This window comes from Natronorubrum halophilum, assembly GCF_003670115.1.
Classification (GTDB): Archaea; Halobacteriota; Halobacteria; order Halobacteriales; family Natrialbaceae; genus Natronorubrum; species Natronorubrum halophilum.
The window spans coordinates 1-112,815 of record NZ_QQTY01000001.1 but is presented as its reverse complement, the minus strand read 5'-3'; the positions used below and the strand labels follow the sequence as shown (position 1 = coordinate 112,815).

At 63.8% G+C, this 112,815-nt stretch carries 109 protein-coding genes and 2 tRNA genes (1 of these 111 only partly in view); 62 read left to right on the top strand and 49 right to left on the bottom strand.

Features of this window, described 5'->3' with window-relative positions; genetic code table 11:
• The 4 genes in view from DWB23_RS00545 to DWB23_RS00530 are tightly spaced (at most 3 nt apart) and all read left to right on the top strand, a layout consistent with a single transcriptional unit that may run on beyond the window.
• Positions 1-917, top strand: partial view of a carbohydrate ABC transporter permease gene (locus DWB23_RS00545; protein WP_121740867.1) — the 3' portion only. It extends 49 nt beyond the left edge of the window; only the last 917 of its 966 coding nucleotides appear in the window; its start codon lies beyond the left edge, outside the window; it ends in the stop codon at positions 915-917.
• Between the two features lie 2 nt (positions 918-919).
• A complete protein-coding gene (locus DWB23_RS00540; protein WP_121740866.1) occupies positions 920-1,852 on the top strand; it encodes a carbohydrate ABC transporter permease in 933 nt (310 codons plus the stop codon).
• A 3-nt stretch (positions 1,853-1,855) separates the two neighbouring features.
• Positions 1,856-3,001 (top strand): ABC transporter ATP-binding protein, encoded by a 1,146-nt coding sequence (locus tag DWB23_RS00535; protein ID WP_121740865.1) that lies wholly within the window; start codon positions 1,856-1,858, stop codon positions 2,999-3,001.
• A gap of 1 nt (position 3,002) precedes the next feature.
• Entirely contained in the window at positions 3,003-4,145 is a 1,143-nt protein-coding gene (locus DWB23_RS00530; protein WP_121740864.1) for an ABC transporter ATP-binding protein, read from the top strand.
• Positions 4,146-4,905: 760 nt separating this feature from the next.
• Here DWB23_RS00530 and xacF read toward each other — a convergent pair.
• Positions 4,906-6,354 carry a 2,5-dioxovalerate dehydrogenase gene (gene xacF, locus DWB23_RS00525; protein ID WP_121740863.1) on the bottom strand — a complete coding sequence of 483 codons (1,449 nt, stop codon included), beginning with the start codon at positions 6,352-6,354 and terminating at the stop codon, positions 4,906-4,908.
• Between the two features lie 114 nt (positions 6,355-6,468).
• On the opposite strand from xacF, the gene DWB23_RS00520 reads away from it, so the two are divergent.
• Positions 6,469-6,801 (top strand): hypothetical protein, encoded by a 333-nt coding sequence (locus tag DWB23_RS00520; protein WP_238717317.1) that lies wholly within the window; start codon positions 6,469-6,471, stop codon positions 6,799-6,801.
• Between the two features lie 234 nt (positions 6,802-7,035).
• On the opposite strand, the gene DWB23_RS00515 is transcribed toward DWB23_RS00520, so the two are convergent.
• Together DWB23_RS00515 and gfo6 are read right to left on the bottom strand one after the other, a co-directional pair.
• Positions 7,036-8,853 (bottom strand): ABC transporter substrate-binding protein, encoded by a 1,818-nt coding sequence (locus tag DWB23_RS00515; protein WP_121740862.1) that lies wholly within the window; start codon positions 8,851-8,853, stop codon positions 7,036-7,038.
• 121 nt (positions 8,854-8,974) lie between these two features.
• A complete protein-coding gene (gfo6, locus tag DWB23_RS00510) occupies positions 8,975-10,054 on the bottom strand; it encodes a D-xylose 1-dehydrogenase Gfo6 (protein WP_121740861.1) in 1,080 nt (359 codons plus the stop codon).
• Between the two features lie 262 nt (positions 10,055-10,316).
• Between gfo6 and DWB23_RS23825 the strand changes: the two genes are divergently transcribed.
• Both DWB23_RS23825 and DWB23_RS23820 read left to right on the top strand, forming a co-directional pair.
• Positions 10,317-11,378, top strand: a complete 1,062-nt coding sequence (locus DWB23_RS23825; RefSeq protein WP_121740860.1) for an oligopeptide/dipeptide ABC transporter ATP-binding protein — start codon at positions 10,317-10,319, stop codon at positions 11,376-11,378.
• Positions 11,375-12,541 carry an oligopeptide/dipeptide ABC transporter ATP-binding protein gene (locus DWB23_RS23820; RefSeq protein ID WP_121740859.1) on the top strand — a complete coding sequence of 389 codons (1,167 nt, stop codon included), beginning with the start codon at positions 11,375-11,377 and terminating at the stop codon, positions 12,539-12,541. Before DWB23_RS23825 ends, DWB23_RS23820 begins: the two co-directional genes overlap by 4 nt.
• A 37-nt stretch (positions 12,542-12,578) precedes the next feature.
• On the opposite strand, the gene DWB23_RS00495 is transcribed toward DWB23_RS23820, so the two are convergent.
• Positions 12,579-12,800, bottom strand: coding sequence for a hypothetical protein (locus DWB23_RS00495; protein WP_121740858.1), 222 nt, complete (start codon positions 12,798-12,800; stop codon positions 12,579-12,581).
• A 128-nt stretch (positions 12,801-12,928) separates the two neighbouring features.
• Here DWB23_RS00495 and DWB23_RS00490 point away from each other — a divergent pair, with 128 nt between their 5' ends.
• Together DWB23_RS00490 and DWB23_RS23665 are read left to right on the top strand one after the other, a co-directional pair.
• Complete coding sequence (locus DWB23_RS00490) at positions 12,929-13,177, top strand: hypothetical protein (RefSeq protein ID WP_121740857.1); 249 nt, start codon at positions 12,929-12,931, stop codon at positions 13,175-13,177.
• A 408-nt stretch (positions 13,178-13,585) separates the two neighbouring features.
• Entirely contained in the window at positions 13,586-14,887 is a 1,302-nt protein-coding gene (locus DWB23_RS23665) for a glycoside hydrolase family 11 protein (protein WP_121740856.1), read from the top strand.
• A gap of 397 nt (positions 14,888-15,284) precedes the next feature.
• Here the strand turns inward: DWB23_RS23665 and DWB23_RS00480 are convergent, their stop codons facing one another.
• Positions 15,285-16,277 (bottom strand): endo-1,4-beta-xylanase, encoded by a 993-nt coding sequence (locus DWB23_RS00480; RefSeq protein ID WP_121740855.1) that lies wholly within the window; start codon positions 16,275-16,277, stop codon positions 15,285-15,287.
• A gap of 333 nt (positions 16,278-16,610) precedes the next feature.
• Here DWB23_RS00480 and DWB23_RS00475 point away from each other — a divergent pair, with 333 nt between their 5' ends.
• Positions 16,611-17,669 carry a mannonate dehydratase gene (locus DWB23_RS00475; protein WP_238717316.1) on the top strand — a complete coding sequence of 353 codons (1,059 nt, stop codon included), beginning with the start codon at positions 16,611-16,613 and terminating at the stop codon, positions 17,667-17,669.
• Between the two features lie 24 nt (positions 17,670-17,693).
• Here the strand turns inward: DWB23_RS00475 and DWB23_RS00470 are convergent, their stop codons facing one another.
• The gene (locus tag DWB23_RS00470; protein ID WP_121740854.1) at positions 17,694-18,773 is read right to left on the bottom strand and encodes an LLM class flavin-dependent oxidoreductase; all 1,080 of its coding nucleotides are present in this window, start codon (positions 18,771-18,773) and stop codon (positions 17,694-17,696) included.
• A 155-nt stretch (positions 18,774-18,928) separates the two neighbouring features.
• On the opposite strand from DWB23_RS00470, the gene uxaC reads away from it, so the two are divergent.
• The 3 genes from uxaC to DWB23_RS00455 all read left to right on the top strand — a co-directional run bounded on the left by uxaC (position 18,929) and on the right by DWB23_RS00455 (position 24,114).
• Positions 18,929-20,290, top strand: coding sequence for a glucuronate isomerase (gene uxaC, locus DWB23_RS00465; RefSeq protein WP_121740853.1), 1,362 nt, complete (start codon positions 18,929-18,931; stop codon positions 20,288-20,290).
• An 830-nt stretch (positions 20,291-21,120) separates the two neighbouring features.
• The gene (locus DWB23_RS00460) at positions 21,121-21,894 is read left to right on the top strand and encodes an IclR family transcriptional regulator (RefSeq protein WP_121740852.1); all 774 of its coding nucleotides are present in this window, start codon (positions 21,121-21,123) and stop codon (positions 21,892-21,894) included.
• 159 nt (positions 21,895-22,053) lie between these two features.
• Positions 22,054-24,114, top strand: a complete 2,061-nt coding sequence (locus DWB23_RS00455) for an ABC transporter permease subunit (protein WP_121740851.1) — start codon at positions 22,054-22,056, stop codon at positions 24,112-24,114.
• Positions 24,115-24,251: 137 nt separating this feature from the next.
• Here DWB23_RS00455 and DWB23_RS00450 read toward each other — a convergent pair whose 3' ends face one another.
• From DWB23_RS00450 to DWB23_RS00440, 3 genes are all read right to left on the bottom strand, one after another.
• Positions 24,252-25,706 carry a family 4 glycosyl hydrolase gene (locus tag DWB23_RS00450; protein WP_121740850.1) on the bottom strand — a complete coding sequence of 485 codons (1,455 nt, stop codon included), beginning with the start codon at positions 25,704-25,706 and terminating at the stop codon, positions 24,252-24,254.
• A gap of 134 nt (positions 25,707-25,840) precedes the next feature.
• A complete protein-coding gene (locus DWB23_RS00445; protein ID WP_121740849.1) occupies positions 25,841-26,299 on the bottom strand; it encodes a universal stress protein in 459 nt (152 codons plus the stop codon).
• Positions 26,300-27,149: 850 nt separating this feature from the next.
• Positions 27,150-28,661: an alpha-N-arabinofuranosidase gene (locus DWB23_RS00440; protein WP_121740848.1), complete on the bottom strand. Its 1,512-nt coding sequence runs from the start codon at positions 28,659-28,661 to the stop codon at positions 27,150-27,152.
• Between the two features lie 135 nt (positions 28,662-28,796).
• On the opposite strand from DWB23_RS00440, the gene DWB23_RS00435 reads away from it, so the two are divergent.
• The 11 genes from DWB23_RS00435 to DWB23_RS00385 all read left to right on the top strand — a co-directional run bounded on the left by DWB23_RS00435 (position 28,797) and on the right by DWB23_RS00385 (position 43,838).
• Positions 28,797-29,570 carry an SDR family NAD(P)-dependent oxidoreductase gene (locus DWB23_RS00435; RefSeq protein ID WP_162989714.1) on the top strand — a complete coding sequence of 258 codons (774 nt, stop codon included), beginning with the start codon at positions 28,797-28,799 and terminating at the stop codon, positions 29,568-29,570.
• Between the two features lie 203 nt (positions 29,571-29,773).
• Positions 29,774-31,084, top strand: a complete 1,311-nt coding sequence (locus DWB23_RS00430) for an extracellular solute-binding protein (RefSeq protein WP_121740846.1) — start codon at positions 29,774-29,776, stop codon at positions 31,082-31,084.
• A 1-nt stretch (position 31,085) separates the two neighbouring features.
• A complete protein-coding gene (locus DWB23_RS00425; RefSeq protein WP_121740845.1) occupies positions 31,086-31,997 on the top strand; it encodes a carbohydrate ABC transporter permease in 912 nt (303 codons plus the stop codon).
• Positions 31,994-32,860 (top strand): carbohydrate ABC transporter permease, encoded by an 867-nt coding sequence (locus DWB23_RS00420; protein WP_121740844.1) that lies wholly within the window; start codon positions 31,994-31,996, stop codon positions 32,858-32,860. The genes DWB23_RS00425 and DWB23_RS00420 overlap by 4 nt, the downstream gene beginning before the upstream one ends.
• Positions 32,857-33,504 (top strand): DUF624 domain-containing protein, encoded by a 648-nt coding sequence (locus tag DWB23_RS00415; RefSeq protein ID WP_121740843.1) that lies wholly within the window; start codon positions 32,857-32,859, stop codon positions 33,502-33,504. Before DWB23_RS00420 ends, DWB23_RS00415 begins: the two co-directional genes overlap by 4 nt.
• A 96-nt stretch (positions 33,505-33,600) precedes the next feature.
• The gene (locus DWB23_RS00410) at positions 33,601-34,767 is read left to right on the top strand and encodes an ABC transporter ATP-binding protein (RefSeq protein ID WP_121740842.1); all 1,167 of its coding nucleotides are present in this window, start codon (positions 33,601-33,603) and stop codon (positions 34,765-34,767) included.
• Positions 34,768-34,838: 71 nt separating this feature from the next.
• Positions 34,839-37,574, top strand: a complete 2,736-nt coding sequence (locus tag DWB23_RS00405) for a glycoside hydrolase family 2 protein (RefSeq protein WP_121740841.1) — start codon at positions 34,839-34,841, stop codon at positions 37,572-37,574.
• Positions 37,575-37,727: 153 nt separating this feature from the next.
• Positions 37,728-39,695 carry a glycoside hydrolase family 127 protein gene (locus DWB23_RS00400; RefSeq protein ID WP_121740840.1) on the top strand — a complete coding sequence of 656 codons (1,968 nt, stop codon included), beginning with the start codon at positions 37,728-37,730 and terminating at the stop codon, positions 39,693-39,695.
• Between the two features lie 69 nt (positions 39,696-39,764).
• Positions 39,765-41,099 (top strand): alpha-galactosidase, encoded by a 1,335-nt coding sequence (gene melA / locus DWB23_RS00395; protein WP_121740839.1) that lies wholly within the window; start codon positions 39,765-39,767, stop codon positions 41,097-41,099.
• Between the two features lie 891 nt (positions 41,100-41,990).
• Entirely contained in the window at positions 41,991-42,728 is a 738-nt protein-coding gene (locus DWB23_RS00390; RefSeq protein WP_121740838.1) for a sugar phosphate isomerase/epimerase family protein, read from the top strand.
• A 6-nt stretch (positions 42,729-42,734) separates the two neighbouring features.
• On the top strand, positions 42,735-43,838 hold the full coding sequence (locus DWB23_RS00385) for a Gfo/Idh/MocA family protein (RefSeq protein WP_238717315.1): 1,104 nt from the start codon (positions 42,735-42,737) through the stop codon (positions 43,836-43,838).
• A 47-nt stretch (positions 43,839-43,885) separates the two neighbouring features.
• On the opposite strand, the gene DWB23_RS00380 is transcribed toward DWB23_RS00385, so the two are convergent.
• Positions 43,886-44,761 (bottom strand): SMP-30/gluconolactonase/LRE family protein, encoded by an 876-nt coding sequence (locus DWB23_RS00380; protein WP_121740837.1) that lies wholly within the window; start codon positions 44,759-44,761, stop codon positions 43,886-43,888.
• Between the two features lie 922 nt (positions 44,762-45,683).
• Between DWB23_RS00380 and DWB23_RS00375 the strand changes: the two genes are divergently transcribed.
• Together DWB23_RS00375 and DWB23_RS00370 are read left to right on the top strand one after the other, a co-directional pair.
• Positions 45,684-46,067, top strand: a complete 384-nt coding sequence (locus DWB23_RS00375; RefSeq protein ID WP_121740836.1) for a VOC family protein — start codon at positions 45,684-45,686, stop codon at positions 46,065-46,067.
• On the top strand, positions 46,064-47,917 hold the full coding sequence (locus tag DWB23_RS00370) for an aldehyde ferredoxin oxidoreductase family protein (RefSeq protein WP_121740835.1): 1,854 nt from the start codon (positions 46,064-46,066) through the stop codon (positions 47,915-47,917). Before DWB23_RS00375 ends, DWB23_RS00370 begins: the two co-directional genes overlap by 4 nt.
• A 621-nt stretch (positions 47,918-48,538) precedes the next feature.
• Here DWB23_RS00370 and DWB23_RS00365 read toward each other — a convergent pair.
• From DWB23_RS00365 to rpl7ae, 7 genes are all read right to left on the bottom strand, one after another.
• Positions 48,539-51,577 (bottom strand): FAD-binding and (Fe-S)-binding domain-containing protein, encoded by a 3,039-nt coding sequence (locus tag DWB23_RS00365; RefSeq protein ID WP_121740834.1) that lies wholly within the window; start codon positions 51,575-51,577, stop codon positions 48,539-48,541.
• A gap of 146 nt (positions 51,578-51,723) precedes the next feature.
• Positions 51,724-52,326: a superoxide dismutase gene (sod, locus tag DWB23_RS00360; protein ID WP_121740833.1), complete on the bottom strand. Its 603-nt coding sequence runs from the start codon at positions 52,324-52,326 to the stop codon at positions 51,724-51,726.
• Positions 52,327-52,506: 180 nt separating this feature from the next.
• Positions 52,507-52,920: a DUF7344 domain-containing protein gene (locus DWB23_RS00355; protein WP_121740832.1), complete on the bottom strand. Its 414-nt coding sequence runs from the start codon at positions 52,918-52,920 to the stop codon at positions 52,507-52,509.
• 383 nt (positions 52,921-53,303) lie between these two features.
• Complete coding sequence (gene ndk / locus DWB23_RS00350; protein WP_121740831.1) at positions 53,304-53,768, bottom strand: nucleoside-diphosphate kinase; 465 nt, start codon at positions 53,766-53,768, stop codon at positions 53,304-53,306.
• The gene (locus tag DWB23_RS00345; protein ID WP_121740830.1) at positions 53,765-54,184 is read right to left on the bottom strand and encodes a 50S ribosomal protein L24e; all 420 of its coding nucleotides are present in this window, start codon (positions 54,182-54,184) and stop codon (positions 53,765-53,767) included. Before DWB23_RS00345 ends, ndk begins: the two co-directional genes overlap by 4 nt.
• Positions 54,185-54,187: 3 nt before the next feature.
• Positions 54,188-54,412: a 30S ribosomal protein S28e gene (locus tag DWB23_RS00340; protein ID WP_006064297.1), complete on the bottom strand. Its 225-nt coding sequence runs from the start codon at positions 54,410-54,412 to the stop codon at positions 54,188-54,190.
• An 11-nt stretch (positions 54,413-54,423) separates the two neighbouring features.
• The gene (gene rpl7ae / locus DWB23_RS00335; RefSeq protein ID WP_121740829.1) at positions 54,424-54,786 is read right to left on the bottom strand and encodes a 50S ribosomal protein L7Ae; all 363 of its coding nucleotides are present in this window, start codon (positions 54,784-54,786) and stop codon (positions 54,424-54,426) included.
• 345 nt (positions 54,787-55,131) lie between these two features.
• On the opposite strand from rpl7ae, the gene tmcA reads away from it, so the two are divergent.
• The 6 genes from tmcA to DWB23_RS00310 all read left to right on the top strand — a co-directional run bounded on the left by tmcA (position 55,132) and on the right by DWB23_RS00310 (position 60,319).
• A complete protein-coding gene (gene tmcA, locus DWB23_RS00330; RefSeq protein ID WP_121740828.1) occupies positions 55,132-57,399 on the top strand; it encodes a tRNA(Met) cytidine acetyltransferase TmcA in 2,268 nt (755 codons plus the stop codon).
• A 147-nt stretch (positions 57,400-57,546) separates the two neighbouring features.
• The gene (locus DWB23_RS00325; RefSeq protein ID WP_121740827.1) at positions 57,547-58,326 is read left to right on the top strand and encodes an MBL fold metallo-hydrolase; all 780 of its coding nucleotides are present in this window, start codon (positions 57,547-57,549) and stop codon (positions 58,324-58,326) included.
• A gap of 135 nt (positions 58,327-58,461) precedes the next feature.
• Entirely contained in the window at positions 58,462-58,980 is a 519-nt protein-coding gene (locus DWB23_RS00320) for a DoxX family protein (RefSeq protein WP_121740826.1), read from the top strand.
• 200 nt (positions 58,981-59,180) lie between these two features.
• Positions 59,181-59,666 (top strand): DUF456 domain-containing protein, encoded by a 486-nt coding sequence (locus tag DWB23_RS00315; protein WP_121740825.1) that lies wholly within the window; start codon positions 59,181-59,183, stop codon positions 59,664-59,666.
• Positions 59,667-59,750: 84 nt separating this feature from the next.
• Positions 59,751-59,921 carry a hypothetical protein gene (locus DWB23_RS22770; RefSeq protein ID WP_162989713.1) on the top strand — a complete coding sequence of 57 codons (171 nt, stop codon included), beginning with the start codon at positions 59,751-59,753 and terminating at the stop codon, positions 59,919-59,921.
• A 113-nt stretch (positions 59,922-60,034) separates the two neighbouring features.
• A complete protein-coding gene (locus DWB23_RS00310) occupies positions 60,035-60,319 on the top strand; it encodes a zinc ribbon domain-containing protein (RefSeq protein WP_121740824.1) in 285 nt (94 codons plus the stop codon).
• 48 nt (positions 60,320-60,367) lie between these two features.
• Here DWB23_RS00310 and DWB23_RS00305 read toward each other — a convergent pair whose 3' ends face one another.
• The 3 genes from DWB23_RS00305 to DWB23_RS00290 all read right to left on the bottom strand — a co-directional run bounded on the left by DWB23_RS00305 (position 60,368) and on the right by DWB23_RS00290 (position 64,985).
• On the bottom strand, positions 60,368-62,116 hold the full coding sequence (locus tag DWB23_RS00305; RefSeq protein WP_121740823.1) for a glutamate--tRNA ligase: 1,749 nt from the start codon (positions 62,114-62,116) through the stop codon (positions 60,368-60,370).
• Between the two features lie 465 nt (positions 62,117-62,581).
• Positions 62,582-63,631, bottom strand: a complete 1,050-nt coding sequence (gene idsA3 / locus DWB23_RS00295; protein ID WP_121740822.1) for a geranylfarnesyl diphosphate synthase — start codon at positions 63,629-63,631, stop codon at positions 62,582-62,584.
• Position 63,632: 1 nt separating this feature from the next.
• Positions 63,633-64,985, bottom strand: a complete 1,353-nt coding sequence (locus tag DWB23_RS00290; protein WP_121740821.1) for a ribonuclease J — start codon at positions 64,983-64,985, stop codon at positions 63,633-63,635.
• Between the two features lie 458 nt (positions 64,986-65,443).
• On the opposite strand from DWB23_RS00290, the gene DWB23_RS00285 reads away from it, so the two are divergent.
• Complete coding sequence (locus DWB23_RS00285; protein WP_121740820.1) at positions 65,444-66,352, top strand: DUF726 domain-containing protein; 909 nt, start codon at positions 65,444-65,446, stop codon at positions 66,350-66,352.
• Positions 66,353-66,426: 74 nt separating this feature from the next.
• Here the strand turns inward: DWB23_RS00285 and DWB23_RS00280 are convergent, their stop codons facing one another.
• Both DWB23_RS00280 and mvk read right to left on the bottom strand, forming a co-directional pair.
• Entirely contained in the window at positions 66,427-67,179 is a 753-nt protein-coding gene (locus DWB23_RS00280; RefSeq protein WP_121740819.1) for an isopentenyl phosphate kinase, read from the bottom strand.
• Entirely contained in the window at positions 67,176-68,162 is a 987-nt protein-coding gene (mvk, locus tag DWB23_RS00275; RefSeq protein ID WP_121740818.1) for a mevalonate kinase, read from the bottom strand. Before mvk ends, DWB23_RS00280 begins: the two co-directional genes overlap by 4 nt.
• Positions 68,163-68,319: 157 nt before the next feature.
• Between mvk and DWB23_RS00270 the strand changes: the two genes are divergently transcribed.
• The 3 genes from DWB23_RS00270 to DWB23_RS00260 all read left to right on the top strand — a co-directional run bounded on the left by DWB23_RS00270 (position 68,320) and on the right by DWB23_RS00260 (position 71,592).
• Positions 68,320-69,246 (top strand): thiamine-phosphate synthase family protein, encoded by a 927-nt coding sequence (locus tag DWB23_RS00270; RefSeq protein WP_121740817.1) that lies wholly within the window; start codon positions 68,320-68,322, stop codon positions 69,244-69,246.
• 205 nt (positions 69,247-69,451) lie between these two features.
• Positions 69,452-70,630, top strand: coding sequence for a DUF354 domain-containing protein (locus DWB23_RS00265; RefSeq protein WP_121740816.1), 1,179 nt, complete (start codon positions 69,452-69,454; stop codon positions 70,628-70,630).
• A complete protein-coding gene (locus DWB23_RS00260; RefSeq protein WP_121740815.1) occupies positions 70,630-71,592 on the top strand; it encodes a glycosyltransferase family 4 protein in 963 nt (320 codons plus the stop codon). Before DWB23_RS00265 ends, DWB23_RS00260 begins: the two co-directional genes overlap by 1 nt.
• A 19-nt stretch (positions 71,593-71,611) precedes the next feature.
• Here the strand turns inward: DWB23_RS00260 and DWB23_RS23660 are convergent, their stop codons facing one another.
• The 14 genes from DWB23_RS23660 to DWB23_RS00195 form a co-directional block, all read right to left on the bottom strand.
• Positions 71,612-71,734 carry a hypothetical protein gene (locus DWB23_RS23660; RefSeq protein ID WP_275086272.1) on the bottom strand — a complete coding sequence of 41 codons (123 nt, stop codon included), beginning with the start codon at positions 71,732-71,734 and terminating at the stop codon, positions 71,612-71,614.
• Between the two features lie 161 nt (positions 71,735-71,895).
• Positions 71,896-72,711 carry a 30S ribosomal protein S2 gene (rpsB, locus tag DWB23_RS00255; RefSeq protein WP_121740814.1) on the bottom strand — a complete coding sequence of 272 codons (816 nt, stop codon included), beginning with the start codon at positions 72,709-72,711 and terminating at the stop codon, positions 71,896-71,898.
• The gene (gene eno, locus DWB23_RS00250) at positions 72,708-73,919 is read right to left on the bottom strand and encodes a phosphopyruvate hydratase (protein WP_121740813.1); all 1,212 of its coding nucleotides are present in this window, start codon (positions 73,917-73,919) and stop codon (positions 72,708-72,710) included. Before eno ends, rpsB begins: the two co-directional genes overlap by 4 nt.
• Entirely contained in the window at positions 73,916-74,101 is a 186-nt protein-coding gene (locus tag DWB23_RS00245; protein ID WP_121740812.1) for a DNA-directed RNA polymerase subunit K, read from the bottom strand. The genes eno and DWB23_RS00245 overlap by 4 nt, the downstream gene beginning before the upstream one ends.
• A gap of 1 nt (position 74,102) precedes the next feature.
• Positions 74,103-74,297: a DNA-directed RNA polymerase subunit N gene (locus tag DWB23_RS00240; RefSeq protein WP_121740811.1), complete on the bottom strand. Its 195-nt coding sequence runs from the start codon at positions 74,295-74,297 to the stop codon at positions 74,103-74,105.
• Positions 74,298-74,309: 12 nt separating this feature from the next.
• On the bottom strand, positions 74,310-74,708 hold the full coding sequence (locus tag DWB23_RS00235) for a 30S ribosomal protein S9 (protein WP_121740810.1): 399 nt from the start codon (positions 74,706-74,708) through the stop codon (positions 74,310-74,312).
• On the bottom strand, positions 74,702-75,151 hold the full coding sequence (locus DWB23_RS00230; protein WP_121740809.1) for a 50S ribosomal protein L13: 450 nt from the start codon (positions 75,149-75,151) through the stop codon (positions 74,702-74,704). The genes DWB23_RS00235 and DWB23_RS00230 overlap by 7 nt, the downstream gene beginning before the upstream one ends.
• Entirely contained in the window at positions 75,148-75,501 is a 354-nt protein-coding gene (locus DWB23_RS00225) for a 50S ribosomal protein L18e (RefSeq protein ID WP_121740808.1), read from the bottom strand. The genes DWB23_RS00230 and DWB23_RS00225 overlap by 4 nt, the downstream gene beginning before the upstream one ends.
• Before the next feature lie 147 nt (positions 75,502-75,648).
• Positions 75,649-75,733 (bottom strand) — tRNA-Leu (locus DWB23_RS00220).
• Between the two features lie 132 nt (positions 75,734-75,865).
• Positions 75,866-76,615, bottom strand: a complete 750-nt coding sequence (locus tag DWB23_RS00215) for a DNA-directed RNA polymerase subunit D (RefSeq protein ID WP_121740807.1) — start codon at positions 76,613-76,615, stop codon at positions 75,866-75,868.
• Between the two features lie 4 nt (positions 76,616-76,619).
• Positions 76,620-77,009, bottom strand: coding sequence for a 30S ribosomal protein S11 (locus tag DWB23_RS00210; RefSeq protein WP_121740806.1), 390 nt, complete (start codon positions 77,007-77,009; stop codon positions 76,620-76,622).
• 1 nt (position 77,010) lies between these two features.
• Entirely contained in the window at positions 77,011-77,532 is a 522-nt protein-coding gene (locus DWB23_RS00205; RefSeq protein ID WP_121740805.1) for a 30S ribosomal protein S4, read from the bottom strand.
• Positions 77,532-78,059: a 30S ribosomal protein S13 gene (locus DWB23_RS00200; RefSeq protein ID WP_121740804.1), complete on the bottom strand. Its 528-nt coding sequence runs from the start codon at positions 78,057-78,059 to the stop codon at positions 77,532-77,534. Before DWB23_RS00200 ends, DWB23_RS00205 begins: the two co-directional genes overlap by 1 nt.
• A gap of 100 nt (positions 78,060-78,159) precedes the next feature.
• Positions 78,160-78,242: transfer RNA gene (locus DWB23_RS00195), tRNA-Ser, on the bottom strand.
• Between the two features lie 307 nt (positions 78,243-78,549).
• Here DWB23_RS00195 and DWB23_RS00190 point away from each other — a divergent pair.
• From DWB23_RS00190 to DWB23_RS00180, 3 genes are read left to right on the top strand one after another with little or no spacing between them, the layout of a single operon-like run.
• Positions 78,550-79,548: a DUF4129 domain-containing protein gene (locus DWB23_RS00190; RefSeq protein ID WP_121740803.1), complete on the top strand. Its 999-nt coding sequence runs from the start codon at positions 78,550-78,552 to the stop codon at positions 79,546-79,548.
• Positions 79,545-81,557, top strand: a complete 2,013-nt coding sequence (locus DWB23_RS00185) for a DUF58 domain-containing protein (RefSeq protein WP_121740802.1) — start codon at positions 79,545-79,547, stop codon at positions 81,555-81,557. The genes DWB23_RS00190 and DWB23_RS00185 overlap by 4 nt, the downstream gene beginning before the upstream one ends.
• Positions 81,554-82,081: a DUF7519 family protein gene (locus DWB23_RS00180; protein ID WP_121740801.1), complete on the top strand. Its 528-nt coding sequence runs from the start codon at positions 81,554-81,556 to the stop codon at positions 82,079-82,081. The genes DWB23_RS00185 and DWB23_RS00180 overlap by 4 nt, the downstream gene beginning before the upstream one ends.
• Positions 82,082-82,174: 93 nt before the next feature.
• On the opposite strand, the gene moaA is transcribed toward DWB23_RS00180, so the two are convergent.
• Positions 82,175-83,182 (bottom strand): GTP 3',8-cyclase MoaA, encoded by a 1,008-nt coding sequence (moaA, locus tag DWB23_RS00175; RefSeq protein ID WP_121740800.1) that lies wholly within the window; start codon positions 83,180-83,182, stop codon positions 82,175-82,177.
• A gap of 167 nt (positions 83,183-83,349) precedes the next feature.
• Between moaA and DWB23_RS00170 the strand changes: the two genes are divergently transcribed.
• The 3 genes from DWB23_RS00170 (at position 83,350) to DWB23_RS00160 (ending at position 85,320) form a co-directional block, all read left to right on the top strand.
• Positions 83,350-84,021, top strand: coding sequence for a helix-turn-helix domain-containing protein (locus DWB23_RS00170; protein ID WP_121741872.1), 672 nt, complete (start codon positions 83,350-83,352; stop codon positions 84,019-84,021).
• Between the two features lie 60 nt (positions 84,022-84,081).
• Positions 84,082-84,300: a hypothetical protein gene (locus DWB23_RS00165; protein ID WP_121740799.1), complete on the top strand. Its 219-nt coding sequence runs from the start codon at positions 84,082-84,084 to the stop codon at positions 84,298-84,300.
• 192 nt (positions 84,301-84,492) lie between these two features.
• Positions 84,493-85,320, top strand: coding sequence for an alpha/beta fold hydrolase (locus tag DWB23_RS00160; RefSeq protein WP_238717314.1), 828 nt, complete (start codon positions 84,493-84,495; stop codon positions 85,318-85,320).
• Positions 85,321-85,498: 178 nt separating this feature from the next.
• Here DWB23_RS00160 and DWB23_RS00155 read toward each other — a convergent pair whose 3' ends face one another.
• Complete coding sequence (locus DWB23_RS00155; protein WP_121740797.1) at positions 85,499-86,971, bottom strand: RtcB family protein; 1,473 nt, start codon at positions 86,969-86,971, stop codon at positions 85,499-85,501.
• A gap of 118 nt (positions 86,972-87,089) precedes the next feature.
• On the bottom strand, positions 87,090-87,566 hold the full coding sequence (locus DWB23_RS00150; RefSeq protein WP_121740796.1) for an archease: 477 nt from the start codon (positions 87,564-87,566) through the stop codon (positions 87,090-87,092).
• A 238-nt stretch (positions 87,567-87,804) separates the two neighbouring features.
• Between DWB23_RS00150 and DWB23_RS00145 the strand changes: the two genes are divergently transcribed.
• The 4 genes from DWB23_RS00145 (at position 87,805) to bcp (ending at position 91,260) form a co-directional block, all read left to right on the top strand.
• Positions 87,805-88,281 (top strand): GNAT family N-acetyltransferase, encoded by a 477-nt coding sequence (locus DWB23_RS00145; RefSeq protein ID WP_121740795.1) that lies wholly within the window; start codon positions 87,805-87,807, stop codon positions 88,279-88,281.
• 154 nt (positions 88,282-88,435) lie between these two features.
• Complete coding sequence (gene priS / locus DWB23_RS00140) at positions 88,436-89,611, top strand: DNA primase small subunit PriS (protein WP_121740794.1); 1,176 nt, start codon at positions 88,436-88,438, stop codon at positions 89,609-89,611.
• Positions 89,608-90,612, top strand: a complete 1,005-nt coding sequence (locus tag DWB23_RS00135) for a hypothetical protein (protein ID WP_121740793.1) — start codon at positions 89,608-89,610, stop codon at positions 90,610-90,612. Before priS ends, DWB23_RS00135 begins: the two co-directional genes overlap by 4 nt.
• A gap of 168 nt (positions 90,613-90,780) precedes the next feature.
• Entirely contained in the window at positions 90,781-91,260 is a 480-nt protein-coding gene (gene bcp / locus DWB23_RS00130; protein ID WP_121740792.1) for a thioredoxin-dependent thiol peroxidase, read from the top strand.
• Positions 91,261-91,322: 62 nt separating this feature from the next.
• Here bcp and DWB23_RS00125 read toward each other — a convergent pair whose 3' ends face one another.
• The 3 genes from DWB23_RS00125 to DWB23_RS00115 form a co-directional block, all read right to left on the bottom strand.
• Positions 91,323-91,835, bottom strand: coding sequence for a DedA family protein (locus DWB23_RS00125; protein ID WP_121740791.1), 513 nt, complete (start codon positions 91,833-91,835; stop codon positions 91,323-91,325).
• Between the two features lie 348 nt (positions 91,836-92,183).
• Complete coding sequence (locus DWB23_RS00120; RefSeq protein ID WP_121740790.1) at positions 92,184-94,448, bottom strand: CDC48 family AAA ATPase; 2,265 nt, start codon at positions 94,446-94,448, stop codon at positions 92,184-92,186.
• Positions 94,445-94,693, bottom strand: a complete 249-nt coding sequence (locus DWB23_RS00115) for a DUF7127 family protein (protein ID WP_121740789.1) — start codon at positions 94,691-94,693, stop codon at positions 94,445-94,447. Before DWB23_RS00115 ends, DWB23_RS00120 begins: the two co-directional genes overlap by 4 nt.
• A gap of 230 nt (positions 94,694-94,923) precedes the next feature.
• On the opposite strand from DWB23_RS00115, the gene DWB23_RS00110 reads away from it, so the two are divergent.
• Entirely contained in the window at positions 94,924-95,715 is a 792-nt protein-coding gene (locus tag DWB23_RS00110) for an alpha/beta fold hydrolase (RefSeq protein ID WP_121740788.1), read from the top strand.
• A 102-nt stretch (positions 95,716-95,817) separates the two neighbouring features.
• On the opposite strand, the gene panB is transcribed toward DWB23_RS00110, so the two are convergent.
• A complete protein-coding gene (gene panB / locus DWB23_RS00105; protein WP_121740787.1) occupies positions 95,818-96,630 on the bottom strand; it encodes a 3-methyl-2-oxobutanoate hydroxymethyltransferase in 813 nt (270 codons plus the stop codon).
• A 176-nt stretch (positions 96,631-96,806) separates the two neighbouring features.
• Between panB and DWB23_RS00100 the strand changes: the two genes are divergently transcribed.
• Positions 96,807-97,043, top strand: coding sequence for a DUF5822 domain-containing protein (locus DWB23_RS00100; RefSeq protein ID WP_121740786.1), 237 nt, complete (start codon positions 96,807-96,809; stop codon positions 97,041-97,043).
• Positions 97,044-97,056: 13 nt separating this feature from the next.
• Here the strand turns inward: DWB23_RS00100 and DWB23_RS00095 are convergent, their stop codons facing one another.
• The 4 genes from DWB23_RS00095 to DWB23_RS00080 all read right to left on the bottom strand — a co-directional run bounded on the left by DWB23_RS00095 (position 97,057) and on the right by DWB23_RS00080 (position 101,136).
• Positions 97,057-97,596 carry an HAD family hydrolase gene (locus tag DWB23_RS00095; protein ID WP_121740785.1) on the bottom strand — a complete coding sequence of 180 codons (540 nt, stop codon included), beginning with the start codon at positions 97,594-97,596 and terminating at the stop codon, positions 97,057-97,059.
• Positions 97,597-97,816: 220 nt separating this feature from the next.
• Positions 97,817-98,731 carry a dihydrodipicolinate synthase family protein gene (locus tag DWB23_RS00090; RefSeq protein ID WP_121740784.1) on the bottom strand — a complete coding sequence of 305 codons (915 nt, stop codon included), beginning with the start codon at positions 98,729-98,731 and terminating at the stop codon, positions 97,817-97,819.
• A 98-nt stretch (positions 98,732-98,829) separates the two neighbouring features.
• Entirely contained in the window at positions 98,830-99,507 is a 678-nt protein-coding gene (locus DWB23_RS00085; RefSeq protein ID WP_121740783.1) for a helix-turn-helix domain-containing protein, read from the bottom strand.
• 330 nt (positions 99,508-99,837) lie between these two features.
• Positions 99,838-101,136, bottom strand: a complete 1,299-nt coding sequence (locus DWB23_RS00080; protein ID WP_121740782.1) for an HAD family hydrolase — start codon at positions 101,134-101,136, stop codon at positions 99,838-99,840.
• Between the two features lie 136 nt (positions 101,137-101,272).
• On the opposite strand from DWB23_RS00080, the gene gfcR reads away from it, so the two are divergent.
• Complete coding sequence (gene gfcR, locus DWB23_RS00075) at positions 101,273-101,929, top strand: transcriptional regulator GfcR (protein WP_121741871.1); 657 nt, start codon at positions 101,273-101,275, stop codon at positions 101,927-101,929.
• Between the two features lie 142 nt (positions 101,930-102,071).
• Here the strand turns inward: gfcR and DWB23_RS00070 are convergent, their stop codons facing one another.
• A complete protein-coding gene (locus DWB23_RS00070) occupies positions 102,072-103,034 on the bottom strand; it encodes a transcription initiation factor IIB (protein ID WP_121740781.1) in 963 nt (320 codons plus the stop codon).
• Positions 103,035-103,196: 162 nt separating this feature from the next.
• On the opposite strand from DWB23_RS00070, the gene rnhA reads away from it, so the two are divergent.
• Together rnhA and DWB23_RS00060 are read left to right on the top strand one after the other, a co-directional pair.
• Positions 103,197-103,790, top strand: a complete 594-nt coding sequence (gene rnhA / locus DWB23_RS00065; protein WP_121740780.1) for a ribonuclease HI — start codon at positions 103,197-103,199, stop codon at positions 103,788-103,790.
• Between the two features lie 59 nt (positions 103,791-103,849).
• Positions 103,850-104,491 (top strand): DUF7108 family protein, encoded by a 642-nt coding sequence (locus tag DWB23_RS00060; protein ID WP_121740779.1) that lies wholly within the window; start codon positions 103,850-103,852, stop codon positions 104,489-104,491.
• A 23-nt stretch (positions 104,492-104,514) separates the two neighbouring features.
• Here the strand turns inward: DWB23_RS00060 and DWB23_RS00055 are convergent, their stop codons facing one another.
• Positions 104,515-104,874: a PadR family transcriptional regulator gene (locus DWB23_RS00055; RefSeq protein WP_121740778.1), complete on the bottom strand. Its 360-nt coding sequence runs from the start codon at positions 104,872-104,874 to the stop codon at positions 104,515-104,517.
• Between the two features lie 207 nt (positions 104,875-105,081).
• Here DWB23_RS00055 and DWB23_RS00050 point away from each other — a divergent pair, with 207 nt between their 5' ends.
• The 11 genes from DWB23_RS00050 to bluB all read left to right on the top strand — a co-directional run bounded on the left by DWB23_RS00050 (position 105,082) and on the right by bluB (position 112,697).
• On the top strand, positions 105,082-105,612 hold the full coding sequence (locus DWB23_RS00050) for an inorganic diphosphatase (protein WP_121740777.1): 531 nt from the start codon (positions 105,082-105,084) through the stop codon (positions 105,610-105,612).
• Positions 105,613-105,810: 198 nt separating this feature from the next.
• Positions 105,811-105,945: a hypothetical protein gene (locus tag DWB23_RS23655; protein ID WP_275086271.1), complete on the top strand. Its 135-nt coding sequence runs from the start codon at positions 105,811-105,813 to the stop codon at positions 105,943-105,945.
• A 237-nt stretch (positions 105,946-106,182) separates the two neighbouring features.
• On the top strand, positions 106,183-107,526 hold the full coding sequence (locus DWB23_RS00045) for an alkaline phosphatase family protein (RefSeq protein ID WP_121740776.1): 1,344 nt from the start codon (positions 106,183-106,185) through the stop codon (positions 107,524-107,526).
• 58 nt (positions 107,527-107,584) lie between these two features.
• Positions 107,585-107,953, top strand: coding sequence for a hypothetical protein (locus tag DWB23_RS00040; RefSeq protein WP_121740775.1), 369 nt, complete (start codon positions 107,585-107,587; stop codon positions 107,951-107,953).
• Between the two features lie 64 nt (positions 107,954-108,017).
• Positions 108,018-108,431: a DUF371 domain-containing protein gene (locus DWB23_RS00035; protein WP_121740774.1), complete on the top strand. Its 414-nt coding sequence runs from the start codon at positions 108,018-108,020 to the stop codon at positions 108,429-108,431.
• A 291-nt stretch (positions 108,432-108,722) separates the two neighbouring features.
• The gene (locus DWB23_RS00030) at positions 108,723-109,340 is read left to right on the top strand and encodes a GAP family protein (protein WP_121740773.1); all 618 of its coding nucleotides are present in this window, start codon (positions 108,723-108,725) and stop codon (positions 109,338-109,340) included.
• A gap of 278 nt (positions 109,341-109,618) precedes the next feature.
• Positions 109,619-110,023: a DUF5518 domain-containing protein gene (locus tag DWB23_RS00025; RefSeq protein WP_121740772.1), complete on the top strand. Its 405-nt coding sequence runs from the start codon at positions 109,619-109,621 to the stop codon at positions 110,021-110,023.
• Positions 110,024-110,123: 100 nt separating this feature from the next.
• Positions 110,124-110,972 carry an endonuclease III domain-containing protein gene (locus DWB23_RS00020; protein WP_121740771.1) on the top strand — a complete coding sequence of 283 codons (849 nt, stop codon included), beginning with the start codon at positions 110,124-110,126 and terminating at the stop codon, positions 110,970-110,972.
• Between the two features lie 133 nt (positions 110,973-111,105).
• Entirely contained in the window at positions 111,106-111,327 is a 222-nt protein-coding gene (locus DWB23_RS00015; protein WP_121740770.1) for a hypothetical protein, read from the top strand.
• 156 nt (positions 111,328-111,483) lie between these two features.
• Positions 111,484-111,840, top strand: coding sequence for a DUF7344 domain-containing protein (locus DWB23_RS00010; RefSeq protein ID WP_238717313.1), 357 nt, complete (start codon positions 111,484-111,486; stop codon positions 111,838-111,840).
• A 158-nt stretch (positions 111,841-111,998) separates the two neighbouring features.
• Complete coding sequence (gene bluB, locus DWB23_RS00005) at positions 111,999-112,697, top strand: 5,6-dimethylbenzimidazole synthase (protein ID WP_121740769.1); 699 nt, start codon at positions 111,999-112,001, stop codon at positions 112,695-112,697.
• The last annotated feature ends 118 nt before the right edge of the window (positions 112,698-112,815 follow it).

Here is a 112,815-nt window from a genome sequence, read left to right as displayed (position 1 = left end):
CCGAAGAGGCGGTGGACTGGAAGACGAAACTCAGATATTTCCTCAACAGCGACTTCGTTCGGTCGTCGCCGTACTGGGGAATCCCCTTCCTTCTCATGGGATTCGCGGTGTACGGCGGGATCGGCTACAACCTCGCGGTTTCCTTTACGGACTACGCGGGAATCGGCCGTCCGGAGTTCACCGATTTAAACCTCGAGATGTATCGAACGGCGCTCGCGGACGAATCGTTCCGGCAGGCCGCGTTCCAGAACTTCGTGTTGCTCGTCGGGTTCACGTCGATTTCCCTGGGGCTCGGACTGTTCCTCGCGGTCCTCATCGATCACGGGATCAGATACAGGGAGACGATCCAGACGATCTATCTCCTGCCGATGGCCCTTTCGTTCGTCGTGACGGCCCAGCTCTGGTTATGGATGTACAGCTCCGGGGACAACGGGGTGTTGAACGTATTCGTGACGACGCTCGGGTTCGAATCGATCAACTGGCTGGGCAATCCCCGACTCGCGCTCGCGGCGGTTATCTTCGCCCTGGTGTGGCAGTTCAGCGGCTACGCGATGGTCGTCTTCCTGGCCGGACTCCAGTCGCTTCCGTCAGATCAGTTCGAGGCAGCGAAAGTCGACGGCGCGAGTCCGACCAAGACGTATCTTCGAATCATTATTCCACAGCTCAAGCAGGCGTCCGTCGGTGCCGCCGTCGTCCTGATGTTGTTCGCTCTCAAGGCGTTTGACTTCCTCTATGCCATCTCCGGTGACTATCGGCCGCCGAACGGAACCGACATCCTGGCGACGCTGATGGTTCGCGAGGCGTTCCAGTACGGTCAGTGGGCGTACGGTGCGGCGATCGCAACGTTGCTGTTGTTGCTCTCGCTCGCCGTCATCGCACCGTATCTCGTCTTCCAGTACCGACAGGGGAGTCTCTAACAATGTCACAGTCAACATCCGATACGAACCTCGACGTTGCATCGGTCGTCGAAGACGTCAACCTCAGGCGGATCGGCCACTACACGCTGATCGTCCTCTTCCTCGGGTTCTTCCTCCTCCCGCTGGTGACGGGGATCATGACGGCACTGAAAACGAACCAGGCCATCGCTCGGACGGTCCCGTTCATGCCGCCACTGGGCGAGGGGTTCACGCTCGAGAACCTCGAGTACGCGTTTGACCGGCTTTCGAGCGGGTTCTTCAACTCGCTGCTGATGGCGATTCCAGCGACGATCATCAACGTGTTGCTCGCGAGCATGGCGGCGTTCGGTCTGACGATGGTCAAATGGCGCGGCCAACTCGGGATCTTGGTCCTGTTTCTCATCGGGATCTTCGTGCCGTACCAGGCCGTGTTGGTTCCGCTGGCTCGGTTCTGGAACAACACGTTTCCGCTTGCGGATATGCTCTCGCCGCTGTTCGTGACGGTACCGCTGCTTCAGGGGTATCACGCCGATCTCGTACCGCTGATCATCACCCACGTCGCCTACGGGATTCCGATCTGTATGATCCTCTTCCGATCGTACTACCAGAGCCTGCCGAACTCGCTGGTCGAGGCGGCCAAAATCGACGGCGCGAGCGTTACGAAGATCTACCGCCGCATCATCCTCCCGATATCGAAACCGATGTTCGGCGTCGTCTTCATCTACCAGTTCACCCAGATCTACAACGAGTTCCTGTTCTCGTTTACCCTCATCTCGAGTGCGAACTCGCCGGAATCGCCGGTCACGCTGATCATCCCGGCCATCGGCACGTCGACGTCGGGAATCGACTTCGGGATCCGGATGTCGGCGGCGTTCCTCGCGGCACTACCGACGATCATCCTGTACGTTGCCTTCGCCGAACAGTTCGCAAAGGGACTGGAAACGGAGAGTGCATAACCAATGGGACGAATTCAACTCGATCACCTGACGAAGCGATTCGGAGAGACGGTTGCCGTCGAGGACGTGACGCTCGACGTCGAGGACAGCGAGTTCCTCGTGTTGGTCGGTCCCTCGGGGTGTGGAAAGTCGACGACGCTCCGCATGATGGCCGGTCTCGAGACGCCGACGTCGGGGGACCTCTACATCGCCGGCGATCACATGAACTATCGCGTCCCCCAGAACCGAGACATCGCGATGGTCTTTCAGGATTACGCCCTCTATCCGCACATGACCGTTCGGGAGAACATGCGGTTCGGTCTGGAGGAGGAGGCGGGGTACACCGACAGCGAGCGGGACGAGCGAGTCGCGGACGTCGCCGAAACCCTCGGCATCGACGACTTGCTGGACCGCAAGCCCGGCGAACTCTCGGGCGGCCAGCAACAGCGGGTCGCGCTCGGGCGAGCGATCGTTCGCGATCCCGAGGTGTTCCTGATGGACGAGCCACTGGCCAACCTCGATGCCAAACTCCGGACCCAGATGCGGACGGAACTCCAGCGTTTGCAGGCCGACCTGGACGTGACGACGGTCTACGTCACCCACAATCAGACGGAGGCGATGACGATGGGCGATCGGATCGCCGTGCTGGACGGCGGTCGACTCCAGCAGGTGGGGGAACCGCTCGAGATCTATCACGAGCCCGCAAATCAGTTCGTCGCCGGATTCATCGGCGAACCCATGATGAACTTCCTCCACGGGCGTCGATCAGAGACCGGGTTCGACAGCGGACACATCGAGTACCCGTTCGACGAGCGCCTCGAGCGGACCGTCGGCGACGCCGACGAACTCGTCTTCGGCGTCCGTCCCGAGGCGATCGACGTTCGCCGCGCCGACGAGACGTCGGCGGAGAGTCTCGGGCCGTACGAGTTCCGGATGACCGTGACCGTCACCGAAACGCACGGGGACCAGAACGTCGTCTCCCTCACACACGCCGACGACGCGGCCGACCACGACGCCGTACGCGCGGTAACCGACGGCATGCAGATCGTCGCCGTGGGCGAATCGGTCGTCGTCACTATCGATCCGGAGACGGTCCACCTCTTCGACGGAGAAACCGGCGACGCGCTCTGTAACCGCCGGCTCGAAACCACACAGGAGCTCACGATCTAACATGGCACGCTTAGCACTCGACGACGTAACCAAGGAGTACCGGGACGGAGAAATGAGCGTCGTTGCGGTCGAAGACGTTTCCGTCGACGTTCCCGACGGGGACTTCCTCGTCCTCGTCGGTCCCTCCGGCTGTGGGAAGTCGACGACGTTACGCATGATCGCCGGCCTCGAGGAGGTCACCGACGGCGAGATCAGACTCGGCGAGCGATCGATCAACGATGTCCCCGCGCAGGAGCGAGACATCGCGATGGTGTTCCAGTCGTACGCGCTGTATCCCCACAAAACCGTCCGGGCGAACATGTCCTTCGGTCTCGAGGAGTCGACGGATCTCTCCGACGCGGCGATCGCCGAGACGGTCGAAGAGACGGCGGCGATGATGGGTATCGAGGACCTGCTGGATCGCAAGCCCGGCGAACTCTCGGGCGGCCAGCAACAGCGGGTCGCGCTCGGGCGAGCGATCGTTCGCGATCCCGACGTCTTCTTGCTGGACGAGCCGCTGTCGAACCTCGACGCGAAACTCCGCGCGGAGATGCGAAGCGAACTCCAGCACCTCCAGGAACAACTCGACGTCACGTCGGTCTACGTCACCCACGATCAGACGGAGGCGATGACGATGGGCGATCGGATCGCCGTGTTACACGAGGGGCGACTCCAGCAGGTCGGGACGCCGCTCGAGTGTTACCACGAGCCGAACAACCTGTTCGTCGCGGGGTTCATCGGTGAGCCGTCGATGAACGTCTTCGACGGACGTCTCGAGGAGAACGCAGCGGTGACCGACTCGTTCGAGTACCCGCTGTCCGCGGATTCACGGCGCGATATCGAGGCGGGAACCGATCTCCTGCTTGGGATCCGTCCGGAAGACGTTCGACTCGCCGAGGAACTCCTCCCAGGCCGATTCGAGGCCGAGGTCGTCATCGTCGAGCCGATGGGCAACGAGAACATCATCCACCTTCGGTTCGACGGCGCGACGGACGGCGAGGAGTTCCTCGCGACGACCGAGGGGATCCCGAGCGTCGACGCTGGCGATCGGATCGGCGTCGAGTTCCCCGAGGCGGCGATCCACCTTTTCGACGGCGACAGCGGCGTCGCGATCAAGAACCGGACGGTATCGTTCTCCGGGACGGCGGATGAGGTGCTTCCGTAAGCTGCGGGTTTCGGCACCGACGGGTGAACCGCTCCGGCCGAGCGAACCGATCGAGTACTGACGGTGCCCTCGAGCGATACGTTTCGCCCGTGCGGAAAAACGCTCGCGCGCTACGCTATTCGACTCGACCGACGAACGTCTCCCTCGGGTCGCACACTCACAGAGAACATCATTCACTATCGCAGAACATATGGTAAGGAAAATTCATACGGATTCTCTGTAGTCGGGCAGTCCCCTGAACTCAGTCCCCGGATGGATATCGCTCGCCCTCGGGAGCAACAACCGCCTTTCGGCGCGTGGAATTACGCCTGTACTATTGTAAATATCTCTGGAATCGGCGGCGACTCGAGGATCGCGACCGGTTTCCGTCCGCCTCGAGCACCGTCTCCGGCTCGGTAGCGCTTCGTACCTCGTTTTCGGGAGTGCGTTGACAGAACACGTTCTTGGGAAGGAGTACCGTGGGAGAATGTGTGCTTCATATACGATGTTCTGAAGAGGTGGTGGAGATTCTGTAATGGAGAATCGAGTTTCGCGCTACTATCGATCCCGTACCCGCGAGTGGCTTCTACACCGTCGGCCCGCGGTCGGCGGTCACCCGTTTCGTCGTTGAGCGCGCATCGTTTCCGCTGTCCCGGATCGCGTCGCGTCCGGTTCGGTGGCCGTTCGGTGTCGATCCGGCCTCGAATCGTATACGGACCGTTCGCTCGCGAGTGACCGTCTCCAAAAAAGACCGCGGTTCTACCGCTCGTCGTCGTCGCTATCAGAAACCGTCGTAGACCGTCTTCTCGATCGTGTAGAAGTCGATCCCGGCGTCACCCTGCTCGCGCCAGGTCTCGCTCGAGGACTGCTTGAACCCGCCGAAGGGCACGTGCAACTCGAGACCGGTCGTCTTCGCGTTGACCTTGGCGACACCGGCTTCGACCTCGCGGACGAACCGCTCGGCCTCAGTGTGATCGTCCGTGACGATACTCGCCGAGAGTCCGAAGTCGACGTCGTTGGCCGTCTCGAGGCCGTCCTCGTAGTTCTCGACTTCGATCACGGCAAGGACGGGTCCGAACACCTCCTCCTGTGCGAGTCGGAAATCGTTGTCGACGTCGGTAAAGACCGTCGGTTCGACGTAGTAGCCGTCGCCGAAGCGCTCGCCCTCGGGTTGGCCGCCACCCGTCGCGAGCGTCGCGCCCTCCTCCTCGGCGATCTCGATGTACTCGAGCGTGCCCTCGAGTTCGCTCTCGGTGACCTGGGGCCCCATGTCGTACTCGTCGCCGGGGCCGATCTCGATCGACTCGGCCTCCGCGACGACCGCGTCGACGAACTCGTCGTAGACGTCGGTGTGGACGATCGCTCGAGAGCAGGCGGTACAGGCCTGACCGGTGACGCCGAACGCGCCCGAAGCGACGATCTCGGCCGCCTCCTCGACGTCGGCGCTGTCGGAGACGACGGTCGGGTTCTTCCCGCCGAGTTCGGTCTGGACGCGCTTGCCGTCGTCGGTTGCCTTGTCGTAGACCATGTGACCGACCTGACCGGAGCCGGTAAAGGAGACGGCGTCGACGGCTTCGTGGGTGATGATCGCGTCGCCGACGGTGCTGCCGGGACCGGTGACGACGTTCGCCGCGCCGTCGGGGAGTCCCGCTTCGTCGAGCGCATCGAAGAGTTCGATGGCGACGCCGGGAGCGACCGAGGCCGGGTTGAGGACGACCGCGTTTCCGGTGGCGAGTGCGGGTGCGAGCTTCCAGGCCGGGATGGCGATCGGGTAGTTCCACGGCGTGATCAGCGCGGTGACGCCGACCGGTTCGTTGACGGTGTAGAGGTTCGTTCGCGGTCCGCTCGCGGACTTTACCGACCCGCCGAGGTCGCGCGTCTTCTCCGCGTAGTAGTAGAAGATGTCGATGGCCCGTTGGACCTCACCGCCGGCTTCGGCGTGGGTCTTGCCCTCCTCTTGCGTGAGGAGCTCGGTGAGTTCGTCTTTCCGGTCGGCCAAGATCGAGGCCGCCTTGCGCAAAATCGCACCGCGTTCGGGCGCGGGTGTCTCCGCCCACTCGTCCTGTGCGGCCGCGGCGGCTTCGACGGCGGCGTTCGCGTCGTCGGCGCTCGAGCGTTGATACTCGGCGACGACTTCCGCCGGCGCGGCCGGATCGGTCGTTTCGAACGTCTCGTTCGTTTCGGACTCGGTCCATTCTCCGCTCACGTAGTTCTGGTAGCGTGCGGTCACAACGGAGACATGGTGGACCGGATATAGAATTCTTGTGATCGACACAGGAATCTCCGCATCGAGACTATCGAGACTAACCACATCAGCGAGGAGGCGCGCAAAGCTGTGAGCTCCATGCCGGACACGTACCTCGACGTCTACGAGAGCGATCGTCCGGAGGTGTTCTTCAAGGCAACACCGGATCGGACCGTCGGTCCGGACGAGGGGGTCGGCAGCAGCGGTGACGACGTCTCGTACGACGAGTCGACGAGCACGAGCAAGATGGGGCGCTCCGTCGAGGAACTGGTCGGCTGTTATGTCATGCACAACGCCGTTCCGGATGTCTCAGTTCTCCTGCCCGGGGCGTCGCTGGTCCCCGAGCAGGGGTTCGCGCTCCACGAAGGCGACGAGGTCGGAATCGACCCCGAGGGGGTCGGAACGCTCTCGAACACAGTCGTCGAAGTCTGACCGGGCGAGTCCGCTTCTCGGATCGTGGATTGCGGCGGTCGGTCCGTTCACGATTTCGCGAGCGTGAGTCGAGCACCGAGTAGCGCTCGACGACGGGCACCGTTATGAGGAGAACGATCGTCGATCGGTCCGGGTTACAGCGCCGCGATAGGCACCGTATCGGGTACTGATCAGTCGTCGAAAACGAATCTGTCGGATCGACTCGAGGCGGTCGGCGACTGTGCGGACGAACGACTACTGCGGCGACAGGCCGTGCTCGAGCAGGTAGTGCGTGATCCGGTTCGAGGTGAGCCAGGCGTCCGACTCGAGGTCGAAGTCCCAGTCGCCGGCGTTCACCCAGTAGTGTTCGCTCCACGGGTGGACCATCGCGGCGGGCAAGAGCTGGTTGTGCGCCCACGCGAGTTGGGTCGCGTGCTCCATCGCTTCGTCCTCGTCGTTCGCCGTCGCGAGTCCGTCGAGCGCGTCGGGGATGCTGATCGTCACCGTGTCGCCGTCCGGGTTGCCGACTTCAGGAACCTCGACTTCCTCGCCGAAGAGGTTCCGTTCGGTGAGGATCCCCCGATCGGGGTTGTACATCTCCTCGTACAGATCGGCGTGGGCGTGGTACTGGCGGGCCATCCCGTAGTTCAGGTGGACGGTCAGATCGTAGTCGAGGTTGGCCTCGTGTTCGGACTGCCAGGTCGGCATCTCGCTGACGTAGTGATCCATGTCGATGCCGAACTCGGAGAGGTTGTCGGAGACGATCTGGGACGCCGTTCTGAACCAGTCGCCGACGGGGAAGTGCAGCGTCCACTCGTCGTCGTCGGGCGTGTACCACGCGCCGTCGTCGTAGCTGAAGCCGACGTCCTCGAGCAGCGCCTGCGCGGTGTCGATGTCCTGCGGCGCGTAGTTGGGCATCGCGTCCAGCACGTCCTCCTCGACGAAGTGCTCGATGTAGCCGATATCGATTCCGGCGGAGTACTCGTCGACCGGCGTCTCCGGGGTGGCGACGCTGACGAGGTGTTCCATGTCGACGGCGTAGGCGAGCGCCTTCCGAACCGCCGGGTAGTCCCGGATGTACTCGTCGTCCCTGCCGAAGATGATCGCAAACGTCTGGCCGGAAAACGACACCGGCGGCTCGCCGTACTTGTCGGGGAGCCCCTCGATGGTCGGATCGTTGTGTTCCCAGTCGACTTCGCCCGCCTTCAGGCCCTGTTCGCCCTCGAACATGCCGTGACGGAGGTAGAAGTCAAAATCCTGTGCGATCGGGTGGTGCTGATTGGGTACCTGGTCGGCGTACTGCTCGTTCGCCTCGACGAACGCGAACGGACCCGACACCAGGATCTGATCCCAGTAGGGCTCGAGCGAGACGAGGTCTCGCTGGACGTCTTCGATCTCGTCGTCGGACTCCGCGTTCTCGAACTCCCCGACGACGGGACCGAACTGCGTCTCGGAGACATCGAGGAGCGTCTCGATCCACTGGTTCAACCAGAGTTCCTCCTCGAGACCGACGTAGTCCTCCCGCGGTTCGATCTCGAACGTGTGGTCGTCGACGAGCCGAATACCGTCCTCGGGGTCGACGTACTTCTCGAGCCCCATCTGCATGTACGCCTGAAGCTTGAGCGCGGTCACGAAGTCGCCGGCGGTGACGGGGGTGCCGTCGGACCAGCCGTACTCGTCGCTGATCTCGACCGTCGTGAGGCGCGTTTCATCGTCGATTTCCCAGTTCTCGGCGACGCGCGGGATGAACTCGCCGTCTTCCGTATTGTAGACGGCGAGGTACTCGCACATCGTCTCCTGGGCGTCTCCCGAGTTCCACGAGTGGTGGTAGGGGTTGAAGATGTACTCGCCGTTGAACGGGTTGACGGCACCCGACGGAACGGCTTGGTTCATCTCGTCTTCGTAGTCTTCGGGGTAATCGATGTCGACTTCGTCGAAATCCCCGCCCAGCAGGTCCGACGCGTCGTCGTCCTCACCGAAACAGCCCGCGAGTGCTGCTGCACCCGTTACACCGGTCGCAGCCAGAACCCGTCGGCGTGACAGATACTCCTGGCGATGGTTCTTCACTGGCATCGACGTGATATGTATTATCATACATCATAAATGTTTCGGGATACCATCCCACACCCGGGGTACGGATTACCGATCGGTGGATCTGGGGCAGTCCGCGTTTGGTCGTCCGCCGACAGACCGGTCAGATCGAAACGGTCTCGTCTCGCTCGGCCGCGTCGTAGATCGACTCGAGCGTTCGCATGTCGACGAGGCCGTGGTCGGGCGTCGCCACCGGCTCCCGCCCGGCGAGGAGACGATCGGCGAAGTAGTCGAACTCTTCTTCCATCTGATCGACCTGCGGCGTCTCCACGTCGACGGTCGTCTTCCCGATCGACGCGGTGAGCCCGCTCTCCATGTGGAACGCCGGCTCGATCGTGACGGTTCCCTCGCTGCCAACGATCTCGAGGAAGCTGTCCAGTTTCGAGTGCTGGCTCGCCGTACAGCTCGCGTACACCCCGCCCTCGAGTTCGACGGTGAAGGCGGCGACCTCGTCCGGCACGTCGTCGAAATAGTCGTGAGTCGAGTCCATCATCGACTGGACGGCCACCGGCTCGCGGTCGAGGATGAAGCGCGTCGTGTTGATCGGGTAGATGCCGAGATCCGAGACGCTCGCCCCGTAGCCGACGAGGTCGCCGTCCAGTCGCCACTGGTCGCGGCCCCAGCCGGTGATGGACTGGGACATCGAGCCGTGGACGAATCGCGGCTCGCCGATCGCCCCGACCCGGACGAGTTCTCTCGCGCGTCTGACCGCGGGCTCCGTGTGCATTCGGTAGGCGATCATCGCCGTTACGTCCGCGGATTCGCAGGCGTCCGCGAGCCGCCGTGCCCGCTCGAGAGTCGCCTCCATCGGCTTCTCGCACAGGATCGCCTTGCCGTGTGCCGCCGCGCTCTCGACGAACTCGAGGTGGCGAGCGTTGGGCGTGCAGACGTAGACCGCGTCGTAGGCGTCGGTGGCGGCCCCGTCGTGGAACTCCTCGGACGAGAGACCGACCTCGACCGACTCGTGGTCGGTCGCGACCCGATCCGCCTTTTCTTTCGACCGGCTGACGACGACGGTCGTCTCACAGAGTGTCGAGTCCTCGATCGCTGGCATCGCCCTGTCGGTGGTCCACCAGCCGAGGCCGATCAGGGCGAACCGAACGGGACCGTCGTCGGCCGTCGATTCCTGCCACTCGCGGTGCGTGAACGACTCGAGGTACTCGCTGAAGTCTACGGGTTCCATACGCGGGGATTCCCGACTCACGACTATAAATCACGTCGATTACGGCGTCGACGGACGGCCCGGGAACGCACGGCGAACGACGCGTGGACGATGGAATCACCGTTCATCGTCCCGGTTAGTCGCGACGAGAGGCGTTTTCGTGATGAAATGATATATATATTGCAAGCCCGAACGTGTGATTCGATGCCACGTGTGTTCGGTTCACTGAGTCTCATTGCCAGGTGTTGCGATCGAACGAGCGGACCGCACGGAGTGACCACAGATGTCAAGTAACACAGCGAAGTCGGCGAGGACGAATCGCCGAGTCTCGGACGACCCGATCATCACGGTTCGAAACGCGAACGTCCGCTTCGACATGGACAAGGGAACGTCGAAGGTGCTCAACGACGTTACCATGGACATCTATCGGGGCGAAACGCTCGGGGTCGTCGGCGAGAGCGGCAGCGGGAAGTCGATGTTCGCCGACGCGCTGCTCGACGCCGTCGTCGACCCCGGCATCCTGACCGGGGAGATCACGTACTACCCGGCGGACGGGGGACCGATAGACCTTCTGGGTCTCCAGCCCTGGGAGCTTCGCGAGGTGCGCTGGGAGGACATTTCGATGGTGTTCCAGGGGGCGATGAGCGCGTTCAATCCGACGATGAGCATCGGCGAACACTTCGAGGAGACCCTCGACGCCCACGGCTGGGACGAAGCGAAGGGACTCGAGCGCGCTCGACAGCTGTTCGTCGACCTGCACCTCGATTCGGATCGAATGCTCTCCTCGTTCCCCCACGAGCTTTCCGGCGGGCAGAAGCAACGGGCGCTGATCGCGCTGAGCCTGATCCTGGAGCCGGAGGTGCTCGTCATGGACGAGCCGACGGCCGCGCTCGACCTCCTGATGCAGCGATCGATCCTCAACCTGTTGTACGACATCAAGGACAAGTACGACCTCACGCTCGTGTTCATCAGCCACGACCTCCCGATCGTCTCCGGCTTCGCCGACCGGCTGGCCGTCCTCTACGCCTTCGAGTTCGTCGAGGTCGGCGAAGCGACCGAGATCCTCGGGAACGCCTCCCACCCGTACACGCGAGCGCTGCTCAAATCCACGCCGAACCTGGACATCTCGCTCGAGGAGATGCGACCGATCGAGGGCGAGAGCCCCGACCCGGTCAGCCACCCGCCGGGCTGTTCGTACCACCCGCGGTGTCCGCTCGGCGACGGAAAGTGCGAGGTCGACGACCCGGCGTTCGAGCAAGTCTCGGACGCCCACGAGGTGCGCTGTCACTACTGGAAGAACGCGGACGAAGCCGTTTCGCTCGCGTTCGGAGGTGAGGAGGAATGAGCCGCGACGAGCAGCCGGTGGTTTCGATCCGTGATCTCGAGGTGCACTTCGAGGACTCGTCGCTGATGCACTCGGTCGCGCCGTCGTGGCTTCGTGACAGAATCGGGCTGGAAACGGACCCGACCGTCAGAGCCGTCGACAACGTCGATCTGGATCTGGGCGAGAACGACGTGCTCGCGCTCGTTGGCGAGAGCGGCTGCGGGAAGACGACGCTCGGAAAGACGATGGTCGGCCTCACCCGACCGACCCGCGGCTCGGTGAAGTACCGCGGCCACGACATCTGGGAGGTCCGCGACGGCGACGACGACGGCATCACCTTCGAGGAGATCCGCCGCTCGCTCCAGATCATCCACCAGGACCCCGGCTCCGCGCTCAATCCGTACCGGTCCGTCCTCGAGAACCTCGAGGTGCCGCTGAAGCGCTGGCATCCCCACCTCAACTACGCGGAACGGCGCGGGCGCATCCTCTCGATGCTGAAACGGACGGGGGTCAGCCCGCCGGAGGACTACGCGGAGCGGTACGTCCACCAGCTCTCCGGCGGCGAACAACAGCGCGTCGCGCTCATCCGTGCGCTGCTCGTCGAACCGGAGGTCATCCTCGCCGACGAGGCGGTCAGCGCGCTCGACGTCTCGCTTCGAATCGGCGTGATGGATCTCTTCCTCGAGATGCAGGAAATCTTCGACACCTCGTTCGTCTTCATCAGCCACGACCTCGCGAACGCCCGCTACCTGGCCGGGAAATCCGGCGGCAAGATCGCGGTGATGTACCTCGGCGAGATCGTCGAGATCGGCACGGCCGACGAGATCATCAACAACCCGCAACACCCCTACACCAAGGTGCTCCAGTGGGCGACGCCGAAACTCGATCCCGAGCAAGCCGAACAGGCGATGCGCGAGTCCCCGCCCGTCAGGAAGATCGACATCCCGGACGCGACCAACCCGCCGGCGGGCTGTCGGTTCCACACCCGCTGTCCGGAGGCCCGAGAGACCTGCCGCCAGCAGTCGCCGGCGCTCTACGAGAGCGATAGCGACGAACCCCACCGGACGAAGTGTTTCCGCGAGGTCGAAGACCACGAGTACTGGCGGAGCGAGGAGATCTCCGACGACGAGCCCGTAGAGTCGACGGTCGACGACGCCTCCGCAACCAACGAAGCCTCTTCCTGATCGATCCGATCGAGATCCCGACTTTCCGCGATTCGGTTCAGAACGGTTCCCAGTCCGATCGCAGCGCCACGAACGCGCCGAGTATCGTGACGACCAGCACGATCGCGCCGACCTGCCCGATCACGTACGAGGCCGTTCCCGGCTCGAGATACAGAAACGACCAGCCGAGCAACAGCAACATCGCGGTCGACAGCGCGAGCAGCCAGATCCAGAGCTGATTACTGAAACTGGACGATCGGGCCGGCGGACGGGTTGTCATCGTGAGAGGGTACCGGAGCGGCGTAGATAAACGTGCGGGATGGACCCACCGACTTCGGCCGAGGCGGAGCTATCGGAACCGATGAGGGACCGCATGATTGATAATCCGTGCCAACGTCACTTCGTTCTATGCTCGAAGCATACACCGAGCGGTTCGAACACCCGTACCTGCTTTCGCTCGTTCCGGTTGCCGGACTTCTGCTCGCGCTGTCGGCAGTCGCCGAAGTCGCCGAGATCCACACCGTGGCGGGATTCCTGGCGCTGTACGCAATGGTCGCGCTCATCGTCTGCGTGATCGGGTACGTCGCCATCTACTCCCTCACGTACAGTACGGAAGTCCTCCGTCAGTGGCGGATCCGTCGGTCCGGCCTCGAGTGAGACTCCTGACGCTCTCAACCAAGGGGGACGGACCACTGTTTTTGCGGATGAGAGGGGTATCGCTCGAACGAGCGCGGTCATCGAACGTCCGTTACCCGATCGGACGGACCGCCCGGAGTCAGTCGTTATATCGCCGGTCGTCATCTACCGACGACGCGAACTGATTTTTACTATGATGATACTCTCCTAAACTTTTATTAATACTAGAAGTATAATACTGAACGCGGTCGCGGATCACCACGAGGAACGAAATCGGCAGATCGAATGCTAATGAAACAGCCACCGATGAGCGGAATGCCGACTGAGGATCGAGACTACGCGCGTGCGATGGGCAGCGATAGCCCGCTGGAAATCGACGAGAGTCGGCTCGAATAGCGACGCGACTACGCAACTATCAGCCACAGAACAATGACGAACGACGATACACGCGACATGAAAGCACCGACGGACGAACTGGACAGTATCGAAGCAACTGGTGACTCGACGGAGAAAGGCAACGATCTCACCGCGGTGGCGAAGAACGTGACCGACTTCATGGCGGACGACGATCAGCCGACCGAATCCGACGAGGGACCGGGCTCGATGGACCGGCGCAACTACATGAAAGCGGCGGCCACCACCGCGGTCGCTGGCCTCGGCGTCGGAGCCGTGGCAACCCCGGCTGCCGCCGCCGTCACCGAGAATCAGACCGGCAACGACGGCGGATACTTCTACTCGTTCTGGACCGACTCCGAAGGGACGGTCTCAATGGAACTGGGAGACGGCGGCAACTACAGCGTCGAGTGGAACGACACGGGCAACTTCGTCTGCGGCAAGGGCTGGGAAACCGGCGCGCGCAGAAGCGTGGACTACTCAGCCTCGTACAACCCGTCCGGCAACTCCTACCTGTGCCTCTACGGGTGGACGACGGATCCCCTCGTCGAGTACTACATCATCGAGAACCACGGCAGCTACCGGCCCGAACACGACTACAAGGGCACCGTCAACAGCGACGGCGGCACCTACGACATCTACGAGTCGTTGCGTGAAAACAAACCCTCCATCGAGGGGGAGGCGACCTTCCCGCAGTACTGGAGCGTTCGCCAGTCCACGCGCAGCAGCGGTACCATCACCGCCGGTAACCACTTCGACGCGTGGGAGAGTAACGGTATGAACATGGGCAACCACGACTACCAGATCCTGGCCACCGAGGGATACGAGAGCAGCGGAAGCGCCAACGTCACCGTCGGGAGCTCCGACGGCGGGGGCGATGACGACGACGACAACGGCGGCTCGTCGGGGTCGGTCGAGAACGGAACCTACCGCATCCAGAACGGCAACAGCGGGAAGGCACTCGACGTCGCCAACAGCTCGACCGACGACGGCGCGAACGTCCAGCAGTACTCCTACGGCGGCGGCTCGAACCAGCAGTGGAACGTCGAGGACACGGGCAACGGGTACCGCATCGAGAACGTCAACAGTGGCAAGGTGCTCGACGTCGCCAACAGCTCGACCGACGACGGCGCGAACGTCCAACAGTATTCGGACGGCGGTAGCGACAACCAGCGCTTCTACTTGCACGATCAGGGTGGCGGCGAGTACCACATCCAGCCAGTCCACAGCGAGAAGGCGCTCGACGTCGAAAGCTCGTCGACCGATGACGGCGCGAACGTCCAGCAGTACGACTGGAATGGGTCCGGTAACCAGCTCTGGACGTTCGAATCGATCTGATCGACTGATCCGTTCGACGCTCGGATCGCCGTGGATCGCCTCGATCTTCGCACCTCCGGATCGGGGCCCGCCACGCGAAGTGCGCTGCGGCCCGTCTCGGGAGCTCTGTTTCTCTCCTTCGTCGCGCCGTGATCACACGTTCGATACGGGAGTGACGCTCGCGGTACAACCGACACCGACGAATACGATCACGGCCGTGAGATCTCTGCCCTGATTGCGGCCGCCTCATCGCTCGGTCTCCGGTTCGAACGCGCCGACTCACGCGAGCGATCCCGTCATCGTTCGGTACTAGCCACCGGTCGCCGGGCTATCGGGGTTCGTGGGCTACGCCGACGACGAACGGGACGAGCGCTGAGGGAGACGACTGAGCGGACGCGGAACGGATCGACGACGTCTGTCACCGCTCTCGGTGCTTCTCGAGTGCGTTCCGGACCGCGCGATACGCCGGCTTGCGTTCGTATCGATCGTCGAACAGCAGCGGGTCGCCGGAGTAGCGCTCGCCGAAGTCCTTGAAGCTGCGCAGCCACGTGCCCCCGTCGTGGACCCCCCACGTGACGATCGTCTCACAGCCCGCCTCGAGGCAGGCCTCGACGACCGCGCGGTAGTAGTCGGCCTGGCGCTCTGCGGCGTCCGCCGGCACGTCGTCGTCGGGGAACGCGACGTCCATCTCGGTGATCTGCACGTCGAGTCCGAGCGCCCGGAAGCGCTCGATGTTTTCGGCGATCGACTCGGGGTCCGGGTGGGCGGCCAGCGCGTGGAGCTGGAATCCGACGCCGTCGATCGGCACGTCCCGCTCAAGCAGCCTCTCGAGGAGGTCGTAGATGGCGTCGGACTTCTCGTTTACCTCGTCGGCGCCGTAGTCGTTGTAGTAGAGGTCGGCGTCGGTGACCTCGTCGGCCCACCTGAACGCGTCCGCGATGTATCCCTCGCCCATCGCGTCGGACCAGACCGTCCGGCGCGTCGAGCCGTCGTCGTCGACGGCCTCGTTGACGACGTCCCAGGCGTCGATCGTCGCCCGGTAGCGGCCGGCGACGGTGTGAATGTGATTGCGGAGGAACGCCTCGATTTGTTCGTCGGTGTGGTCCCACGCTTGGAACCAGTCGGGTTTCTGGTTGTGCCACACGAGGGTGTGCCCGCGGACGTACATATCGTTCTCGCGCCCGAAGTCGACGATCGCGTCGGCGTCCCTGAAGTCGTAGGTGTGTCGCGACGGTCGCAGCGCCCCCATCTTCAGGGCGTTCTCGGGCGTGACGGCGTTGAATTCGCTCGAGGCCGTCTTCCAGTAACTCGGATCGCGCCGGAGCGAATCAGGATCGATCGCGGCCCCGATGGTGAACTCGCGCTCGTCGGCGACGTCTCGAAGCGTCGGCTGGCCTTGCTCGGTTGACATTGGTCGAACAGCGCCGGCAGCGCACATAAAGCGTCGGGTCGCGGCAGTCGATCCGGTCCGTGTCCATAGCACCGGCGACGGCGGCGACACAAGGATCGTATAGCGGTACCCAAACGAGGTGCTATGACGACCGATCGACAGCGACTGTTCGCTCGGCGAGCGATGTTCGCGGCTGGACACCGACGAGGACGACTATCCCGTTCGAACGGCGATCTTCGTTATATGGTGACGGCGATCTGAGACTCGAAGGGGAACGTCACGGTGTGAGCGGCGGCCCCCGGGATCGGGCGCTTCGAACAACATTTAACTCGGGTGGGGGAGTGTGTGCGTGTAATGTCTCTCGAGACTAGCAGCGACGCCCTATCGAACGAGTTCGACGACCTGCCGATGCGAGTCGGTCTCGGTCAGTTCATGGACCCGAGCGAGAAGCGACTCCGCTACATCAAGCAACTCGGAGTCGACGACGTACTCCTGAACATGTACCAGTACGACCCCGACTACGAGCACATGCCCGATAACGAGCGGATGCCTCTCGAGGGCGACGGCGAGTGGTCGGTCGAGAATCTGATCGCACTCCGCGAGCGCGTCGAAGCGGCGGGGATCCGCCTCAACGCCATCGAAAACGTTCCGATTTCGTTCTACGAGGACGTCATGCTGAACGGCCCGAAGCGCGACGAACAGCTCGGAAAACTCAAGCGGACGATCCGGAACATGGGCGAAGCGGGGATTCCGAGCTTCGGTTACCACTGGGCGCCCGCGGGCGTGTGGCGGACCGGCTCCGAGACGGTTCGGGGCGGCGCCACGGTCTCCGCGTTCGACGCCGACGAGCTCGACGACGGGTACACCCACGACCGCGAGTACACCGGGGAGGTGCTCTGGGAGAACTACGAGTACTTCCTCGAGGAGGTCGTCCCGGTCGCCGAGGAAGCTGGGATCGATCTCTGCCTCCATCCCAACGACCCGCCGATGGAGCGCCTCGGTGGCGTTCCGCAGCTGTTCCGGAACTTCGAGAACTTCAAGCGCGCGATGGACCTCGTGCCGAGTGACAACCACGGGCTCGATCTCTGTCTCGGCTGCTGGTCGCAGATGGGCGAGGATCTCGAGGAGGTGATCCGCTACTTCGGCGAACGGGGCGAGATCTTCTACGTTCACTTCCGCGACGTCGAGGGGACCGTGCCGAAGTTCAACGAGACGTTCGTCGACGAGGGCAACTACGACGAGTACGGGCTGCTCGCGCTGCTCGATCAGGTCGGCTTCGACGGGATCATGATCCCCGACCACACGCCCCACCTCGAGAACGACACCGACTGGGAACACCGCGGACGCGCCTTTACCGTCGGCTACCTTCGCGGCATGCTTCGCGGTCGCGTCAGCGAACCGCGCGGCGAGTGAGGCGACTCGGAAAAACGGCGGCACCTACTCCCGGAAGTGCGGGATGATCGTCTCCTCGTAGTGGCGCATCGTCTCCTCGAAGTCGCCGACGGGGATGAGCACCAGATTGTCGACGCCGGCGTCGACGAACGCCTCGATGCGCTCGATCGCCCGCTCGGGGTCGCCGGAGATCGTCACTTCGTCGACGGCCGCGTCCGGAATTCGTTCCGCGGCCGCCAGCAACTGCCGCTCCTGTTTCTCGTCGAAGGCCATCTCCCACATGATCGGCGTCTCCTCGGCGATCTCCTCGTACCCCATGTCGGCCAGCAGCGGCGGTCGGAACGCCAGGCTCGTTCGGTTGCGCTCGATCCCGATCGCTCGAGCCTCGTCCGCGTCCTCGGTGACCGTCGTGGGCACCATCACCGCGCGATCGATCGCGTCGGGATCGCGACCCCTGTCCTCGGCGACCGAGACCACGCGGTCGAGATCCGCGGCGTACTGCTCGGGCGAGTGGATCCAGGGGAACCAGCCGTCGGCGACCGCACCGGCGAACCCGCGCATGCTCCGTCCGTAGCCGCCGACCCACAGCGGCGGCCGGGGCTCCTGGACCGGCTTCAGGCCCATGTGAGCGTCCTCGAGTCGGAAGAGGTCGCCGTCGAACGAGAAGCGCTCGTCGGGGGTGGAGTTCCAGAGGCCGTCGACGATCTTCACCGCCTCGACGAACCGCGTGAACGGGTCGTCCCAGTCGACGTCCTCGATCGGGACGAAGTTGAACGCCTCGCCGGCGCCGATTCCGAGCCCCGCGCGCCCGTCGGTCATCCGATCGAGCGTCGCGGTAGCGTGTGCGAGTTCGGTCGGATGGCGTCGCACCGAGTCGGTGACCCCCGGCATCAGGGTCGCTCGATCGGTGTGCTGTGCGATCGCGCCGAGGACGCTAAAGACCTCCCACGGCGGTTCGACGAGGAACTCTTCGGAGCCTGTCGGGTGGAAGAGGTGATCGGGGAGCGTAACGAGGTCGAACCCCGCCTCCTCGACGCGCTTTGCCTGTTCGATCGTTCCGGGAACGTCGCCGTACGCGACGACCTGACATCCGAAGGTGAGGTCGCTCAAATCGGATCTACTCATCGACGCACCCTTGGGAGGGCTGCAGTAAATAGGTGAGCGTTTTCGCCGCCTCGAGTCCGGTATGCTCCGTCGCTCACCTCGCGCGGCGCGACGCCGCGCGGGTCTCGGGACTCGCACCCGTAGGTTTAACTCGATTCGCTGGGAACGCTACGGCCATGAGCTTCCTCGGTGAGGACTACCTGCTCGAGACGGACGCCGCACGAGAGCTGTACGACACGATCGCGGACCTGCCGATCGTCGATCCGCACACTCACGCGGACGTCGCGGAGATCGTCGAGAACGACGGCTGGGACGACGTCTGGGAGGTCGAAGCGGCGACCGATCACTACGTCTGGGCCCTGATGCGCGACTGCGGCGTCGACGAGGAGCTGATTACCGGCGACGCGTCGAACCGCGAGAAGTGGACCGCGCTCGCGGAGGTCTTCCCGCAGTTCGCGGGCAACCCGACCTACGAGTGGGTCCACCTGGATCTACGGCGTCGATTCGGCATCGAGAAACGGATCTCGGCGGAGACGGCGGACGAGATCTGGGCGGAAACGAGCGCGCAGATCGCCGACGAGTCGATGCGGCCGCAACAGCTCTTGGAAGCGATGAACGTCGACGTCGTCGGCAGCACCGACGACCCGACGGACGACCTCGCATACCACGAGCGCGCCGCCGACGAGGTGCCCGGCGTCGATATCGTTCCGACGTGGCGCGCCGATCGGGCCGTGAAGATCGACCGACTCGAGTGGACCACCTTCGTCGACGACCTCGAGGCCGCGACCGGAATCGAGACCGACGCGTTCGACGGGTTCTGCGAGGCGCTCGCGGCGACTCACGACTACTTCGACGAGCGCGGCTGCCGAGCCAGCGACCTGGGCATCGAACAGCCCGTCTCCCGGCCCGTCAGCGAGCGACGCGCGCGGGAGGTGTTCCGACGGCGGATCGCGGGTGGCTCGCTCTCCGAACGCGCGGTCGGCGACTTCCAGGCGTTCCTCTTCGAGTTCGTGGGCGAGTTGAACGCCGAGAAGGACTGGGTCACACAGCTCCACCTCGGCCCCGTGCGCAACTACCGCGACGAGCTGTTCGAGCGGCTGGGACCCGCCGGCGGCGACATCTCCACCCAGAATGTCGAGCTCGCCGGCTCGCTCGAGCACTTCGTCAACGAGTTCGACGGCGAAACCGAGATCGTGCTCTACGCGATCGATCCCACCCACTACCCGACGGTCGCGACGATGGCTCGCGTCTTCCCGCACGTCACCGTCGGCCCCGCCTGGTGGTTCAACGACAGTCCCTTCGGCGTGGAACAGCAACTCGAGTACGTCGGCACGGTGGAACTGCTCTCCCAGCACGCCGGGATGGTCAGCGACTCGCGGAAGTTGCTCTCCTACGGCTCGCGCTTCGAGATGTTCCGTCGATCGCTCGCGAACGTCGTCGGCAAGCAGGTCGAGCGCGGGCAGGTGCCGATGGACGTGGCGCAGGATCTCGTCGAACGGCTCGCCTACGAGCGGCCGAACGAGCTGTACGGGTTCTGAGCCGCTCCCGAACGGGGTAGCGTCGGCGGCCCTCACGGCGGCCGATTCGATCGGAGAGAAGCGGAATTCCGGTGGAGAGGGGCTATTCTTCGTCTTCGACGGTCGTCTCCGGAGAGTACGTCCGGCAAATCTTCGGAAGCGTCTTCGTCGCCGTCACCTCGAGCAGCATCCACTCGAGGAGGGCGTCGATGCGAGTCGACGCGGAGTTCGATTCGTCTCGATACGATACCGCTGACTGTTTCGTGTCACACGGTCCTCGTGATCGATCGTCTTAGCAGTTCAAACGACGGCCGGTGAAAAACCGTCTCCTCGCGAACTCTATTTCGCATATATCAAAACACTCCCGTCGAACGATTGGCACCGCTGGCGAAGCGATCGCGCGGCAGACGGGCGCCAGAAACTCGCTCGATGCACCGGGAAGGGGCGCCTCCCTCATGACATCTCGAGAGTACATCCGCCGGATTACAACTGTATGACTGTAATAGAGAGCGCAGCGACGTCTTCCGGTTCTACTTTTGATATTTGCGAAACGCGGTCGTCGATCTCGGCTCGACGGCGGTGTGGACGTACGATGTCCGTCCGTGTCGCCGGTACGGGGTGTACGAGCCTCGTCCGTATCGTCTCTCACTACCCCCGTTTCAAAGCAGACCTGTCCGCACGACGAACCCGTATCGGCCGCTGACGGCGTTCGGTTCTCGAGGAGCGCCGTTGACGAGGCGGTCCGTATCGCGAGTGCGCCGCTCGAGTGGACGCCTTGGCTTTCGGTATATCCGAACTTCGTTTCGAGGATTGCAAAGGGTTTAATACGGCGTGCGCCACACTCGTGTGCCATGGGAACTCACAACACGAGCGATGGCCGGACGATCAAGTCACTCGAGCGAGGCTTCGAGATCATCGAAACGCTGGTCGGACTCGAGGGAGCGCGGCTGACGGACGTTTCGACGGCGGTCGGTCTCTCGGCGAGTACGACCCACACCTATCTCCAGACCCTGATTGAGACGGGATACGTCAGACGCGTCGGCGACCGGTACGAGCTCAGCCTGCGATTTCTCCAGCAGGGCGGCCGCGTTCGACAGTCGGTCGACGTCTACGACGTGGCGCGGCCGGAGGTCGACAGGCTCGCCAGGGAGACGAACGAGGTCGCGTCGCTCGGGATCGAAGAGGACGGACAGCGGGTGCTCATCTACAAGTCCGAGGGTAACAACGCCATCTACGACAACGCGCCGACGGGCGAGTACACGAACATGCACTGGAGCGCGCTGGGGAAAGCGCTGCTCTCGCGCTACTCGCGGGCGGAGCTCGAGGCGATCGTCGACGAGTACGGCCTCGAAGCACAAACCGATCGGACGATCACGGACGTCGAGACGCTGCGGGCGGAGCTCGAGCAGATCCGAGGCCGGGGGTACTCGATAGAGAACGAGGAACGTCGTGTAGGAATTCGGTCGGTCGGCGTTCCCATCGTCACCGACGACGACGACGTGATCGGCGCGCTCTCCATCTCCGGGCCGAAAAATCGGATCAACGACGCCTGGATCGAGGAGACCGCCGTTCCGCTGCTCCGGAACGCGGCCAACATCGTCGAGGTGAAGTACGTCCACAACTGAGCCGGCCGCCCGAAATCGCGCGCTCGACGGCGGACGTCGCGTCCGCGTCGGGGAGTGGTGGCGATGCGGGACCTCCGCGTTCGGTTTTCGGGCGGTCCGCATGCACCGAAACAGTAATTTTATTAGCTCGGGGAGGGAGTTCTGTAGTAACATTTAACAATGTCCAATTGGCTAATCAAGCGAGTCGGCCAGGGAGTGTTAACCATCCTCGTCGTGTTTCACCTGACGTTCGTGCTCGTGCGGTTCATGCCGGGGAATCCGTTCGAGGCGATGTACGCGCAGATGCTGTCGGATAATCCGAGCAATCCGGACGCCGCTCGTCGACTGGTCGAACTCACGATAAACATCCACCCGGACGATCCGATGCACGTGCAGTACGTAGAATACATGTCCTCGATGTTGCAGGGTGATCTCGGCCACTCGCTATCCCAGAACCAGTCGGTCAACCAGATCCTCGCCGAGGCGGTGCCGTGGACGATCTTCTACATGTCCATCGCGATGATAATCACGTTCGTGACGAGCATCTGTCTCGGGGCGATCATGGCCTACTACGAGGGTTCGAAGTTCGACACCGCGATGACCGTCGTCGCCGTCATCGAGAGTTCGACGCCGTACTACGTCGCCGCGCTCCTCCTGTCGTTCGTCTTCGCCTACCAGCTCGGCTGGTTCCCCACCGGCGCGCGGTACCCGGGCGGCGCGGATATCGGGCTCAACGCCGAGTTCGTCCTCGGCGCGTTACGCCACGCCTCGTTACCGGTCCTCTCGTTGATCGTTACGGGCGCGGCCGCCTCGCTCGGCATGCGCGGGAACTCCATCAGCGTCCTGGGCGCCGATCACATTCGCGTCGCTCGCCTTCGGGGGCTCCCGCCGACGAGAATCGCGCTGCGATACGTCATGCGAAACGCCCTGCTGCCGCTTTACACCGGTCTGCTGCTGACGATCGGCTTCATGATCGGCGGCTCGATCATCCTCGAGGACATATTCACCTACCGCGGGATGGGGTGGTATATGTTCGAGGGCGTGCAAAACCGCGACTACCCGCTCATGGTCGGTGGGTTCACCGTGATCTGTATCACGGTCGTCATCGCGATGTTCGTCGCGGACCTCACGTACAGCCGCATCGATCCGCGGGCGAAGACCGGCGGCGACGACATGCAGGTGTACGGCAGCTCCGCGGGCGTCCCGCTGCGAACGCAGTTCAAGCGCTACATCCGGCGGCTGACGAACAACACTACGGAGCCGCGAGCGGACGGCGGCACCACCGACCACGCGTTCTTCGGCGAGGAGCGGGCGATCGACGTCGACCGTAGGGACGTGCTGTACCGGAAGTTCGATCGGTCGATCTACGCACCGGCGAAGATCGTGCTGAGCGACTGGCGCGGCTTCCTCGGCGTGACGATCACGATCGCGTTCGTCCTGCTCGGGACGCTCGGGCCGCGGTTCGTTCACAGCCCGACCGCCACGTTCGAAACCTGGGTGTCCCCGCTCGACGGAAATCTCTCACACCCGCTGGGGACGACGAACACCGGAGCCGATATCCTCTCGCTGATGGTTCACGGAACGACGCCCGTCCTCATCATGATCACCGCTGGCGCGATCGCAACAGTCGTCCTGGGCGTCGGCATCGGCGCGACCGCCGGATTCCGCGGCGGAACGACCGACCGAGTCCTCATGACGCTCTGTGACATCGTCGTCTCGATCCCCGGTCTCCCCCTGATTATCGTCATCGCGGCAATCATCGAACCGCGCCATCCGGCGATGGTCGGTCTCGTGCTCTCGGTCGCCGCGTGGGGCGGGCTCGGCCGGTCGATCCGTTCCGAAGTGCTCAAGGTCAGGAGCCAGGAGTACGTCGAAGCGGCCCGTTCGATGGGCGTCGGGACGGTTTCGACGATCGTCAAGGATATCCTCCCCAACATCTGGCCGTACGTCCTCATCAACCTCGCCAACCACGCGCGCAACATCATCTTCGCCTCGGTGGCCCTGTACTACCTCGGCTTCCTCCCGGTCAGCACGCAGAACTGGGGCGTCGTCCTCAACAACGCGGAGGAGGCACACGCCCTCTACTCCGTCGGGCAGATTCACTACATCCTCGCGCCGACGCTGTTCATCATCGGGCTCTCGATGGGGCTGATCCTCATCGCCCAGGCGCTGGACCGCATCAGCAACCCGCGGATCCGGGCTCGCCACGCGAAGTCTGTCGACGACGACGAACCCGTCTGAACCCGCGCGGATTTCGATCTTCACGTCACGTTGGTCGCTCGATACCCGGTCAGCGACGCGTTCGTAACGCGAGCGTCGCTCGAGAAGGGGCGCAGCTACCGTGACGTGGATTCGAAAACGGATCGCCAACGAAGACGTTACTCGACGGGGTAGGCGTCAGCTTCCTCGAGAACGGCCGAGTCCTCGAGATCCCAGTCCTGTAAGTACGATTCCTCCGCGGCGACGAGTTCCGCGAACAGCTCGCGGGCGTCCTCGGTCTGAAGGGTGCGGATCTGCTGGTCGATGAGGAATCCCTGGAACGCGTCGTCGACGTCGCTGTCGGCGGAGGCCTCGATGACCGTCTCGATGGTGTCGATGTGTCCGCGGATGACGCTACGAACGGGACGCGGGAAGCCGCCGGCCGCCATCGGCTTGACCTCGTTCGCCCGGACGAGCGCGTTCGTCTCGACGACCGCGTCGTTCTGGAGGTCCGATACTTGGCCCGTGTTCGGCAGGTTGACGTTGGTCACGTAGTCGTCCCGCCCCGCGAGCGCCGCGAGAATGTCGACGAAGACCTCGTTCGACTCGCTCAGTTCGAACTCGCGCTCGCCGGTCAGCCACGCCTCGACGTCGGTCGTCTGGTCCGACTCGGCGGGCGTCCAGTGTTTGGCCCGGTAGTCGCTTCCGGTACGCTTGACGCCCCAGCGGTTGAGTCCCTCCTTGCCGTCCCGGATGAACCAGGTCGCGTACTCGACGAGGTGGCGGTCGCCCGCGGCGGGGAGGACGCCGAACCGGCGGAACAGCTCCCAGGTCACCTGCCAGTTGTCGACGAACACGTTCTCGTCGGCGAGGTCCTCGGTCGTGAACGTCCGGTGGCCCTCCGCGCCGTCGCGGAGTTCCTCGAGCACCGGCCAGAGATCGACGCCCTTGCAGCGCGCCTCGTCGACCCACGTGAAGTGGTTGATCCCCTTGACGTTAACCGAGACGTCGCTCCGCTCCGCGTCCATGTCGAGGTGCTCCCGAGCGTAGCGCGCGAGGCGGTGGCGGGTACCGAGTACCTCGTGACACAGGCCGAGCGCGTTGATGTCGGGGTACTCGTCGTACAGCGCTCGCGTCACGAAGTGGACGGGATTCGTGTAGTTGAACACCCAGGCGTCGGGACAGTGCTCGCGGATCGCGGCGGCGAACGTGCGGTAGAGCGGGACCGTCCGCATCGCACGGAAGATGCCGCCGGGTCCGATGGTCGCCGCGACGGCGCCGTAGATGCCGTACCGTTCGGGAACGTCGAGGTCGTGGACGAACGTCTCCGCCGGATCGTACTGGGTCGACAGGATGACGACGTCCGCGCCGGCGAGCGCCGTCTCGAGCGAACCCGTCGCCTCGTACGACCAGTCGGCAACCGCGCCCTCCCGCTCTTGCACCCAGTTCCCGAATCGCGCGTTCCGTTCCGCGCTCTCGTAGTACTCGTCGTAGAGCCGTACCCGTCCGTCGAGGTCCGACTGCGCGAGGTCCTGGATGAGGTTCGGCGCCCACTGCCGGCTTCCACCGCCGAGGTACGCGATCGTGATGTCGTTCGGATCGACCGCTGTGCTCGAGTGAATCGCTTGAGCCATCGTCCCACTGTGTGTGATACACGGGCATAAACGTACGTGATGCGGACCGTACTCCGTACCAGGACCGATCCGTCCGCGGAAGTGTACGAACCGGACGCGTTTCCGCCGGCCGCCGATGGTCGGCGGTCCCGACGTCAGTCAGTAACGACGGTGACGGGGCCGTCGAAGTCGAGAATCACGCGCTGTGCCGTATCGCCGAAGATCGCTTTCCCCGTCGGTGAGCGTTTCCGCCCCGTGACGAAAACGTGATCGCAGTCGCGTTCCGCCGCGGTCGCGACGATCCGTCGCGCCCGCTGGCCGTCTTCGACGACGATACAGAGCGGCTCGTACTCGACGTCGAGATCGGTCAGTTCAGTCTCGGCGATATCCCTGACGAACTGCCGTCCGCTTTCCGTGACGTCCGCCGAGGAGTACGACGTGCCTTCGACGTCGGCGATCGTCGACATCGTCTCGAGCGTGTGTTCGTACTCGTCTTCGTTCATCGTCGCGAGGAGGACGAGTTCGCCACCGGTTTGTGCCACGAGCTCGCCGGCGTCCCGAACCAATCGCTTGGCGGAATCGGTCGATTCGACTACCGCGAGTGCACGATCCATGGCGCGACGTTCACTCACGCAAATAATAAGTATTGCGCCCGACTAGATACCGAGTATGACCGAAAACTAGGACAGCGACGGATACTCACGGCAGTTCGGCGTGCTCACCGAGTCGTTCGTTAAGTGGTAACATTAGTCGGTTGGCTGATACAGAACGCCATTCCGTATTTGAGAACGCGACTCGGCACCACACGATACGCGGAGAACGCGTCTCGAAGGCCGAGGCCCGATTTAGTTTTCGCCGTCGAACGCGCAAAACTGTCCTCCCAGCGCGTCTGTCGGCGGTCGGGCGGGTGGAACCGCGAACGCGAGTGGACTCAAGCCAGTGTCCGTTACAGGCGTACTTCTGTAAACGAATTCGAATCGACTCGTGAAAGACATTCGGTAACATCCATCCATCCGTCTCGATAGGACCAAAACTGTTCTGTATAACAGAATTATATTTTGCCACGATACACGCTCGTTGCCTGCTCGTCGTCGCGACTGCAACAGGTGCGGTCGAACGCTAGTAGTGGACATTATGCTGGTTAAATGGATTACAGTGGTTTAACGTGCACCGATACCCGAAACACGTTCTCGATTCCAAAACATGACTGAGAATCATCGACGAGCACGCGCTTCCGAAACCGACCAGTCAGACCATCGTCGACCGCGAACGGTTGCGCGAGGAACTCGAGGCAGTTCGTCGCGTCCGCTCGAAACGGAGAGGGGGCGTTCCCGGGAGCGACTGCCGATCTCCGGAAACGATCGACTCGAGTAGCAGTTGAGAGAACGGACCGAACCGCGTCGAACTCGAGTAGAGTTTCGCTCGAGTCGAAAACGTGCTATGGGTGGTCGGAGCGGCTGTCAGTTACTCGATGGTGACCGCCGCGACCGTCGATGGCGGCAGTTCCGCGACGATCGAGCCGTCGCCGTCGACCGAGACCGCCAGCTCCGCGGCGGTGAACGCGTCGGCGTTGTCGGACGTGACCTCGAGATCGGGCTCCTGATCGGCGAACAGGATTTCGGCGCGGACGTCGCCTTCGGAGAGGCTCGCGCCCTCGAGGGTGATCTCGACGGTGTGGTCCTCGCGACAGTCGAGGTTCGTGAGGGTGACGTACGTCTCGTCGTCGCCGATCGAGGCGGAGGCACGGACGAGGGTCAGTTCGCGGTCTTCGCTGTCGTCGACGAGTTCGCGACTCGGCGCGGAGACGGTCGTCTGGACGGCTTCGTTGCCCTTGTGCGGGGCGTAGAGATCGAAGACGCGGTAGGTTGGACGCGCCCAGGCGTCGTCCGCGTCGGTCTCGACGAGACACTGGAGGACGTTGACGGTCTGGGCGATGTTCGACATCGTCACGACGTCGCTGTTGTCGTTGAAGATATCGAGGACGGCCGCCGCCGAGAGCGCGTCGAGGACGGTTCCGGGTTGCTCGAGGCCGTTGTCGGCCGTGGCCTCGGGGTGCCAGGAGCCCCACTCGTCGACGATAACGCCGATGTCGCGGGTCGTCGCCACCGCGTTGATCGCCGCGGCCATCTTCTCGATGTGGGTTTCCATCTCGAGGGCGTCGGCGAGGAAGGTGTCGTACTGGTCCTCGTCGGACTCGGCGACGGTCATCGTGCGACCGTAGTAGTGGTGCAATGTGAGGTGGTCGAGCGGGAACGACGCTCCCCACGGCGCGCCGCTGACCTCTTCCAGGAAGCGGCGGTTCCACTCGTGGCCCTCGAACCCGCAGGCGATGAGTTCGAGTTCGTGGTCGAGCATCAGGTTATCCATGGTTCCGACGTAGGTCGCGAACCGACGATACTCACGGGCGTACTGTTCGGGCGTCATCCGGCCGCCACAGCCCCAGTTCTCGTTTCCGAGACCCCAGTATTTGACGCCGTACGGCTCCTCGTGGCCGTTTTCCCGGCGTCGGTCCGCGAGTTCGGTGTCGCCGTCGTAGTTGCAGTACTCGACCCAGTTCGCCGCCTCCTGCGGGTCGCCGGAGCCGACGTTCGCCGCGAGGTAGGGCTCGGTACCGATGCGCTCGCAGAGTTCGAGGAACTCGTCGGAGCCGAAAGCGTTCGACTCCTCGGGCGCCTCTTCCGGCCCCTGCGCCCAGAAGAGGTTCCGACGGCGCGGTCGTTCGTCCCGCGGTCCGACGCCGTCTTCCCAGTGGTAGTCGTCGGCGAAACAGCCGCCCGGCCATCGAAGGACGGGGAGGTCGAGGTCGGCCAGAAGGGAGACGGTGTCTTCACGGAAGCCGGTCTCGTCGGCGCCGTCGCTGTGCCAGATCCCGTCGTAGATGCAGCGGCCGAGGTGTTCGGCAAAGTGACCGTGTACTTCGGGTTCGATTCGGTCGATACTCGCCGCAGTATGAACCGCTATGCGTGCGTCAGTCATGCACTGACTCGGTATTCGCACATATCGGTATTAATACTTCGGGTCGCGCTCGTCGCAGCGTTCGATCGGCCCGCCGGATTATCGTGTAGATCGCCGATGAAAACGTTCATAGGATCGGATGCGATTGGCTGTCGTATGGACGACTATTCCCACACTCCAGTGACCGTCGCGGACAAGCGTGCGATCGTTATCGGCGGGACCAGCGGCCTCGGGCAAGCGATCGCGCTCGGCTTCGCGGCCGACGGAGCGGACGTTATCGCGACGAGCAGAAGCGACGATGCGGTCGCGGAAACCGCAACCCTCCTCGAGGAGCGCGGCGCTGAGACGGCTCGAGTCACCTGCGACGTCACCGATCGGGAATCGCTCGATCGGGTCCGGGCGGTCGCCGAGGAGACGTTCGGCGGAATCGACGTCGTCGTCGCCTCGCAGGGAGCGATCTCTCGGGAGACCGTTCTCGGAATCGGAGACGACGACTGGGATTTCGTCACCGACGTCGCACTCGACGGCGTGCGTCGCGTGACTCAGGCGTTCGCACCCGCGATGGACGCGGGCGGAAGTATCATCAACATCTCCTCGCTCGCGGCGCGACTGTCGATGTCGAATCTGCCGGCGTACTCGGCGGCCAAAGGCGGTGTCGAGGCGTTTACCCGCGCTTCGGCCAAGGAACTCGCCCCCGAGATCCGGGTCAACGCGATCGCCCCCGGCTTTTTCATCACGCCACAGAACGCGGACACCTACGCCGAGGGCACCGACAAGCGGGATCGAATCGACGAGCGAACGCCGCTCGGGCGCGTCGGCGAGCGCGAGGAACTGATCGGGGCCGCGATCTACCTCTCGAGCGACGCGTCCTCGTTCGTCACCGGCGAGGTGCTCACCGTCGACGGCGGGTTCGCCGACAGCGCGTTCTGACCGACGATCGGCGGCGAAGCGTCGTTCGTCTCGGTTTCGGCGTCGGGTCACGTTCGACAGCCCGGACTCGTCTCACTCATTTCACCCGCAGTCCTCGTCATATCGGTTCGGTTACTATTCGGATTTTACCACTATTACGATGGCCGTATCAAACGGTAAAACAGCGTAAAATATATATGGATATATTTGATTGATAGTGGTGTATGAGCACAGGTGACAAAGAGAGGAGACCATCCAGATCTCGCTCGAGCCATCGTCACGGCTCGAGATCCGTCAGTCGCCGGGGGTTACTTCGGGCGACGGGTGCTGCCGGTCTTGCCGGACTTGCTGGCTGTACGGGGTTCGTCGGCAGATCCAAGGACGGCGTCGAGTACTGGACGCTGTTCGGCGGCGGTGACGGCAACGTCATGGAAGCGATGGTCGACGAGATTAACGAGAGCGGCGACTTGCATATCAATCGGCAGCGAGTGCCGTGGGACGAGTACTACGGTCGTTTGTACACGTCGATGGTCGGCGGCAATCCACCGGATCTCGCGATCATGCACTCGCGGATGATGGACGAGTACCAGGACAACCTCGTGCCAGTCACCGACGATATCGGGACGGAACCGTACCTCGAGGAAGTCGCTCAGGGTGGCGTCGTCGACGGCGAGCAACTCGCCGTCCCGCTCGATAGCCACCCGTTCGGCCTCTACTACAACAAGGAAATCTTCGAGGAAGCCGGGTTGGATCCAGAGGACCCGCCGGAGACGCCCGAACAGTTCACCGATGCGGCCGACGCAATCGTCGAAAACACGGATCACTACGCGTTCGACTTCTTCGAAGCCGACCAAGGAGTCGAAGTGATGCGAATGATGCTCGCCAGCAGAGGCGGACGACTTCTCGAGGACGACTACGAGCCGGCGTTCGAAACGGACGACGGGCTGGCGGTCGTCCAGGAGATGCACGACTGGGTTCACGAACGGGAGTGGGCACCCGTCGATCCGGACACCGGTTGGGACGCCTGGAATCGAGGTGAGGTCGGCATGCGGCTCGAAGGATCGTGGCACATCACCGTCGTTCGCGAAACGGGATTCGAGTTCGGGATGACGAAACCGTTCGTCATGCCGGGCTCGACCGACCCCGTGACGCTCGGTGAGAGTCACATGATGATCATCCCGCAGAGCGAGGACCGCGATCAGGATCGTCTCGAGGACACGATCGAGACGATTCGACTGCTCACACAGGAGTTCAATCCGCGGTGGGGGTACGACGCCGGACACCTTCCCGCCAGCAAGACGGCGATCGAAAGCGACGACCTCCGCGACTCCGAGACGTGGTCGCAGACGCTCGAGATCTTCCACGAGATGGTCGAGGAAGACGAGTTCCTTCGGCCGCCCTCGACCCCGAGAACGACCCAATACATGGAACAGATCTACCAGCCACTCGACGACATGCGCGCCGGAAACCTGACTCCCGAAGAAGCCATCGAGACCGCTGCGGACGGCGTCAGAAAAACGTTCAGTAGGCAATAATATGGCACAAGCAAATCAACAACCCGACTCGGGCGATTCGAGAGGTCTCGACCTCTCGAAGTCGTCGACGCGCGAGCTACTCGCGGGAGTCTCGTTCTCGATACCGTACCTGATAATCGCCGGCCTGTTCCTCTTCGGGCCGCTGCTCCTGGCGCTGTACATGAGCCTCCACGACTGGAACGCGCTCGATCCGGGCCAGTCGGAGTTCATCGGCCTCGATAACTACCAGATCCTGCTCTCCGATCCCGACTTCTGGAGCGCGCTGTGGAACACCGTCTACTTCGTCGTCCTGACGGTGCCGCTGATCGTCGTCGGCTCGCTCTTGCTAGCCCTCGGCGTCAACCGCGACGTGAAGGGGAAATGGTTCCTGCGAACGGTCTTCTTCAGCCCGTACGTGCTAACCGTCGCGGTCGTCGGCCTGCTGTGGGCAGACATCTTCAGTTCGTCAGGGCTCGTCCCCTACTACGTCGGTGGCGGCAACTGGCTGACCTCTCACGACCTCGCGATGCCCGCGATCGCAATCGCGACGATCTGGTGGCAGTTGGCCTTCAACTTCATCATCCTGCTCGCTGCGCGACAGAACGTCTCGGATCGCCTCTACGAGGCGGCGAAACTGGACGGCGCGAGCACGTGGCGGATGATGCGCGACATCACGATTCCGCAGATGCAGAATCCGCTCATCTTCGTCGTCATCGTGACGTTCGTCGGTTCGTTTCAGGTGTTCGGCCAGCCGTTCATCATGACGGACGGTGGCCCGTCGTTCTCGACGACGACCATCGTCCTGTACCTGTACGAAACCGCGTTTACCGGCCGCGACTTCGGCTACGCCGCCGCGGTCGGTTACGTGCTGTTCATGATCCTGATCGCCGTCTCGGCGACCAGCTACTACTTCCTCGGAGGTGACCGCAAATGAGTACGAAATCGACGAGCCTGCGCGACGATCTGACGATCACCGACGAACGACTCCGAACGATCGCCGTGTACGTCGGCCTCTACGGGATGGCGGCGCTGTTCCTGCTTCCCTATTTGTACATGTTCGCGACGTCGTTCATGACGCGCGAGCTGGTCTACTCGGACGTGCCCCACCTGATCCCGTGGGACGTCACCCTCTACTGGTACGAGTACCTGCTCACCAACTCGCTGATCGACATGTGGACGGTCAACACGCTCATTCTGGCGGGCGTGACGACCCTCGTCGTGCTCGTGATCGACGCGATGATCGCCTACTCGCTGACCCGTCTCGACTGGCCGGGGCGGCGCGTCATCTTCGCGGTCATCGTGGCGAGTTTCATGGTTCCCGGCATCGTCAACCTCGTCCCGGTGTACATCATCGTGAGCGAACTCGGGCTGGTCAACTCCGTGTGGGGCGTCGTCCTGCCGAGCGCCGCCAACCCGCTGGGCGTGTTCATGCTCGTCCAGTTCTTCAAGGACATCCCCGAGGAACTCGAGGAGGCGGCGCGTCTGGACGGGTTCTCGCGGCTCCGGATCTTCACGCACATCATCCTGCCGCTGATGCGGTCGGCGCTCGCGGCGCTCGGACTGTTCATCTTCATCTGGACGTGGAACGCCTTCGTCTGGCCGTTGCTCATCCTCCAGAGCGAGACGATGTACACGTTACCGATCGGGCTGGTGACGCTCCAGGACAACATGGGCGTCACCGAACCCGGCGTGATCATGACCTCCGCGGTCATCGCCTCGGTGCCGCTACTGATCGTGTTCCTCGTCATGCAAAAACACCTCGTCAAAGCAGTCGAAATGCAGGGGACGACGAAATGACTCGAACAGCCGATCTCGACCCGATGTACGCCTCGCTCGAGCAAACGACACGGTTCGCCTGGGCGAACCTCGTGTCGATCGTGTGGATCAGCGTCGGCTGGTTCCTCGCGTCGCTTCCGGTCGTGACGCTCGGCCCGGCGACCGTCGGGGCCTACCGCGCCGTGTTGTCGCTTCGCGACGACGACAGCGATGGTATCGATCGAGCGGCCGTCCTCGAGACCGTTCGCCGCCAGTTCGTCCACGCGACGCTGCTCGGGCTCCTCCCGCTCGTGTTGTTCGCGATCGCGGCGAACTACGCGCTCGCGTACCTCGCGAGCGGAACGGTCGCCGCCGGCCTGCTCGCACTCTGCTGTGCGTACGCCGGACTGTACGCCTGGCTCGTGTCGATGCCGACGCTGCTCGGCCTCGCAACGGGCAAACCCGTCGCCACCGCGCTCAAAGACGGATTCCTCTGGACGGCGCGTCACGCCGTCGGCGCGGTGGCACTCGGCGTCGTGACTGGTGCGTTGCTCGTGGTCACGTCGCTGTTGACCGTCGCGGTGGCGCTGCTGTTCGCCGGCGTCGCGTTCGCGCTCCACGTCGAGTTTATCTCGAGCGTTTCCGGGGCCGAGAGCCGGGTCGCAACGGTGGTGACCGAGCGATGATCGGACGCCCCGGTCGACTACGAACAGCCACCCCGAAAGCGGGAGCATCGGTTACGAACGATCGCAGTACCCACAACCAACAACGGAGCTACAACAATGAGTGAAACGAACAACGAAGCGGCATCGGTAACGTTCGACGGCGTGCGGAAAGTATACCTGGACGACTTCGTCGCGGTCAACGGATTCGACGCGACGATCGAAGACGGGGAGTTCATCACCGTCGTCGGTCCCTCGGGGTCCGGCAAATCGACGCTGTTGCGGATGATCGCCGGTCTCGAGGACATCACCGACGGCGACATTCGAATCGGCGACGACAGCATCAGGGGCGTCGAGCCGCAGGACCGCGGGATCGCGATGGTGTTCCAGAACTACGCGCTATACCCGCACATGACCGTTCGGAAGAACATGGCCTACGGGCTCAAACTGACGACGGATCTCTCCGACGACGAGATCGAACGACGGGTCAGCGAAACGGCGGAGATGATGGGGATCGAAGACCAGTTGGACGACAAGCCGGCGAACCTCTCGGGCGGCCAGCAACAGCGCGTCGCGACCGGTCGAGCGATCGTTCGCGACCCGAAGATCTTCCTGATGGACGAGCCGCTGTCGAACCTCGACGCGAAACTCAAGGTCCACATGCGGACCGAACTCCAGCGGCTCCAGGAGGACCTCGGGACGACGACGATCTACGTCACGCACGACCAGCACGAGGCCCTGACGATGAGCGATCGAATCATCGTCCTCGACGGGGGCGAACTCCAGCAGTTCGCACCGCCGGACGAGGTTTACAACGAACCCGCAAACCGGTTCGTCGCGGACTTTATCGGCAGCCCCGCGATGAACTTCTTCGACGTCGAACTGAACGGAACGGCGCTCGTCAGCGACGGATTCACGTACGACGTCCCGCCTGCGATCGTCGAGACGATCCTCGAGACGGACGCCACATCTGGCCTCGAGTTGGGGATCCGCCCCGAAGACATCGCGTACGATGCGACCGGGGACAATACGATCTCCGCCGTCGTCGACGTCGTCGAGGTCGCCGGAAGCGACAACTTCGTCTACGTCGATATCGACGGCACCGAATGCCGCGTTCGGGTGCCCGGAGGCGTGAAACCGGCCGTCGGCGAGCAGACGCAGATCGCGTTCGACCCCGCCGACGTTCACCTCTTCGACGTCCGTACGGGGAAGAACCTGCTCGTCGACGGGAGCGACGGCCAGCCCGTTCCCGAATCCGAAACGGAGGAGGCGGAGGAAGCCGCTTGAGCGGCGATCAGCGATTTGCGACCCACGAACCGACGGCCGACATTCAATGAGAAAGAGCAGACGGATATGACATGAATACGAATTTTCGAGCGGACGTTCGACAGGAAACGTCACTGAACGGCGCGTGGCAGTTCACCACCGATCCCGACGGGATCGGTCGCGACGAGGCGTGGTACGACTCCGACAGCGCCTGGCCGGACCGAACGCGGGCCGTCGAGGTACCCCACGCCTGGCAGGAACTCGAGGGGTATCGAGAGTACACGGGCACCGCGTGGTATCGACGGGCGGTCACGGCGGAGTCACCGGTAGACGACGGTTCCCGTACGTACCTCCGCTTCGGTGCCGTCGACTACGAGGCGACCGCCTGGGTCAACGGCGAGCGCGTCGGCGCGAACCGCGGCGGCTACTTGCCCTTCGAGTTCGACGTCACCGACGCGCTCGTCGACGGCGAGAACGAGATCGTTCTCGAGGTGGTCGACCCGGACGACCTGAGCGAACTGCCCCACGGAAAGCAAGGCGAACCGTGGTACCAGCGAGTCAGCGGCGTCTGGCAGGACGTGACGCTCGAGACCGTCCCGTCCGTACACGTCGACGGGATCCGGGTCACCCCCGACCTCGAGACGGACACGGCCCACGTCGAGGTCGACGTAGACGGACTGAACGAATTGGGCGAACGGGCCGGATCGGACGGAGAACCCGCCGTCAGCGCTCGCATCGTCGTCTCTCGAGACGGCGATCCGGTCGTGACCGAGTCCGCGGCGATCGAGACGGACGACGCGGGCGGAACGGGGGCGGTCGCGCTCCCGATCCCCGACGCCGACTACTGGACGCCAGAGAGGCCCGCGCTCTACGACGTGCGCGTCGACCTCGAGCGCGACGGAACCGTCATCGACCGGGACGAGGACTACTTCGGAATGCGCAGCGTCGAGGCCCGAGACGGGCGGGTGTACCTGAACGGCGAGCCGTACTTCCTCCGGGGCGCACTCGAGCAGGGCTACTACCCGGAGACGCTGTACCGACCGTTTAGCGACGACTGCTTCGAGGAGGAGGTTCGGACCGCCACGGAACTCGGCTTCAACCTGCTTCGCAAGCACATCAAGCCGGCGCATCCGGACTTCCTCGAGTGCGCCGACCGACTCGGCCTCCTCGTCTGGGAGGAACCCGCGAATCCGACGGTCCACACCGATCGCTCGAGGCGCGCGGTGTTCGAGCAACTCGAGGGGATGATCGAACGCGATTACAACCGGCCGAGCGTCGTCGTCTGGAGCATCTACAACGAGGAGTGGGGAATCGGCAACCCGCAGGGGCTGGACGTGGAGACGTCGCTGTGGGACGACGAGGCGAAACAGGACTACCTCGCGGACTGCTACGAGACGGCTCGCGAGCTGGATCCGACGCGGCTCGTCTGTGACAACTCCGGCTGGGCGCACGTGGCGACCGACGTCAACGACTACCACCGCTACTTCGTCAGTCCCGACCGCGCCGACGCCTGGGAGGCCGACCTCGACCGGATGACCGAGCGGCCCCAGGACAACTACGCGGCGACCGAGACGGACCCCGACGACGCGCCGCTCGTCGTCTCCGAGTTCGGCACGTGGGGGCTCTGCGACGCGCCGGCGATCGAGGAGTACTACGGCGAGCGCCCGCCCTGGTTCGACTACGAGTTCCTCGAAGCGGGGCTGAAACGGCCCGCGGGCTACCGCGAGCGGTTCGCGGAGACCCCGCTCTCGGAGGCGTTCGACGGGATCGAGGCGCTGGCCGAGGCCTGGCAGCGCCGGGAGCTCCGCTCGAACAAGGACGTCATCGAGCGCATGCGCGCCAGAGACGACGTCGCCGGCTACGTCATCACCGAATTCTCCGACATAGAGTGGGAGTTCAACGGGATCCTCGACTACCGTCGCGAGGAGAAGGCGTTCCACGACGAGTTCGCCGGCGTCAACGCGCCGGTCGCCGTGCAACTCGACCTCGAGTCGCGAGCCGTCTGGGACGACGAGACCGTCGCGGCCGACGCGGTCGTCGTCAACGACACGGACGAGCGACTCGAAGGCGAACTATCGTGGACCGTCGCCGGCGAATCGGGGCGGCAAACGGTCGCAGTGGATCCCGCATCGACGGTCCGCGCCGACGACCTCGTCGCCGTCGATGCGCCGTCGGTCGGCGACGCGACGACCGAGACGGTGACCCTCGAGTTCGGCGACGCGACGACCGAGGAACCCGTAACTATCGCTCCGCGGTCCGATTCCGCCCCGGACCGCGGGGCCGACGGTCCCGTCTACGCCGCGGACGAGGCGCTTCGAGACGCGCTCGAGCGACGCGGAGTATCCGTGGTCGACCGACTCGACGAGACCGTTTCGGTCGCCGTCGTCACGGAAACCACGTTCCAGGTGCTCGAGTACGCTCGCGGCGGCGGCAACGTGCTGTTGCTGGCCGACCGGGACGGCTCCGTGGCCGACGAGGACGTATTCGACTACCGCGACCTGCCCGAAGACGAGAGCTGGAACCTCGTCGCGTCGCTGTTCTACACCACCGACGAACGGCTCGAGGCGCTCCTCGGGACGATACCGGGGTGGGAACTCGACGGGCGATACCCGTACGCGGTCGTCACCGACGCCGACGACGTGTCGGTCGGATACGTCGAGGGGTGGCTCGCCAACCCGGCGGCGGCGGTCGCGACGCGGCACTACGGCGACGGAGTCGTCCGCGTCTGTACGTTCCGGGTGATCGACGGCTACGGTTCCTGCCCGACGGCGACGACGCTCGTCGACGAGTTACTGGCGAAATCGCTCGAGTCGCCGGGCGGAGCGTAGCCGGACGGTCTGCTGTCCGCGCCGTCGGTGAGCGGTCGATTGAGTGGTCCTCGGCTCTGGGTCTCGAGGCGGCTGCCGGACGGGTGAGTTCTGGCGGGATCGATCGGCGTCCGATCCGAAGAATTACAATGCCTTCCCTGAGAATGGCACACAATGACGACGCTTCACTCCGCCAAGTCGGTCGACCAGGCCGATGTCACGATCGACGACGAGTTCTGGAACTCGTGGCTCGAGACCAATCGCGAGGTCACGCTCGAGTACCAGTACGACCACCTCGAGACGAGCGGCTGTCTCGAGAACTTCCGCCGGGCCGCCGCTGGCGATTCCGGCGGCTTTCGGGGGATGTGGTTCGCCGATTCGGACGCCTACAAGTGGCTCGAGGCGGCGAGTTACGTCCTCGCGACGCGCGACGACCCCGACCTGCGACGACGGGTCGACGAGGTGATCGACCTCGTCGCCGCGGCCCAGGACGACGACGACGGCTACCTGAACACGTACTTCGTCCTCGAGGAACCCGAGAAGCGGTGGACGAACCTGAACATGATGCACGAACTGTACTGTGCGGGTCACCTCATCGAGGCCGCCGTCGCCCACCACCGGGCGACCGGCGACCGCGAACTGCTCGCGGTCGCGACGCGGTTCGCGGATCACATCGAATCGATCTTCGGCGACGAGATCGAAGGCGTCCCCGGCCACCAGGAGATCGAACTCGCGCTGGTGACACTCGCGAGAGCGACCGACGAGGACCGCTACGTCGACCTCGCGCGGTACTTCGTCGACCTGCGCGGTCACGACGACCGCCTCGAACGGGAGTTCGAACGGATCGAGGAGATCGCGGGCTACGACCCCGAAAATGGCGGCATCGCGGCCGGCGCGCGCGACACGTTCTACGAGGACGGCGAGTACGACGGGCGCTACGCGCAGGCTCACGCCCCGCTTCTCGAGCAGGCGTCCGTCGAAGGGCACGCGGTTCGCGCGACGTACTTCTTCGCCGGGGCTGCGGACGTCGCCGCCGAAACCGGCGACGCGGAGTTGCTCGCCCACCTCGAGCGCCTCTGGGAGACCGTGACCGAACGGCGGACGTACGTCACCGGCGGCATCGGCTCGAGCGCCGCCGGCGAGCGCTTTACCGAAGACTACGACCTGCCGAACGACACCGCCTACGCCGAGACCTGTGCGGCGATCGGCAGCGTCTTCTGGAGTCAGCGGCTGTTCGAACTGACCGGCGACGCGCGCTACGCCGACCTGATCGAGTGGACGGTGTACAACGCCGTCCTCGTCGGGATATCACGGGACGGAACCGAGTTCTTCTACGACAACCGACTCGAGAGCGACGGCGATCATCACCGCGAGGGCTGGTTCGAGTGCGCGTGCTGTCCGCCGAACGTCGCGCGATTACTCGCCTCGCTCGAGGGGTACCTGTACGCGACCGGACGCGACGACGCTGACGATCCGCGGTTGTACGTCAACCAGTACGTCAGTAGCGCAGCGACGGTCGACGTCGCCGGCACGGACGTCGGCGTGGTACAGACGGCCGGCCTCCCGTGGGGCGGCGATGTGACGCTCGAGGTCGACGCGGCGGAACCGACCGAGTTCGGCGTCTCTCTCCGGATTCCCTCGTGGTGTCCCGACGTGACGGTTCGCATCAACGACAAAGAGCACGTACTCGAAGGCGACGTCGAGGGCCAGCCCGGGACCTGGAACGCCGACTACGTCACCGTGACGCGTGAATGGGACGACGACCGCCTCGAGATCGGCTTCGAGCAGTCGGTCGTCCCGGTCCGAGCCCATCCGGCGGTCGAGGCGGACGCCGGACGGATCGCACTCACTCGCGGCCCGCTCGTCTACTGTCTCGAGGGCGTGGACAACGACCGGCCCCTCAATCAGTATCGACTCGAGTCGGAATCGAACGCCGACGCACGATATCGGGAAGACCTCCTCGGGGGCACCGTCGTCCTCGAGGGAGCGGCGTCGGCTCCGACCCTCGAGGAGTGGGACAACGACCTGTACCGACCGGCCGCGGAGACGAATCGCGTTTCGGCTTCGTTCACCGCGATCCCCTACTTCCAGTGGGATAACCGGGAGCCCGGCGAGATGGCCGTCTGGCTGCACGACGGCTGAACTGCGTCACGAGCGCCGGTCTCGATAACCGAACGAGCTATTATCGTGCGTGGGACACCGTGACGTACGATGGTGAAAATCGCGTTTATCGGCGCGGGGAGTCACACGTTCACGCAGACGCTGGTCCGCGACGTCCTCTCGTTCCCGGCCTTACAGGACTCGACGCTGTGTCTGATGGATATCGACGGCGACCGCCTCGGGCGGATCGAAGCCGCGACACGGTTCCTGGTCGACGACCACGACCTTTCCGCGACGGTCGAAGCGACGACCGACCGGCGGGCCGCGCTCGAGGACGCGGATTACGTGATCACGACGATCCACGTCGGCGGCGTCGAACCGGTCGAAAACGAGATCGAGATTCCGCGACGCTACGGCGTCAAACAGTCGGTCGGGGACACCCTCGGTCCCGGCGGCGTCTTCCGCGCCACGCGGACGATTCCGACGATGCTCGACATCGCCCGCGACATGGAGGAACTGTGCCCTGACGCCCCGTTGCTCCAGCACACGAACCCGATGGCGATGGTCTGTTGGGCGCTCGAGGCCGAGACCGAGATCGACGTCTACGGCATCTGTCACAGCATCGTCGCGACGGCCCACGACATCGCGAGCTACGTCGACGTCCCCGTCGAGGAACTCGAGTACTGGGTCGCCGGCATCAACCACATGGCGTGGTTCCTCGAGTTAGAACACGAGGGGCGGGACCTGTATCCCGATCTCAGGGCGGCGATGACGGACCCGGACATCTACGCCCGGGACGTCGTCCGCTTCGAGACGATGGACCACTTCGGCCGGTTTATCACGGAGTCGAGCCACCACCTGAGCGAGTACCTGCCGTACTTCCGTCACAGTCAGGACGAAATCGACCGGCTCGTCGACGCCAGCGCCTACGATCCGGACCGGGAGGAGTTCGAGTACTCCCCCGTCTGCTGGCTCCCGACGGGCGAGTACTTCGACCAGTGGCGGACGATCGATCACGCCGACCAGTTCGATCCCGAGACGATGGACACCTCGCTCTCGCGATCCGGCGAGTACGCCGCACGGATCGTCCACTCCCTCGAAACCGACGAGCCCCGACGGCTGAACCTCAACGTTCCGAACGACGGGCGACTTATCACGAACCTTCCCGACGACGCGCTGGTCGAAGTTCCGTGTCACGTCGACGGAACGGGCGTCCATCCCTGTTCCGTGGGCGACCTCCCGCCCCAACTCGCAGCCCCCAACCGCTCGAACGTCAACGTCCAGTCGCTCGCCGTCGCCGCCGCCGTCGAGCGCGACGAGACTGCGCTTCGACAGGCCGTCAAACTCGACCCGCTGACGGCTGCGGTGTGCACGCTCGAGGCGACCGACGACATGGTCGACGACTTGCTCGAGGCGAACGACGAGTACCTGCCCGAACTCGCCTGAACGTGGCACGCGGAGTCCGATCGTCGCACTCCGAAAGTGTGCGAAAGCGCCACGCTCGCGGCGAACGAACGGAACGAGGCGGACAGCCGACGGTATCGACACCGGTGGCGAACCGGAGAGTTCGGGCCGAGACGGTTACGCACCGTCTCGACGGACTCGACGCTGCTCGAGTCCGAAGCTGACGATCGTCAGCCTCACGCGATATTTCTCCGTCTAAACGGAGGTTTCAGTGGTACTCTCAGTTCAAAGACAGTACTACCGGCGTCGACTGCCCGTTCGACACCACCGTTACTGAATTACGATTCTTTCGGCTAGGACTCGGTACCTGTCGTTCTGCTCCGATACTTTCGCGAGTGTTTGTGACTAATACGCACGATCAGTTCACGATCGTTTGCCACTGCTGCGACAGTATTACTCGTATCGAGTAGATCCGCTCGAGAGAAATTAAAGAGCGCCTATCATCGGTACTAGTGCCACGAGGACAGGATAGAACGGCGTCCGCCGATCGGGAGGGAAACAGCAGTGTGTCGATCATGTCATCGGCTTTTCTAGCTCCCGCGGGTGACAAATAGGGGTAATAGGATCGCGCGATCGGTGTCGCTAGTCGAAATCGAGTTCCAGCGCTCGAGGTGCAACTTCGGCAGATATTTACGATCATATGGTTGTAAACCAAGGCCGTACTGACGTCGGACGCCTCCGGTTCGAATCACCGGTCGATTCGGTTCGCACAGTGAAGCCACGACTCGTAGCGCACCCACTGCGTTCTCTATGATTAAACCCGAATCCGCGATCCGTCTCGTCCGGACCGGGTCGACGGATGCGGATCGGCGACCCAGCCACAATCCCCGGTTACACCATCTATATACGTGGCACCCGTCAAATTGTTATCGTATGCCACAGACGGCCATCCAACTCTACACGCTTCGCGGGATCGACGACCCGCTCCCACGGATACTGGAGAACGTTGCGACGACGTCGTTCGACGGCGTCGAGTTCGCTCACCGCGTCCGAGACGCCGATATCGACACCGTCGCGACCACCCTCGAGCGGGCCGGTCTCGCCGCGGCCAGCGCACACGTCGGCCTCGAGGACCTGGAGGAATCGCTCGAGGAAACCCTCTCGACGTACGATCGACTCGGCTGTGACACGCTCGTCGTTCCGTACCTCGACGAGACGCACTTCGAGTCGTCGGAGGCGGTGCGGTCCACAGCAGAACGGCTGTCCACGATGGCTGGCACCGTCGCCGACCGCGGGTTCGACCTCCACTACCACAACCACGACCACGAGTTCGTCGACTGCGGCGACCGCACGGCGATGGAGGAACTCCTCGACGAATCCGATGACGGTCTCGGGTTCGAACTCGATCTCGGCTGGGCGGTCGCCGGCGGCCTCGATCCGGTCGCGCTCCTCGAGCGCTACGGCGACCGAATCTCGCTCGTTCACTTCGCCGACGTCGATACGGAGACGATGTCGCCCGCCGAACTCGACGAGGGAGACGTCGACCTCGAGGCGTGCCTGGACGCGGCTCAAGCCGCGGATGTCGAGTGGTACGTGTACGAACACGACGAGCCGACGAACCCGCGCGAATCGCTCGAGCACGGCGCGGCCGTCCTCGATTCGTTCAGGTGATCATCGATGTACGATGTCGCTATCGTCGGCACCGGACCGGATCCGGATACTCCGACGCTCGACGGGTTCGCGATGGGGTACCGACACGCGGAGGCGTACCGAAACCACGATCGCTGCCGGCTCGTGGCCTGTGCCGACGTCGTCCCGGAGAACGGCGCAGCCTTCGCGGACGAGTTCGACATTGCAGCCGAACGCGTCTTCGAGGACTACCGCGAACTGCTCGCGACGGTCGAACCGGATGTCGTCAGCGTGGCGGTCCCGCCGGCGATTCACGAAGAGATCGTCGTCGGGTGTGCCCGCAGCGGCGTCGTCGACGCTATCCACTGCGAGAAGCCGATGGCACACACGTGGGCGAGCGCAAAGCGGCTGGTCCAGTCGTGCTGGCGCAAAGACGTTCAACTGACGTTCAACCGGCAACGTCGATTCGGCCGCCCGTTCGTCGACGCCAGGAAACTCCTCGAGGACGGCGAGATCGGCGACCTCGAGCGCATCGAGATCGGCTGGGGGGACTTCTACGACACGGGCGCACACACGGTCGATCTCGCGGGAATGTTTGCCGGCGATCGGTCCGCAGAATGGGTTATCGCCCAACTGGACTACCGCGAGGAGGATCAGCGATTCGGCTCCCACCAGGAGAACCAGATGTGGGCCCAGTGGAGGTACGACAACGGCGTTTACGGCGTGGTGTCCACCGGCACGGGGAGCGAGATGGTCGGGGCGGCCATCCTGCTCCGCGGGACCGACGGCCAGATCCGGATCGCCGTCGACGACGGCCCGATGCTCGAGTTGCGACGAGGCGGCTCGACGGAGCAACTCGACGTCGACGGCGAGACGATGCACCGAACGGGGACCGAACGAGATCGGTTCGGCTCGCGGTTCCACGACCGGGCGATCGACCACGTACTCGAGTGTCTCGAGTCGGGAACCGAACCCAAGCTCAGCGGCCGGATCGGACTCAATACGGCCGAGATCCTGTTCGGCGGCTACGAGTCCGTCCGCCGCCGCGGCCGCGTCGATTTCCCGCTCGAGATCGACGACAATCCGCTCGAGGCGATGGTCGACAGCGGCGAGCTAACGCCCGAACCGGCGGCTGACGAGGAGGAGCCGTAACCCGCTCGATCCGCTTCGGCGACGAAACGGAATCGACGCCGACGCGGCTACTCGAGCGCGATTCGCGATCGGAACTCGGGGACGCCGGCGACGCCGACGTCCGGGACCCGAAAGAGCGCGCCTGCGCCGTCGCCTTCGTCGGATCGGTTTCCGTCGGCGAGTGCGGTCGTCAGGTAGAGGTCGCGGTACTCCGGCCCGCCGAAGGTGACGGCGGAGACTTTCCGCGCCGGGAGATCGATCTCGTCGACCGCAGTTCCGTCGGAGTCATACCGGACGACGCGGCCGCCGTTCCAGCGGGCGGACCAGATGGAACCCTCCTCGTCGACGGTCATTCCGTCCGGGACGCCGTCGTCTGCGGGCGTCTCGAGCAGTGTTCGCTCGCTCGTGAGGTCGCCGGTCGATCGGTCGTAATCGAACGCGTAGATGCGGTGGGCTTCGGATTCGGTAAAGTAGAACGTCTCGGTATCCCGCGAGAACCCCATCCCGTTGGCGATGTCCACGTCCTCGACGACGAGTGTCGCCGTGCCGTCCGGCTCGAGTCGGTAGAGGTCGCCGAGTTCGTGTTCGCCGGGCATCGTTCCACAGAAGACGCGGCCCTCGGGGTCGGCGATGACGTCGTTGAACCGAGTGGCAGCGTCGATCTCGGCGACCGGTTCGGCGGTCCCGGTTTCGGCACTGGGATCCCACCGGCTAACGGTCCCGTGGGTGAACAGGAGCAACGCGCCGTCGGCTTCGATCGTAAACCCGCCGAGGGGATCGGCGTCGGTTTCGTAGACGCGTTCGTGCTCGTCGGTCGCGGGGTCGTACCGATAGAGTCGACCGGCCGGAATATCGACCCAGTACAGTCGTCGTTCGTCGGGATGCCACAGCGGTCCCTCTCCGGTGTGGGCACGAATATCGGCGACGCGTTCGATGGTATCCATGAGACCCGTTTTCGTCCGTTCGTACTTGAATGTATAGTTGCTACGATAAGTGCGGTGGAACGGTCTGTGTAGTCGAGAGATCGCATCGAACGACGAGGGATCGGAACGATGATTCGGTGGTCGCCACCCCGAGGCGCCAAGTATATTCTAATGAAGACATATTCGAGTAGCTATCGATAATCATATGTGAACGAACCCCGCTTCGGCTCTTCCGCTTTTCGTATCGAAACCGGAGTCCTCGCCGACGGAATACAGTCGGGAGACGCACCCCATCGATGAGAACGCTGCGTCAGAGCGGTCGTATCTCTCGGTTTACGTTAGTCGATCGACCTGTGGTAACGTCGTTAGGTGTTGAAAACGACTGTCTCGTATGGCTCGTTATCCATTTTCGGATTGGCGCTGGGGCACGGCGGCTACCGCTAGCTATCGATCACGATCGGCGTCTCGTCGAGCACAACGTGAGTCGAGGCTCCCGATTAGCAGACGGTAGATCGTCCGTTCGGACCCGATCGTGGATCACTCTTCGCAAGTGATCTTATCCACACATAACTGTCTTCAGAGTAATATCTGATCTCGACATATTTCGGAGTGGCAACGAACGCAGAGCACCATCGGTTGCAGATGCCCGCTCGCGTTCCACCACGTTCAAGCTGATCCGGTCGCGAATCCGTCGAGACATTCGATCGGTCTCATCGACACCGTAACCATCCGCCTCGCTTTTTGCGTGTACCAGACGCCTGCCGTCCTCAACTCTCGGATGTCGTCACAATCGAATCGAGCTCTCCTCGATCGCACGACGGCCGTGCAGCGACGGTCGACGGCTCCAATACCCTCTCCTCGATTGAAGATACAATTAAAACGCACCCTCGAGTGTTATTTGTGGAGGTTTCTTTACGGTAGAGGCCCACGTTTTACAGGATATATGGACGTAGCACATACCGCGATTTGGGTCTCTGATCTGGACGAAACGACGACGTTCTACGAGGACGTTCTCGGCCTCGAATACCGGCGGGAGTTCACGATGCCGGACGGAACCGGAAACTACTACGTCGGCACGGACGCCGGTGCCGAACTCCAGTTCAAGTACGACACGAACGGCGACGGCGACGCAGTGTCCCCGTCCGGCGTCGACCATCTGGCCCTCACCGTCGACGACGTCGACGCGACGTTCGAACGCGTCGTCGGAGCGAGCGACTGCGAGGTCGTTCTCGAGCCGACGACGATCGACGAGGCGGATCGGCGCGTTGCGTTCGTCACCGATCCCGACGGCTACACCGTCGAATTCGTCCAGCAGGTGCCGAAATGAGCGAGACGGTTCCGGGCGTCTACGGCGGCGAGATCCTCCACGTCGATCTCTCGAGCGACCGAACGTGGATTGACCCCCTCGAACCCGAGGACGCGCGCCGGTTTCTCGGCGGAAACGGACTGGCAGCGAAGCTGATCCACGAACACGTGCCGACGGACGCGGGCGCGTTCGATCCGGAGAACACGGCGGTCTTCGCGGTGGGCCCGATGAATCTGACGCCGTTCCAGAGCACCAGTCGCGGCGTCGTCGGGTTCATCAGTCCGATGACCAACGGCTTTTTCGACAGCACCTTCGGCGGGACGTTCCCCTGCGCACAGAAGTCGACCGGCTTCGACGCGATCGCGATCCACGGAGCGGCCCCGGAGCTGTCCTACCTCGCGATCGACGAACACGGGGCGGAGATCGTCGAAGCGCCGGATCTGGCGGGACTGGAGACGTACGAAACCTGTTCGGAGATCCGCGACCGCGAGGGGAACGGCTTCGATACCCACGTGATCGCTGCCGGACCGGCGGGGGAGAATCAGGTGCGATACGCGTGTCTCCTCCACGAATCGGAGATTCGAGAGGGTGTCGCCGGTCGCGGCGGTTCGGGGGCGGTACTCGGCAGCAAGAACCTGAAAGCGGTCGCGATACGAGAGGGCGAGTTCGAACCCGAGATCGCGGATTCGGACGGGCTCCAATCGCTCGCGATCGATCGGATGAAGCCGCTGATGGAAGAGACGGAGATGCTCCAGGAATACGGGACGAGCGGCCTCGTCAACCCGGTAAACGAGATGGGGAAACTCGGCCGCCGGAACAACCAGTTCGAGCACACGGAGCCAGAACGGGCCGACGAGGTCAGCGGCGAAACCCTCAACGCCGACTACGTGACCGAAGACACGACGTGTGCGAACTGTGCCGTACAGTGCGGGAAACACGTCTCGGTCGAATCGCTCGGCATCACGGACGCGAAGATCCCGGAGTTCGAGAGCCTCTTCGCGACGACGACGATGGTCGAGGCGTACGACATCAAACGAGTGATCCAGGCGAACGATCTCTGCGACCGACTCGGGATGGATACGATTAGCTGGGGCGTCACCGTCGCGTTCGCCCGCGAGTGTTACGACCGCGGGCACCTCCCCGAAGACAGTTCGGACCACCTCGAGTTCGGCGACACCGACGGACTCGTCGAACTCGCTCGGGAAACGAGTTCGCGCGAGGGCATCGGCGACCGACTCGCCGACGGATCGTTCCGGATGGCGGCGGAGCTGAGCGACGAGGCCGAGCGATACGTACACGGTTCGAAGGGCCTCGAGTTCGCCGCGCACTCGCCTCGAGGGCTCAAGGGGATGAGCGTCGGCTACGCGACGTCGACGCGCGGCGGTTCACACCACGATACGAGACCGACTCGCCAGTACGGTGGCGAGCACGCGGAGACGACGGAGGGGACCGCCGAGTTCGCGGCTCGGTCCCAACACTACACGGCCCTCGGCGACTCGCTCACGCAGTGTCGATTCGTCAGCGAGGGCGGGTGGGGGAAACGGATCAACGACCGGTACAGAGACGCGATCAACTACGCCACCGGCTGGGAGCTGACGACCGACGAGGTCGAAGCGATCGGCGAACGGATCTACAACCTCGAGCGACTCATCAACGTCGAACGCGGTATCGCGAGCAAGGAAACCGACACGCTGTCACACCGCGTAATGACGGAACCGATTCCGGAGGGTCCCTCCGAGGGAATGTACTGTCCGCCGGCGGAACTCGACGCGATGTTGACGGAGTACTACGCTTTCCGCCAGTGGGACGACGAGGGGAAGCCGACCGATGCGGTTCTCGAACGGCTGGATATCGCCGAACTCGCCGGATAGCCCGCCAGACTCGGTACTTTCACTCTGGAAGGAGCTGATTTTCCGACGCTACCGCGGTATCACACCGGAGTTCAACTCCCTGAGGTGAACGACCGTAGCCGTATGCGACCGAATACCAGCGGACGGTCGCGAGCACCCGAGAACGTTCCGCTGGCGACGTTCGGAAATCGTGACGGAGCGAGTCGGAGCGTGTTCCGTTCTTCGATTTCGGCATCCGGAAACTATCGCATTCATATTCTGTATATATTTCCGAAATGTCGGATCGTTTGGGGGACGATCGGTTTCTCGAAGCGGTGATTTCACGGGCGCGTTTCGGTTCGATATTGCTCGGAGTTCAGGTTGCGTAATGGGCGGTAAACACAGCTAACCCGATGAATGCGTCTCTTGCTGGTAGCATCGCCCACCCGAAAATAGCAGTATACTGTCTCTTACCTCGCTACCTCGAGCAGGAAAAGAACAGATTTTACACAGATATGTTTCCTGGTGGATCGGCCCATAGCTCTGGTTATCGATATTTTTCTGGAGATCGGCGATTCCCGAAACCGGACGCCCCGAGTCGACCGTGCTCGCCTCGAGAGGTTGAGTTGCGATCGCCCTCCGTCACCCCACCTCGAGCCGGGATTACGCCTCGAGAGCCCTCGCGAGCAACTCCACCGGGTGTGGCGGCCGGTCGTATCCCTCGAAATCGCCGATCTGCGTCCGACAGGAGGTTCCCGGTGCGACGACCGTAGCGCCGTCGGTTTCCGTACTCGTGGCCCCGCTAGCCGACGCCTCCTCGAGTTGGTCCCGGAGAATCGAGCCGATCGCCCGCGAGAGGTCGTAGTGTTCGGCCTCGTAGCCGAAGCTGCCGGCCATCCCGCAGCAGCCAGAATCGACGGGCTCGACCGCGTATCCCGCGCGTCTCAGCAGTCCGACCGCGTGGTGGTCCGCGCCGCGGGCCTTCTGGTGGCAGTGGCCGTGGTAGGTCAGCCGTCTCCGGCCGTCTTCGTGGTCGTACGGCAATCGTTCGTCGACCCGGTGCCTGTCGAGGAACTCGCACACGCCGTAGGCGTTCGCCACGAGCCGCTCGAGTCGGTCGTCGTCGACGCGTCCCGACAGCAGCGATCGGTACTCGTCGACGACCATCGCGGCATCGGAGGGCTCGACGAAGAGAACCGACCAACCCCGCTCGAGGTACGGCTCGACGTCCTCGAGCAGTTCGGTGCCACAGTCGGCGGCGTCGTCGAGCAACCCCTGCGAGTACGCCGATCTCCCGGTCGGTCCGAGGTCAGGTATCGTCACGTGGATGTCCGCGGTCTCGAGGAGTTCGACGGCCGCTTTGCCGAGAGCCGGATTCGAGTAGTTCGTGTCCGTATCCGGAAAGAGCACGACGCCCGCCTCGGCCGCCTCGGGATCGACTCGCGAATCACGTTGCTCGTCCCAGTCGACCAGCGTCTCCCGCCGGAACGTCGGCAGCGTCCGATCGGGTGCGATCCCGACCGTTTTCTCGAGGACCGTCCGCGCGCCCGGCACGCTCGTGGCGCGGTTGGCGATCGGGGCGACGGCGCTTCCGGCCGCCGCGAACCGATCGACGTTCGCGAAGAGCCGTTCGCGGAGGCTCGTCCCCTCGCGTTCGTGGTACTGGTGTTTGACCTCGGCTTTGAGTTTCGCGAGGTCGACGCCCGTCGGACAGTCGCTCTGACAGCCCTTGCAGCCGATACAGAGATCGAGCACCTCCTGTTGAAACCGCTCGTCGTAGAGTTCCTCCGGATCGATCTCGCCGCTGATCGCGGCCCGGAGCAGGTTGGCCCGCCCGCGGGTCGTCGCGATCTCCTCCTCGGTCGCCCGGTAGGTCGGACACATCACGTCACCGCCGGTCTGGCGACAGGTCCCACAGCCGTTACAGAGTTCGACGAGGTGGGAGAAGCCGCCCTCGTCGTCGAAATCGAGTTTCGTCTGCGGTTCGAGCGAGGCGTAGTCGGGGCCGTATCGAAGGTGTTCGCGGATATCCGTGGGCGCATCCTCGCGGTAGACGACCTTCCCGGGGTTCATCCGCCAGTCGGGATCGAACGCCGACTTCACGTCCTTGAACGCCTGCCAGAGGTCGGGACCGTACAGCTTCGGGTTGAACTCGGTCCGCGCGAGGCCGTCGCCGTGCTCGCCGGAAAAGGCACCGTTGTGCTCGAGCGCGAGGTCGGTCACGTCCTCGGCGATGGATCGCATCTTTTCGACGCCCTCGCCGTCTTTCAGGTTGAGCACCGGCCGAATGTGCAAGGTACCGACGCCCGCGTGTGCGAAGTAGGCTGCCGTCGTATCGTGGTCCGCGAGGATCTCCTGAAAGCCGGCCACGTACTCGGCGAGTTCCTCGGGCGGCACGGAGGCGTCCTCGACGAAGGGGTACGGTTTCGGATCGCCTTCCATGCTCATCAACAGCGGAATCGACGCCTTTCGAAGCTTCCAGAGTCGATCCTGTCGGTCAGGAGTCAGCGCCTCGAGCGAGTCGAACGCGGCTCCCGCGTCCACGAGACGGGCCGTCGCGTTCTCGAGCGCCGCGGAGAGATCGTCGACCACTTCCGAGTCGAATTCGACCATCAGTACCGCCGCGGTGCCGTCGGGAATCGGTTCCGCGTACTCGGCGTACTCCGGAGAGTCGGCCGCCAGTCGGAACACCTCGTCGTCCATCAACTCGACGGCGCTGGCCTCGAGTTCGAGCGCCTCGGGAACCGCAGCCAGCGCGGAGAGCAGGTCGTCGTAACAGCAGACGGTGAGTGCGGTCTTCTCGGGGCGAGTCACAAGCGCGAGTTCGGCCTCGACGACGACGCCGAGCGTTCCCTCCGCGCCCACGATGAGTTTCGAGAGATTGAGTACGTCCTCTCCCGCCGCGTTTTCCCGCAGCACTTTCTGTAAGTTGTAGCCGCTCACGCAGCGTTTGAGCGTCGGATACCGGGTCTCGATCTCGTCGGCGTTGTCCTCGACGATCGCGCGGACGGTTCGATAGATCTCCGCCTCGCGGTCGTCCTTCGAGACGATCGCGTCCCACTCGGGACTATCGAGAACGACGTCTCGAGTGCGGATCGTCGACCCGTCGGCGAGGACGACCTCACACTCCTCGACGTAGGCGTCCGTGATGCCGTAGCGGACCGAGTGGGCACCCGTCGAGTTGTTACCGATGCCGCCGCCGATCGTCGCCCGGTTCGAGGATGCCGGGTCGGGGGCGAATCGGAGCCCGTGGGGCTCGAGGGCGTCGTCGAGGTCGTCCTGAACGACGCCGGGCTGAACGGTGACTCGTCGTTCCTCCGGGTCGATCTCGCCGAGATCGGCCATATGTCGGGACAGATCGAGAACGAGACAGCCCGGCCCGACCGTCTGTCCGGCGAGCGAGGAGCCGGCACCCCGTGGAAGGACGGGTACGCCGTGGTCGGCTGCGACGCGGACCGCCGCGCGGACGTCGTCCGTATCGTGCGGAAAGACCACACCCGCCGGCTGAGCGCCGTAAATGCTCCCGTCGGTCGCGTACAGCACCCGCGTGTACTCGTCGAATCGAACGTCGCCCTCGACCGCTCGCCGGAGGTCGGCCGCGAGGTCGCGATCCGATTCGTGCGTATCGCCCGTTTCGTCCGCGACTGTGCTCGAGGCGCGCTCGAGCGGCCGGCCCCCGCTTTCGACTCGTTCCGTAGCCATACGGTGACTCGACCACCGAGAACTAAAACAGTGCGTGTCATCCTCAGACAGTGTACCACGTCTCGACTGACCGGTTGCGCCGCTCTCGGAGACGGTGGTCGAAAAACGTCGGGATTACCGAGTCGTCGCGTAGACGGCCGGTGGCGTTACTCGAAGTGGTCGAGACACTTCTGGTACTCGTCTGCGGCCGAGTCCCAGTTGACGACGTCGAAGAAGGCGTCGATGAAGTCCCCGCGGTCCGGACCGTAGTCGTAGTAGTAGGAGTGCTCCCAGACGTCCAGTGCGAGGATCGGGTGGGAGCCCCAGAGTGCGCCCTGGTCGTGTTTGTCGACCGCAACGTTGCGCAGTTGCTTGGATACGGGATCGTACACCAGCAGCGCCCAGCCACCGGCAGCGCCGGCAGCGGCCTCGAACTCGCCCTTCCAGCCCTCGTAGGAGCCGAAGTCCTCCTCGATACGGTCTGCGAGTTCTCCCTCGGGCTCGCCGCCGCCGTTAGGCGACATGTTCTCCCAGAACAGCGTGTGGAGGTAGTGTCCACAGCCGTTGTGGGTGACGTTCTTGAGAGCACCGGGCGTCGAGTCGAACTCGCCCGACTCGCGGTTCTCCGCGAGGGTCTCCTCGGCCGAGTTGAGACCGTTAACGTAGCCCTGATGGTGGGTATCGTGGTGCCAGGTCAGCACCTGTTCGGAAAGCGATGGCTCTAGCGCGTCGTAATCGTACGGAAGCGGTGGAAGTTCGTGGTCAGTCATTTGCGTTCACCTGTGGTGTTATCACTGCATCTGCCCTGTTAAGTTTTGAGGAGAGAAACGATACCATACCACATAACCGATCGTCTTCCCCTCACGTGATTCGCTGCCTCGAGTGGTTCCACAACGGTTCAGGCATTAAACCTTTCAACCTGCCGTGCGTCCCGGATCGCTCACGACGACCTACGATCGTTCCTTGTGGTAGGCGTGTTCGAGCCACTCCTCGAGCGACGGCTGGCCCCAGTATCGGACCGTCTCGCTGCGTTGATCGTGTTCGAGAACGCCCGCATCCTCGAGTTTCGGTAGATGCGTGTGCTGGAGTTCCATGTGAACCTGCCGGCGCTGTTCCTCGGAGTCAGCTTCCGCTTCGGTTTCGGTCTCCAGGTTCGCCATCTGTGGCTCCGTATCCGAGTCGCCGTGTTGGAACGCAACGATGGCGTCCGCGATCTCTTCGATCGTTGCGACGCCGTCCGGTTGTTCGTGCAAGTAATAAAGCGCGTACCGCCGCCGCCGGGTAGAGAGCAGGTCGAAGATCAGGTCCAGCGAGGGCGTTATCTGGCCTGCAATCTCCGCCGGCTCCCCTTCCGTTTCACGCATTCACAAACCACCTACCGTATGTTACCATTCGAAACCACCAACCGTCCCTTCTGCAGCCGTCACATTAGATGTTACGTCTACCTAGAAACACACATGTATTGTATCTATACGATTGTGCGAGACAGAATACCGTTTCTGACCACCTCGACCAATTCTCCCGCGTTATCCCGTTGAGACATCGATTCGCACCGGGACAACACAGCCGAACGAGGACGGATATTCGTTCCGAGTGGGAAATCGGTAATTACGAGCGGAAAGCACGACGTCAAAAACGCGAAGCGGAGATGAAATGTTGAAACAGCGGCTACGCGGATGAGACGGCAGGTGTGATACTCCAGCAGGTACGAGAACAAACAGCGAAATAATCGTCAGCCCGACGGCCGTTACTCGTAGAGCCAGGCGTCGTCGTGCTGGTCGTAGTCCGTCAGCTCGTCGTCGTCGAAGTGAATCGAAATTTCCCGCTCGTTCGCGCCCTCGTCCTCGTGGTCGGCGGCGTGAACGACGTTTCGACCGAGGTCGAGCGCGTAGTCACCGCGAATCGTCCCCGGCTCGGCCTCGAGCGGATCGGTCTCGCCGATCATCTGACGGACCTGGCGCGTCGCGTCCTGGCCCTCCCAGACCATCGGAACGACCGGTCCCGAGGTGATGAAGTCGACGAGATCGTCGTAGAACGGCTTGTCTTCGTGCTCGCCGTAGTGCTCTTCGGCGCGCTCGCGGGGCATGGTCTCGACTTTGATACCGACGAGTTTGAGCCCGCGGTCCTCGAGTCGGGAGATGACCGTGCCGACGAGCCCGCGCGCGAAGGCGTCGGGCTTGACCATCACGAAGGTGCGCTCGTGATCGCTCATTCGTCGTCCTCTTCTGTGTCGTCTTCGGCGTCCGATTCGTCCTCGGCGACGTCCTCGTCACCGTCGGATTCGGTCCCGTCGTCTTCGTCGACGGCTTCTTCCTCGGCGTCGAGGTCTTCGTCCTCGTCTTCGTCGACGGCTTCTTCCTCGGCGTCGAGGTCTTCGTCCTCGTCTTCGTCGACGACCTCGTCCTGATCGGCTTCCTCCTCGGTCACCGTCTCAGTCTGGGCCGGACTCTTGCCGCGACGACCTTCCTCGGTCCACTCGAGGTCACGCGGTTCGCGACCGAGCTTGAAGTTTTTCTCCGCCTTCGAGTTGACGAAGTGGAGCACGGTACCGTTGTTCTGGACGTACATGATGCCCGTTCCGGGCTCGATCTCCTCCCCGGTGTAGTCGCAGGTTCGCTTCTCGACCATTGGTTATTGTCCTCCGATGGAGTCCGCCTCGCGGGCGGTCTCGCGAAGCTGGAGTACGTCCCCTTCGCGGACCGGCCCGAGGCAGTTTCGGGTGATGATTCGTCCCTGATTCTCGCCCTCCTTGATCCGGCATTTGACCTGCATGGCTTCGCCGTGCATGCCGGTCTTGCCGACGATCTCGATGACCTCGGCGGGCGTAGAGCCGCTTTCTTCCTCTTCAGCACTCATCTCTGATCACCTCAGTCGAGGTCCTCGACCTTACTAGCGATGTCTTCGACGTCGTCCGACGCCTCTCCGGTGTCGACGATCGCCGCGGCGGCGCTCCCGACCTCGAGGCCGGCAGCGTGGCCGACGTCGTCCTGCGTCTCGATAAAGACGACGGGAATGCCCTTCTCGTCGGCGAGTTCGGGCAGGTGCATGACGATCTCCTCCGGGGAAACGTCTTCGGCGACGTAGACGAGGTCGGCGTTGCCGCGCTCGATCGCCTTCGTCGTTTCGTTCGTTCCTTTCTTTACGCGTCCGGTGTCTCGTGCGACCTCGAGGGCCTCGAGGGCGTCCTCTGCAAGGTCGACTGGGATGTCTGTGGTTACGTAAACTGACATTGGTTGTTCACCTCTCCTACACGTGGGCTCGCGCTCCCCTGCTGTCCGGGGCACTGGGTACCCCGTGCCGAAGCAATTCCGGCGGAAGTCCTGTGAAGCTAGGAGCATCATCAACCCCGCGTAGGGTGTACTACGCAGTAGCGTTGCCCCCCTTAAAAGCGTGTTCAAACGGCTGGGGCTGTGGGACGCGTCCGCACGGGCGGTCCGAAGCCGATTCGGACTCGAGAAGCGCTCGGGGTGGCGATAATGTCACAACAGTGTCCACCGTCACAGCTACGTCGTCTCGGATCGGGTGCATCCTGCGATGCAGTGGCTACTATACCCTCGAGACGCCAACCCGAGTACATGGACGTTGACGTCGTCGAACTCGCCGAATCGCTGTTTGCGGAGGCGACGCGAGCGAACGAGCGGCGGCTGCTGGTACTCGCGGGCGACCGCGAGCGGGGATACGACGCCCTCGAGTCGGTCCTCGACGCCCTCCCGATCCCGATTACCGAAACGACGCTCGTCGGTCCCGAAGACCGTCTCCGGTGTGAACAGCTTCCGCAGGCGAACGCGGGCGACCTCCTCGGGACGACCCGAGACGCCGTCGTTCTGGACGCTCACGACGGACTCCGACCGAATGCGCTCGGCAAAGTCGTCGGCGCGGTCGACGGCGGCGGACTGCTGATCCTTCTGACCCCGCCGCTTGAGGAGTGGCCCGACCGACGCGGCGAGTTCTCCGAATCGGTCGCCGTCCCCCCGTTTTCGCTGTCGGACGTCACCGGACGATTCAGAGAGCGACTCGTCGAGACGCTTCGAGCACACCGCGGAATCGCTATCGTCGACCTCGAGTCGAACCGAGTCGTCGACGACGGATCGACGGATCCGGCGCCGCGGCTGGGCGACCCCGCAACGCCGACGCCCCCGTTGAACGCTCGCTTTCCGACCGCGGCCTACGAGGCCTGTCTCACCGACGATCAGGCCGATGCGGTCGAGGCGTTCGAGTCGTTGCTCGAGGACGGCGACGAGCCGCGAGCCGTCGTCCTCGAGGCCGACCGCGGTCGGGGCAAGTCGAGCGCGGCAGGGCTGGCAGCGGGGGCGTTCGCCGCCGCTGGAAAACGCGTCCTCGTCACGGCACCCGAATCGCGTAACGCCGCGGAGATTTTCGACCGCGCCGAGGAACTCTGCGAGACGCTTGCGGGTCGCACTGGAACGGTCGAGTCAAACCACATCGAGACGGCCGCCGGCGGCCGCATCCATTTTCTCGAGCCCGCCGACGCCGTCGACTATCTCGGGTCCCCGGACGTCGTCGTCGTCGACGAGGCTGCGGCGCTTCCGGTCTCGGTCCTCGAGTCGTTGCTCGAGGCCGATCGCATCGCGTTCGCGACGACGGTTCACGGCTACGAGGGTGCCGGACGGGGGTTCTCGGTTCGGTTCCGGGACCGACTCGCCGACAGCGATCACGAGGTGGTCGACCGCACGCTCGTCGAACCGGTCCGTTACGCGGCGGGGGATCCGCTCGAGGTCTGGGCCTTTCGCGCCCTGCTGCTCGACGCCCGCCCGCCGGTCGAACAACTGGTCGCCGACGCAACGCCCGAGTCGGTGACGTACCGCCGGCTCGAACCGAACGCTCTGCTCGCCGACGAGTCGCTCCTCCGGGAGGCCTTCGGCCTGCTCGTGCTCGCTCACTACCGCACCGAGCCAAACGACCTCGCGCGGCTGCTCGACGCGCCGAATCTCGAGGCCCGCGCACTTCTCCACGACGGCCGCGTCGTGAGCGTCGCCCTGCTGGCTCGCGAGGGGAACCTCTCGCCGGAGACGCGATCGATGCTGTACGAGGGCGGCCGCGTGCGCGGGAACATGCTCCCCGACATCCTCACGAGCCAGTTGCGAGACGAGTCCGCGGGCGACCCGGCTGGCCTCCGCGTCATCCGTATCGCAACCCACCACGCGGTCCGCTCGCGCGGCCTCGGTTCGCGTCTGCTCGAGCGCATCCGCGGGGAGTTTTCGGGCTCGGTCGACTGGCTCGGGACCGGCTTCGGCGCGACGCCCGCTCTCCTCGAGTTCTGGCGCGAGAACGGCTATCGAACGATCCACCTCTCGACGACTCGCAACGACGCCAGCGGGGAATACTCGGCGCTCATGCTCGCACCCACGACCGGCGCGGGAACCGAACTCCACGACCGCCACGCCGACTGGTTCGCTCGTCGCTTCGCGGCGCTGTGTACCGACGCGCTGTCGAACCTCGATCCGGACGTCGCCCGGGCGGTCTTGCGGACGGTCGACGATGCGGCGACGCCGTCGCTCGAGCTATCCGATCACGACTGGCGCGTCGTCGCCGGTGCAGCGTACGGCCCCGGGCTGTTCGACGTCGACCCCGGACCGTTCCGGCAACTGATCGTCCGATACGGTATCGAAAAGCCGGCCGACGTCGACTTGACCGACCGCGAGGAACGGCTGCTCGTTTTACGCGCTCTACAGGGCCGCGATCTGGCGACCATCGCGGATCGACTCGAGTACCACTCGACGGGCCACTGTATGCGCGCGCTCGGCGACGCCGTTCGTCCGCTGGTCGATCGGTACGGGTCGGCCGCGGCGCTCGAGGAGCGATCGCGATTCGCCGACGAGTGAGCGCGTTCGACGCTCGAGCGAGCGAGTGTGACTTCACGGGGTCGACAGAGCGACAGATGCAATTGCCCGACGCGTCGTCGGCGAGCCAATCACCAGGCCGACGCTCGCCAGCCAAGTACAAGTACGGTGGCGTCTAAATTAACGGGGATGAACGAATCCGTCGAGCAGCAGGTGGATGGGAACCTGGAGGTCGCACCCGGCGTCCACCGATTCGGGAGCGAGCGAGTCAACTGGTACGTCGTCGAGACGGACGGACGGTTGCTCGTCGTCGACGCGGGGCTGCCGGCGCACTGGGACCAACTCGTCGAGTGGCTCGTGCTTCGAGGGTACGTACTCGACGACATCGCGGCGCTGGTGTTGACCCACGGCGATCCGGATCACATCGGGTTTGCCGAGCGACTGCGCGCAACTGCAGGCGTCCCGGTGCTGGTTCACGAAGCCGACGCCGGATTGGTCCGCGGAACCGACGGCGGACAGTCGACGGGCGACCTCATCTCGATGGTCGCGGACGCGTGGCGTCCGCCCGTGTTGAAACTGTACGTCGAACTCTGGCGGGCGGGCGGGAGTTCGATTCCGCCGGTCAAGTCGGTCGAGACGTTCGAGGACGGCGACGTTCTTGACGTTCCGGGTCAGCCACAGGTGATTCACGTCCCCGGACACAGTCCCGGAACGTGCGCGCTGTTCCTGCCCGACCGAGATGTCCTTCTCTGTGGCGACGCGCTTGCGACGATCGACCTGCGAACCGGCCGCGCCGACGGCCCGCAGCTCATGGCCATGTTCAACGACGATCGTGCACAGGCGCTCGAGTCGCTCGCTGGACTCGAGACCCTCGGCACCGTCGTGTTGCTCCCGGGCCACGGGGGTCAGTGGCGAGGAGAGGTGAGCGCGGCGGTCCGACTGGCCCGCGAACGGAACGATACCAGCTAATCGAGACTCGTGTGATCGGGATTTCCATCTCCGGCCTCGAGAATCGATGGTCTCGGCCCGTACTGCCTCGAGACGGGATCGACTGTCTCGAAGCGCTGAATACACCGTTACATACTCTTGCGTGCTGTATTCTGCATGATACACGAACACCCGTACGTTGTCGTCCCGTTCGTGCTCCTCATCGGAGCGCTTCTGCTGTTTCGAACGCTCGGGGTTCTCGGGGTTCGGTCCCTGCAATCGTGGAAGCTGGCGGCGCGATACGCGCTCGCGACGATGTTCGTCTTTACGAGCGCGTCGCACTTCACGGGTACTCGAGCCGATCTGGTCCGGATGGTTCCGGACGTGCTTCCCTATCCCGAACTGCTGGTAACCGTCACCGGCGTCCTGGAACTGCTCGGAGCGGTCGGACTGTTGCGGCCAGCGACGGCACGGTACGCAGGTCTCGGACTGGCGTTGCTACTCGTCGCCATGTTTCCGGCGAACGTCGTCGCGTCACAGGAGGGCCTCGCCGTTGCCGGAAAGGTAGCCACACCGCTCTGGTTTCGGTTTTTCGTCCAGGTGGTGTTCATCTCGATGCTCCTGTGGGCGACGAGTGCGATGAGCTACCGGCGATCGGATACCGGACCGACGAAGACCGGCCCCAAACCGAGATGAAGGGGAGAATCAATTACGTGTAACACGGTCATCAGATGCGGATCTCTCGAGCGCCTCTCCGGGAAGCGATATCGTTCCTCCAACGGTCACCGACGGCCGGGTCAATGAGACGAACGAGCCAGCTACCGAACGCCGAACTGGCGGCTTCGAGTCCGGTTTCCCATACGCCTTTGCCGTACCCGCCCGTCGGGGGGAGTACAATGGTCGATGCGGTCTCCATCCTCGCGATCGCCTTGCTCGTCGGCGGCGTCGTCGGGACGCTCGTTCCGCTCGTTCCGGGCGGATTGCTCTCGCTGTCGGGGGTCTACCTCTACTGGTGGCACTCCGGCTTCACCGAACCGGGAACGATCACGCTCGCCGCCCTCACGCTTCTCGGGGCGACGACGCTGTTCGCCGAGTTCTTCGCCGGATCGATCGCCGCTCGAGCGGGCGGTGCCTCGTGGCTGACCACCACCGTCGCCGCCGTCGTCGCTATCGTGCTCATGATCCTTACCGGCCCGCTGGGGCTTCTCGTCGGGCTGTTCGGAACCGTCTTCGCGGTCGAGTTCCTTCGGGAGGGCAACGTCAATCACAGCGCTCGCTCCGCCGTCTACGCGACCGTCGGGACCTTCGCTTCGACGGCGATTCAGGCGCTGTTGACGACCACGATCCTGTTCGCGTTCGTCGTCGCAGTGTTCGTCTTCTGATGTGCTCGGAGCTGTCGACCGGGTCATCCTCGAGTCGCGGTACTCGACGCAAACACTGAGTCCGATGCACTCGTACGGAGAGCTATGGACTGCACCGAAACCGACTGCGAACGGCCCGCCACCATCGAGCTTCACGTCCCGTGGGCCGACAACCGACTGGTCTGTGCCGCCCACGCTCGCGTGCTCGGTCGGCGAGACGGCGTTGTCGCCGATCCGATAACGGATAGCGGCGACGATCTGCTCGAGGGCGGGTAGTGCCGACGAAGCCGGCTGAGATATCGGTCAAGGTCGGTCGAACGACCCGCGGGCGGAAGCAGTGACGGTCTCCGGTGTCGGTGTTTATACGTTTTCGGGACGATATGACCGCTATGAGCATGTTCGAACGGCTCGGCGAGAAGGTCGAGCGATTCAAACAGGAGGCGGTGTCCGCACGCGACGACGGCGTCACGTACCGCTGTCGAAACTGCGACGAAGGATTCTACAGCGAGCAGGAGACGTGCCCGTCGTGTGGCAGCACTGAAGTCGAGCGAGTCGCGCCGGAAACGGAGACGGATACGGATACGGAGGGAGGGCCGGAAGCGGAGATCAGTACAGAAACGGCGCCAGAACCGGAACCGGAGACGGACTCGAACACGGACGCAAATACGGAATAACGCCGTCCGCTGTGGACTCGAGCGATCGCTTGGTAACCCGTTCTCGGCTCAGGGATGGGCGTAGTACACGACGGTTTCGCCGGTGTCGGCACCGTCTTCATCGGTACTATCGTCTTCGTGTCGATCGATTCTCGCGAACCCGACCCGTTCGAACTGGACGAGCTTGCCCGCCTCGAGGTCGGCGACCCCCGGCTCCGCGTGGCCACGCACGTCGCCCTCCATCGTCCGCATTCGGACGGGGACGCGATCGTCTGCCGGGACCCAGTGAACCACGTCGACGTCGCCTTCACGAACGACCTCGAGGTCCTCGCCGGTGTACTGGAGGACGTCACGGGTGAACTGGAAACAGCCCAGTCCCTTCAGCCAGACGCGTTCCTCGCGCCGGGGGACGTCCTCGGGCTCGAGCATGACGGAGTCGCCGACGGGAATCTCCCGGACGCCGCGCTCCTCGTGGTCGGGGTGAAGCGGCGGGGTGGCTTGGTCGGGCGGACTCCCGCCGAGAGGAACCTGATTGCCCTCGCGGACGAGGAATCGGCGGTCGGCCTCGTCGTCGATCAGCTCGCGGTTGTTCGCGTAGACCGTGCTCATCGCGAGGTCGACGTCGGTCGTCGAGGTTCCGAGGCCGATCATCGACTCGACGATGGCCTCGCCGCGAATCCCGCGCCGGCGGAGGCTCTTGAGCGTCGGCGCGCGCGGGTCGTCCCAGCCGTCGAGTTCGCCCTGATCGATCAGCTCCGAAATCGTCGAGGTGCTCATTTTCACGTCGTAGGCGTCGAGTTGGACGTGACCCCAGTGGACGACCTCGGGGTACTCCCACCCGAAGTAGTCGTAGACGAACTGCTGGCGTTTCGCGGAGTCCTGCAGATCGATTCCGCGGATGATGTGGGTGATCTCGAGCAGGTGGTCGTCGACCCCCGACTGGAAGTCGAGCATCGGCCAGCAGCGGTACTCGCTGGCTTCCTCGCGAGGATGGGGCGTATCGATCATCCGGAACGCGACCCAATCGCGCAGCGCGGGGTTCTTGTGCTCGATATCGGTCTTGACCCGCAGGACCATCTCGCCGCTCTCGTAGTCGCCGGCGATCATGTCCTCGAACTCCGAGCGGACGGTTTCGGCGTCCTTGTCGCGGTGGGGACACGGCTCGCCGTTGTTCTTCAGTTCGGAGAACTCCTCGCCCGAACACGAGCAGGTGTAGGCCCCGCCCATCTCGATCAGTTCGCGGGCGTGTTCGTAGTAGATCTCGAGGCGGTCGCTCGCCCTGTAGATCGCGTCGGGTTCGAAGCCGAGGTAATCGAGGTCCTCGAGAATCGCGTCGTACGCGTCGAGGTCCGGTCGTTTCGTCTCGGGATCGGTGTCGTCGAAGCGGACGCAGAACCAGCCGTCGTACCGGTCCTTGTAGCTCCCGATAACGGCGGGCATCCGGGCGTGGCCGACGTGCCACGGCCCGTTCGGGTTCGGCGCACAGCGCATCCGGACCTCGTCGTAGTCGTCCGCGTTGGGTAGGTCGGGGAGGTCGTGTTCGTCTTCCTCGTCTTCGGCTTCGATCTCCGCGAGTTCCTCGGGAGCGAGGTCCTCGAGTCGCTCGCGCTTTTCCTCGTACGGGAGGTCGTTGACCCGGCCGATGACGCCGCCCGCGATACCCGGAATCTCGTCGCCGTGCTGGCGAAAGTCCGGATTGTCGCCCATCAGCGGTCCCATGATCGCACCGACGTCGGCGTCGCTCTCGTGTTTGACCGCGTTCAACAGCGCGTGTTTCTCCGCCTCACGCTCGACACGCTCTCGTAACTCGTCGTCCATTACCGAGACGTATTCGGTCCCGGCCCAAAACCTCCGCGATGTGCGTTCAGCGCGTCCCCGCAACGTGCGTTCGGTGCGTCCCCACAATGGACGTTCAGTGCGTCCCTGCAATGGACGTTCGGTGCCCCGGCGATACTGCCGACACGACCGATTTGATCGACCGGGCCCACCCCGGAGTGCCGATGTAAGTCGCCCGGGATCGTACGTTGTAGCCAGTTTACCCCGAATATCCGTTTTCTTCGGTTCCTCTCGATTATCAAGCAGACGTGGGCGGGACGCGGCCACGGGAAAGGCGCGCACACGATTACGAACTCGTCGACGATCCGGAACTCGTCCTCAAAGCCTGCAAGTCGGTGTAGCCGTTGCACTGTGCCGACGGCTCCTCGGTCAGACACACTCACGACACGAAGTCGACCGAGACACACGTCAGCACGTCGTCTCGGGAGAAAAGCGGCGAGAAGCCGATTAGTAGCCGCGTTCGATCAGGTAGTCCGCCAGCTCACAGAGCAGGTCGCGAGCCTCGTTGTCCGGAAGGACCTCGAGACGCTCTTTGCCCCGTGCGACGAGGTCACGGGCCGTCTCGTTCGCGTAGTCGATCGAACCGGCCGTCTCGAGTTCGGCGACGGCGTCGTCGATTTCGGCCTCGGTGACGGCGTCGACGTCGTTCGTTTCGACCAGTCCCCCGACGTCGACGCCCTGGTCGCGAGCGTGGACGGTGATCAGCGTCTGTTTGTTCTCGACGAGGTCGCTCCCGCGCTGTTTGCCGAGTTTCTCGCTCGGAACGGTCAGGTCGAGGACGTCGTCTTGAATCTGGAACGCGCGGCCGACGTCGAGCCCGTAGCCGTAGAGGGCCTCGATCGTGTCGTCGTTGGCACCGAGCAAAATCGCGGGGAGGCACGCCGAGGCGGCGTACAACACTGCGGTCTTCTGCTCGACCATCTCGAGGTACTCCTCTGGCGTGACGTCCGCGCGAGTCTCGAAGGTGACGTCCAGGGATTGACCCTCGCAGATCTTCGTACACGTCCTCGCGAGGACGCCGAGGGCTTCGACGGCTCGGTCAGGCTCCGCACCCGTCTCGAGCATGATCTCGAACGCCTTCGAGTAGAGCGTGTCACCGGCGAGAATGGCCGTCTCGAGGTCGTACTCCTTGTGGACGGCGGGGACGCCGCGACGGAGGTCGTCGTCGTCCATGATGTCGTCGTGGATGAGGGTAAACGACTGGATAACCTCCACGCTGACGGCGGCGTCCATGACGTCGATCGTCTCCGCGTCCAGCGTCGGGAACGCCCGATAGTCCTCGCTCAGCGGTTCGGCGTCGACGAGCGCCTCTGCCGTCGTGAGCAAGACCGTCGGACGAAGCCGTTTCCCACCCGCATCGAGGAGATACCGCGACGCCTCGTAGAGTCGTTCGGGTTGCTGGATCGGAAGCTCCTCGGGAATCGCCTCGTTGACCTGCTCGCGGCGCTTGCGGACCGCCTCGAGCACCGCCTCTTCTCGTGCCTCTGGGGTCGTCATATCAGTCGACAAGCTGGATGAGGTTACCGTTACGCGAGACGTGCAGGTCTCGGCCCATTTTGTATCCCTCGCTCTCACAGAGGTTCACGTAGCCCGACAGACCCTTCAGGTCCTGGTGGGCGGGGATGATGTTCTGGGGTTGGAGCGCGTCGAGCATCTCGTAGTGGCCCTCCTGGTTCATGTGACCGGAGACGTGGATGTCATCGTAGATTCGAGCGCCCTGCATACCGAGCAGTTTCTCCGCCTGGTAGCGCTGGCCCTCGTTGGTCGGCTCCGGAATGACGCGCGCGGAGAAGACGACCTTATCGCCGTCGTCCAGTTCGTACGGCGTTTCGCCGCGAGCCATCCGGGTGAGCATCGCGCGCGGCTCGCCCTGGTGACCCGTGACGACGGGGAGGAAGTTCTCCTTGCCCTCGTTCATGATCCGCTTGAAGGTGCGGTCGACCGACTTCCGGTGACCGAACATGCCGAGGTCGTCCGGGAAGTCGACGAAGTCGAGTCGCTCCGCGGTGCCGGAGTACTTCTCCATCGAGCGCCCGAGCAAGACCGGCTGGCGGCCGATGTCCTTCGCGAACTCGACCAGCGAGGTCACCCGCGCGATGTGACTCGAGAACGTCGTCGCGACGATGCCGCCGTCGTAGTCCTCCATGCTGTAGAGGACGTCCCGAAGGTGCTCTCGAGCGACGTTCTCGCTCGGGGTTCGGCCCTTCTTGTTCGCGTTCGTGCAGTCCTCGATGTAGCAGAGAACCCCCTTGCCTTCGCGGCCGATCTCACGGAAGCGCTCCATGTCGATCGGGTCGCCGATAACGGGCGTGTGGTCCATACGCTTGTCCAGTCCGTAAACGACCGCGCCCTCGGGCGTGTGGAGGACCGGGTTGATCGCGTCGATGATCGAGTGGGTCACGTTGACGAACTCGAGGTCGACCTTGCCGGAGTCGCCGATCGACATCGTCTCGCCGGCGTCCATCTTGACCAGGTCGTTCTCGACGCCGAACTTCTGTTCGCCCTCGATCTGCTGTTTGACGAGTTCGATCGTAAACGGCGTCGCGACGACGGGAGCGTTGTACCGGTGGGCCAGTTTCGAGATGGCTCCGATGTGGTCGAGGTGACCGTGGGTCGGCACGATCGCTTTCACGTCGCCCTCGAGGTCGCTCATGATCCGGTCGTCGGGGATCGCACCCATGTCGATCAGATCCAGACTGTGCATCCGCTCGGTTTCGACGTTGTCGTGGATCAGTACCTGCGAGAGGTTGAGACCCATGTCGAAGATGACGACGTCGTCGCCAGCACGCACGGCAGTCATCTGCCGTCCGACTTCTTCGTAGCCGCCGATTGTTGCGATTTCGATTTCCATGGTTCGTTGTACTGAAAGCCGTGTGTACGGTCTCTCATCGAAACGGTCCGCGGACTCCCGGTTGTGCGGCCCCGGCGTCTTACAGCGCGTCGGCCATCCCGCTATGCGCACGGGGAGGAAATCGCCTCCGAGTGGCCCACGACACCGCCGTGAGCCCCGAACGCACTTGCCCGCGGGTTTCGCTACGTAGCTGTACACACCGGTACGGTATAAACTCCGTGGGTTTTTGCGTCCGCGGCGACGGTGGCGGGAAACAACGAACGGGCGGCCCTCGACGTCGAACGCCGATGAGGTGTCGGCGCTCCCGACAGCTCGATCCGTCTCCGTGCGGAGACGACACGCGGTGGAGTCGTACGACCCCCTCCCAAGAGCTATCGAACACCGTGCGGTTACCTATATTTAGATTAGTATAAACAATATAAACATTAATTATTTACTGGGTTGAGGTTACGAGATGCATGTCTGACCAAGACACGGTTGATACTAACAGGCACGATTCGTCCGTCTCGAGACGTACCGTCCTCCGATCTTCGGGAGGGATAGTCGCGGGCGCTGGTGCCCTCATCGCGGGGTCGTCGACTGCGGCCGCCGGCGACAAGAAGGAAGGGTGCGACGATCCGCCGTGGACGTTTCCACGCGTGACGACTCGCGATCACTTCGACACGTCCGGCGGCGTTCACCTCACCGACGGGAACGACGTTCACAACGTCGAGTACGCCGGCGATGATATCCCCGGCGTTCACGGGGCTGCGAGCGAGGAACTGCTCGTGTTCGTCCACGGCTGGAACAACACCGACGAGGGGGCGGTCTGTACCTTCGGCGACGCGGCGTCGACGTTTACCACCGAAGGCTACCAGCAGCCGATCGTCGGCTACTCCTGGGACGCGGATCACGGCTGGTACGACGCGACCGAAATCGCCGAGCGAAACGGCGCGAAACTCGCCAACTTCACGTACTCGTACAAAAACGCTAATCCCGGGGTTCGGGTGCGGTACGTCGCTCACTCGCTCGGTGCGCGGGTCGTCCTCATGGCGTTGAAGAACCTCCACGCGTGGGATCGCCTCGAGGACGTCGCGTCCGTCTCGATGCTGGGCGGCGCGGCCGACGACGAATCGGTTTCGACGACGGGAACCTACGGCGAGGACATCGCCGCGGCCGCCGGACGGGTCGACAACTACTGGATGGGCGACGACGACGTGCTCAACTGGGCCTACGGCGTCGTCGAGTTGGGCGAAGCCATCGGCAACGACGGGTGCGACGGAACCCCGCCGGAGAACTATACGGACCACGATGTCGGCTACGTCTCCGGTCACAGCGGCTACTACGCGACAGACGGCTGTATCCACGAGGTGATCGCGAACTTCTGACGGGCGCGGTTGGGACCTGCGCCACCGGTAAAACCGAGCGCTGTTTATCGCGCATCACCGCTGTTTACCACGTATCACTCTATTTTCGTGCCCGCGTCCGATCCGGCGAGGAACGAATCCAGTCCCTCGAGTCCGAAAATCGACGCTTCGACCTTGAGATCGAGCAACGCCCGAACCTTCGCTGCCATCCCGCCGGTGACGTCGGTCGCGTCGCTGGCACCCAGCACGGACGCGACGTCTTCGTAGGCCGAGATTCGATCGACGACCGTCTCGCTCTCATCGAGCACGCCGGGAACCGTCGAACAGAGGCCGATCCGGTCGGCTGCGAGGTCGCGAGCCACTTCGGCTACCAGTTCGTCGCCGCTGACGACGGTCGCGCCTGCACCGGCGTGTGCGACCATGTCACCGTGAAGGACCGGGACGAACCCCTCGGCAAGCAGCGTGTCTATCTGTCCGGTCGGCAACTCGAGTTCGCCCTCGCTGTCGCGATGAGCCGCCGAGAACGGGTGCACCGGGATCGCCTGAACGTCGCGCTCGAGGAGTCGGCGCAGAACGAACTGGTTCAGCGTCTTCATCGCGCCGTGAATCTCGACCGCCGCGGCGGCGTCGTGCGTTCCCTCGGTCGTACTGACGCCGTGCTTGCTGGCGTTGTGGTGGCCGAAACTGCCGCCGCCGTGGACGATCACGAGACCGTCTGCGAGCACGTCGGTCCCGTCTCGCAGCGCGTCCGCGATCGCATCGGCGGCCACCTCGAGCGCCTCGCCGTCGAGCGTTTCGGGCCGGTCCTTGTCGGTGATGACGCTGCCGCCGAGTTTCAGGACGATCATTCGAGTCGTTCCACCCCGGTTTCGGCGAGTTCCGCGCGGAAGGTCTCCTCACAGCCCGGCGTGTAGGATAGCGCCGTTTCGGTCTCGTCGCTTTCATCGAGTGCGACCATACAGCCGCCGCCGCCGGCCCCCGTCAGTTTCGCACCGTCGGCTCCCGCGTCGCGGGCCGCCCAGACCATCGAGTCGAGCGATCGCGAGGAGACGCCGAGCGCCGAGAGGAGGCCGTGGTTGAAGTTCATCAGGCGGCCAAGCTCCTCGATGTCGCCCGCTGCGAGCGCTTCTTCGCCGTTCCGGACGATATCTCCGATCGACTCGACCGTGTCGGCCGCGAACTCGTACTCCTCGCGCAGGCTCCGAACGCCCGCGACGAGTTCGCCGGTGTCGCCGGCACCGCCGTCGAACCCGATCACGATGGGAAGGTCGGGCGCCTCGAGCGATCGACAGTCGTCGCCTTCGACGCGGACGGCTCCGCCCGTAGCCGAGCAGAACGTGTCGGCGCGGGAGGCCTGTCCGCCCTGTACCTCGTACTCGGTCTGGTAGGCTCGTTCCGCGAGTTCGTTCACGTCGAGCGTCGTGCCGAGTTCGCGAGTCCCGGCGTCGATCGCGGCGACCGCGACCGCTGCGGACGAGCCCAGGCCCGCACCCAGCGGGATGTCGCTCTCGATCGTCACGTCGAAGCCGATGTCCCCCTCACCGGTGACGTCTCGGACCTGCTCGATCGCGCCGTCGACGTATCCCATCGCCGCGGTGAGCAGGGACTCTTGGACGTCCACGTCCGGTGGACCATCAGCCGTGCCGCCGTATTCGACGGTGAAGCCGTCCAGACTGAGATCCTCGGCGTGGATCCGCAGTTTGCTGTCCGCTCGTTGCTCGACGCCGACTCGTGCCCGTACCTCGATGGCACACGGGACGGCGGGTTCGCCGTAGACCACCGCGTGCTCCCCGAATAAGTACACCTTGCCGGGAGCGCTCGAGACTGCCATATCCGGCCGTTCGCACGACGGCGGTTAATAGCTATCTTCTCGACGTCGTCTCAGCCGACCGACCCGGTTCGACGAGTCCCGCGCTCGAGTGCGACCGAAACGTCCCCGTTCGCCGGTAGTAGCCGGATTTAAGCCGGCGTCCGCGCTACGCGGTCGTATGTCTCTCGTCCTGCCGAGCGAACTCGTCGTCGATCGGTTTCTTCCGACGGTACGCGCCATGCTCGCGACTCGACTCGCCGACCGCGGTATGACTCAACAGGAGATCGCGGCCGATCTCGGCGTTACCCAGGCCGCCGTCAGCAAGTACGTCAGCGGCGAGGGCGGCGGCGACGATCGCTTTCGCGACGACCCCGAAACCGTCGCCACGGTCGACCGCATCGCCGACGGTCTCTCGAGCAGCGAGATGGATGGCTACGACGCGCTGGCCGAACTCCTCGCGCTCGTCCGCAGCCTCGAGGACCGCGGGCCGATCTGTGCACTCCACGAGGAAGAGATGCCCTCGCTCCAGGGACTGGGCTGTGATCTCTGCGTTCGCGGACTCGATCCGGACGTGCGGGCCGAGCGGGACGTGCTCGCGAACGTGCGAACGGCGGCACGAACGCTGGCCGGGATTCCCGGGATGGCGTCGGCCGTTCCGAGCGTCGGCACCAACGTTGGGATGGCACTTCCCGAGGCGCGGGACGAGACCGACGTCGCGGCGATTCCGGGCCGAATCTACGCGATGGGGCGGCGGATCGAGATCCCCGCGAACCCGGAGTTCGGAGCGTCGAAACACGTCTCAACGGCCGTCCTCGCTGCCAGTACAGTCGATCCCGAAATCAGGGGCGCGATCAACATCGCGACCGACGACGGAATCCTCGAAGCGGCCCGTTCGCGCGGGATGGATCCCCTCGAGTTCGACGCCGACTACGACGATCGCGGCGAGCACCTTCGGAACCGGTTCGAGGAACGCGGCGGCGTCCCACGAGTCGCCTATCACCGGGGCGCGTTCGGGATCGAACCGGTGACGTACGTGTTCGCCAGGACGGCCGTCGACGCGGCCGAACTGGTCGATGAACTGCTCGAAACGGTTTCGCCGTCGTAACGAGCCGTCTTCGGATCGACGATGCTCGACGGTCGTGATGCGGCTCGAACCGGCGGTCAACGGCGATTTTTGCGCACTGTCGCTCCAACTGAAACAGTTGAAATATAATTTATACAACAGTTATCGGACTTTCGAGAGCGGGTACGGTTCTAACGCTCCGATAGTAATGCGTGTCAACTGAGTGTATTTATTCGAGCTAGTACGAATGGATATCATCATCACGATCCAGCACGCGGCGAACGTCCACTTCTTCAAGCACGTCGTCCGCGAACTCGAGGCCGCGGGACACGGCGTGTACGTGTTCGCCCGCGAAAAGGGGGTTACCGGGCGACTCCTCGACGCCTACGACATCGATCACGAACTGCTCTGTGGGGAGCCCGATAGCTGGCTCGGGCTGGGGCTGACACAGCTGTCTTACGAACTGCGGCTTCTTCGACGGGCGCTCGCCATCGATCCGGCGTACATCGTCAGCAGCCACGGCATCGCCGCGACCCACGTTGCCACGTTAGTCGGCGCGGAGAGCCACGTGTACATCGACACCGAGACGGCGATCAACGCCGGCAACCGACTGACTCTCCCGTTCGCGGACGCGCTCTACACCCCCGAAAGCTTCCGCGAGGAGTACGGCGACAATCACGGTACCTACCCGGGCTATCACGAACTCGCGTACCTCCATCCGGATCGGTTCGAACCCGATCCGTCGGTCCTGCGGCGAAACGGCGTCGACCCCGACGAACGGTACGCGGTCCTCCGTTTTGGCGCGTGGAACGGCAACCACGATGTCGGGAAGCAGGGAATCTCTTCCGAGGGGCGCCGAGAGATCGTCGACGTGCTCGGGGCCGACGGACGGGTGTACGTCTCCGACGAGAGCGATGGATCGATTCCGAGCGGCAGCGAGTCGCTTCCGGTCCCACCGGCGGCGTTTCACCACCTGCTCGCGTTCGCCGACATCGTCGTCGGCGAGGTCGCAACGACCACGCTCGAGGCCGGCGTTCTCGGGACGCCGACCGTTCGCATCAGTCCGTTCGCGGGGTCGAACGAAATGGGGAAATTCCAGCAACTCGAGGAGTACGGACTCGTCCAGTCGTTCCATACGAGCCACGAAGCCGACGGCATCGACGCCATCGAACGGATTTGCCGAGATCCGAACGCCGCGGAAACGTGGAAGAACCGGCGCGAAACCCTCCTCGATGAGACGGTCGACGTCAGCGAGTACGTGGTCAGCCAGCTTCTCGAGGATGTCTGTGAACCGACTGAACTCGTCGCAGACGCCAGTGAACAGACGCAGCCATTCGAGACCGCCGACGAACCGGCGTCAGCGGTTCGAGAGCGGGGCGGGCCCGGGCCGGATGCGGACGAACACAGCGGGCCGATTTCGAACTGATGACGACGACAATGCGCGTTCTGAGCCTCACCACGACCGACTGGCGAAGCTTCTATCAGAGCCAGATGACGGCCCTCGAGCGTGTCGACGTCGAGGTGACGACCCTCCCCGTCCCCAGCGAACACCGCGCGCTCGAGGACGACGTCAGGCGGCGGACGCCGCTCGATTACGCGCGATATCTCCCGCACGTGCTTCGGGAAGCCCGCGGCGATTACGACCTCGTTCACGCCAACTACGGGCTCACCGCCCCCTTCGCCGTCGCAGCGTCGGCGCTCCCGCGAACCGAGTTACCCGTCGTCTGTACGCTCTGGGGCGGGGAGTATCGCGACAATCCGTTCGCACCGCTGATCGAGCGGTTCGCCGCTCGCGCCGATCGCGTCGTCGTCCCCTCGAACGCGATGGCCGACCGCGTCGACCGGTCCTGTCGCGTCGTCCCCTTTCCGGTCGATACCGAGCAGTTCCGCCCCATCTCCAGAGCCGAGGCGCGCGAGCACGTCGGCTGGACGACCGACGAGCGGATCGTCCTCTTTCCCTACGCCCCCTCACGCGAGGAGAAGAACTACCCGCTGGCGAACCGCGTCGTCGACGGCCTCGAGGGCGAGGTCAGCCTCCGGACCGTCGCCAATCAGCCCTACGAGGACGTGCCGTACTATCTGAACGCTGCTGACGCCGTCCTGATCACGTCGCGGTTCGAGAGCGGGCCGATGACGATCAAGGAGGCCGCCGCCTGTAACACGCCGGTAGTCTCGCGCGACGTCGGCTTCGCTCGAGAGGTGCTCGCGGACGTCGAAAACTCCTACGTCGCGGACGACGCCGCCCTCCGCGACCGACTGGCCGACGTGCTCGAGACCGCCGAGCCCTCGGACGGGAGGGCGCGAATCACCGGATACGGGATCGACGAGATGGGTGCCCGCCTCCGCGCCGTCTACGAGCGCTGCCTCGAGAACGCGACATCGTCGTGACGAGCGCCGGAACGGTGCCTCAGAACCCGACGAGAACGCGATACGGAATCCCGACCGCGAAGATGACGATCAGCGCCACCGTCGCGAACTTGACCAGAAGCGGCATCTTCTCCTCTTCAAATTCGAATACGGAATCGAGCATAGTCGTCGTTCGTGCGGTTCCCACGTAACTCCTTTGCTCAGCGCGCGTCGCGTTTTGAACCGCTGGAATCCGTTCCGAGACGTTGCTCGAGCGACCCGCGAACGCAGCGGGCGCTCGCCCTCCGGGCACCGACGAGAAAAACGAACAGCGTTGAAGCGAACTTAGACCATACTCTCGAAGTCCTCGAGCGAGTACGACGGCTCCGCGCCGCGTCGATCGAGGACTTCGTTGGCGAGCAGCCAGTAGACGACCGACAGGGCCTTTCGACCCTTGTTGTTCGTCGGGACGACCAGGTCGACGTTGCTGACCTGGTTGTTCGAGTCACACATCGCGATGACCGGGATGCCGACCGTGATGGCTTCCTTGACGGCCTGGGCGTCGCCGATCGGGTCGGTGACGACGACGACGTCGGGTTCGATGTAGCCGTCGTACTTCGGGTTCGTCAGGGTGCCCGGGATGAAGCGACCGGTGCGGGCGCGAGCGCCCACGGCTTCGGCGAACTTCTCCGCCGGGAACCGACCGTACTGGCGACTCGAGGTGACCAGGATCTGCTCCGGATCGTAGTTCGTCAGGAAGTCCGCGGCCGTACGGATGCGGCTGTCGGTCTTCGAGACGTCGAGCACGTAGAGACCGTCGGTTCGGACGCGGTGGATGAACCGCTCCATGTCCGTGGTCTTCTGTTGGGTACCGATGTGGACACCGGCACCGAGATAGTCCTCGACGGGGATGAGCAGGTCGGCCTCCTCGTCGGACATCACGTCGTCGTCGAGGGTCGGCCCCTCGTCTTCGGGCTCCTCGTCCGTGACTGGTTCTGCGTCGGCCTCGGCCTCTTCGGCGTCGGCGTCGGCGGGCTGTTCGTCAGCTGGCTCGACGTCTTCCTCGGGATCGGCGGCGGGGCCAGCGCCTTCGGCTGGCTCCTCGTCGATCTCGTCTTCGGCAGCGTCGAGCCCTTCCTGGGTTGCGTCGTTGTCTGTCATGTCGCGTCGTCTGCGATTCTGATGAGCTCGTTGAGCTTGGCGGTTCGCTCGCCGCCGACGGCACCCGTCTTGATGTAGGGTGCGTCGGTCGCGACGGCGAGGTGTGCGATCGTCGTGTCCTCGGTCTCGCCCGAACGGTGGGAGATGACCGAGTCGTAGCCGTTCCGCGTCGCGAGTTCGATCGCGTCGACGGCGTCCGACAGCGTCCCGATCTGGTTCGGCTTGATCAGGATGCTGTTGGCCGCGCCGCGGTCGATGCCTTCGACGAGCCGTTCGGTGTTCGTGACGAACAGGTCGTCGCCGCAGATCAGCGTCCGGTCGCCAACCTCGTCGGTGAGGTCGGCGAAGGCATCGTAGTCGTTCTCGTCGAGGGGATCCTCGACGTAGACCAGATCGTACTCCCGAACCAGATCGGCGATGTACTCGATCTGCTCGTCCGTGTCGCGGCTGATGCCGGCGGACTCGTACTCGTAGGTTTCCGAGTCGTCGTCGTACAGTTCGGCGGCCGCGACGTCGAGTCCGAAGCCGATACTGAACCCGACATCGTCTTCGACCAGCGAGACCGCCTCGTCGACGATCTCGAACGCCTCGCCGTCGTCGATCGACGGCGCCCACGCGCCCTCGTCGCCCTTTCCGCAGGCGATATCGCGTTCCTCGAGGAGGTCCGCGACGGCGTCGTGTGCGGCGGCGTTGGCGAAGACGGCGTCCTCGATGCTCGGTGCGCCGACGGGGGCGACGAGGAACTCCTGAATGTCGGTCGCGTCCGCGGCGTGTTCGCCGCCGCCGACGACGTTACCGAGCGGGATCGGGAAGTTCTCACCGCGGAACGCACCACCGAGGTGCTGGAACAGCGGCGCGCCGAGCACGTCAGCGCCGGCTTTCGCAGCGGCCATCGAGATCGCAACCGCGCTGTTCGCGCCGATCTCGGAGAAGTCGTCCGTGCCGTCGGCCGCGCGCAGGATCGAGTCGACTTCGCGCTGGTTGCCCGCGTAGGCCTCGCCGACGAGCCGTGGAACGGCGTGTTCGCGAGCCGTGGCGATCGCCTCGGACGGCGGTCGCTCGACGGCTTCGTACTCGCCCGTACTGGCACCGCTCGGTGCTGCAGCGCGGCCGAATCCGCCGCTTTCGGTAACGACATCGGCCTCGACCGTCGGGTTCCCCCGCGAGTCGAGGATTCGTCGGAGTCGGATGTCGGTAATCAGCGTCATTTCCGGTCGTACCCCCGCTTGACGGTGAACGGAAGCACTCCCGCATCGTACTCTTCGGCGGCGATGAGGATCGGTTCGGACTGGTCCGTCTCGATCAACACCGGCGCGCCGTAGGACACCTGCAGCGCTCGCGCGCCGAGGATGCGTGCCTTCTCGTAGCGGTTGTGGCGTTCCTGTTGCATGTTACTGGTATGGTGAGACGACGTCGACGAGGTCGGTGTGACTGACGAGCATGCGCCGGCAGCAGTAGCGCTCGACGCCGAGCTCGTCGAGGACCGCTTCGGGGTCCTCGTCGCCCTCGTTCGCTCGCTCGTCGAACTCCTCCCAGTGTTCGCCGACGACAGTGCCACAGGTGAAACACCGGACCGGTACCATCATATTTGAATCACCTTAGCGGTAGGACTTCTGGTAGCGTGCCCGAGCGCCCGGGCCGCCCCACTTCTTCGGTTCGGACTGGCGAACGTCGTTGACCAGCAGCGAGCGGTCGAACTCCATGAACGCATCGCGGAGTTCGGCGTCGTTCGACTGCTGGACGATGCCGCGAGCGATGGCGGTGCGGACGGCGTCTGCCTGGCCGCTAATGCCGCCACCCTCGACGCGAACGTCGATGTCGACCTCGCTTCGCAGGTCCTCACCGGCGATTCGGAACGGCTCGAGCATCTTGAGTCGAGACATTTCCGGTTCGATCAGTTCGACTGGCTTGGAGTTGATTCGGACGCGGCCCTCGCCCTCGCTGACGGTAGCGCGGGCGACGGCGGTCTTTTTCTTTCCGCTCGTGTTCGTTACCATGTGACGTTAGCACCGAGTTGTTCGGACACTTCGCCCAGGTGGACGAAGCGGATGTTCGAAAGTCGATCTAGCGACGTATCCTCGAGGATCTCGGCCTCGCGGTCGTCGTCGTGCTCGTAGGGGTTTCCGAGATAGACGCGGACGTTCTCGAGTGCCTCTCGACCGCGCGTCTTCTTGTACGGAAGCATCCCGCGGACGGAGCGCTTGAAGATCGTATCCGGTCGTTTCGGGTAGTACGGCCCTCTGTCGGAGCCGAGCTGGAGTCGCGTTTCGTAGGTCCCGAAGATATCTTCCCTGTCGCCGGTGATGACGGCGTCTTCGGCGTTGACGATTGCGACGCGTTCGCCGTCGAGTGCGCGCTGTGCGACTTCGCTGGCGACGCGACCAAGGATACAGTCGCGGGCGTCGACGACGACGTCCGCGTCGAACTCTGCGATACTCATCGAATCACCCGGACGTTGGATCCGTTGGGGTTCTCTTCGAGCACTTGCTCGAGCGGTACTGTGTCACCGACCTGGTCGATTTTCGTCTCGGCTGACGACGAGAAATCGACGGCAGCGACGGTGACGTTTTTCTGTAATGCGCCGGAGCCCAGCACTTTGCCGGGAACGACGACAGTCTCTTCTTCGCGTGCGTATCGCTCGATACGGCCCAGGTTCACCTCAGCGTGGGTGCGCCGGGGCTTCTCGAGTCGGTCCGCAACGTCTCGCCAGACGTCGGCGTCCGTCTGACGGGACGTCGACTTCAACTCGGCGATAAGATCGTTGAGCCTCGGATTAGTCTTGCTACTCATTGGTTTCCTCCAAATGCGGTCGGATCGGTGAGACGAGGAAGCGCCTCGCCGATTGTGGAATCGTGGTGCTGCCGAACGAACCGGTTCGCCGCTCGATCGCGTCCGATCGAACGGCTACCGACTGTCGTTCGGCGGTGTAGAAGTGGATGCAGGGAGCAGGATTTGAACCTGCGGACTCCTACGAGACAGCGCCCTGAACGCTGCGCCGTTGGCCTGACTTGGCTATCCCTGCTCGCACTTCTGTCTATCCGTCGCCCCTTCAAACCCCTTTCGATTCCAATAGGCGAGTGCGTGCCGGTCTCGTCGCTCACGGCGCCGGCAAACGCGTCCTCGCAGCGTCGGGATTGGGGGCGTCGGTTCATTGTTATAACTGTACTGCGTCTTCGAGTTCGGTCGCCCGACTCTCGATCGAGTCCGCGGCTCGCGCGACCAGTTCTTCGGCCGAGAACGAGCCGTCCGTCTCGATGTTGAAGACGAACGCGTTCGGAACGTCCTCAACCTCGACTTCTTTACCGGGGTACCGATTCGAGAGGTCGTTATCGAACTCGCTAGTCGCCACGAGCTCGCCGTCCTCTTCGATGACGCCGCGAATAATGCGAGATTCCGGCTCTTCGAACTCCGGAAGGTCGCCGACGACCTCCACTCGCTGGAGGTGCCGGTAGCCAGCGGCCACAGCACCCTGGTGCTTCGCGTGGTTTTTACCGCGGTTAAAGGCGGCATCGGCCTCGGCCTCGAGACGCTGGTCGTCCTTGAGGTCGATGATCGGAACGTTATCGTCTGCGGGTTGAACGATATCGTCGCTCGAGACGAGATCGCCCGAGTAGGCTGTGGCGGGCCCTTCGACGTCGATCGAGAGCGTCACGGTGTCGTCCTCGGCGAACTCGCCTTCGGGTGGGGTCGTCAGCGGGACGAGCCCGAGTCGAAGCGCGAGTTGTTCGTCGAACATGACCGACGAGTTCTCGACGAACCTGACGGTATCGATCGCCATCGTCGGCACGTCGGCGAGCATCGCTCGACGAAGACCGTTGGCGAAGGCGGGTGTGACACCGCGGACGAGGAATCGTGCGTGACGTTCCTCACGTTCGACGAACTCGACGTCGTACTCTTCTGTCATGGATCTAGTAGCCGCCCTTGCCTTTCGGTGCGCGCGATCCGTCGTGTGGGACCGGCGTCACGTCTTCGATGCGCCCGATCTCGATTCCCGAGCGGGCGAGTGCGCGGATGGTCGCCTGCGCGCCGGGACCGGGGGACTTCTGTAGGTTGCCGCCGGGACCGCGGACGCGAACGTGCAGCCCCGTGATGCCGGCTGCCTTGACTTCTTCGGCGACGGACTCGGCCATCTGCATGGCCGCGTACGGCGACGCCTCGTCGCGGTTCTGCTTGACCGCCGTCCCGCCGGAGGACTTGGCGATCGTTTCCGCGCCCGTGAGGTCAGTCACGGTCATGACGGTGTTGTTGAACGATGCGTGTACGTGGGCTACGCCCCATTTATCGTCGTCCTGGCTCATGTTATTGACCCTCCGCTCGTTCCGGGTGGAGATCGTCCGCGAGAGGACTGTTCTCGTCGAACGCGACGAGGTCCTCCTCGTCGACGTCGACGACGTACGACGGGATGCGCTGGCGCTGGTCGCCGATCACGACGTGCCCGTGTACGATGAACTGCCGAGCCTGCTGTGGCGTGTTCGCTAGTCCCTTGCGGTAGGCGACCGTCTGGAGTCGGCGCTCGAGGACGTCCTCGATCTCGAGTGACAGCACGTCACCGAGTTCGTCGCCTTCGTCGAGGATGCCGACGCGTTTGAGCCGACCGAGGAAGTCCTCGGAGCGGCGGATGACGGTCTCGTCGTCCTGGGCCTGGCCGAGCAGGTCTCGAGCCTCGCGCCGGTAGGAGCGAAGTTCGGACTGTGCTCGCCAGAGCTCTTCTTTGTTCGAGAGGCCGTAGCGGTCGAGGAGGGAGTGCTCGGAGGCAATACGTTCACCCTGATAGGGGTGATTCGGCGTCTCGTACTGTTTGGTGTCGGTTCCGAGCGGCATTATTCGTCATCCTCCTCTTCGGCGGCGGCAGCTTCTTCTGCCTGTTCTTCGCGGATCTCTTCGACGTTGACTCCAATGGTGCCCTCCGTACGACCGGTGGACTTGGTTCGCTGTCCGCGGACCTTCTGTCCGCGCTTGTGGCGAGAGCCTTTGTACGAGTCAATCATCTTCATCCGGTTGATATCGTGCTGGCGGGTCAACTGGAGATCGTTACCGATCTCGTGAGTCGTTTCCCCGGTGTAGAAGTCCGACTGGCGATTGTTGAGCCAGTCCGGAACGTTCCCAGCGTAGTTCTCTACGATCTCGACAACGCCGTCGATGACGTCATCGTCGAGTCGACCGAACGTCGCTGTCCGGTCGACACCCGCTTCGTCGGCGATGAGTCGGGCGGTTCGTCGACCGATCCCGTTCATCTCCGAGAGCGAGCGCTCGACGGACTTCGTCCCATCGAGGTCTGTCTGCCCGATGCGGACGAAGTACTGAAGATCTTCGTCGTCCTGTTGTTCTTGAGGTTCTTCCTCGCTCATGTGTCGTGTATGTGTGTCTGGTGTGCGCGCGTTGCAAACGTGGCTGGCACAAGCGCGCCAGCGTAGTTGAATACTGGCGAGAGTTCGCCAGCATATCCGACGTTGCGGCGGGGATTTGAACCCCGGAGGCTTGACGCCACATGGTTAGCAACCATGCGCCTTGGGCCGCTTGGCTACCACAACACCGTTTCTTTATCATCGCCCCTGTGGACTCGGGGACTGGTCCCCTACACGTATCGTACCCGATTCTACCGCCGACGGGTACTTAAGCGCAACGAAAGGTGGCGACGACGGGACGAGGTGACACCCCAGCAGCGACGTCCGGTCGAACGTAACAGTCGGTTCTCGGGGTGAGTGTGCCGAGAGTTCGCGGCGCTCGAACCACAGAACAACGTCCAAAAACGGCGTTGTCGCCGTGCGATGTGTCGTTCCGCCTGCGATCGTGATGGTATTCTTTTATTATCGACGGGCCGGTAGCTCCCGCTAACCGGTGACCGAATCCAATCCACTCGTCCGACTGGTCGTCGTGGTCGGGGCGATCGTCGCGATCGCGCTAGCGGCAGCAACCGTTCGTTCACCGCTCGAGACCGACCCCGGCGGTACCGGCGGCGGGGCGGGCGGCGACGGCGGTGCCGGTCAGCCACCGCCCGCGACGGGCGACGGCGGCGTCCCGCCGTTTCTCGAGGTTCTGGCCGCCATCGTGATCGTCCTCCTCGCGCTCGCGCTCGTCTGGTACCTCCTCGCGCATCGACGCGAGGCGGTCAAACTGATCGCCATCGGACTCGTTGTTCTCGTCGTAGCGGTCGCACTCGGATACATCCTCGTAGAGGTCCTCTCGCTGTTCGGAAGCGAGGCAGAAGTGCCGTCCGAACCGCCCGGCGTGGGCAACGGAAGCGAGCCGGCGGGCGACGGCGGATCGTCCGGAGACGGCGACGACAGTCCGGTCTCGACCGGCCCGCTGTTCGCCGTACTGGCGGTGGTTACAGCAATCTTCCTCGGCGGGTTGTTCCTCTCGCGCAGCGCGGACGACTCCGGCGTGCTCGGGTCCGGATCCACCGAGGCGGAAGCGGAGGCTCCGACCGAAACGACCGCCGCCGTCGGCACTGCTGCGGGAGCGGCGGCGGACCGACTCGAGGACGCGGCCGACTTCGACAACGCGGTCTATCGCGCGTGGCGGGAGATGACCCAGCCTCTCGAGGTCGACCGCCCCGACTCGAGTACGCCACGCGAGTTCGCTCGAGCCGCCGTCGACGCCGGGATGGACCGCGAACACGTCGACGAACTCACACGGCTGTTCGAAGACGTCAGGTACGGCGACGCGTCGACGACGGCGGAGCGAGAGGAGCGAGCGATCGCGGTGCTTCGCCGGATCGAGACCGAGTACGCCGACTCGACGGGACAGCAACTGCGTGAGGGGGCCACCGCCGACGAGCCCCACAAAAAGCGGTACGACACCGACGACGAGCGCCGGCGGGGTGAGGACGAATGAACGCCCGCCGCGTCGCCGTCTCGCTCGGGATCGCCGTCCTCCTCTGTGCGCTCGCCGTCAGTGCGGGCGCACTCGAGTTCAGTATGGCTCGGGGGACCATCGTGCTCGTCGGCCTCCTCGCCGTCGGGATCGGACTATCCGCGTTCACTCGCGGGTACAACACCCGTTCTCGAACCGACACTCCTGACCCCGAACGGCGAAGCGGGGTCCCCGCTCCCGGTCGATCGCTTTCGGCTGCAGCCGACGAGTTCCGTGAGCCGATGACGGGCTACGTCGCCAACGGCCGTCGGCTCACCATCGCACTCAAGTCGGCTGCAGTCGCCGCCCTGACCCGATTCGAGGGGGACTCGACCGACCAGGCCAGCCGTCGGCTCGAGGACGGCACGTGGACCGACGATCCGATCGCAGCCGCCTTCCTCTCCGACAGTCTCGAGACTCCGACGCGGTCGCTCCGAACCCGCCTCGCGTCAGTCGTCAGCGGCGATGGCGAAACCGCGTTTCAGTCCAACGTTCGTCACACCGTACGGGCCATTACCGCGATCCGAAACGATCGGTCGGCTGCCGACGGCGATCGTCCGCTTCCCGAGTACGAATACGATCCGGACGTGCGCGGGGACCCGTACGATCGAACTCGAGCGGGCGGATCCGGGTCGAACCCCCAGCTACAGACGCGGACGACGACCGATTCTGTCGACGGCGTCGAACCCCGTCGGCGGCGTTCGACCGACCACTGGACCGGTATCGGTGCCGTTGCACTCTTCGCCGTCGGCGTCGGGGCAGTCGCCGAGTCCCCCGCCGTCGTCCTCGCGGGCGTCGTCGGCGTCGGTTACGCCGGCTTCGCTCGCGCGCTCGAGCCCCCCGAACTCGACCTCTCCCTCGAGCGGTCGGTGAGCGATGACGACCCGGAACCGGGCGACGAACTCGAGGTCGTCCTCACGATCGAGAACGAGAGCGACGCGTTCGTTCCCGATCTCCGGATCGTCGACGGCGTCCCCGCGAGTCTGGCCGTCACCGACGGCTCGAGTCGGCTCGGAACCGCGCTTCGACCCGGCGAGGCCGTCACGCTCGAGTACACCGTCACGGCTCGACGGGGCAGTCACGAGTTCGATCCAGCGCTCGTGCTCGCCCGAGACCTCTCGCGATCGACGGAACGCGAGTTCCTCATCGACGCGGAGACGACGGTCGTCTGTGAGCCGTCGATGCGTCCGCTCGCCACGGCAGTTCCGCTTCGGGCGGCCACGACCTCGTTCGCCGGCCGAGTGCGGACGGTCGACGGCGGTTCCGGGACGACGATCCACTCCGTTCGGGAGTACCGGCGGAGCGATCCGCTCAACCGAGTCGACTGGAATCGCCACGCCAAGACCGGCGAACTCGCCACCCTCGAGTTCCACGAGGAGCGGGCCGCTCGCGTGGTCGTGCTGGTCGACGCTCGACTGGCGGCCTACCGCGCGCCAACACCCGATGCGGCCCACGCCGTCGATCGATCCGTCGACGCCGCGGGGCGGATCGGCGCGTCCCTGTTCGCGGCGGGGGAAACCGTCGGTCTCGCCGCGATCGGCCCGCTCATCTGGGATGAAACTGACCCGTCGGGAACCGACCCGTGCTGGCTCCCGCCGGCGTCGGGTCGCCACCACGAGGTCCGGTTCCAGGAGGCGCTGGCGACGCATCCCCAGTTCGCGACGCTCCCGCCGGACCACGAGTGTCGGTGGCGAAGACAGCTCCGACGGATCCGGCGGCGGCTTCCGAGCGATACGCAGATCATCTTCCTGACGCCGCTTTGCGACGACGGCAGCGTCGGTATCGCCCGCCAACTCGAGGCACACGGCCATCCGGTAACGGTCGTCAGTCCGGATCCCACGGCCGATCGAACCGTGGGTCACCAACTGGCGCGCGTCGCTCGGCACCTTCGACGGGTCGACCTCGAGCGTGCGCGGACCCCGGTCATCGACTGGCCCGACGACGACACTCTCGATACGGCCATCGCACGACACGCGGGTGGTCGACGATGACCGCGGCGGAAGCCGGCGGTGAGACGGTGACTCGACGGCCCACCCTGATCCTCAGCGGGGTGGCCGCCGCGGGCGTCTTGCTCGCCCTTCTCGCGGTCGGCGCGGGAACGACCGTCGGCCTCGCCGTCGGCTCCGTCGGGGCCGTCGTCTTCGTTGTCGGACTCGTCCGCGTCAGTCCGCCAGCGCTCGACACCGGTGCCGTACTGCTCTTCGTGGGGCTCGTCGTCGGCGGCCTCGAGCAGACGGCGGTCGAACCGACGGTCATCGGGACGATGGCGACCGTCGTGGCGTGGGACCTCGGCCACAGCGCCGTCGACCTCGGCGCACAACTCGGCCGGGAGGCGGGAACCAGCCGGCTCGAGGCGGTCCACGCCGTCTCGAGTCTGACGGTCGGATTGCTGTCGGGGACCGTCGGCTACGCCGTCTATCTCGTCGGCGGCGGCAGTCAGCCGGTCGCCGCCGCCGTGTTGCTGTTGCTCGCCGCCGTTCTGTTCACGGTCGGGCTCGGCACACAACGGTCCTGATCCGCCGGCATTAGGATATTCCAGACGGTCACGAAGGCGCTGATCGGTGAGGCAATGAGCCGGCGGCTGGGCCCGGAAAACGAGTCGTTCGCGTCAGATCTCGGCGTACTCTCCGATGTACTTGTCGTTGACCTCCCACTCGTCGTCGCCGTTTTTGACCATGTACTCGCCGTAGTAGGGGACCCGGTTCGCGACGACCTCGCGGTACGCCTCCCGAATCTCGGGTTTCGTCATCTCGCCCATCGGTTTGAGGTCGTCGTTCCGGTTGAGACAGCCCTTCAGGTAGCCCTCGTGGGTCACCCGGACGCGGTGGCAGTTCGCACAGAACGTCGGGTTCTCGACCGGATCGACGATTTCGACCATCCCGCCGCCGGCGTCGTCCGACGAGGAACTCCGCTCGTCGGTACTGATCCAGTAGCGCTTCCGATCGTGCATCTCCCGGTGTTCGACCTCGTCGGCCCGTTCCTCGAGCCAGTCGTGAACTCGCTGAATGTCGATGTTCCACTCCGGCTTGCCGGTCAGTTCGGGCATGTACTCGATCAGCTGGAGCTGGAGGCCGTCGTTCTCGGCGACGTGGTCGACCATCTCCGGCACGTAACCCGCGGTGTGCTCGAAGACGACCATGTTGAGTTTGACTGGATCTAATCCCGCCTCGAGGGCGGCCTCGACCCCCTCGAGGACCTTGTCGTAGGCACCGCTCTTGGTGATGGCGGCGAAGTCCTTCGGATCGAGCGCGTCCTGGGAGACGTTGACCCGCTCGAGACCGGCGTCGACGAGGGCCTCGGCGCGCCCGGGGAGGAAGCTGCCGTTGGTCGTCAGCGAGACCTCCATCTGATCGGGTGTTCGTTCGATGATCTCCTCGAGATCCTGTCGGAGCATCGGCTCGCCGCCGGTGAACTTGACGGCGTCGACGTCGAACTCGGCGGCCACCTCGAGAAACCGAACGACGTCGTCGGCCGACATCTCGTCGTTCTGTGGATCCATCGGACCGCGGGTGTCGCCCAGCCCCTCGTTGTGACAGTAAACACAGTCAAAGTTACACCGATCGGTGAGCGAGACTCGGACCCCGGTCACCTCGCGTCCGAACTCGTCGGTGAGCATACCACCAGATTGCAGTCGGATCCGCTTAAACGCGCCGGGTGTTCGCACGTCTCGTAACCGTTTTTGGTTTCGGAACTGGGGGACTGTGGACGCTCACCGTTACTTGACAACGGATTGATGGCCGACGGAATCGGTTACTCTTTGTGATGGACGTGGAGGGAACGGTCATGAGTACGATCGCCGAACTGACCGTTCCCGCGGTGGAGTTTGCACTCTGTCAGACGCTCGAGGCGACCGAAGACCTCGATGTCGAGATCGAACGCGTCGTCGCGTACGACCCCGGCCACGTGATGCCGTACGTCTGGTTCGCCGGCGACGAGTCGACGCTGGCGGAACTCGACGCCCTCCTCGAAGACGATCCGAGCGTCGAGGAGTACGAACTGTTGACCGACCTCGACGACGAGCGCCTCTATCGGCTGAACTGGGTCGACAACGTCACCGTCATGATACATCTGTTAACCGAAGAGAAGGCGACGGTGCTCGACGCGAGCGTCGAGGGCCAGCAGTGGCGGTTTCGCGTCCTCTTTCCCGAACGGGATTCGCTCTCGAGTACCTACGAGTTCGCGACCGAGCAGGGGTTGACGATCGACATTCGGAAGATCCACCAGATGGAGGACAACCGCCACAGCCGGTACGGCCTGACCGACTCCCAGTACGAGACGCTGGTCGAAGCCCTCGAGCGCGGTTACTACCAGATCCCCCGCGAGATGGACATGGAGCACCTCTCGAACGAACTCGACATCTCCCACCAGGCGCTGTCCGAACGGCTGCGACGCGCCCACCGGACGCTCGTCGAGGAAGTAATCGACGTCGGGAAAGAGGAAGACGAGAGCGCATAACGTCGGTCGCTCGAGCGGATCGGCGGAAGAACTACCCGGATCACCCTCGAATGGGACGGTATGGACGAGGACATGCTCGACGACCAGCGTCGCCTCGTGGAACTCATCGAGGAGGAGGGGTGGGATATCACCGATCTCGAGATTTCGGCGTACGACAGCCCGTGGGCCGACGAGGACACCCCAGAGGCGACGGTGACGATAACGGCGCGGAAACCGTACGAGAGCGAGGACGAAACGGACGGCGACGAGGACGACGACAATCCGTTTCGGCTGAAATGATCGCCGCTCCGGCGCGGACGCCGGAACCCTCGCCGTAGACGGGAGGTAATCGCTATCGACTCGGTTCCTCGAGCGTGACTCGCTCGAAATGGCAGCGGACGGGAGCCGTATCACCAACACGTACTTTATCGATCCTGACAACCCCCAGAACGCCTCATGTCCATGTATCGTTCATCGGCTGGGAGACGGGCGATGGAGGAGGTCTACACCACCGCCGTCGAGAACCTCGGAATCGAAGTCGACGAGCGATACGTCGAGACGCGGCATGGTGACACGCACGTCCTCTTAGCGGGACCGGAAAACGGAGAGCCAGTCGTCGTCTTCCACGGGGGGAACGCCACGAATCCGCTGACACTGGATTGGTACAGCGATCTCGCTGAAGAATACAGACTGATTGCACCGGACACCATCGGGCAACCAGGATACAGCGACGAGACGCAGGTCGATCCAGGAGGGGATGAGTACGGTGAGTGGGTCGTCGACCTCCTCGATGCGTTCGACGTCCAGGCGGCTCCGATGATCGGCACTTCCTACGGCGGCGGCATCGTCCTCCGAACCGGTGCGCTCGCACCAGAGAGAATCGAAAGCGCGGTACTGGTCGTTCCGGCAGGATTCGGGACCGGCCCGATCATCCCGGTGATGAAAGTCGGTTTTCCCGCAATACTGTACCGTTTCCTCGGGTTCGAGTGGCTGTTAGATCGGACACTCACCGCGATGGTCACGCGTCCCGATCCCGATCCGATCGTGCGAGAGACTATCGCCGCTTCACTGCGGAACGTGAACCTTGAGCGGGAGTTCCCCACCGCCGCTGCTGACGAACTCGGCGGATTCACCGCACCAGTCGCGTTGTTCGTCGCCGAGCACGATCCGTTTTTCCCGCCCGAGACGATCGTCCCTCGCGCCCGTTCCCACCTACCCGGCCTCTCAAAGACGGCGGTACTGGATGGGGAGAAGCATATCCTCTCACCGGAGGCTCAGGAGAAGGTGACTACGTCCGTCTCCAAATTTATCGGCGAGTGAACGACTGCCGTACGGATCCTCACTACTCAGCAGTTCGCTCTTGACACCGTCCGTCCCGATCGTCCGCCGCCTCGATACCGATAACCCCGTCTGAACGCGAGCGCTGCACCGTCTTCTCCTCGCTCCCCGGGGCATGACGATCGCGTATCGGCGGCGGAAACGAGACCCCGATCCCGAACTATCCCTTGATGTTACACACGGGGAACGTCCGCGCCACCCTGTCGCCGATGCCGAGTTCGTCCGAGACGCGAACGACCTCGTCGACGTCCTTGTAGACGCCGGGGGCCTCCTCCGCGATGGTCGCACCGGACTGGGCCTTGACGTAAATCTGGTCCTGGTCCTCGAGGTCCTGTTGGACGTCGCCGCCCCAGAACTCGTCTTTGGCCTGCGTGCGACTCATCAGTCGGCCGGCACCGTGGGCCGTCGAGCCGAAGGTGAGATCCATCGAGTGCTCGCCGCCTCGGAGGACGTAGCTGCCAGCGCCCATGCTGCCGGGGATGATCACCGGCTGACCGACGTCGCGGTAGGCCGACGGGACCTCGGGGTGGCCCGCGGGGAACGCCCGCGTCGCGCCCTTGCGGTGGACGTAGAGTTCCCGTTCGTCGCCGTTGTCGTTGACCGTGTGGGTCTCCTTCTTCGCGATGTTGTGTGCCACGTCGTACAGGAGATCCATCTCCATCTCCCGCCACGACCGATCGAAGACCCGCTCGAAGACCTTTCGCGTCCGGTGCATGATCAGCTGCCGGTTGACCCACGCGAAGTTGATCGCCGCGTTCATCGCCCCGTAGTAATCCTCGGCGAGCTGTGAGCCCGCGGGCGCGGCCGCGAGTTCCTTGTCCGGGAGCTGATTCAACAGCCCCTGGTGTTGCTTCTCGATCTTTCGCAGGTAGTCGTTGCACGTCTGGTGGCCCAATCCGCGCGACCCGCAGTGGATCAGGACGACGATCTGGTCCTCCTCGAGGCCGTACGCCGCGCCGACGTCCTCGTCGAAGACGTCGGTGACGCGCTGGACCTCGAGGAAGTGATTCCCCGATCCGAGCGATCCGATCTGGTTCTTGCCGCGGTCTTTGGCCTTCTGGCTCACCTTCTCGGGGTCCGCCCCCTCGCGCATCCCCTCGTCCTCGCAGTGGAGCAGATCTTCCTCGACGGCGTGACCGTTCTCGAGCGCCCAGTCGACGCCGCGGGCGAGGATCTCGTCAATCGTGTCGACGCCGGCTTCGACGATGCCACCGCCGCCGAGCCCCGACGGAACGTTGGTGAACAGCGAGTCGACGAGTTCCTCCTCGTGGCCCTGTAACTCGTCGTAGGTCAGGTTCGTCCGCATCATTCGGACGCCGCAATTGATGTCGTAACCGACCGCACCCGGCGAGATGCAGCCGTTTTCGGCGTCGAGCGCGCCGACGCCACCCACCGGGAAGCCGTAGCCCTGATGGCCGTCGGGCATACAGATCGCGTGCTTCGTGATTCCGGGCAGGTGAGTCGTGTTTTTGATCTGCTCGAGGGTCTTGTCGTCCTCGATCTCCTCTAAAAGGGCTTCGCTCGCGAGCACTCGCGCCGGAACGCGCATGTCGCCCTCCCGCGGGATCTCCCAGACGTACTCACGCACTTTCTCGAGCGTGATGCCGTCGGCGTCGAACGTGGTATCGCTCATACGCGACTCTCGCGTCCCGACGGTCAAAGATGTTCGTCTCTGCGTCCGGGTTCCCCGCTCGGGTTCGCCGTCGCCGCCGGTGTTCGCCGGTGGTCTCGATCGATCGAAGACGGGGCCGTCACACGTCGAAGACGACGTACGCCTCCCAGTCCTCGTCGTCGGCTCCGGACGCGCGCTCGAGTCGCATCTCGGAGTACGTCACGGCCTTCACTTCGCGGGCGTCGAGTTCGGCGAGGGGGACGCCGCGGGCGCTGGCCTCGAGCGACCAGTCGTCGGCGTCGGTATCCTCACCGTCCCGCCGATCCGTCGGTCTTCCGATCGTCTCGACGCGGTGATCGACCGGCAGTTCCGCGCGGACGTCTCGCAGGTAAATCAGTTCGTCCAGATAATCGAACAGCAGGGCCTCACGGCTCTCCGCGGTTACCGAAAGCGAAAAAACCTCGCCCGTCTCCGCGGCGATTTCGTCGCACGAGGCGGCCGCCAGCCCGTCGGCGACGGCGGCGAAGACCTCCTCGAGCGAGTCGCCGGCCGCCTCGACGGCGATGTCGGCCGTGTGATCCTGGAGTTCGAACCGTCGGCCTCGTTCCTGTGTCATCGCGATCGTTGTCAACGCCTTCGACTACCGGCGTCGTATGCCCGTCGATTCCCGGCGTCCGTCAGCGCTACGCGTCAACTGTTCACCGATTGAATCGCGAGTCACGGACAGTCACCGTCGAACGATTGTCGAAGCGGAACGGCGATCACCACCGATGGCGGCGATAGTACTCGCGGCTGACGTTCCGAATCAACGACTGCCGGTGGAATTATATTGGCGACGATGGTAGGGAGAGCTAGTGAGCGTCAATATCGACAGTCGCGTCGTCACGCCGGGGAGTGACGACTTCGTCGACGAAGCCTGGCAGCTCAAAGAGGAGATCAACCGTCGGGAAGGCGTCCTCAAACAGCGACAGAACTTCTTTACGAATGCCTACCGCCGCTCCAAGGTTCACTGTTACGTACAGGACGGGAAACTGGTGGGCTTCGCTGCCGTTCGACGCGACGGCTACATTCTCTTTCTGGCGGTCTCCCCCGAGATCCGCGGCGAAGGGATCGGAAAGCAACTCGTCGCGCGCGTAGCGGAGGATCACGATACGATCACGTGTCACGCGCGGACGAGCAACGAAAACGCCCTCCAGTTCTACGAACACCTCGGCTTCGAGATCAAACGCCGCATCGACGACTACTACGAGGACGGCGGCGACGCCTACTACCTCAAACTCGGCACCGACGTCGGCATCACCGACAAGATCTCGGAACTGATGCGGCGCTGACCGGCGCTCGAGGGACTCCGCTCCAGTTAGCGTCGGATTCGCAGTTCCGGAGACCGACGCATCGCCGTCCCGCTGGTCTCCCCTCGAGGCGTCATCCCGCGAAGCCGACCATTCGGCAGGGTTATACTCCCCGACCGACGACTACCCGAGGCGCATGGAGGAGCGAACGAGAGCCTATCTTCGAGGGCGATTTCGTGATCACTACCGGCGGACGGAGATTACGCCGCCACCCGCGGCCAACGAACGCGAGTGGGGGTTCATCCCCTGGACGGAAGGCCCCGAGACGACGATGGTCCGCCACCGTTCGCTGCTCGAACTAGGCGATATCTCGGAGTTCCTCGTTCGGAAACGTCCACAACACGTCTACTTCTCCGCGGGTCGCTTTTGCGACCCCGGCGCGAGTTCGATGGCTGAGAAGGACTGGCAGTCCGCCGATCTCGTCTTCGACCTGGACGCCGATCACCTGCCGAGCGTGACCCTCGGCGAGGACTCCTACGCCGAGATGCTCGCGAAGTGTAAGGACGCGCTCCTCCGACTCCTCGAGTTCCTCGAGAGCGATTTCGGCTTCGAGAACCTCGAGATCGTCTTCTCGGGCGGTCGCGGCTATCACGTCCACGTCCGCGACGAGAACGTTCTGCACCTGGAACGAGAGCACCGCCGCGAGATCGTCGACTACGTTCGCGGCATCGGGCTGGACTTCGAGGAGTTGATCGAGACCGAAACCGTCGCCGGGCTCGGCCGAAAGACGCCGACGGAGCGACGAACGCTCGAGATCGAGGGGGGCTGGGGAGCCCGCACGCACGCCCACCTGATGGACTACATCGACGACCTGCTCGCCCTCGAAGAGGCCGGCGCCTTGGCGCGCCTTCAGGAGTTTGACGGGATCGGCGAGGGGAAGGCGACGGCGACGCTCAACGCCGCACGCAACAACCGCGAGCAACTCGAGGCGGGCAACGTCACCGTCCACACCGCGGTTGCCCAGCTCGCGGAACGGTTCGCCGACCAGGCAGTCGAGCGCGACAACGCGCCGATCGACGAGCCCGTAACCACCGACACGAATCGGCTCATCCGTCTCCCGGGGAGCCTCCACGGTGGGAGCGGACTGGAGACGGTGCGACTCGAGCGCGACGAGATAGCGGGCTTCGATCCGCTAGACGATGCCGTTCCAGAGACGTTTCGGGGTCACGAGATCACGGTCGACGTCACCGACGGCGGCGAGGTCGAACTCGGCGGGGATAGTTTTACGGTCGCGGAGGGTGACCAGTCAGTACCAGAGTACGTTGCCGTGTTCTTGATGGCACGCGGCAGAGCTGAGAAGGAAAAAGAATGAATTTAGACGAGTTGCGTTCGGTCCAGAGCAAGGAGCGCCAGAAGGACAGCCTCCAGAACCTGCGCCCCTCGTTCTACCAGGAGGTCGGCGAGTACATCGCCACCCTCGAGGACGAACGCGACCGCGTCGCCGAGCAGGCCGACGATCCCTTCTCGTCGCCGGAAGTGAGCCGGCTCACCGACGAGATCGAGACCGCCAAGGACGTCGTCGAGGCGATCTACGAGCGCCGGATGGGGAAACTCGTCAAACAGGCCAGCCTCGCCGCGGCCGGCATGGCGGCCGACGACGAGGGCCTGACCGCCGAGGAGGCCGACCTCTTCGACGACCTCGTCGAACGCATCGGCTCGAACAAGTCTCGAGTGCTCGACGTCTTAGAGGGCGTCGACACCGAGGCTGCAGCGGGGGCCGACGCTGAAACCGCGTCCGAGCGCGGACCGGAGACGGAGACAGGTAGCGGGGCACGCGAGGGTGTATCCGAGTCCGGGTCCCGGGATCCGAGTCCGCCAGGTTCCGACGACCGCCGTTCCGAGCCCGATCCGGACGGCGACTCCGAACCCGCGACCGGGTTGGACTCGGTGCCCGGTCAAACGACGGCCGACGAGACACCGCCGGTGCCACCGCAGGACCCGCCGGCAGATACCGAGTCGACCGCCGCGGCTGACGGGGGAGTGGGAGCCGAGAGCGACTCCGGCGACGACTCGAGCGGTGTGACTCCCGCGGACGTCATGGGAGGCGACGGGCCGACGATCGATGATTCATCGAACGTGGATTCGACATCGACTGCGGATCCGCAGTCGGACGCCGACGCCACCGGTTCCGGACCGGACGCCGACGGAGCCGACGATGTCGACCGCGTGACCGTCAAAATCACCCGAGACATCGGCTCGATCCTCGGCGTCGACGACCGCGAGTATTCGCTCTCGACCGACGACGTCGTGACGCTTCCCGAGCAAAACGCGACGCCGCTCGTCGATCAGGAAGCGGCCGAACCGCTCGAGTAACCGCCATCCCTTCGCCTCGAGTTCGTCCCGTTCTCGATAGTCGGTTCGACGGGTTCGTTCGACGGCTTTTCTACGAATTCGTTCGACGTATTCGACCGGCTGCGAGACGTCCGCCGTGTGACCGAGCGGAATCACAACACATACATCGACCGTCGCTAACACACGGCCATGCTCGACGTCGGCGACGAAGCACCCGAGTTCGAACTGCCAAACCAGCACGGCGATATCGTCCGCCGATCCGATTTCGAGGGCGAGCGACTCGTCCTGTACTTTTACCCGCGTGCGAACACCGACGGGTGCACCACCGAAGCCTGCGAGTTCAACGATTCGCAATCGCGCTTCGCCGACTACGACGCTTCCGTCGTCGGTATCAGCGACGATCCGGTCGACGACATCGATTCTTTCGCCGAAGAGTACGACCTCGAGTTCGACCTGCTCTCGGACGAACTCGGCGAGGTCGCGACGCTGTACGACTCCTACGGCGAAAAGCAGATGTTCGGAAACACCTTCGACGGCGTCTTCAGAAACACCTACCTCGTCGGCCCCGACGGTCGTATCGAGGCCGTGTACGAGGGCGTCTCGCCGGAGGGACACGCAGAGGAGGTGCTCGAGGAACTCGAGGCGAAATCGGCGGAAGTGACCTCGTAATCCGACCGGCTCGATTTTTCGCCCGCGAGACGCGCAACCGGCAACACTCGCTGCGCCGCCGATCAGAGCCCGGCGACGAACTGGACGGACCCGACGACGATCCAGACGATGAGCACGTAGTTCAGCACCGTCGACACGAACGCGTACACCGTCGCTCGGCCGAGCGGATAGGAGGCGATCCCCGCCGGAATGAGGATGAAACTCCCGACGTACGGCACCAAGTTGGTGACGAAGATTCCGGCCCCGCTGTACCGCCGGAACAGCCGGTTCGATCGCGCCACCTGCTCGTCGGAGATCGTTACGCCTGGCAGCGATCGGACCCCCTCAATCCCCCAGCGGGCGGCGATCGCGTAGACGAGCACCTGCCCGCAGGTGTAGCCGAGCGAGGCGACCAGGACGACGAGCGCGATCGTTCGGCGCGAGGCCGATATCGCAAAGATGTACCCGGGGAGAAAGACCGAGGTCGGCAGGGGTTTACCGACGATCGCACCCTTGAAGACGAAGACCACGAACACCGCCGGTAAGCCGAACGCGAGCAGGAACGAGAAACTGGCGTCGATCAGGGAGTCGATCATCCGTTCTTCACGCGTTCATTCCGGATTCGAGACATTGATTGTTTCGTATCGACAAGAGCGAAATATGCGCCTGACTCGCGGGCGCGAGGAATCCTCGCCCCGCGTTCGCGACGATTTGCGCGTTTCGCGCGCACGAGAACCGGCGGGTTCGAGAGCGCTCAACGGGCGTTCGACGTACGCATAAACGAACGATACGAAAGAGAAGTAGTCACCCTCGAGACCGCCATCGACGACGAGAGCGCGGATTCGCGCTCCGCATCATCGGCAGCCGATCGCGATCGTAATCCTCGGTGAAACGTCGGCGACGAACGCCGGCTGTGGCCGCGACCGGCCCGCAGCGATCGACGCTTATTGGAACGTCCGTCCGAGCTGGTCCTGTTCCTGGGTCGGTTCCGCCTGCTGGAAGTTCTCTTCGATCTCCTCGTAGCGCTCGCGCGTCTCGGGAGTCACGCTCGGCTGGACCTCGTTGAGCGCGTGTTCGAAGTGCTCCTTGCTGATGCGGACGTTGCCGATGGTGTCGCCCATCTCCTCGGGATCGACCGAGTTGATGAACTCGCGACTGGCGGCCATGGAGGCCTCGCGAGTGACCGCTTCGATGTCGGCACCGACGTAACCCTCCGTCTCGCCGGCGAGCCACTCGAGGTCGACCGCGTCGGCCAGGGGCTTGTTGCGGGTGTGGACCTCGAAGATCTTCCGGCGGCCGTCCTCGTCGGGGACCGGCACGTGGACGTGCCTGTCCAGCCGTCCGGGACGGAGCAGGGCCGAGTCGATCAGGTCGGGTCGGTTGGTCGTGGCGATCACGACGACGTCCTCGAGTTCCTCGAGGCCGTCGAGTTCGGTCAGCAGCTGGGAGACGACGCGTTCGCCGACGCCGGAGTCACCCTGTCGCTGGCCGCGTTCGCCGGCGATGGAGTCGATCTCGTCGAAGAAGATCACGGTCGGTGCGTTCGACCGCGCCTTCTCGAAGATCTCTCGGACGCCCTTCTCGGACTCGCCGACGTACTTGTTCAGCAGCTCGGGGCCCTTGATCGAGATGAAGTTCGACTGGGCCTCGTTGGCGACCGCCTTGGCGAGCAGCGTCTTCCCGGTCCCCGGCGGACCGAACATCATGACGCCTTTGGCGGCCTGCATGTCCATCGCCTCGAACACCTCCGGGTAGTCGAGCGGCCACTGGATCGTCTCGCGGAGGCGCTCTTTCGTGTCGCCGAGTCCGCCGACGTCGTTCCAGGTGACGTCGGGCACTTCGACGAAGACCTCGCGCATCGCGGAGGGCTGGATGCCCTTGAGTGCCTCCTTGAAGTCGCCTTCGGAGACCTCGAGCGACTCGAGCACTTCGGCGTCGATCTCCTCTTCCTCAAGATCGAGGTCGGGACGGATGCGACGCAGTGCGTTCATCGCACTTTCGCGGACGAGCGACTCGAGGTCGGCGCCGACGAATCCGTGCGTGTTCTCGGCGTAGCGATCGAGATCCACGGCCTCCGAGAGCGGCATCCCGCGGGTGTGTACCTGCAGGATTTCCTTGCGACCGCCCTTGTCCGGGACGCCGATTTCGATCTCGCGGTCGAAGCGACCGCCGCGGCGGAGCGCGGGATCGATGTCGTCGACGCGGTTGGTCGCCGCGATGACGGTGACGCGACCGCGCTCTTCCAGGCCGTCCATCAGGCTGAGCAGTTGCGCGACGACGCGCCGTTCGACGTCGCCGCCGGCGTCTTCACGCTTTGCGGCGATGGAGTCGAGTTCGTCGATGAAGACGATCGCGGGCGCGTTCTCCTCGGCTTCCTCGAAGACCTCACGGAGCTTCTCCTCGCTCTCGCCGTAGTACTTCGACATGATCTCCGGTCCGGAGATCGTCTCGAAGTGGGCGTCGATCTCGTTGGCCACGGCCTTGGCCATCAGGGTCTTCCCGGTGCCCGGCGGGCCGTGCAGGAGAACGCCCTTCGGCGGCTCGATACCCAGCTGCTGGAACAGCTCGGGGTGGCGCATCGGCAGTTCGATCATCTCGCGAACCTGGTCGAGTTCGCTGTCGAGGCCGCCGATGTCCTCGTAGGTGACGTTCGGAACGCCGTCCGTGGACGCACCGCCGGGGGAGCTAACCTGCTCGGCCGGCGTCTCGGAGATCTCGATGCTCGTCGAGTCCGTGATGACGACGGTTCCACTCGGCGAGGTGCTCGCGATCTTCAGCGGCACCGACTGGCCGGAACTGGCCATCGGACCGAACGAGAGCGAGAACGGTACCGTCTGGCCCTCGGTAACGGCCTGTCCGCTCAGTTTGTCACGCACGAGGGGACCGATGTCCCCGCGAATGCGGAGATTCTGTGGAAGCGCGACGGTGACCGACTTGGCGGGACTGACGTCCGCGGGTTCGACCGTTACGCGGTCGTCGATGCCGACGTCGGCCTCCTGTCGCAGGCGACCGTCGATTCGGACGATCCCCCGCCCCTCGTCTTCGGGGTAACCGGGCCAGACGCGCGCGACGGCCTGGTTGTCCCCCTTCCCGTCGATAACGATGTAGTCACCGTTCTCGAGGTCGAGTTCGCGCATCGAGACGCGGTCGATCGCGGCCAGTCCGCGCCCGGCGTCCTTCTGTTTCAGTGGCTTGACAGTAAGTTTCATAGATCGCCCTCCATCTCGACAGTCAGGACGCCGTTTTTGATAAACGTGTGCGCGTCGTCTGCACCGTCGGGAAGATCGAAGTCGTACTGTTCGTCACCGACGACAACGATTACCGTGTCGTCGACGAGGTCGACCGAGGCATCGGTTTCGTCGGCCCCGAAATCGACGGCCAGCACCGACCCCCCATCGTAGTCGTACGTGCGGGCTACCTGCCCTTCCTTCCTGGTGAATTGTTCGAGTGTCATACTATTACTAACCCAAAGTAAGCGTCCAAAGTATATATGCCTTTCGCTAGCTGAATCGGGGACGGCGTCGGGATCGAGGAAAAGAGCGTTGTTCGCAGTTCAAGCCTCCGCGTGCATTCGTCGGCGCGAAACTACGCGCCAGGACGGCGTCTTCGGAGCGCATCGGACGGTCCGAGCACCGATGTGAGCTGACTCGAGACTTTAAGCCGGTTCCGCTCGTTTGAACGCGTATGAAGACGGTCACACACCACGGCCGGGACACGGCCTACGAGGTCGCCGACCGCGGCGGAGACGGGCCACCGATCTGTTTCGTCCACGGGAGCGGCGGCTCGCACGACGTCTGGAAGGCACAGCACGAACTCGTCGACCGACACCCGATCGTTACGCTCGACCTCAGCGGACACGGCAGCTCCGAGGACGTCGACGCCAGTCCCGGGTACACGACGCTCTCAGCCTACGCCGACGACGTGTTGGCCGTCGTCGACGAGACCGACAGTCGAATCCTCGTGGGAAACTCGCTGGGCGGTGCGGTCGTTCTGCACATCCTCCTCAAGCGCTCGTTCGACCCCGCTGCAGCGATCCTTCTCGGAACCGGTGCGCGACTCGGCGTCCTCGACGACCTGCTCGAGTGGCTCGAAACCGACTTCGAGCGCGCCGTCGAGTTCCTCCACGGGCCGGATCGGCTCTTCCACGACCCCGATCCCGACCTCCGCGAGGAGTCGATGACACAGCTCCGCGAGACCGGACGGGCGGTTACGCGCCGCGACTTTCTGACCTGCCACGAGTTCGACGTTCGCGACGAACTGCCCTCGATCGACACGCCCGCGCTCGCAGCCTACGGGGAGTACGACCAGTTGACGCCGCCGTGGTATCACGAGTACCTCGCCGAGGAGATCGACGACGCCTGGCTCGCCGAGTTCGAGGATGCGGCACATCTGGCGATGCTCGAGCAACCGACGGCGTTCAACGCCGCAGTGAGCGAGTTCCTCGATATCGTCTTCGAGCGCCAGGAACCGAACTGAGAGAACTGGACGAGAGAGCACACGACCGGTCGCGTCACCGTCACGCGATCGGGTCTGCGCGATAGGCGTGTCGTCCCGCTCGCCGGCGACGATACCGTCGTTTCAGTAAATATCCTCAAGGTCGCGCTCCTCGTAGCTGTGTGCGTCACCGGGGAACGTTTCGGATTCGACGGCCGAGACGTAGTCGTCGACGGCGGCTTCCATCTCTTCGCGGACGTTTCCGAACTGCTTCGAGAACGAGGGCGTCCACTCGCTGATGCCGACGGCGTCGTCGAAGACGAGCACCTGTCCGTCGCAGTCGGGGCCGGCACCGATTCCGATGGTCGGGACGTCCAACTCCTCGGTGATCCGGGCCGCCAAGTTCGAGGGGACGTGTTCCAAGACGAGCGAGAACGCGCCCGCCTCCTCGTGTTCGATCGCGAGTTCGAGCATGCGCTCGGCGGCCTCCTGATCGGTCCCCTGTCGGGGGTAGCCACCGTACTGGTTGACGTGCTGGGGCGTTAGCCCGAGGTGGGCCATCACCGGAATCCCGAGCCGGACCATCTTTTCGGTGAGGTCGACGGTGTGGGGACCGCTCTCGAGTTTGACCGCCTGTGCGCCCTCCTCTTTGAGCATCCGTCCGGCGTTCTCGAGGCTGTCCGTCTCGTCGACACCGAACGACAGAAACGGCATGTCGGCGACGACCAGCGCGTCGTCGACGGCGCGCGAAACGGCGCCGACGTGGTGGGCGATACCGTCTACGGTCACGGGGACCGTCGTCTCGTGACCGAGGACGACGTTGCCGACGCTGTCACCGACGAGAATAACGTCGACGCCGGCGTCGTCGACGATTTCGGCCGTCGGCGCGTCGTAGGCCGTAAGCATCGTGATCGGTTCGTCGCCCGCCTTCGCTCTGAGATCCCGAACGGTGGGCATACATACACCTTCGTCGCCGAGGATTAAACGGCACCGTTCTCCGGCGGCGTACGGACCGATACGGAGGTCGATTGACGGTTTCGACGAACGGGTGATCGTTCCCTTCCGTGGCGTGATCCATCCGCGTGAGGGCGATATCCGCGCCAGTTAAGAGGGGAGAGCCGCGACTATCAGCCGTGCCAGAACCCGTCGAAACGACCACGCCCGAGGGTGTCGACTACGGCTGGGTAATGCAGACCACCTTCGTCGTGACGATTCTCGTCGGCGCGCCGATCGTCGCCCTGCTCTCGGCGAGCGCCGATCTACCGAGTTGGGGCGCTCGGGCCGAGTTCGCCGTCCGCGTCGGGGCTCCGATCTGGTTCGTTACGGCCGTCGCCGTTTTCGCGTACGCGAAACGAAAACAAGACACGTAGTTCAACCGACCACTTACACGCCGGACGGACCATCGCCGACGAACTCGAACGCCACGCCCGCTCGTTTTGCCGTCAGCCGATCTCGCTCGGAGTCACCCACGAACAGCGCTCGCTCGGGGTCGGCGTCGAGTTTGCGAACCGTCTCGAGCAGCGGCTCCGGGGCCGGCTTTTGCATCGCGACCGTATCCCGACCGACGACGGCATCGACCGCGTCGGCGACGTCGTGTCGCTCGAGGGCGATCCGACAGGCCGCCTCGCAGTTGAGCGAGCAGACGCCGACGGGGATCGACCGCTCGAGCAACTCGTCGACGTGAGCCAGCCGCGGCGAGGTCGTGGCTCCCTCGCGCTCGTGGCCGGCGATTGCCGCTTCGATGTTGGCGGACAGCCCGACGTCGCTCGCGCTCTCGAGTAGCTCCCAGAGATCGTCGCTCGGCGGCTCGACGGCCGCGGTTTCGTACACCTCGATGACATCCGCGGCGACTGCGTTCCAGTCGACGTCGAGATCGACGAGCGTTCCATCGAGATCGTACACGACGGCGTCGTAGTCGGTCACGCGTCACGATAGGAACGGCGGGAGAATAGTGACTTCGGTCTCGATCGCCGTGGACCCACAACCGACGAGCGACGCACGTTGGCACGGGGTAGATCACACTACACGGCTGACTGCGGGTGACCCCGTGCGAGGAACGGGCGATTAGTGCGGCCGGCGGTCCACGGACGGTGCGGACGGTCCGAAGGCCTTCGAACGGACGTATCGGGACGCCTTCAGACGGTCAACGCAGACCCCGCACGCCCTCGAGTTCCTCTCGCATCGCCGCCGCCGACTCGTCGTCTTTGCGTCGAAGCGGACTTCGCAACGGACCGGCGTCGAACTCGCGCGTTCGAAGCGCGGTCTTGACGCCGGACATGTACGCGCCGCCAGTTTTGAACGCGTCGCGAACCTCGAAGACCCGGCTCTGCAGCTCTCGAGCGCGCGCTTCGTCCCCCTCGTCGTAGGCGGTATAACAGTCGACGACGAGCTCCGGGAAGACGTTCGCGACGGCGCTCACCATCCCCGAACAGCCGATCTCGAGGCCCGTAAACAGGAGCGAGTCGGAGCCGACCAGAAAGGTCAACTCGGGATGGGCGTCGATGGCCTGAGCGAGCCAGGGAACGTCCTTGCTCGAGTCTTTGATGCCGGCAACGGTGTCGATCTGCGCGATATCCGCGAGCGTCTCAAGCGACAGTTCGTTGCCGGTCTTGCTCGGGATGTGATAGACGTAGACCGGAAGCGAGACGGCGTCGGCGACGCGTCGGTAGTGCGCGACGGCGGCGTCGTGGTCGAGCGGATAGTAGTACGGTGTCACGACGACGATGCCGTCGGCACCGACGGATTCGGCGTGTTCGGCGTGAGCGACGGTCTCGTAGGTGCTCGGCGCGCCGACGCCGGCGATGACGGGTACCTCGTCACCGACCTCGTCGACGACGGCCTTGACGACGCCCTCGCGTTCGTCGCCCGTCAGGAGCGGGAACTCGCCGTTGGTTCCGAGCGGAAAGACGCCGTGGACGCCCCGGTCGACGACGAAGCGGGCGTGTTCGGCCGTGGTTTCGTAGTCGACCGACTCGTCGTCGTGAAATGCGGTGATCGTCGGGGGAACGACGCCGTGGAGCCCCAGCGGATCGTCGACACCGGGATCGTGATCTGCCATGGGCGTTCCTCCGTCGTGGACGTGTATAGAAGACGACCGCGCAAGTGTGGGGTGAGCCGCCTCCGACGTTCTCGGCTCCCTGAGCGACGAAACGATCGCTACTCGGTCGCCAACTCTCCTCCCGACTCGTTTAACTGTTCGCTCGCGAGGACGCGGTTCGCTCGCCTGAGTCGCTCCGAAAGCGCCTGATGGGAGATCCCGAGCTCGTTCGCCAGTTCCTCGAGCGAGATCTCGCGCGGAACGTCGTAGTAGCCCTGGCGATAGGCCTCGGAAATCGCCTCCTGTTGTGGCTCGGTCAACGCCGCTGTCGTCTCAAGGTCTTCGTCCTGTCCGGCTTCGACCATCCGCCGGACGTCGACGCGGACGCCCTGCGCTTCGATGGCCGAAACGGTTTCCGAGAGCTCCTCGCGGTGCGGAAAGAGGAGTCGAAGTGTCCACTGATCGTCGGTGATCTGCGCGTCGAGGACCGTGCCGCCGTTGGTGTACACCGAACCACAGACCGAACTGACGTCCTCGCCGTACTGGAGCCGATAGAACCACTCCTCGTCGTCGGTATCTTCGAGGAGACACTGGTACTCGTCGACGGTCGGATCGTCGCCGAGCACCTGCTGCAGTTCGTCCGGGTCGACGTTCGAGAACCAGACGAGCGGGACCGTTCGAGCCGGCCCTTCGGCGACGACGCTCTCGACCCGGACCTCCATCGCTGGCAGTTGCCGGAGCGTCTCCGCGAGCGCGAACTCGTCGGTCGAGAGCGAGAGTTCTGCGATCGTCGTCATGGATCGATCACCTCGTACGGAACGCTCGAGTCCGGTTGGCGAACGGTGCCGCTGTCGTGGTGATGTGTGGACTCGAATCGTCTCATATGTATCTCGCAGATCCACTCTTTGGCGGCGAGAGCACCCGTTGGCATTCGTACTACGTTCGGTAGCCCGTGCACTCCCGCTCGGATCGTGCTGTCACTTGATACGGCGTGAACGCCGTTGATGAGCAGGCCTTTGTATTCCAGCCGTTTAAGGCAGTATTTCACAGTCGGTGACGGTCAGTACGGGAGGTACTGATTCCGGGACCGCGATCAGTGTCATCGGCGATCCGTCCGCGACTCGCGGTCACTCGAGCCGTGCCAATCTATTCAGCGCAAACACCGTCCGCAGAACGTCGACGCTCTTCCCCCGATCGAAGACGAGTTCGTCCGTCCTGAGGACGTGCTCTAGGGTATCCTGAGAAGCGTGTTCGGGCGCGGCCGCGATGCCCGCGTCGATCTCGTCGACCCACTTCATCACGCGCAGGTCGCTCTTGGAGTCGCCCATCACGAGGGCAAACGGATCGTCGACGTCCAGGACGTCGAACGCACGCTCGACGCCGACGACCTTGTTCAACTCGAGGCTTCCGATCTCGGCCGCATCGGCCTCGTAGTAGGCCACGTCGATGCGTTCTAAGACGTCCGAAAGCGCTCCGGGAACCGCCTCCGAGTCGAGATCGGGATAGGCTCCTTCGCCCTCGAGGACGGCCCTGATCTCCGGATCCTGATCGGCGTAGAACGCGCGCGTCCAGTCGACGACCGTCTCGTCGTCGATCTCCCTGCTGCCGGTACCGTCTTCCCGATCGTCGCTCCCGTCCGTCCCGTTCAACTCGAGTGCGACACCGACGGCGTCGGCGAGCAGGTCGATCAGGTAGACCAGCGCCGCGTCGATCGTCTCCCGGGCCTTCGTGGAGCCGGTTTCGTAATTCGGCTTCATCGTGACGTTGAACTCGTTGCCCTGCAGGTGACAGCCGCGCCGAAGGTCCTCGGGGGCTTCTGGAAGCACGCGCGAGCGCACGTCGTCGAAGACGTTCCGGATCGCTTCCTCCAGGTCCTCGTAGAGCAGTTGCTTCGTCTGCGCGCCGTGACCCGGCGTGAACACGCCCGTTCCGGCCTCGTAGACGATCGAGAGGTCGCCCGAGTGGACGATCTCGCTGCCCAGGCCCTGAATCGCGAACCCTTTGACGTTCTCCAGGGTCTGGCCCGTACAGATGACGATGGGCACGCCGGCCTCGTGGAACTCCGTCAGCACGTGCAGGGTGTCGCGCGGAATCTCGTTGTCCGTCCCGCCCGCCGAACGAAGCGTTTCATCGACGTCGAGGACGAGAACGTTCACCGCGCGACCGTACTTGGCTTCGAGATCCAGCGCGGTAAAGGCTTGATCTCGATTGGCGCGGGAGGCGACCTCGGCGAACGTCTCGCCCGCCGCAAACCCGGATCGGATTTCGTCCTTTCGCTCCTCGAGTTCCTCGGTTGCACCCTGCCAGTGCTCCAGTGCGACTCGAGAGTCGATCGCCGGAAAGACGTCGACGAACGCCTGATACTCCCGTAGCGTCTCCGTGTCGTACTCGTCGTACAGCTGATAGACGAGATCGTACCGCTCCATGATAGTTACTGGCAGGAGGAGGCAGATAACCGTTTTCAGTGCGAGTCGTCGAGTGCGCGTTCTCGAGTGCAGCGGCGACCGGTTCCTCGATCGACGACGATACGACTATAAAAACGGCGCTCGAATTCGAACGCATATGAAAAACGTCGACGACTTGATCGAGAGTGCAGCCGAACTCACGACTCGGGGACTGTCGAAAGGCGAGATCGCGGACGAACTGAACGTCTCTCGAGAGACGGCGAGCTGGCTCGTCGAGCGAAGCGGTGCGACGACGCAGCCGTCGGATCAGCCGGAACAGGGGGCGGCCGACGGACCTATCGGCGGACCCCAGGATATCCACGTCGATTGGTCGGCAATCGGTCGAGACAGCAAACGAATGAGCGCGATCGCGGAAGCGATGGCCGATATGCTCGCTAAACACGGCGAAGGCGTCGATCTAACCATCGGAATCGAGAAAGCCGGCGGTCCGATCGCTACGCTCGTCGCGCGCGAACTCGAGACGGATCTGGGGACCTATACGCCCGCGAAACACCAGTGGGAGGAAGGCGATATCGAGGAACTCGGCGGCACGTTTTCGCGGAACTTCGCCGGGATCCGCGACCGCGAATGTTACGTCGTCGACGACACCGTCACCAGCGGGACCACGATGCGCGAGACCATCGAGGCCATTCGCACTGAAGGCGGCGAGCCCCTCGCGTGCGTCGTCCTCGCGGACAAGCAAGGCCTCGAGGAACTCGAGGGCGTCCCGGTCTACTCGCTGTTGCAGGTCATCAGCGTCGGCACGGAAGAGTAGCGTCGCCCGCGAATGTCGCACAGCACCGGAGTCCGTACCGGGACAGGGGATGGACTCTCCTCCGGTCGGTCACCGGCTGCTTTGCAGTCGCTGGATCTCTGAAGTGACGCACGTAAAAATGGAGAACTGGCGAGCGGACGGCTTACCCGTGGATCCCCATCGCTTCGATCTGCTCCTGGTACCGGTTTCGAATCGTTACCTCGGTCACCTGGGCCACGTCCGCAACCTCGCGCTGGGTCTTCTTCTCGTTGCAGAGCAACGATGCAGCGTAGATCGCGGCGGCGGCGTAGCCAGTCGGTGACTTGCCCGAGAGCAGCCCTTCCTCGGCCGTCTTCTCGATGATCTCGTTGGCCTTCGTCTGGACCTCTTCGGAGAGTTCGAGTTCGGAACAGAAGCGGGGGACGTACTTTTTCGGGTCGACGGGGCGCATCTCGAGGCCGAGTTCCTGCGAGATGTACCGATACGTGCGACCGATCTCTTTGCGTTCGACACGAGAGACTTCCGAGATTTCCTCGAGACTACGTGGGATACCTTCCTTGCGACAGGCAGCGTACAGCGCGGACGTCGCAACGCCCTCGATCGAGCGACCGCGGATGAGGTCTTCTTTCAACGCGCGCCGGTAGATAACGGATGCGACCTCGCGAACCGAGCGCGGAACGCCCAGTGCGGATGCCATTCGATCGATTTCGCTGAGCGCGAACTGCAGATTACGCTCCCCCGCATCCTTCGTTCGGATGCGCTCTTGCCACTTGCGCAGTCGGTGCATCTGGCTGCGCTTTTTCGAGGAGATAGAGCGGCCGTATGCGTCCTTGTCCTTCCAGTCGATCGTAGTGGTCAGTCCCTTATCGTGCATCGTCTGGGTCGTCGGCGCACCGACCCGGGACTTTTCCTGCCGTTCCTGATGGTTAAACGCCCGCCACTCAGGACCGGGATCGATTTTTTCTTCCTCCACGACGAGCCCACAGTCTTCACAGATGAGCTCACCCCGGTCGGAGTCTTTCACCAGGTTATCCGATTCACACTCAGGGCACGCACGAACCCCTTCCTGATCCTCGGTCTCGTCCGTCTCGTGTGTTCGCTCCCGCTGGCGGGTGGACCGTGTCATCGCACTTTTATAGTAGTATCACCATCGTATATAAATTCTTGGTGGGCGTTTTCTCCAACTGAGGCTAATCACCCGATATCGGTGCCGACAGAGCGTAGCATGCGAGATTTACGATTTGGAACCGGAAAGACTTTATCCGGCTCTGGTCGAGAACAGCCACAAATGCCGGTTATCGAGTGCGACGTCGAGACGGCTCGAGAGCGACTCGAGGAGGCGGGCGTGACCGTCGAGTCCGGGAACACGGACCACGAACGGTGGCGTGCGAGTCGCGGTGGCGCGACGGCCGTCGCGTACGACGACAAGGTCGTGATTCAGGGAGAGAGCCCGCAGGATCTCGAGGCGCTGCTGCGAGAGGACGGCGGCCGCGCACACGTCTACTTCGACGGCGCGTGCCGGGGGAATCCCGGCCCCGCAGCGACCGGCTGGGTGATCGTCACCGGCGACGGCATCGTCGCCGAGGGCGGCGAGCGGATCGGCACGATGACGAACAATCAGGCCGAGTACGAGGCGCTGCTCACGGCCCTCGAGGCCGCTCGCGACTACGGCTACGACGAAATCCACGTGCGCGGCGACTCCGAGTTGATCGTCAAGCAGGTCCGCGGCGAGTACGATACGAACAACCCGGAGCTGCGCGAGAAGCGCGTGACCGTCCGCGAGATCCTCGCCGGGTTCGACGACTGGACGCTGGAGCACATCCCTCGAGAGGTCAACAACCGGGCGGACGGGCTCGCAAACGAGGCGCTCGACCAGGGCTGAGGTGGCCACCGAGCCGCGAGACCAGCAAGGGAAAAGCCCTCGAGTACGTACGGACCTGCATGACCGACTCGAACGAATCGCTGGCCGGTTCCGCCGAAGCGAACGGCAGCGCCGGGGGCGGCACTGACGAATCCGAGAGCGACGGCCTTCCCGCAGATGTCGTCGACGAGGCCGAACGACTTACCCGACTCAAGCGGACGGTGCCCGACGAGAACGAGGCTCGAGTCCACGCGGAACGGCGCACGGAACTCCTCGAGGACCACGATTTCACCGCGCGTATCCGCGACGACGACGGCGACGACGTCCTCGTGCTCCACCCCGACGAGTGGCACGAGGACGGCGTGATCAGGACCGACCGCGTCGACGACATCTCGCGCGCGGTCGAGATCCGACTCGAGGGGTCGGGCGATCCCGACGACTGGGAGACGGTCGATGCACACAACCGTGAACTCGTCGCGGACGTGCGGGAGCGCCACGGCGATATCCACGGCGACAACGCAACGCTGCTCGCAGATTTTACCGGCAACCACTACGCGAAACGGATCGAGGAATTGACGGGCGACGAACTCGAGGAGTTTCGGACGGAGTACGTCGTGAGAAACGCGTGGCCGTCAGCGGCACAACGAGACGCGATCGGGGAATCGATCGCGCTCGTGTACGAGACGGCCGGTGAACCCGTTCCTGACGAACAGGTTCGGTAGCGAAAACGGTGGTGGTGTCGCGTTCAGTAGCTGTTCTCGACTATCTCGTTGATCTCGTCCGCGCGGTCGTCGCCCGTAACGACCTTCGAGAGCGACCATTCGATGCCGTCGAGGACGGCGTCGTAGCCGTCGTCGGTCAGCGAGTACTGGTTGGTTCGCTTGTCGAGTTCGCTCTTCTCGACCAGCCCGAGATCGACGAGTTCGTCGAGGTTCGGGTAGAGTCGGCCGTGGTTGACTTCGGTCCCGTAGTACTCCTCGAGTTCGCGCTTGATCGCCAGTCCGTACATCGGCTCCTTGGCGAGGATGACGAGGATGTTGTTCTGGAACGCGGTGAGTTCGCGTGCAATACTCTGTTCGCCGGTGATTGATTGTGCCTCTGACATAGCTTTGTAAATGTCACCAGACTATTTAAGACTTACCAACTATTTTCTCGTTTCCGCACGACCGGCAAAGCGCCGAACGGGCCCTACGTAGCCGGATACTGGTGGTGCGTGTCCGGATCTCGTCTCGGTGGTCTCTGGTAACGGTCGGATTGAATATGACACACGATTACGAAAGTACTTTTTGATCGACCGTCGAGTGTCCGGTACATGGTCAACCTCTGGGAAGACCTCGAGACTGGACCGAACCCACCCGAAGAGATCTATGCGGTCGTCGAATGTCTCAAAGGGGAGCGAAACAAGTACGAGTACGATAAGGACGTCCCCGGGGTCGTACTCGACCGCGTGCTGCACAGCAACGTCCACTATCCGAGCGACTACGGATTTATTCCGCAGTCGTACTACGACGACGAGGATCCCTTCGACGTGCTCGTCCTCGTCGAGGATGCGACGTTCCCCGGCTGCGTCATCGAAGCGCGCCCCGTCGCGCTGATGAAGATGGACGACGACGGCGAGCAAGACGACAAGGTCATCGCCGTTCCGTCCGAGGATCCACGATACGACCACATCGAGAACCTCGAAGACATCACCCAACAGCAACTCGACGAGATCGACGAGTTCTTCTCGAGTTACAAGAACTTAGAGGAGGGCAAGGAAGTCGAAACGCAGGGCTGGGAGGACAAACAGGCCGCCTACGACGCGATCGAGCACGCCCAGGACCTCTACGAAGAGAACTTCTAACGGCAGCGGCTGACTTTCTACGCGCCACTACGTCCGTCTACCGGGCGACGGTTCTCGATATCGGTGTTCACTGCGGTCTCGCTGAGACGCTCAGAGTACACGGTGTCACCGGATACGCTGGAGTTATGCGCCGACGGACGCTCATGCATTATGAGCATGGGTAATTTTATTCGTAGCGGCGTACTAGATGAACTCGTTATGGCAGCAACCAACCCGTCCGCACGAACGTCCGCTACGGTAGATGACGCGGTCGAATCCGGTATCGGTATGGCCCACCTGACGGTCATCCCCACGAATTTCGAATCGATCGAACGGGACGGGACCGAAGACTAAGCATCGGCCTCCTCGAGCACTGGTCGCGGTCGCATCTGCATTCGCTACTCGAGGTTTCTCTCGACGCGGTTGCTCGCACCCGCTGGATCGCTACGTTCGACTACTGGTATCGATCCGTTGACGTCTTTCAGTGAGCCGGATCACTCCGACGCGGAACGCACGTGAACTGGTAGCAGTCCTTCTCAACGGAGTGTCTCGAAACGAACCTTCTTGTATGCGGTCGAACAACGTCCGTCCATGGGTCTGTTCGATCGATTACGGGGCGACGGAAACCCCCGAGTCGCATTTATCGGGATCGACGGCGTGCCGTATAGTCTCCTCTCGGAGAACGAGGAACTGTTTCCGAACTTCGCCGCGCTCGCTGCAGAGGGCACGGCGAGCGAGATCTCGAGCATCGTTCCGCCCGAATCTAGCGCCTGCTGGCCGTCGCTGACGACCGGGATGAATCCCGGCGAAACGGGCGTCTACGGCTTTCAAGACCGCGAGGTCGGCACCTACGACACCTACGTCCCGATGGGACGCGAGGTCCAGGCCGACCGTGTCTGGGACCGCGTTCAGGAGGAGGGACGACAGGCGACCGTGATGAACGTCCCCGTCACCTTCCCGCCGCAGCGAAACGTTCAGCGGATGGTCTCGGGCTTTCTCTCGCCCGGTCTCGACAAAGCAGCCTACCCCGACGACGTTCGCGACTACCTCGAGACGCTCGATTACCGAATCGACGTCAACCCGAAACTCGGCCACCAGGGCGACAAAACCGAGTTCATCGAAGACGCTCACGCGACCCTCGATGCCCGTTTCGAGGCGTTCGAACACTACATCGAGGAGGACGATTGGGGCCTGTTCTTCGGCGTCTTCATGACGACCGACCGGGTCAACCACTTCCTGTTCAAAGACTACGAGCGCGACGGCGAGTTCAAGGACGAGTTCATCGAATTCTACCGGAAACTCGACGATTACATCGGGCAGCTTCGCGAGGCGCTGCCCGAAGACGTCACCATGATCGTCGCCTCCGATCACGGCTTTACGAGCCTCGACTATGAGGTCCACTTCAACCAGTGGCTACTGGAGGAGGGGTGGCTCTCCTTCCGGACCGACGACCCCGAGGAACTGGACGATATCGCCGACGAAACCACGGCGTACTCCTTCATCCCCGGTCGATTCTACATCAACCTCGAGGGGCGCGAACCCCGCGGCTCCGTCCCCGAGTCGGAGTACGACGAGGTTCGCGACGAACTCAAGGCCGAACTCGAGGCGCTCGAGGGACCGGACGGCAACAAGGTCGTCGAGCGCGTCGTCGAGAAAGAGGCGGCGTTCCGCGGCGATCACGACGATATCGCGCCGGATCTGGTCGCGATTCCGAACAAGGGCTTCGATCTCAAATCCGGCTTCAAGGCCGACTCCGAGATCTTCACCAGCGGCCCGCGAAACGGCATGCACAGCTTCGACGACACCTCGCTGTACATCGACCACACCGAGGCGACGATCGGCGACGCCGACCTCTTCGATATCACGCCGACGATCCTCGACCTCATGAACATCGACTACAGTCGCGGCGACTTCGACGGCGCGAGTCTGGTCTGAGCGCCGTCGGCGGATAGCGACCGAAACGAATATTGTCACTCTGTATGAACGTTACTCCGTGAACGAATCGCGAGTTGTCGGACTATTGCTCCTCCTCGCCATCAGTCTCGCTGCCGTCGCGAGCGCGGCCACCGAGAGTGTTGCGATTCTCGGCGGGTCGCCGATCGGGCTGGCGATCTACCTCGCCGTCGGGATCGGACTGCCTCAGTACGTCCTCGCCCGGCAAACCGGCTCGCCGCTTCGACTCGGCGTGGCGCTCTTTGCGGTCGGAGCCGCCGTGCTCTCGATACTCGCCGGCGTTGCGATGGGAACAGTGACCGAGGAGTGGGGGTTCGGAATCGTCCCGATACTTCTCCTCGTCGTCTTCGGCGTCCTGATCGGGCGTAGCGTCGACGAACTTCGTGCGGGCTATCGATCCCGGTCGTAACTCGAGCGTCTGACGCCAAATCGCGATTCGAGTGCGTTTTCCGCCCGGCAACGAAGCGGTGTACATGGAGGAAGTCATCCGCGCTCGAGGACACGAGAACGTGCGCGCCGAACACGCGAGCACGTTCGAGGTGACGACCGACGACTATCTCACCCCGGCCGGGGACTGCATTCTCGCGATCGACGCCGATCGCGCGCCGGCAGACTTCGATCCGGCGTTCGTCGAGGCGTGCCAGGATTCGGACGCGACGATCACGGTCACGATCGAAGCCGGCGGCTGTAGGGACTCGGTAACGGGACACGGCGACCCCGACCTCGAGTTGACGAACGAGCGCAGTGCCGTGGGTCGCACGAGCGACTACGTGGACGATCGGACGATCGTGAACGACGCACCGTTCGCGGCCGCGGGGTTCGACCGGGACCTCGTCGACGCGCTGGCTGGCGGGGCCGAGGCGACCGTGACGATCACCGTCGAGTGATCCCGTCGGTGCGCTCGAGGCGTTCGAGTGCCCACGGAAGTCGGCACGCGAGAGATCGACGAACCGATGTCGAAGAAGGGGGCGCTTACCCGGTCAAGCTTTATCCTGTTTTCCGTCCAACTCCGGATGGACGGCCGATACCAACCAGAGTCACAAGTCGATGATCGATACTACTCCGCTACAGAGGCGAAGGCGGTTCCCCCGCCCGCGCTGCCCGCTCGATAGTGCCGCCGTCTCGCAGTCGCTCGTTCCCGTACAGCAACCGAAGAACGGCGCTCGGGTGACCGAGCCGTGAGCTTTCTCGAGGTTCTGCCGCTGGTGTTCGTCATGGTCGCCGGGCCGCAGATATTGAGCGCCATCTTTCTCGCGACGAGCGAGAACTGGCGGCGGAACTCCGCCGCGTTCGTCGGCGGCGCGGCGCTTTCGATCACGCTCGTCGTCACGATTGCATACGTGCTCGGCGTCGGTGCCATCGGTCAGGGCACGTCGAATACGACGGTCAGCGCGATTATTCTGGGTGCTCTCTTGCTCGCGATGGTACACACCTACCGAACTAGGGACGAGTCGGAACCGCCTCGGTGGATGGGGAAACTCGGCGCTGCGACGCCGCGGTTTTCGTTCAGGTTCGGCTTCCTCCTGCTCGGATTCTTTCCGACGGACGTTCTCACGTCGGTCTCGGTCGGTTCCTATCTTGCGGCCCGTGACGCCCCGTGGACGGACGCCGTCCCGTTCATCTCCCTCACGCTCCTGATTTTGGCCCTTCCATCGCTCGTTCTGGTCGCCTTCGGCGAGCGCGCGGAAACCTTCCTTCCGAAGGTTCGAAACTGGATGAACACTCATTCGTGGATCGTCACCGAAGTCGTGATCGTCTTCTTTATCGGAATGTCCCTCAATAACCTTCTGGGCTGAGCACCCGCCGGATCCGATCGGGTAGGGTACCTGACCCGCCCGTAGGCGAGTCGACTTCCGCTTCGATCGGACTCGATAGTGAGCAGTCGCGATCCGACCGACTCCCAACAGGTAATCGATCCGTAAGCTCGTCGATGATGGCGACGTATGAATTGTCGGTGACGATATCAGAATACTGCCGGTTATCTGGGTTAGGGGCCGTACTATCTGCGTTTAGTGAACTACTCGAACGTCGTGAGATTGGATTATATCCTCTGACAGCGTACTAGTACTTGATCATGGACATTAAATGGTCAGCTGTCATAATCGGATTCGCCGTAACTCTCGCGCTGGGGGTCATCAGCGGCCTCATTTACGCGGGGTCGGATACCTCGGTCGTCGTATCATACTGGGGCGTAATCGGTGTTCTCGGCGGTCTCACCGCAGGATACCTCGTCGGCGGAACGGTGAGTTCCGGCGCGATCCACGGCGGTATCGCAACCGTCTTCGGATCGCTCATCCTGTTAGCTATTGCAGGGTTTACGACACTGCTGTTCGCGGGTGTCGTCCCGACGTTCGGCGTGCTCGTCCTCGGCTTGCTCATGCTCGCGTTCCACGCCATCCCCGGCGCGCTGGGCGGCGCGATCGGCTCGTGGGCGAAGGACCGTCGGACCGCTCCCGAGACGACCAGAACGCGGGCCTGATCGATCACCGGCAACCGTTCCTGATTTTTGACCGACGCTGATACCGACTCCACAGACCGCGGTCCGTCGCGGTTTTGTTCCGTGACCTCGAGGGTACCGTATGAGCGACGATTCGGAGCCGACCATCAACATCAGCGGTGGAACGGACGGTGGCGGCGTCGCAGCCGAATTCGACCCCGCGACCGCGGATACCCGCGCGGAGGAGGTCGTCGACCGACTGGGGGAGCGATACTGGCAGAAGACGTACGGCGGGCAGGACGCCTTCACCTGTCTCGTTCGAACGATCCTGAGCCAGAACACCAGCGACAAGGCGAGCCAACCGGCTCACGACGCCCTTATCGAGCGATACGGCGACGCCGGGTTTCGACACGAGTCAGACGATGCGAGCGAGGGCGACGTCGACCTCGCCGACTCGCTCACGAGCGCGGAGCGCTCGGAACTCGCCGAGACGATCAGTTCCGCGGGGCTGTACAACCAGAAGTCGGAGACGATCATCGACACCGCCGAGTGGGTCCTCGAGACGTTCGGCTCCGCCGCCGAGTTCGACGCCTACGTCAAAGACGAGGAGCCGTCGGCGGTGCGCGAGACGCTCCTCTCCGTCCGCGGCGTCGGACCCAAGACCGCCGACTGCGTCCTGCTCTTTGCGGGCGGTCGCGGCGGCGTCTTTCCGGTCGACACGCACGTCCACCGGATCTATCGCCGCATGGGGATCGCACCGCCGGACGCGGACCACGAGGGCGTTCGGGCCGTTCTCGAGCGAGACGTTCCCGCGGCGAAGTGCGGCTTCGCCCACACGGCGACGATCCAGTTCGGCCGCGAGTACTGTACGGCGCGCAAGCCAGCCTGTCTGGACGATCCCGAGGCGTGCCCGATGACAGACCTGTGCGATCAGGTCGGCGTCTATCCCGAGACTGGCGAGGTCATCGACCCGGCCGAGACGCTCGAGTAAGCGACGGTCGGTGGGACGAAATTTACCCTCTCGAGCGACGAGGAGCCGTATCACAGTGGCGACACGGTTATCTTCGTCGCTGTTCTCTCAGCGGCAAGCGATCGAGTCGTCTCGGTCGGCTGAGTCTGCCATCATGGATTCTGATAACCTCCCCGAAACCCGCGCTGAAGCGACTGAGGCGTTCGAGCACGACCTAGAGACGTTGATTATCGACGCGTTTGCCTGCGGTGCGACGGTTGCGGACACGTGGGAAATTATGACCCCCGTCTCGGATGCGCCGAACTGGACGGTGACGATCGAAGCGAAGCGCTCGAACGACGACTCGACGTTCGATCCCACAATCCTCGAAGAGTAACCGATTCGGTCAGAAAGACGGATAGTTTGTTTTCTGATTGAGTTTGCTACAACAAAGGCTATGTGTATTCCGTGTGTATCGATATTCGTACTCTACTGAGTTGGCGCTCGAGAACGACTGGCTACCGAGAGCCACGTGGTGAAGTACGGAGGTTCCATGACACCCGAAACACGCATCCCTGACGATGGAGAGCAGTATTCCTCAGAAATTACGTCAACAACACTCTTCGCCGCCTTTTCAGCGGCACGGCGAAAGCACGCGCTCGCCTATTTAACGCAGAAGCCAGTTGCGATTCCCCTCGGCGATCTCGCCGAGTTCATCGCGCTCAAAGAGGGAGAGCCGTCGTACGACTGGTACGAACGGGTCCTGGTCGATCTCTATCACAATCACCTACCACACCTGACCGATGCAGACCTCGTCGAGTACGACGAAGAGACGGAACTCGTAAAATCAGCAGTTTCCCGAGAAGTCGTCGCGCCGTACCTTACCCTGTCGGAGCAGACCGACTCCTAACGCCCCCTCCCAGGCGACGTGGCCTCGTCGGCTCCGACGTCCGGTTTTACCGACTTCGCCAGCTACCGCGGGTGTCGTGTCCGGTGGCTGCACCGTCGTCGGTTTTTGCGAGTATCCGATCACTATCTTTATCCAATTTTGGTTTCACTGCTGAAACAGTGACTTCATTCACCGCGGAAGAGCGAGATGCGGTTTACAAGACGATCTACGCCCGCCGCGACATCCGTCGATTTCGGGGCGATCCGATCCCCGGGGACGTCCTCGAGCGACTCGTTCGGGCCGCCCACCACGCTCCGAGCGTCGGGTTCTCGCAACCGTGGGACCTCGTGGTCGTTCGGGACGAGGGGACGAAAACCGAGATCGCCGAAATCGCCGACCGCGCCATTGCGGCCGCCCGCGAAGGCTACGCGGAGCCACGGAAGTCCACGTTCGCCGCGTTAAAGCTCGAGGGGATCCGCGAGTCACCGGTCAACATCTGCGTGACTTGCGATCCGACGCGGGGCGCGCCCCACGTCCTCGGTCGGAGTTCGATGCAGCGGACGGACGTCTACTCGACCTGTCTCGCAGTGCAGAACCTCTGGCTGGCCGCGCGAGCGGAGGGCGTCGGCGTCGGGTGGGTGAGCGTGCTCTATCCCTACGAGGTCCAGGAGGTACTCGGCATCCCGCCACACGTCAAGCCGGTCGCGTATCTCTGTCTCGGCTACCCGGAGGGCGGCTTTCCGGACGAACCTGTGCTCCAACAGGAGGGATGGCGTGACCGACTCGAGGTGGAACCGCTCGTCCACGACGAACGATGGAATGCCACCGAGTCGACCGAGACCGACGGCGAAGCGTTCGTTTCGTCGGACAGCAGCTAAAGACCGTCCCATCTGCATTTGCCGCGGTCCTGTCCCAGTTGGATTCCCCGTGTCTGTTCCATAGATCGATCGTCCACAGTGGCCGGCTCGAGCGCGCGCCTCGATCAAGAGGCGCGCG

What these genes read in the sequence shown, in the direction of transcription:
- DWB23_RS00540 (WP_121740866.1), top strand. Translation starts at nt 920, where the DNA reads ATGTCACAGTCAACATCCGATACGAACCTCGACGTTGCATCGGTCGTC.
- DWB23_RS00535 (WP_121740865.1), top strand. Translation starts at nt 1,856, where the DNA reads ATGGGACGAATTCAACTCGATCACCTGACGAAGCGATTCGGAGAGACG.
- DWB23_RS00530 (WP_121740864.1), top strand. Translation starts at nt 3,003, where the DNA reads ATGGCACGCTTAGCACTCGACGACGTAACCAAGGAGTACCGGGACGGA.
- DWB23_RS00520 (WP_238717317.1), top strand. Translation starts at nt 6,469, where the DNA reads ATGCCGGACACGTACCTCGACGTCTACGAGAGCGATCGTCCGGAGGTG.
- DWB23_RS00515 (WP_121740862.1), bottom strand. Translation starts at nt 8,853, where the DNA reads ATGCCAGTGAAGAACCATCGCCAGGAGTATCTGTCACGCCGACGGGTT.
- gfo6 (WP_121740861.1), bottom strand. Translation starts at nt 10,054, where the DNA reads ATGGAACCCGTAGACTTCAGCGAGTACCTCGAGTCGTTCACGCACCGC.
- DWB23_RS23825 (WP_121740860.1), top strand. Translation starts at nt 10,317, where the DNA reads ATGTCAAGTAACACAGCGAAGTCGGCGAGGACGAATCGCCGAGTCTCG.
- DWB23_RS23820 (WP_121740859.1), top strand. Translation starts at nt 11,375, where the DNA reads ATGAGCCGCGACGAGCAGCCGGTGGTTTCGATCCGTGATCTCGAGGTG.
- DWB23_RS00495 (WP_121740858.1), bottom strand. Translation starts at nt 12,800, where the DNA reads ATGACAACCCGTCCGCCGGCCCGATCGTCCAGTTTCAGTAATCAGCTC.
- DWB23_RS00490 (WP_121740857.1), top strand. Translation starts at nt 12,929, where the DNA reads ATGCTCGAAGCATACACCGAGCGGTTCGAACACCCGTACCTGCTTTCG.
- DWB23_RS23665 (WP_121740856.1), top strand. Translation starts at nt 13,586, where the DNA reads ATGACGAACGACGATACACGCGACATGAAAGCACCGACGGACGAACTG.
- DWB23_RS00480 (WP_121740855.1), bottom strand. Translation starts at nt 16,277, where the DNA reads ATGTCAACCGAGCAAGGCCAGCCGACGCTTCGAGACGTCGCCGACGAG.
- DWB23_RS00475 (WP_238717316.1), top strand. Translation starts at nt 16,611, where the DNA reads ATGTCTCTCGAGACTAGCAGCGACGCCCTATCGAACGAGTTCGACGAC.
- DWB23_RS00470 (WP_121740854.1), bottom strand. Translation starts at nt 18,773, where the DNA reads ATGAGTAGATCCGATTTGAGCGACCTCACCTTCGGATGTCAGGTCGTC.
- uxaC (WP_121740853.1), top strand. Translation starts at nt 18,929, where the DNA reads ATGAGCTTCCTCGGTGAGGACTACCTGCTCGAGACGGACGCCGCACGA.
- DWB23_RS00460 (WP_121740852.1), top strand. Translation starts at nt 21,121, where the DNA reads ATGGGAACTCACAACACGAGCGATGGCCGGACGATCAAGTCACTCGAG.
- DWB23_RS00455 (WP_121740851.1), top strand. Translation starts at nt 22,054, where the DNA reads ATGTCCAATTGGCTAATCAAGCGAGTCGGCCAGGGAGTGTTAACCATC.
- DWB23_RS00450 (WP_121740850.1), bottom strand. Translation starts at nt 25,706, where the DNA reads ATGGCTCAAGCGATTCACTCGAGCACAGCGGTCGATCCGAACGACATC.
- DWB23_RS00445 (WP_121740849.1), bottom strand. Translation starts at nt 26,299, where the DNA reads ATGGATCGTGCACTCGCGGTAGTCGAATCGACCGATTCCGCCAAGCGA.
- DWB23_RS00440 (WP_121740848.1), bottom strand. Translation starts at nt 28,661, where the DNA reads ATGACTGACGCACGCATAGCGGTTCATACTGCGGCGAGTATCGACCGA.
- DWB23_RS00435 (WP_162989714.1), top strand. Translation starts at nt 28,797, where the DNA reads ATGGACGACTATTCCCACACTCCAGTGACCGTCGCGGACAAGCGTGCG.
- DWB23_RS00430 (WP_121740846.1), top strand. Translation starts at nt 29,774, where the DNA reads ATGAGCACAGGTGACAAAGAGAGGAGACCATCCAGATCTCGCTCGAGC.
- DWB23_RS00425 (WP_121740845.1), top strand. Translation starts at nt 31,086, where the DNA reads ATGGCACAAGCAAATCAACAACCCGACTCGGGCGATTCGAGAGGTCTC.
- DWB23_RS00420 (WP_121740844.1), top strand. Translation starts at nt 31,994, where the DNA reads ATGAGTACGAAATCGACGAGCCTGCGCGACGATCTGACGATCACCGAC.
- DWB23_RS00415 (WP_121740843.1), top strand. Translation starts at nt 32,857, where the DNA reads ATGACTCGAACAGCCGATCTCGACCCGATGTACGCCTCGCTCGAGCAA.
- DWB23_RS00410 (WP_121740842.1), top strand. Translation starts at nt 33,601, where the DNA reads ATGAGTGAAACGAACAACGAAGCGGCATCGGTAACGTTCGACGGCGTG.
- DWB23_RS00405 (WP_121740841.1), top strand. Translation starts at nt 34,839, where the DNA reads ATGAATACGAATTTTCGAGCGGACGTTCGACAGGAAACGTCACTGAAC.
- DWB23_RS00400 (WP_121740840.1), top strand. Translation starts at nt 37,728, where the DNA reads ATGACGACGCTTCACTCCGCCAAGTCGGTCGACCAGGCCGATGTCACG.
- melA (WP_121740839.1), top strand. Translation starts at nt 39,765, where the DNA reads ATGGTGAAAATCGCGTTTATCGGCGCGGGGAGTCACACGTTCACGCAG.
- DWB23_RS00390 (WP_121740838.1), top strand. Translation starts at nt 41,991, where the DNA reads ATGCCACAGACGGCCATCCAACTCTACACGCTTCGCGGGATCGACGAC.
- DWB23_RS00385 (WP_238717315.1), top strand. Translation starts at nt 42,735, where the DNA reads ATGTACGATGTCGCTATCGTCGGCACCGGACCGGATCCGGATACTCCG.
- DWB23_RS00380 (WP_121740837.1), bottom strand. Translation starts at nt 44,761, where the DNA reads ATGGATACCATCGAACGCGTCGCCGATATTCGTGCCCACACCGGAGAG.
- DWB23_RS00375 (WP_121740836.1), top strand. Translation starts at nt 45,684, where the DNA reads ATGGACGTAGCACATACCGCGATTTGGGTCTCTGATCTGGACGAAACG.
- DWB23_RS00370 (WP_121740835.1), top strand. Translation starts at nt 46,064, where the DNA reads ATGAGCGAGACGGTTCCGGGCGTCTACGGCGGCGAGATCCTCCACGTC.
- DWB23_RS00365 (WP_121740834.1), bottom strand. Translation starts at nt 51,577, where the DNA reads ATGGCTACGGAACGAGTCGAAAGCGGGGGCCGGCCGCTCGAGCGCGCC.
- sod (WP_121740833.1), bottom strand. Translation starts at nt 52,326, where the DNA reads ATGACTGACCACGAACTTCCACCGCTTCCGTACGATTACGACGCGCTA.
- DWB23_RS00355 (WP_121740832.1), bottom strand. Translation starts at nt 52,920, where the DNA reads ATGCGTGAAACGGAAGGGGAGCCGGCGGAGATTGCAGGCCAGATAACG.
- ndk (WP_121740831.1), bottom strand. Translation starts at nt 53,768, where the DNA reads ATGAGCGATCACGAGCGCACCTTCGTGATGGTCAAGCCCGACGCCTTC.
- DWB23_RS00345 (WP_121740830.1), bottom strand. Translation starts at nt 54,184, where the DNA reads ATGGTCGAGAAGCGAACCTGCGACTACACCGGGGAGGAGATCGAGCCC.
- DWB23_RS00340 (WP_006064297.1), bottom strand. Translation starts at nt 54,412, where the DNA reads ATGAGTGCTGAAGAGGAAGAAAGCGGCTCTACGCCCGCCGAGGTCATC.
- rpl7ae (WP_121740829.1), bottom strand. Translation starts at nt 54,786, where the DNA reads ATGTCAGTTTACGTAACCACAGACATCCCAGTCGACCTTGCAGAGGAC.
- tmcA (WP_121740828.1), top strand. Translation starts at nt 55,132, where the DNA reads ATGGACGTTGACGTCGTCGAACTCGCCGAATCGCTGTTTGCGGAGGCG.
- DWB23_RS00325 (WP_121740827.1), top strand. Translation starts at nt 57,547, where the DNA reads ATGAACGAATCCGTCGAGCAGCAGGTGGATGGGAACCTGGAGGTCGCA.
- DWB23_RS00320 (WP_121740826.1), top strand. Translation starts at nt 58,462, where the DNA reads ATGATACACGAACACCCGTACGTTGTCGTCCCGTTCGTGCTCCTCATC.
- DWB23_RS00315 (WP_121740825.1), top strand. Translation starts at nt 59,181, where the DNA reads ATGGTCGATGCGGTCTCCATCCTCGCGATCGCCTTGCTCGTCGGCGGC.
- DWB23_RS22770 (WP_162989713.1), top strand. Translation starts at nt 59,751, where the DNA reads ATGGACTGCACCGAAACCGACTGCGAACGGCCCGCCACCATCGAGCTT.
- DWB23_RS00310 (WP_121740824.1), top strand. Translation starts at nt 60,035, where the DNA reads ATGAGCATGTTCGAACGGCTCGGCGAGAAGGTCGAGCGATTCAAACAG.
- DWB23_RS00305 (WP_121740823.1), bottom strand. Translation starts at nt 62,116, where the DNA reads ATGGACGACGAGTTACGAGAGCGTGTCGAGCGTGAGGCGGAGAAACAC.
- idsA3 (WP_121740822.1), bottom strand. Translation starts at nt 63,631, where the DNA reads ATGACGACCCCAGAGGCACGAGAAGAGGCGGTGCTCGAGGCGGTCCGC.
- DWB23_RS00290 (WP_121740821.1), bottom strand. Translation starts at nt 64,985, where the DNA reads ATGGAAATCGAAATCGCAACAATCGGCGGCTACGAAGAAGTCGGACGG.
- DWB23_RS00285 (WP_121740820.1), top strand. Translation starts at nt 65,444, where the DNA reads ATGTCTGACCAAGACACGGTTGATACTAACAGGCACGATTCGTCCGTC.
- DWB23_RS00280 (WP_121740819.1), bottom strand. Translation starts at nt 67,179, where the DNA reads ATGATCGTCCTGAAACTCGGCGGCAGCGTCATCACCGACAAGGACCGG.
- mvk (WP_121740818.1), bottom strand. Translation starts at nt 68,162, where the DNA reads ATGGCAGTCTCGAGCGCTCCCGGCAAGGTGTACTTATTCGGGGAGCAC.
- DWB23_RS00270 (WP_121740817.1), top strand. Translation starts at nt 68,320, where the DNA reads ATGTCTCTCGTCCTGCCGAGCGAACTCGTCGTCGATCGGTTTCTTCCG.
- DWB23_RS00265 (WP_121740816.1), top strand. Translation starts at nt 69,452, where the DNA reads ATGGATATCATCATCACGATCCAGCACGCGGCGAACGTCCACTTCTTC.
- DWB23_RS00260 (WP_121740815.1), top strand. Translation starts at nt 70,630, where the DNA reads ATGACGACGACAATGCGCGTTCTGAGCCTCACCACGACCGACTGGCGA.
- DWB23_RS23660 (WP_275086272.1), bottom strand. Translation starts at nt 71,734, where the DNA reads ATGCTCGATTCCGTATTCGAATTTGAAGAGGAGAAGATGCCGCTTCTG.
- rpsB (WP_121740814.1), bottom strand. Translation starts at nt 72,711, where the DNA reads ATGACAGACAACGACGCAACCCAGGAAGGGCTCGACGCTGCCGAAGAC.
- eno (WP_121740813.1), bottom strand. Translation starts at nt 73,919, where the DNA reads ATGACGCTGATTACCGACATCCGACTCCGACGAATCCTCGACTCGCGG.
- DWB23_RS00245 (WP_121740812.1), bottom strand. Translation starts at nt 74,101, where the DNA reads ATGCAACAGGAACGCCACAACCGCTACGAGAAGGCACGCATCCTCGGC.
- DWB23_RS00240 (WP_121740811.1), bottom strand. Translation starts at nt 74,297, where the DNA reads ATGATGGTACCGGTCCGGTGTTTCACCTGTGGCACTGTCGTCGGCGAA.
- DWB23_RS00235 (WP_121740810.1), bottom strand. Translation starts at nt 74,708, where the DNA reads ATGGTAACGAACACGAGCGGAAAGAAAAAGACCGCCGTCGCCCGCGCT.
- DWB23_RS00230 (WP_121740809.1), bottom strand. Translation starts at nt 75,151, where the DNA reads ATGAGTATCGCAGAGTTCGACGCGGACGTCGTCGTCGACGCCCGCGAC.
- DWB23_RS00225 (WP_121740808.1), bottom strand. Translation starts at nt 75,501, where the DNA reads ATGAGTAGCAAGACTAATCCGAGGCTCAACGATCTTATCGCCGAGTTG.
- DWB23_RS00215 (WP_121740807.1), bottom strand. Translation starts at nt 76,615, where the DNA reads ATGACAGAAGAGTACGACGTCGAGTTCGTCGAACGTGAGGAACGTCAC.
- DWB23_RS00210 (WP_121740806.1), bottom strand. Translation starts at nt 77,009, where the DNA reads ATGAGCCAGGACGACGATAAATGGGGCGTAGCCCACGTACACGCATCG.
- DWB23_RS00205 (WP_121740805.1), bottom strand. Translation starts at nt 77,532, where the DNA reads ATGCCGCTCGGAACCGACACCAAACAGTACGAGACGCCGAATCACCCC.
- DWB23_RS00200 (WP_121740804.1), bottom strand. Translation starts at nt 78,059, where the DNA reads ATGAGCGAGGAAGAACCTCAAGAACAACAGGACGACGAAGATCTTCAG.
- DWB23_RS00185 (WP_121740802.1), top strand. Translation starts at nt 79,545, where the DNA reads ATGAACGCCCGCCGCGTCGCCGTCTCGCTCGGGATCGCCGTCCTCCTC.
- DWB23_RS00180 (WP_121740801.1), top strand. Translation starts at nt 81,554, where the DNA reads ATGACCGCGGCGGAAGCCGGCGGTGAGACGGTGACTCGACGGCCCACC.
- moaA (WP_121740800.1), bottom strand. Translation starts at nt 83,182, where the DNA reads ATGCTCACCGACGAGTTCGGACGCGAGGTGACCGGGGTCCGAGTCTCG.
- DWB23_RS00170 (WP_121741872.1), top strand. Translation starts at nt 83,350, where the DNA reads ATGAGTACGATCGCCGAACTGACCGTTCCCGCGGTGGAGTTTGCACTC.
- DWB23_RS00165 (WP_121740799.1), top strand. Translation starts at nt 84,082, where the DNA reads ATGGACGAGGACATGCTCGACGACCAGCGTCGCCTCGTGGAACTCATC.
- DWB23_RS00160 (WP_238717314.1), top strand. Translation starts at nt 84,493, where the DNA reads ATGGAGGAGGTCTACACCACCGCCGTCGAGAACCTCGGAATCGAAGTC.
- DWB23_RS00155 (WP_121740797.1), bottom strand. Translation starts at nt 86,971, where the DNA reads ATGAGCGATACCACGTTCGACGCCGACGGCATCACGCTCGAGAAAGTG.
- DWB23_RS00150 (WP_121740796.1), bottom strand. Translation starts at nt 87,566, where the DNA reads ATGACACAGGAACGAGGCCGACGGTTCGAACTCCAGGATCACACGGCC.
- priS (WP_121740794.1), top strand. Translation starts at nt 88,436, where the DNA reads ATGGAGGAGCGAACGAGAGCCTATCTTCGAGGGCGATTTCGTGATCAC.
- DWB23_RS00135 (WP_121740793.1), top strand. Translation starts at nt 89,608, where the DNA reads ATGAATTTAGACGAGTTGCGTTCGGTCCAGAGCAAGGAGCGCCAGAAG.
- bcp (WP_121740792.1), top strand. Translation starts at nt 90,781, where the DNA reads ATGCTCGACGTCGGCGACGAAGCACCCGAGTTCGAACTGCCAAACCAG.
- DWB23_RS00125 (WP_121740791.1), bottom strand. Translation starts at nt 91,835, where the DNA reads ATGATCGACTCCCTGATCGACGCCAGTTTCTCGTTCCTGCTCGCGTTC.
- DWB23_RS00120 (WP_121740790.1), bottom strand. Translation starts at nt 94,448, where the DNA reads ATGAAACTTACTGTCAAGCCACTGAAACAGAAGGACGCCGGGCGCGGA.
- DWB23_RS00115 (WP_121740789.1), bottom strand. Translation starts at nt 94,693, where the DNA reads ATGACACTCGAACAATTCACCAGGAAGGAAGGGCAGGTAGCCCGCACG.
- DWB23_RS00110 (WP_121740788.1), top strand. Translation starts at nt 94,924, where the DNA reads ATGAAGACGGTCACACACCACGGCCGGGACACGGCCTACGAGGTCGCC.
- panB (WP_121740787.1), bottom strand. Translation starts at nt 96,630, where the DNA reads ATGCCCACCGTTCGGGATCTCAGAGCGAAGGCGGGCGACGAACCGATC.
- DWB23_RS00090 (WP_121740784.1), bottom strand. Translation starts at nt 98,731, where the DNA reads ATGGCAGATCACGATCCCGGTGTCGACGATCCGCTGGGGCTCCACGGC.
- DWB23_RS00085 (WP_121740783.1), bottom strand. Translation starts at nt 99,507, where the DNA reads ATGACGACGATCGCAGAACTCTCGCTCTCGACCGACGAGTTCGCGCTC.
- DWB23_RS00080 (WP_121740782.1), bottom strand. Translation starts at nt 101,136, where the DNA reads ATGGAGCGGTACGATCTCGTCTATCAGCTGTACGACGAGTACGACACG.
- gfcR (WP_121741871.1), top strand. Translation starts at nt 101,273, where the DNA reads ATGAAAAACGTCGACGACTTGATCGAGAGTGCAGCCGAACTCACGACT.
- DWB23_RS00070 (WP_121740781.1), bottom strand. Translation starts at nt 103,034, where the DNA reads ATGACACGGTCCACCCGCCAGCGGGAGCGAACACACGAGACGGACGAG.
- rnhA (WP_121740780.1), top strand. Translation starts at nt 103,197, where the DNA reads ATGCCGGTTATCGAGTGCGACGTCGAGACGGCTCGAGAGCGACTCGAG.
- DWB23_RS00060 (WP_121740779.1), top strand. Translation starts at nt 103,850, where the DNA reads ATGACCGACTCGAACGAATCGCTGGCCGGTTCCGCCGAAGCGAACGGC.
- DWB23_RS00055 (WP_121740778.1), bottom strand. Translation starts at nt 104,874, where the DNA reads ATGTCAGAGGCACAATCAATCACCGGCGAACAGAGTATTGCACGCGAA.
- DWB23_RS00050 (WP_121740777.1), top strand. Translation starts at nt 105,082, where the DNA reads ATGGTCAACCTCTGGGAAGACCTCGAGACTGGACCGAACCCACCCGAA.
- DWB23_RS23655 (WP_275086271.1), top strand. Translation starts at nt 105,811, where the DNA reads ATGGCAGCAACCAACCCGTCCGCACGAACGTCCGCTACGGTAGATGAC.
- DWB23_RS00045 (WP_121740776.1), top strand. Translation starts at nt 106,183, where the DNA reads ATGGGTCTGTTCGATCGATTACGGGGCGACGGAAACCCCCGAGTCGCA.
- DWB23_RS00035 (WP_121740774.1), top strand. Translation starts at nt 108,018, where the DNA reads ATGGAGGAAGTCATCCGCGCTCGAGGACACGAGAACGTGCGCGCCGAA.
- DWB23_RS00025 (WP_121740772.1), top strand. Translation starts at nt 109,619, where the DNA reads ATGGACATTAAATGGTCAGCTGTCATAATCGGATTCGCCGTAACTCTC.
- DWB23_RS00020 (WP_121740771.1), top strand. Translation starts at nt 110,124, where the DNA reads ATGAGCGACGATTCGGAGCCGACCATCAACATCAGCGGTGGAACGGAC.
- DWB23_RS00015 (WP_121740770.1), top strand. Translation starts at nt 111,106, where the DNA reads ATGGATTCTGATAACCTCCCCGAAACCCGCGCTGAAGCGACTGAGGCG.
- DWB23_RS00010 (WP_238717313.1), top strand. Translation starts at nt 111,484, where the DNA reads ATGACACCCGAAACACGCATCCCTGACGATGGAGAGCAGTATTCCTCA.